General features: G+C 72.8%; 105 protein-coding genes, 2 pseudogenes and 1 riboswitch (2 of these 108 cut by a window edge). Of the genes and pseudogenes, 74 read left to right on the top strand and 33 right to left on the bottom strand.

What is annotated here, in order from left to right; genetic code table 11:
* The 3 genes from adhP to IPK37_19420 all read right to left on the bottom strand — a co-directional run.
* Positions 1-321: the 5' portion of an alcohol dehydrogenase AdhP gene (gene adhP, locus IPK37_19430; protein ID QQS00901.1), read on the bottom strand. The gene continues 699 nt to the left of window position 1, outside the view; 321 of the gene's 1,020 nt are visible here — the first part of the coding sequence; its start codon is at positions 319-321; the stop codon falls past the left edge of the window.
* Positions 322-379: 58 nt separating this feature from the next.
* Positions 380-1,903 carry an aldehyde dehydrogenase family protein gene (locus IPK37_19425; protein ID QQS00900.1) on the bottom strand — a complete coding sequence of 508 codons (1,524 nt, stop codon included), beginning with the start codon at positions 1,901-1,903 and terminating at the stop codon, positions 380-382.
* Positions 1,904-1,994: 91 nt separating this feature from the next.
* On the bottom strand, positions 1,995-3,293 hold the full coding sequence (locus IPK37_19420) for a transcriptional regulator (protein ID QQS00899.1): 1,299 nt from the start codon (positions 3,291-3,293) through the stop codon (positions 1,995-1,997).
* A 156-nt stretch (positions 3,294-3,449) separates the two neighbouring features.
* Here IPK37_19420 and pyrR point away from each other — a divergent pair, with 156 nt between their 5' ends.
* The 25 genes and pseudogenes from pyrR to IPK37_19295 all read left to right on the top strand — a co-directional run bounded on the left by pyrR (position 3,450) and on the right by IPK37_19295 (position 33,678).
* The gene (gene pyrR / locus IPK37_19415; protein QQS00898.1) at positions 3,450-4,118 is read left to right on the top strand and encodes a bifunctional pyr operon transcriptional regulator/uracil phosphoribosyltransferase PyrR; all 669 of its coding nucleotides are present in this window, start codon (positions 3,450-3,452) and stop codon (positions 4,116-4,118) included.
* 20 nt (positions 4,119-4,138) lie between these two features.
* Positions 4,139-5,053, top strand: a complete 915-nt coding sequence (locus IPK37_19410; GenBank protein ID QQS03029.1) for an aspartate carbamoyltransferase catalytic subunit — start codon at positions 4,139-4,141, stop codon at positions 5,051-5,053.
* 52 nt (positions 5,054-5,105) lie between these two features.
* Positions 5,106-6,395, top strand: a complete 1,290-nt coding sequence (locus IPK37_19405; protein ID QQS00897.1) for a dihydroorotase — start codon at positions 5,106-5,108, stop codon at positions 6,393-6,395.
* Positions 6,392-7,615: a glutamine-hydrolyzing carbamoyl-phosphate synthase small subunit gene (gene carA, locus IPK37_19400; GenBank protein QQS00896.1), complete on the top strand. Its 1,224-nt coding sequence runs from the start codon at positions 6,392-6,394 to the stop codon at positions 7,613-7,615. Before IPK37_19405 ends, carA begins: the two co-directional genes overlap by 4 nt.
* Positions 7,615-10,992, top strand: coding sequence for a carbamoyl-phosphate synthase large subunit (gene carB, locus IPK37_19395; protein ID QQS00895.1), 3,378 nt, complete (start codon positions 7,615-7,617; stop codon positions 10,990-10,992). The genes carA and carB overlap by 1 nt, the downstream gene beginning before the upstream one ends.
* 8 nt (positions 10,993-11,000) lie before the next feature.
* Entirely contained in the window at positions 11,001-11,900 is a 900-nt protein-coding gene (locus IPK37_19390) for a dihydroorotate dehydrogenase electron transfer subunit (protein QQS03028.1), read from the top strand.
* Between the two features lie 344 nt (positions 11,901-12,244).
* Positions 12,245-13,192 (top strand): dihydroorotate dehydrogenase, encoded by a 948-nt coding sequence (locus IPK37_19385; protein ID QQS03027.1) that lies wholly within the window; start codon positions 12,245-12,247, stop codon positions 13,190-13,192.
* Complete coding sequence (gene pyrF, locus IPK37_19380; protein QQS00894.1) at positions 13,116-14,117, top strand: orotidine-5'-phosphate decarboxylase; 1,002 nt, start codon at positions 13,116-13,118, stop codon at positions 14,115-14,117. The genes IPK37_19385 and pyrF overlap by 77 nt, the downstream gene beginning before the upstream one ends.
* Positions 14,118-14,134: 17 nt before the next feature.
* A complete protein-coding gene (locus tag IPK37_19375) occupies positions 14,135-14,470 on the top strand; it encodes a chorismate mutase (GenBank protein QQS03026.1) in 336 nt (111 codons plus the stop codon).
* Between the two features lie 219 nt (positions 14,471-14,689).
* Entirely contained in the window at positions 14,690-15,007 is a 318-nt protein-coding gene (locus IPK37_19370) for a 30S ribosomal protein S13 (GenBank protein ID QQS00893.1), read from the top strand.
* A 9-nt stretch (positions 15,008-15,016) separates the two neighbouring features.
* Positions 15,017-15,697 carry a guanylate kinase gene (gene gmk / locus IPK37_19365; GenBank protein QQS00892.1) on the top strand — a complete coding sequence of 227 codons (681 nt, stop codon included), beginning with the start codon at positions 15,017-15,019 and terminating at the stop codon, positions 15,695-15,697.
* A gap of 2 nt (positions 15,698-15,699) precedes the next feature.
* Positions 15,700-15,963 carry a DNA-directed RNA polymerase subunit omega gene (locus IPK37_19360; GenBank protein ID QQS00891.1) on the top strand — a complete coding sequence of 88 codons (264 nt, stop codon included), beginning with the start codon at positions 15,700-15,702 and terminating at the stop codon, positions 15,961-15,963.
* 3 nt (positions 15,964-15,966) lie between these two features.
* Positions 15,967-17,247 carry a bifunctional phosphopantothenoylcysteine decarboxylase/phosphopantothenate--cysteine ligase CoaBC gene (gene coaBC / locus IPK37_19355; GenBank protein QQS03025.1) on the top strand — a complete coding sequence of 427 codons (1,281 nt, stop codon included), beginning with the start codon at positions 15,967-15,969 and terminating at the stop codon, positions 17,245-17,247.
* 147 nt (positions 17,248-17,394) lie between these two features.
* Positions 17,395-18,609 carry a methionine adenosyltransferase gene (locus IPK37_19350; protein QQS00890.1) on the top strand — a complete coding sequence of 405 codons (1,215 nt, stop codon included), beginning with the start codon at positions 17,395-17,397 and terminating at the stop codon, positions 18,607-18,609.
* A 123-nt stretch (positions 18,610-18,732) separates the two neighbouring features.
* Positions 18,733-20,760 (top strand): primosome assembly protein PriA, encoded by a 2,028-nt coding sequence (locus IPK37_19345; protein QQS00889.1) that lies wholly within the window; start codon positions 18,733-18,735, stop codon positions 20,758-20,760.
* A 132-nt stretch (positions 20,761-20,892) separates the two neighbouring features.
* A pseudogene (locus IPK37_19340) lies at positions 20,893-22,107 on the top strand (MFS transporter).
* 358 nt (positions 22,108-22,465) lie between these two features.
* Positions 22,466-23,011 (top strand): peptide deformylase, encoded by a 546-nt coding sequence (def, locus tag IPK37_19335; GenBank protein QQS00888.1) that lies wholly within the window; start codon positions 22,466-22,468, stop codon positions 23,009-23,011.
* 3 nt (positions 23,012-23,014) lie between these two features.
* A complete protein-coding gene (locus IPK37_19330) occupies positions 23,015-24,046 on the top strand; it encodes a methionyl-tRNA formyltransferase (GenBank protein QQS00887.1) in 1,032 nt (343 codons plus the stop codon).
* Between the two features lie 49 nt (positions 24,047-24,095).
* Positions 24,096-25,568, top strand: a complete 1,473-nt coding sequence (locus tag IPK37_19325) for an rRNA small subunit methyltransferase B (GenBank protein QQS00886.1) — start codon at positions 24,096-24,098, stop codon at positions 25,566-25,568.
* 63 nt (positions 25,569-25,631) lie between these two features.
* Complete coding sequence (rpe, locus tag IPK37_19320) at positions 25,632-26,291, top strand: ribulose-phosphate 3-epimerase (GenBank protein QQS00885.1); 660 nt, start codon at positions 25,632-25,634, stop codon at positions 26,289-26,291.
* Between the two features lie 470 nt (positions 26,292-26,761).
* Positions 26,762-27,562 (top strand): nucleoside/nucleotide kinase family protein, encoded by an 801-nt coding sequence (locus IPK37_19315; protein QQS03024.1) that lies wholly within the window; start codon positions 26,762-26,764, stop codon positions 27,560-27,562.
* A gap of 44 nt (positions 27,563-27,606) precedes the next feature.
* Complete coding sequence (locus IPK37_19310; protein ID QQS00884.1) at positions 27,607-28,497, top strand: carbohydrate kinase; 891 nt, start codon at positions 27,607-27,609, stop codon at positions 28,495-28,497.
* A gap of 422 nt (positions 28,498-28,919) precedes the next feature.
* Entirely contained in the window at positions 28,920-31,208 is a 2,289-nt protein-coding gene (locus tag IPK37_19305) for a glycosyltransferase (protein QQS00883.1), read from the top strand.
* Entirely contained in the window at positions 31,205-32,704 is a 1,500-nt protein-coding gene (locus IPK37_19300; protein QQS00882.1) for an acyltransferase family protein, read from the top strand. The genes IPK37_19305 and IPK37_19300 overlap by 4 nt, the downstream gene beginning before the upstream one ends.
* 168 nt (positions 32,705-32,872) lie before the next feature.
* Positions 32,873-33,678 (top strand): annotated as a pseudogene (locus IPK37_19295) (chitosanase).
* 57 nt (positions 33,679-33,735) lie between these two features.
* Here IPK37_19295 and IPK37_19290 read toward each other — a convergent pair.
* On the bottom strand, positions 33,736-34,839 hold the full coding sequence (locus IPK37_19290) for a chitosanase (protein QQS00881.1): 1,104 nt from the start codon (positions 34,837-34,839) through the stop codon (positions 33,736-33,738).
* A 242-nt stretch (positions 34,840-35,081) separates the two neighbouring features.
* Positions 35,082-35,218: riboswitch (FMN riboswitch) on the top strand.
* Between the two features lie 269 nt (positions 35,219-35,487).
* Here IPK37_19290 and ribD point away from each other — a divergent pair.
* The 7 genes from ribD to IPK37_19255 all read left to right on the top strand — a co-directional run bounded on the left by ribD (position 35,488) and on the right by IPK37_19255 (position 42,658).
* Positions 35,488-36,624, top strand: a complete 1,137-nt coding sequence (gene ribD, locus IPK37_19285) for a bifunctional diaminohydroxyphosphoribosylaminopyrimidine deaminase/5-amino-6-(5-phosphoribosylamino)uracil reductase RibD (GenBank protein QQS00880.1) — start codon at positions 35,488-35,490, stop codon at positions 36,622-36,624.
* Positions 36,625-37,236 carry a riboflavin synthase gene (locus tag IPK37_19280; GenBank protein QQS00879.1) on the top strand — a complete coding sequence of 204 codons (612 nt, stop codon included), beginning with the start codon at positions 36,625-36,627 and terminating at the stop codon, positions 37,234-37,236.
* The gene (ribB, locus tag IPK37_19275; protein ID QQS00878.1) at positions 37,233-38,630 is read left to right on the top strand and encodes a 3,4-dihydroxy-2-butanone-4-phosphate synthase; all 1,398 of its coding nucleotides are present in this window, start codon (positions 37,233-37,235) and stop codon (positions 38,628-38,630) included. The genes IPK37_19280 and ribB overlap by 4 nt, the downstream gene beginning before the upstream one ends.
* A 2-nt stretch (positions 38,631-38,632) precedes the next feature.
* A complete protein-coding gene (locus IPK37_19270; GenBank protein QQS00877.1) occupies positions 38,633-39,142 on the top strand; it encodes a 6,7-dimethyl-8-ribityllumazine synthase in 510 nt (169 codons plus the stop codon).
* Positions 39,142-39,861, top strand: coding sequence for a nicotinamide mononucleotide transporter (locus IPK37_19265; protein QQS03023.1), 720 nt, complete (start codon positions 39,142-39,144; stop codon positions 39,859-39,861). The genes IPK37_19270 and IPK37_19265 overlap by 1 nt, the downstream gene beginning before the upstream one ends.
* A gap of 123 nt (positions 39,862-39,984) precedes the next feature.
* Positions 39,985-40,476: a 6,7-dimethyl-8-ribityllumazine synthase gene (locus tag IPK37_19260; GenBank protein QQS00876.1), complete on the top strand. Its 492-nt coding sequence runs from the start codon at positions 39,985-39,987 to the stop codon at positions 40,474-40,476.
* Positions 40,477-40,720: 244 nt separating this feature from the next.
* Positions 40,721-42,658 carry a hypothetical protein gene (locus tag IPK37_19255; protein ID QQS00875.1) on the top strand — a complete coding sequence of 646 codons (1,938 nt, stop codon included), beginning with the start codon at positions 40,721-40,723 and terminating at the stop codon, positions 42,656-42,658.
* Between the two features lie 50 nt (positions 42,659-42,708).
* On the opposite strand, the gene IPK37_19250 is transcribed toward IPK37_19255, so the two are convergent.
* Complete coding sequence (locus IPK37_19250; protein ID QQS00874.1) at positions 42,709-43,830, bottom strand: threonine aldolase; 1,122 nt, start codon at positions 43,828-43,830, stop codon at positions 42,709-42,711.
* A gap of 923 nt (positions 43,831-44,753) precedes the next feature.
* Between IPK37_19250 and IPK37_19245 the strand changes: the two genes are divergently transcribed.
* From IPK37_19245 to IPK37_19220, 6 genes are all read left to right on the top strand, one after another.
* A complete protein-coding gene (locus IPK37_19245; GenBank protein ID QQS00873.1) occupies positions 44,754-45,320 on the top strand; it encodes a SigE family RNA polymerase sigma factor in 567 nt (188 codons plus the stop codon).
* On the top strand, positions 45,317-45,823 hold the full coding sequence (locus IPK37_19240; GenBank protein ID QQS00872.1) for a hypothetical protein: 507 nt from the start codon (positions 45,317-45,319) through the stop codon (positions 45,821-45,823). Before IPK37_19245 ends, IPK37_19240 begins: the two co-directional genes overlap by 4 nt.
* Positions 45,820-46,698, top strand: a complete 879-nt coding sequence (locus IPK37_19235; GenBank protein QQS00871.1) for a hypothetical protein — start codon at positions 45,820-45,822, stop codon at positions 46,696-46,698. The genes IPK37_19240 and IPK37_19235 overlap by 4 nt, the downstream gene beginning before the upstream one ends.
* A 261-nt stretch (positions 46,699-46,959) precedes the next feature.
* On the top strand, positions 46,960-47,223 hold the full coding sequence (locus IPK37_19230; protein ID QQS00870.1) for a phosphoribosyl-ATP diphosphatase: 264 nt from the start codon (positions 46,960-46,962) through the stop codon (positions 47,221-47,223).
* A 96-nt stretch (positions 47,224-47,319) separates the two neighbouring features.
* A complete protein-coding gene (locus IPK37_19225) occupies positions 47,320-48,165 on the top strand; it encodes an ATP phosphoribosyltransferase (protein ID QQS00869.1) in 846 nt (281 codons plus the stop codon).
* A 98-nt stretch (positions 48,166-48,263) separates the two neighbouring features.
* Entirely contained in the window at positions 48,264-48,713 is a 450-nt protein-coding gene (locus IPK37_19220) for a PH domain-containing protein (GenBank protein QQS03022.1), read from the top strand.
* Between the two features lie 8 nt (positions 48,714-48,721).
* Here IPK37_19220 and IPK37_19215 read toward each other — a convergent pair whose 3' ends face one another.
* From IPK37_19215 to trpS, 4 genes are all read right to left on the bottom strand, one after another.
* Positions 48,722-50,023: an FUSC family protein gene (locus tag IPK37_19215; GenBank protein QQS00868.1), complete on the bottom strand. Its 1,302-nt coding sequence runs from the start codon at positions 50,021-50,023 to the stop codon at positions 48,722-48,724.
* A complete protein-coding gene (locus IPK37_19210) occupies positions 50,007-50,360 on the bottom strand; it encodes a hypothetical protein (GenBank protein ID QQS00867.1) in 354 nt (117 codons plus the stop codon). Before IPK37_19210 ends, IPK37_19215 begins: the two co-directional genes overlap by 17 nt.
* Positions 50,361-50,431: 71 nt before the next feature.
* Complete coding sequence (locus IPK37_19205) at positions 50,432-51,052, bottom strand: hypothetical protein (protein ID QQS00866.1); 621 nt, start codon at positions 51,050-51,052, stop codon at positions 50,432-50,434.
* A complete protein-coding gene (gene trpS / locus IPK37_19200; GenBank protein QQS03021.1) occupies positions 51,049-52,194 on the bottom strand; it encodes a tryptophan--tRNA ligase in 1,146 nt (381 codons plus the stop codon). Before trpS ends, IPK37_19205 begins: the two co-directional genes overlap by 4 nt.
* Positions 52,195-52,601: 407 nt before the next feature.
* Between trpS and hisF the strand changes: the two genes are divergently transcribed.
* Both hisF and cbiE read left to right on the top strand, forming a co-directional pair.
* Positions 52,602-53,411, top strand: coding sequence for an imidazole glycerol phosphate synthase subunit HisF (gene hisF, locus IPK37_19195; GenBank protein QQS00865.1), 810 nt, complete (start codon positions 52,602-52,604; stop codon positions 53,409-53,411).
* Between the two features lie 161 nt (positions 53,412-53,572).
* Positions 53,573-55,069, top strand: a complete 1,497-nt coding sequence (gene cbiE, locus IPK37_19190; GenBank protein ID QQS00864.1) for a precorrin-6y C5,15-methyltransferase (decarboxylating) subunit CbiE — start codon at positions 53,573-53,575, stop codon at positions 55,067-55,069.
* Positions 55,070-55,103: 34 nt separating this feature from the next.
* On the opposite strand, the gene IPK37_19185 is transcribed toward cbiE, so the two are convergent.
* Together IPK37_19185 and IPK37_19180 are read right to left on the bottom strand one after the other, a co-directional pair.
* Entirely contained in the window at positions 55,104-56,054 is a 951-nt protein-coding gene (locus IPK37_19185; GenBank protein QQS00863.1) for a hypothetical protein, read from the bottom strand.
* Between the two features lie 62 nt (positions 56,055-56,116).
* Entirely contained in the window at positions 56,117-56,866 is a 750-nt protein-coding gene (locus IPK37_19180) for a PIG-L family deacetylase (GenBank protein ID QQS00862.1), read from the bottom strand.
* Between the two features lie 107 nt (positions 56,867-56,973).
* Here IPK37_19180 and IPK37_19175 point away from each other — a divergent pair, with 107 nt between their 5' ends.
* The gene (locus tag IPK37_19175; GenBank protein ID QQS00861.1) at positions 56,974-58,227 is read left to right on the top strand and encodes a YihY/virulence factor BrkB family protein; all 1,254 of its coding nucleotides are present in this window, start codon (positions 56,974-56,976) and stop codon (positions 58,225-58,227) included.
* Between the two features lie 9 nt (positions 58,228-58,236).
* Positions 58,237-58,446 carry a hypothetical protein gene (locus IPK37_19170; GenBank protein ID QQS00860.1) on the top strand — a complete coding sequence of 70 codons (210 nt, stop codon included), beginning with the start codon at positions 58,237-58,239 and terminating at the stop codon, positions 58,444-58,446.
* Between the two features lie 115 nt (positions 58,447-58,561).
* Here the strand turns inward: IPK37_19170 and IPK37_19165 are convergent, their stop codons facing one another.
* Positions 58,562-59,158, bottom strand: a complete 597-nt coding sequence (locus tag IPK37_19165; GenBank protein ID QQS00859.1) for a DUF3043 domain-containing protein — start codon at positions 59,156-59,158, stop codon at positions 58,562-58,564.
* A gap of 90 nt (positions 59,159-59,248) precedes the next feature.
* Here IPK37_19165 and IPK37_19160 point away from each other — a divergent pair, with 90 nt between their 5' ends.
* The 3 genes from IPK37_19160 to IPK37_19150 all read left to right on the top strand — a co-directional run bounded on the left by IPK37_19160 (position 59,249) and on the right by IPK37_19150 (position 62,487).
* Entirely contained in the window at positions 59,249-60,643 is a 1,395-nt protein-coding gene (locus IPK37_19160) for a dipeptidase (GenBank protein ID QQS00858.1), read from the top strand.
* Between the two features lie 88 nt (positions 60,644-60,731).
* Positions 60,732-61,904 carry a glycerate kinase gene (locus tag IPK37_19155; protein QQS00857.1) on the top strand — a complete coding sequence of 391 codons (1,173 nt, stop codon included), beginning with the start codon at positions 60,732-60,734 and terminating at the stop codon, positions 61,902-61,904.
* A gap of 232 nt (positions 61,905-62,136) precedes the next feature.
* A complete protein-coding gene (locus IPK37_19150) occupies positions 62,137-62,487 on the top strand; it encodes an iron-sulfur cluster assembly accessory protein (GenBank protein ID QQS00856.1) in 351 nt (116 codons plus the stop codon).
* A gap of 72 nt (positions 62,488-62,559) precedes the next feature.
* Here the strand turns inward: IPK37_19150 and IPK37_19145 are convergent, their stop codons facing one another.
* Positions 62,560-63,087: a hypothetical protein gene (locus IPK37_19145; protein QQS00855.1), complete on the bottom strand. Its 528-nt coding sequence runs from the start codon at positions 63,085-63,087 to the stop codon at positions 62,560-62,562.
* Between the two features lies 1 nt (position 63,088).
* The gene (locus IPK37_19140) at positions 63,089-63,439 is read right to left on the bottom strand and encodes a helix-turn-helix transcriptional regulator (GenBank protein ID QQS00854.1); all 351 of its coding nucleotides are present in this window, start codon (positions 63,437-63,439) and stop codon (positions 63,089-63,091) included.
* A 273-nt stretch (positions 63,440-63,712) separates the two neighbouring features.
* On the opposite strand from IPK37_19140, the gene IPK37_19135 reads away from it, so the two are divergent.
* The 5 genes from IPK37_19135 to IPK37_19115 all read left to right on the top strand — a co-directional run bounded on the left by IPK37_19135 (position 63,713) and on the right by IPK37_19115 (position 69,060).
* On the top strand, positions 63,713-64,426 hold the full coding sequence (locus IPK37_19135) for a leucyl/phenylalanyl-tRNA--protein transferase (GenBank protein QQS00853.1): 714 nt from the start codon (positions 63,713-63,715) through the stop codon (positions 64,424-64,426).
* Between the two features lie 196 nt (positions 64,427-64,622).
* Entirely contained in the window at positions 64,623-65,516 is an 894-nt protein-coding gene (coxB, locus tag IPK37_19130) for a cytochrome c oxidase subunit II (protein ID QQS00852.1), read from the top strand.
* Complete coding sequence (ctaD, locus tag IPK37_19125) at positions 65,516-67,240, top strand: cytochrome c oxidase subunit I (protein QQS00851.1); 1,725 nt, start codon at positions 65,516-65,518, stop codon at positions 67,238-67,240. The genes coxB and ctaD overlap by 1 nt, the downstream gene beginning before the upstream one ends.
* Complete coding sequence (locus IPK37_19120; protein ID QQS00850.1) at positions 67,237-67,650, top strand: cytochrome c oxidase subunit 4; 414 nt, start codon at positions 67,237-67,239, stop codon at positions 67,648-67,650. Before ctaD ends, IPK37_19120 begins: the two co-directional genes overlap by 4 nt.
* Before the next feature lie 171 nt (positions 67,651-67,821).
* On the top strand, positions 67,822-69,060 hold the full coding sequence (locus IPK37_19115) for a L,D-transpeptidase family protein (protein ID QQS00849.1): 1,239 nt from the start codon (positions 67,822-67,824) through the stop codon (positions 69,058-69,060).
* Positions 69,061-69,091: 31 nt separating this feature from the next.
* On the opposite strand, the gene IPK37_19110 is transcribed toward IPK37_19115, so the two are convergent.
* Positions 69,092-69,742: a GNAT family N-acetyltransferase gene (locus tag IPK37_19110; GenBank protein ID QQS00848.1), complete on the bottom strand. Its 651-nt coding sequence runs from the start codon at positions 69,740-69,742 to the stop codon at positions 69,092-69,094.
* Positions 69,733-70,092, bottom strand: a complete 360-nt coding sequence (locus IPK37_19105; protein QQS00847.1) for a metallopeptidase family protein — start codon at positions 70,090-70,092, stop codon at positions 69,733-69,735. Before IPK37_19105 ends, IPK37_19110 begins: the two co-directional genes overlap by 10 nt.
* A 63-nt stretch (positions 70,093-70,155) precedes the next feature.
* Between IPK37_19105 and IPK37_19100 the strand changes: the two genes are divergently transcribed.
* Positions 70,156-70,434, top strand: coding sequence for a DUF167 domain-containing protein (locus IPK37_19100; GenBank protein QQS00846.1), 279 nt, complete (start codon positions 70,156-70,158; stop codon positions 70,432-70,434).
* Between the two features lie 98 nt (positions 70,435-70,532).
* Here IPK37_19100 and IPK37_19095 read toward each other — a convergent pair whose 3' ends face one another.
* The 4 genes from IPK37_19095 to IPK37_19080 form a co-directional block, all read right to left on the bottom strand.
* Positions 70,533-72,362, bottom strand: coding sequence for a cytochrome bc complex cytochrome b subunit (locus tag IPK37_19095; GenBank protein ID QQS00845.1), 1,830 nt, complete (start codon positions 72,360-72,362; stop codon positions 70,533-70,535).
* The gene (locus tag IPK37_19090; protein QQS00844.1) at positions 72,359-73,507 is read right to left on the bottom strand and encodes a Rieske (2Fe-2S) protein; all 1,149 of its coding nucleotides are present in this window, start codon (positions 73,505-73,507) and stop codon (positions 72,359-72,361) included. Before IPK37_19090 ends, IPK37_19095 begins: the two co-directional genes overlap by 4 nt.
* Positions 73,508-73,568: 61 nt before the next feature.
* On the bottom strand, positions 73,569-74,363 hold the full coding sequence (locus IPK37_19085) for a c-type cytochrome (protein QQS00843.1): 795 nt from the start codon (positions 74,361-74,363) through the stop codon (positions 73,569-73,571).
* A 51-nt stretch (positions 74,364-74,414) separates the two neighbouring features.
* Positions 74,415-75,089, bottom strand: coding sequence for a heme-copper oxidase subunit III (locus IPK37_19080; GenBank protein QQS00842.1), 675 nt, complete (start codon positions 75,087-75,089; stop codon positions 74,415-74,417).
* A gap of 272 nt (positions 75,090-75,361) precedes the next feature.
* On the opposite strand from IPK37_19080, the gene IPK37_19075 reads away from it, so the two are divergent.
* Entirely contained in the window at positions 75,362-75,814 is a 453-nt protein-coding gene (locus tag IPK37_19075) for a response regulator transcription factor (protein ID QQS00841.1), read from the top strand.
* Positions 75,814-76,881, top strand: coding sequence for an anthranilate phosphoribosyltransferase (trpD, locus tag IPK37_19070; GenBank protein QQS00840.1), 1,068 nt, complete (start codon positions 75,814-75,816; stop codon positions 76,879-76,881). Before IPK37_19075 ends, trpD begins: the two co-directional genes overlap by 1 nt.
* Positions 76,882-76,923: 42 nt before the next feature.
* On the opposite strand, the gene IPK37_19065 is transcribed toward trpD, so the two are convergent.
* Both IPK37_19065 and IPK37_19060 read right to left on the bottom strand, forming a co-directional pair.
* A complete protein-coding gene (locus IPK37_19065) occupies positions 76,924-77,202 on the bottom strand; it encodes an Lrp/AsnC ligand binding domain-containing protein (GenBank protein ID QQS00839.1) in 279 nt (92 codons plus the stop codon).
* A complete protein-coding gene (locus IPK37_19060) occupies positions 77,199-79,070 on the bottom strand; it encodes a DEDD exonuclease domain-containing protein (protein QQS00838.1) in 1,872 nt (623 codons plus the stop codon). Before IPK37_19060 ends, IPK37_19065 begins: the two co-directional genes overlap by 4 nt.
* 167 nt (positions 79,071-79,237) lie before the next feature.
* On the opposite strand from IPK37_19060, the gene IPK37_19055 reads away from it, so the two are divergent.
* Positions 79,238-79,456, top strand: a complete 219-nt coding sequence (locus tag IPK37_19055) for a hypothetical protein (protein ID QQS03020.1) — start codon at positions 79,238-79,240, stop codon at positions 79,454-79,456.
* 28 nt (positions 79,457-79,484) lie between these two features.
* Positions 79,485-80,885, top strand: a complete 1,401-nt coding sequence (locus IPK37_19050; protein QQS00837.1) for a hypothetical protein — start codon at positions 79,485-79,487, stop codon at positions 80,883-80,885.
* Here IPK37_19050 and IPK37_19045 read toward each other — a convergent pair.
* The gene (locus IPK37_19045; GenBank protein ID QQS00836.1) at positions 80,868-82,697 is read right to left on the bottom strand and encodes a long-chain fatty acid--CoA ligase; all 1,830 of its coding nucleotides are present in this window, start codon (positions 82,695-82,697) and stop codon (positions 80,868-80,870) included. The two genes, IPK37_19050 and IPK37_19045, sit on opposite strands and share 18 nt — an antisense overlap.
* Positions 82,698-82,837: 140 nt before the next feature.
* Here IPK37_19045 and IPK37_19040 point away from each other — a divergent pair, with 140 nt between their 5' ends.
* The 5 genes from IPK37_19040 to IPK37_19020 are packed head-to-tail and all read left to right on the top strand — an operon-like array spanning position 82,838 to position 86,489.
* Positions 82,838-83,251: a polyketide cyclase / dehydrase and lipid transport gene (locus tag IPK37_19040; GenBank protein ID QQS00835.1), complete on the top strand. Its 414-nt coding sequence runs from the start codon at positions 82,838-82,840 to the stop codon at positions 83,249-83,251.
* Positions 83,252-83,299: 48 nt separating this feature from the next.
* The gene (locus IPK37_19035) at positions 83,300-83,743 is read left to right on the top strand and encodes an SRPBCC family protein (GenBank protein ID QQS00834.1); all 444 of its coding nucleotides are present in this window, start codon (positions 83,300-83,302) and stop codon (positions 83,741-83,743) included.
* A gap of 7 nt (positions 83,744-83,750) precedes the next feature.
* Positions 83,751-84,812 carry a hypothetical protein gene (locus IPK37_19030; protein QQS00833.1) on the top strand — a complete coding sequence of 354 codons (1,062 nt, stop codon included), beginning with the start codon at positions 83,751-83,753 and terminating at the stop codon, positions 84,810-84,812.
* 13 nt (positions 84,813-84,825) lie between these two features.
* The gene (locus IPK37_19025; protein QQS00832.1) at positions 84,826-85,449 is read left to right on the top strand and encodes a hypothetical protein; all 624 of its coding nucleotides are present in this window, start codon (positions 84,826-84,828) and stop codon (positions 85,447-85,449) included.
* Entirely contained in the window at positions 85,449-86,489 is a 1,041-nt protein-coding gene (locus IPK37_19020; protein ID QQS03019.1) for an ROK family glucokinase, read from the top strand. The genes IPK37_19025 and IPK37_19020 overlap by 1 nt, the downstream gene beginning before the upstream one ends.
* Before the next feature lie 66 nt (positions 86,490-86,555).
* Here the strand turns inward: IPK37_19020 and IPK37_19015 are convergent, their stop codons facing one another.
* Positions 86,556-87,209, bottom strand: a complete 654-nt coding sequence (locus IPK37_19015; protein ID QQS00831.1) for a TetR/AcrR family transcriptional regulator — start codon at positions 87,207-87,209, stop codon at positions 86,556-86,558.
* Between the two features lie 198 nt (positions 87,210-87,407).
* Here IPK37_19015 and IPK37_19010 point away from each other — a divergent pair, with 198 nt between their 5' ends.
* Complete coding sequence (locus tag IPK37_19010; protein QQS00830.1) at positions 87,408-87,707, top strand: hypothetical protein; 300 nt, start codon at positions 87,408-87,410, stop codon at positions 87,705-87,707.
* 137 nt (positions 87,708-87,844) lie between these two features.
* Here IPK37_19010 and IPK37_19005 read toward each other — a convergent pair whose 3' ends face one another.
* Positions 87,845-88,435, bottom strand: coding sequence for a hypothetical protein (locus IPK37_19005; protein ID QQS00829.1), 591 nt, complete (start codon positions 88,433-88,435; stop codon positions 87,845-87,847).
* 384 nt (positions 88,436-88,819) lie between these two features.
* Between IPK37_19005 and IPK37_19000 the strand changes: the two genes are divergently transcribed.
* Genes IPK37_19000 through IPK37_18990 form a run of 3 tightly spaced genes read left to right on the top strand, consistent with a single transcriptional unit; the run spans position 88,820 to position 91,953 of the window.
* The gene (locus IPK37_19000) at positions 88,820-90,001 is read left to right on the top strand and encodes a 1-acyl-sn-glycerol-3-phosphate acyltransferase (GenBank protein ID QQS03018.1); all 1,182 of its coding nucleotides are present in this window, start codon (positions 88,820-88,822) and stop codon (positions 89,999-90,001) included.
* A 10-nt stretch (positions 90,002-90,011) separates the two neighbouring features.
* Entirely contained in the window at positions 90,012-91,346 is a 1,335-nt protein-coding gene (locus IPK37_18995) for a 3-deoxy-7-phosphoheptulonate synthase class II (GenBank protein ID QQS00828.1), read from the top strand.
* Between the two features lie 13 nt (positions 91,347-91,359).
* The gene (locus IPK37_18990; protein ID QQS00827.1) at positions 91,360-91,953 is read left to right on the top strand and encodes a molybdopterin-dependent oxidoreductase; all 594 of its coding nucleotides are present in this window, start codon (positions 91,360-91,362) and stop codon (positions 91,951-91,953) included.
* 25 nt (positions 91,954-91,978) lie between these two features.
* Here IPK37_18990 and pknB read toward each other — a convergent pair whose 3' ends face one another.
* Together pknB and IPK37_18980 are read right to left on the bottom strand one after the other, a co-directional pair.
* Positions 91,979-94,012, bottom strand: a complete 2,034-nt coding sequence (gene pknB, locus IPK37_18985; GenBank protein QQS00826.1) for a Stk1 family PASTA domain-containing Ser/Thr kinase — start codon at positions 94,010-94,012, stop codon at positions 91,979-91,981.
* Positions 94,013-94,083: 71 nt separating this feature from the next.
* Positions 94,084-95,208: a LysM peptidoglycan-binding domain-containing protein gene (locus tag IPK37_18980; GenBank protein QQS00825.1), complete on the bottom strand. Its 1,125-nt coding sequence runs from the start codon at positions 95,206-95,208 to the stop codon at positions 94,084-94,086.
* Between the two features lie 325 nt (positions 95,209-95,533).
* Between IPK37_18980 and IPK37_18975 the strand changes: the two genes are divergently transcribed.
* On the top strand, positions 95,534-95,959 hold the full coding sequence (locus IPK37_18975) for a DNA-binding protein (protein QQS00824.1): 426 nt from the start codon (positions 95,534-95,536) through the stop codon (positions 95,957-95,959).
* 90 nt (positions 95,960-96,049) lie between these two features.
* Here IPK37_18975 and IPK37_18970 read toward each other — a convergent pair whose 3' ends face one another.
* The gene (locus IPK37_18970) at positions 96,050-97,126 is read right to left on the bottom strand and encodes a polyprenyl synthetase family protein (protein ID QQS03017.1); all 1,077 of its coding nucleotides are present in this window, start codon (positions 97,124-97,126) and stop codon (positions 96,050-96,052) included.
* Positions 97,127-97,231: 105 nt separating this feature from the next.
* On the opposite strand from IPK37_18970, the gene metF reads away from it, so the two are divergent.
* Positions 97,232-98,599 carry a methylenetetrahydrofolate reductase [NAD(P)H] gene (metF, locus tag IPK37_18965; GenBank protein ID QQS00823.1) on the top strand — a complete coding sequence of 456 codons (1,368 nt, stop codon included), beginning with the start codon at positions 97,232-97,234 and terminating at the stop codon, positions 98,597-98,599.
* A 59-nt stretch (positions 98,600-98,658) separates the two neighbouring features.
* On the opposite strand, the gene IPK37_18960 is transcribed toward metF, so the two are convergent.
* Entirely contained in the window at positions 98,659-99,273 is a 615-nt protein-coding gene (locus IPK37_18960; protein QQS00822.1) for a DUF4126 domain-containing protein, read from the bottom strand.
* 288 nt (positions 99,274-99,561) lie between these two features.
* Here IPK37_18960 and IPK37_18955 point away from each other — a divergent pair, with 288 nt between their 5' ends.
* From IPK37_18955 to IPK37_18930, 6 genes are all read left to right on the top strand, one after another.
* Positions 99,562-99,837 (top strand): hypothetical protein, encoded by a 276-nt coding sequence (locus IPK37_18955; GenBank protein ID QQS00821.1) that lies wholly within the window; start codon positions 99,562-99,564, stop codon positions 99,835-99,837.
* Between the two features lie 112 nt (positions 99,838-99,949).
* Positions 99,950-100,459 carry a hypothetical protein gene (locus tag IPK37_18950; GenBank protein QQS03016.1) on the top strand — a complete coding sequence of 170 codons (510 nt, stop codon included), beginning with the start codon at positions 99,950-99,952 and terminating at the stop codon, positions 100,457-100,459.
* 111 nt (positions 100,460-100,570) lie between these two features.
* Positions 100,571-104,851, top strand: coding sequence for a DNA polymerase III subunit alpha (locus IPK37_18945; protein ID QQS00820.1), 4,281 nt, complete (start codon positions 100,571-100,573; stop codon positions 104,849-104,851).
* Between the two features lie 39 nt (positions 104,852-104,890).
* Entirely contained in the window at positions 104,891-105,673 is a 783-nt protein-coding gene (locus IPK37_18940) for a methyltransferase domain-containing protein (GenBank protein ID QQS00819.1), read from the top strand.
* 186 nt (positions 105,674-105,859) lie between these two features.
* Positions 105,860-107,149 carry a DNA polymerase IV gene (locus IPK37_18935; GenBank protein ID QQS00818.1) on the top strand — a complete coding sequence of 430 codons (1,290 nt, stop codon included), beginning with the start codon at positions 105,860-105,862 and terminating at the stop codon, positions 107,147-107,149.
* 246 nt (positions 107,150-107,395) lie between these two features.
* Positions 107,396-107,806: a DUF3040 domain-containing protein gene (locus IPK37_18930; GenBank protein QQS00817.1), complete on the top strand. Its 411-nt coding sequence runs from the start codon at positions 107,396-107,398 to the stop codon at positions 107,804-107,806.
* 104 nt (positions 107,807-107,910) lie between these two features.
* On the opposite strand, the gene IPK37_18925 is transcribed toward IPK37_18930, so the two are convergent.
* Together IPK37_18925 and IPK37_18920 are read right to left on the bottom strand one after the other, a co-directional pair.
* On the bottom strand, positions 107,911-108,402 hold the full coding sequence (locus tag IPK37_18925; protein QQS00816.1) for a DUF456 domain-containing protein: 492 nt from the start codon (positions 108,400-108,402) through the stop codon (positions 107,911-107,913).
* Positions 108,403-108,406: 4 nt separating this feature from the next.
* On the bottom strand, positions 108,407-108,616 hold the full coding sequence (locus tag IPK37_18920; GenBank protein ID QQS00815.1) for a hypothetical protein: 210 nt from the start codon (positions 108,614-108,616) through the stop codon (positions 108,407-108,409).
* 312 nt (positions 108,617-108,928) lie between these two features.
* On the opposite strand from IPK37_18920, the gene IPK37_18915 reads away from it, so the two are divergent.
* Complete coding sequence (locus IPK37_18915; protein ID QQS00814.1) at positions 108,929-111,043, top strand: type IIA DNA topoisomerase subunit B; 2,115 nt, start codon at positions 108,929-108,931, stop codon at positions 111,041-111,043.
* Positions 111,044-111,080: 37 nt separating this feature from the next.
* Here IPK37_18915 and IPK37_18910 read toward each other — a convergent pair whose 3' ends face one another.
* Positions 111,081-112,103, bottom strand: coding sequence for a sucrase ferredoxin (locus IPK37_18910; GenBank protein QQS00813.1), 1,023 nt, complete (start codon positions 112,101-112,103; stop codon positions 111,081-111,083).
* 97 nt (positions 112,104-112,200) lie between these two features.
* The gene (locus IPK37_18905) at positions 112,201-113,175 is read right to left on the bottom strand and encodes a MarR family transcriptional regulator (protein QQS00812.1); all 975 of its coding nucleotides are present in this window, start codon (positions 113,173-113,175) and stop codon (positions 112,201-112,203) included.
* A 155-nt stretch (positions 113,176-113,330) separates the two neighbouring features.
* Here IPK37_18905 and IPK37_18900 point away from each other — a divergent pair, with 155 nt between their 5' ends.
* Positions 113,331-113,946: the 5' end (the start) of a glycerol-3-phosphate dehydrogenase/oxidase gene (locus IPK37_18900; GenBank protein QQS00811.1), read on the top strand. It continues 1,148 nt past the right edge of the window; the window shows 616 of its 1,764 coding nt (coding positions 1-616); its start codon is at positions 113,331-113,333; the stop codon falls past the right edge of the window.

Genomic DNA, 113,946 nt, shown 5'->3' with positions numbered 1-113,946 from the left:
GGTCTCCCACCCGCTGCGGCAGTATTCGCAGTGGCCGCACGCCGTCCACAGCCAGGCGTTCCCGACCAGGTCGCCGACCTTGAGGTCGTCGACACCGTCCCCGACGGCCTCGACGCGGCCGACCCCCTCGTGGCCGGGGATGAACGGAGGCTTCGGCTTGATCGGCCAGTCGCCCTCGGCGGCGTGCAGGTCCGTGTGGCACACGCCGGTGGCGATGTTCTTGACGAGAACCTGCCCGAAGGCCGGCTCAGGCCGGGGATGGTCCTTGACCTCCAGCGGGGAACCCAGCCCGGTCACCACGGCAGCTCGCATGGTCGTCATCGCGCAGTCCTTTCACGTCGTTTCGGTGGGAAGGGTGAAGCGGTGAATCAGTGGCCGATCAGAAGAAGCCGAGTTTGTCGGGGGAGTAGCTGACCAGCAGGTTCTTGGTCTGCTGGTAATGCTCCAGCATCATCTTGTGGTTCTCGCGGCCGATGCCGGACTGCTTGTAGCCACCGAAGGCGGCGTGCGCGGGGTAGTGGTGGTAGCAGTTCGTCCAGACGCGGCCGGCCTTGATGGCGCGGCCCATGCTGTAGGCGCGGTGGACGTGTCGGGACCAGACGCCGGCGCCGAGCCCGTAGAGGGTGTCGTTGGCGACCTTGAGGGCGTCGTCGAAGTCGGCGAACTTCGTCACCGCGACGACCGGCCCGAAGATCTCCTCTTGGAAGATCCGCATCGTGTTGGTGCCCTCGAAGACGGTGGGCAGCACGTAGTACCCGCCGGACAGGTCGCCGCCGAGGTCGATCTTCTCGCCGCCGACCAGGACCTTGGCGCCCTCCTGTTTGCCGATGTCGATGTAGGACAGGATCTTCTCGTACTGGTCGTTGCTGGCCTGGGCGCCCATCATCGTCGCGTCGTCGAGGGGGTCGCCCTGCTTGACGGCCTTGACCCGTTCGACGCCGTCGGCGAGGAACTGGTCGTAGATCGAGGCCTGGATCAGCGCGCGGGAGGGGCAGGTGCAGACCTCGCCGGAGTTCAGCGCGAAGAACGCGAACCCCTCCAGGGCCTTGTCGTAGAAGGAGTCCTGCTTCTCGGCGACGTCCTCGAAGAAGATGTTCGGGCTCTTGCCGCCCAGTTCGAGGGTGACGGGGATGATGTTCTGGCTGGCGTACTGCATGATCAAACGCCCGGTGGTGGTCTCGCCGGTGAAGGCGATCTTGGCGATCCGCGGCGAGCTGGCTAGCGGTTTGCCGGCCTCGACGCCGAAGCCGTTGACGACGTTGACCACGCCCGGCGGGATCAGGTCGCCGACGATCTCCATCACCTTCAGGATCGACCAGGGGGTCTGCTCGGCCGGTTTGAGGACCACGCAGTTGCCCGCGGCCAGCGCCGGTGCGAGCTTCCACACGGCCATGAGGATGGGGAAGTTCCACGGGATGATCTGGCCGACGACGCCCAACGGCTCGTGGAAGTGGTAGGCCACGGTGGTCTCGTCGAGCTGGGAGAGGCGGCCCTCCTGCACCCGGATGCACCCGGCGAAGTAGCGGAAGTGGTCGATCGCCAGCGGGATGTCCGCGTTGAGGGTCTCCCGCACCGCCTTGCCGTTGTCCCAGGTCTCCGCGACGGCGATGTCGGTCAGGTTCGCCTCGATGCGGTCGGCGATCTTGAGCAGCAGGTCGGCTCGCTCCGCCGCCGGCGTCTTGCCCCAGGCCTCCGCCGCCCGGTGCGCCGCGTCCAGCGCCGCCTCGATGTCCTCGGCCGTGCCGCGCGCCACCCGCGTGAAGACCTGACCGGTCACGGGGGTGATGTTGTCGAAGTACTCGCCCTTGACCGGCGGCACCCATTCGCCGCCGATGTAGTGCTCGTAGCGGTCCTTGACCTCGATGCCGCTGTCCGCGGTGCCGGGCCGGGCATAGATCGTCATGACGGGTCTCCTCGCGTCAACGGATGGGCACCAGATCGCATCTGGCGATGCCCGCCGACAGTACCACGTTGCACGGCGATCTGCGTGACGCTCAGCCGCCGTACTCCTGCTCCAGCCACTCGAGGTGCCTGACGATGCGGGCGCGCTTGGGGGACCGCGCCGGGAGCCTGCGCAACGCCGCCAGCCAGGCGTCGGCGTCGCTGCCCGCGTCGGCGAGCTCCAGGAACTGAAGGAGCGCATCGACCGACCCGCTCTCCAGGATCGTGTCCCGGATCGTCCCGGACACCCGGGCGCGTAGTCGCTCCACGCCGGGGGCCCTGGAGGTGGGAAGCAGCGGACCGGCGTACGCGCTCAGGGCGGCCCGGTGGCGGCCGCGTTCGACCTGCTCCATGACCAGGTCGGCATCGGTGGCCAACGCCGTCGGCAGTCGATAAGGGCGGGAGCGGGGCACGTAGCGGGGGGCGCAGGCCTCCAGCATCCGGCGCAACCGCGCCATCTCGGCCCGCAGTGTCACCACACTGGCGTCCGGATTCACCAGATCCAGCAACTCCTCCAATCGCAGGCCTGCGGGGTGCCGGGCGAGCATCAACAGAATCTCCGTGTGCCGCAGCGAGAGCGTGGTCTCGACGCCGGACTGGACCAGAATCCCCGTGTCGCGGCCCAGCACGCGCAACTCGGCCCCGGCGCCGCGGGCCGCGATGCTGGAGCCACCTGCCCCTCGGGGTGCGGGCAGCACAGCGCTCGTACCGGAGCCCACCGGGGCCTGGGCGGTCAGGCCGCGCAGACGTTGGACGGTGAGTTCGGCCTCCGCGGCGGCCACCGCCGCCCGGACCAGGGGGAGCGCGTGCGGCGCCACGGCTTGGGGGCCGCCGGTGAGATCAACGACCCCGATCGTGTCGCCGGTCGCCGGATCGTGGATGGGCACGGCGGTGCACGACCATCGGCGCACCTCGGGGGAGAAGTGCTCCTGACCCATGACTTGTACGCCGCGGCCCAGGAACAGCGCGGTCCCCGGGGCCGCCGTCCCGACCGCGCTCTCGGACCAGTCGGCGCCGGCCTGGAATCCGATGCGTTCGGCGCGCCGACGCACCTCCGGTGCGCCCTCGACCCACAGCAGGAGGGCCTCGGCGTCTCCGACCGCGACGATGATGTCGGAGTTCGCGCTTGCGTCGACGAGGAGCCGGCGCAACACCGGCATCACCGCGGACAGGGGGTGGGACTCGCGGTAATCGCGTAGACCCGATCCGGCCAGGACGACATTGGTGGTGGCCTTGGCGGGCTCCGGGAACCAGGCTAGGCAGCGGCGCCAGGATGCGCGGACCTCGCGGCTGAGGTTTCCGAGGCGGGGAGCAGGCAACCCGAGCGGGGGGTCGTCGCGGGCTTTGTCCATGGGCAGCCTCCACGCGGACAGGTGCGTGGGACCTTACTCTCGCGGCCCCCGCGCCGGAAGGACTGGCGGGGGCATGCTCGCCGCCGGGGTAGGGTGGAGGCCGTTCAGACGTCCTTTAATGACCGTCCTGTGAGGCGGGGAAGGAGGTCCGGCGCCATGGGGCGACGTGACTCGGCCAGTTCGGAAGCCACCGGAAAGCACAAGGCGGCCCCGGCCGCCGACGATTCACCACCCGAGAACCTCCCGCCGGACCCCTCATCCAGCGTTGACCTCCCCGCCGACGAGGACGGCCGCGTCGTCCTCGGCCAGGACGACATGACCCGGGCGCTGCGGCGGATGGCCCACGAGATCGTCGAGCGCAACAAGGGCGCCGAGGACCTGGTGGTCCTGGGGATCCCCAGCCGAGGGGCGCCGCTAGCACGGCGGCTCGCCGCTCAGCTCGCGAAGGTCGAGGGCCACGACGTGCCCGTCGGCACGCTGGACGTCACGCTCTACCGCGATGACCTGCGCCGCAAGCCCACCCGGAAGATGGAGCGCACCCAGATCCCCGAGGGGGGCATCGACGACAAGGTCGTCGTCCTCGTGGACGACGTCCTCTATTCCGGACGGACCATCCGCGCCGCGCTCGACGCCCTGGGCGACGAGGGCCGGCCGCGCGCCGTACGCCTCGCGGTCCTGGTGGATCGGGGCCACCGCGACCTGCCCATCCGCGCCGACCACGTGGGCAAGAACCTGCCCACGTCGAGCTCTGAGCGCGTCCATGTCCTCCTCGCCGAGTCCGACGGCGTTGACGAAGTCCGCATCACCGGAGGCGACCGCTCGTGAAGCTGCCCCACTTCCTGTCCATGGACGGCCTGTCCCGCGATCAGATCACCCAGCTCCTCGACACCGCGGAGGAGATGGAGAAGGTCCGCCAGCGCGAGGTCAAGAAGATCCCCGCGCTGCGCGGCGTGACCATCGTCAACGCCTTCTTCGAGGACTCGACGCGCACGAAGAACTCCTTCGACCTGGCGGCGAAGTCGCTGTCCGCCGACACCATGGGCTTCGCCGGCAAGGGCTCCTCCACCTCGAAGGGGGAGTCGCTGCGGGACACGGTGCTGACCATCGCCGCGATGGGCGTCGACGGCTTCGTCATCCGGCACGGCGCCTCGGGCGCACCGAAGCTCGCGATGGAGTGGACCGGGCTGCCGGTGGTCAACGCCGGCGACGGCACGCACGAGCACCCCACCCAGGCCCTGCTGGACGCCTACGCGATGCGCAAGCGCCTCGGCGATCTCGCCGGCAAGCACGTCGCGATCTGCGGCGACCTGCTGCACAGCCGGGTGGTGCGCTCCAACATCTTCTGCCTGCGCACCCTCGGGGCCGAGGTCACCCTGGTGGCGCCGCCCACGCTGATGCCGCCGGGGATCGAGGAGCGGGCCGCGAAGGAGGGCTTCGCCACGACGTACGATCTCGATTCGGTCGTCGCCGACGTGGACGCGCTGATGATGCTGCGCGTCCAGCGGGAGCGGATGAGCGGTGGCTTCTTCCCGACCGAGAACGAGTACACGACGCTGTACGGGCTGACCCGCGAGCGCCTCGCGAAGATGGGCAAGCACGCCGTGGTGTGCCACCCGGGCCCGATGAACCGCGGCCTGGAGATCGCGCCCGAGGCCGCCGACGCGGCCAGTTCGCTGATCCTGGACCAGGTCACGGCGGGGGTCTACACCCGGATGGCGGTCCTGTTCCATGTCTTCTCCGGCGAAGGGAGCGCGGCGTGAGCGCGCAGATCACGGTGGGCTCGGGCCGGGCCGGGCAGAGCGGAGTGCGGGCATGAGTCTGCTGGTCAAGGGCGCCGACCTGATGGGTCAGGGGCGCACCGACATCCTGGTGCGCGACGGCAAGGTGATCGAGGTCGGCACCGGGCTCGACGTACCGAAGGGCACCGAGACCGTCGACGCGGACGGCCTCATCGCGCTGCCCGGCCTCGTCGACGTCCACACCCACCTGCGCGAGCCCGGCCGCGAGGACGCCGAGACGATCGAGTCGGGCTCGCAGGCGGCGGCCGCCGGCGGCTACGTCGCCGTCATGGCCATGGCCAACACCGAGCCGGTCACCGATACGGCGATCCTCGCCGAGTGGGTCTGGGAGCAGGGCCGGCGATGCGCCTACGCGGACGTGTTCCCGATCGGTGCCGTCACCAAGGGGCTCGCGGGGGAGCAGCTCGCCGAGCTCGGGCTGATGAACCGCAGCCGGGCCCAGGTGCGGATGTTCTCCGACGACGGGCGTTGCGTGCACGACCCGCAGGTGATGCGGCGGGCGCTGGAATACGTCAAGACGTTCGGCGGCGTCGTCGCGCAACACGCGCAGGACCCGCGGCTCGCGCCGCACACCTCCTGCTGCCATGAGGGCGAGATCTCGGGTCGGCTGGGCCTGCCCGGCTGGCCGGCGGTCGCGGAGGAGACGATCATCGCCCGCGACGTCATGCTGGCCCGCCAGACCGGCAGCCGGCTGCATGTCTGCCACCTCTCCACGGCCGGGTCGGTGGAGATCGTCCGCTGGGCCAAGAGCCAGGGGATCGCGGTCACCGCGGAGGCGACGCCGCATCACCTGCTCCTCACGACCGACCTGCTGGCCAGCTACGACCCGGTCTACAAGGTCAACCCGCCGCTGCGCCCCGCCGAGGACGTCGAGGCGGTCCGAGCCGGCCTGGCGGACGGCACGATCGACGTGGTCGCCACCGACCACGCCCCGCACGCGCTCAACGACAAGCAGCACGACTTCCAGGTGGCGGCGTTCGGGATCCTCGGCCTGGAGACCGCGCTCGCGGTCATCACCGAGGTGATGGTGCGCCCGGGCCTGATGAGCTGGGCGGACGTGGCGCAGGCGATGTCCGTGCGGCCCGCGCGGATCGCGCGGCTGGACGGGCACGGGCGGCCCGTGGCGGCCGGCGAGCCGGCCAACCTCACGCTCGTCGACCCGTCGGCGACGGTGACCGTGGACCGGGACGCCAGCCTGAGCAAGTCGCGGAACAACCCGTATCACGGGCGCGAACTGCACGGCCGGGTCGTCACGACGTTGCTGCGCGGCGTCCCGACCCTGCTGGACGGGCGTCTCCAGTGAGCTCGACGGCACCACAGCGAGGCCGGGCCGTCCTCGTCCTCGAGGACGGCCGGGTCTTTCGGGGTCGTGCTTTCGGCGCCGAGGGCACGACGACGGGCGAGATCGTCTTCTCCACCGGCATGACCGGCTACCAGGAGACGCTGACCGACCCCAGCTATCACCGGCAGATCGTGGTCATGACCGCGCCGCACGTCGGCAACACCGGGATGAACGACGAGGACCCGGAGAGCCGCCGGATCTGGGTCGCCGGCTATGTCGTGCGCGATCCCGCGCTGCGGCCCAGCAACTGGCGGTCGCGGCGCAGCCTGGAGGACGAGCTGCGCGGCGCCGGCGTGGTCGGGCTGTGCGACGTCGACACGCGGGCGATCACGCGGCACATCCGGGAGGCGGGGGCGATGCGCGCTGGGATCTTCTCCGGCGCGGCCGCGCAGGCGCCCGATCGGGAGCTGCTGGCCGCCGTGCTGGCGGCGCCGCTGATGTCGGGGGCGCGGCTCGCCGAGGAGGTCAGCACCGACGAGACGTACGTCGTGGCCGCGCACGGCGAGCGCCGCGCGGTGGTCGCGGCCCTCGACCTCGGCATCAAGTCGATGACCCCGCACCGGATGGCGGAGCGGGGGATCGAGGTCCACGTGCTGCCGGCCGGCACGACGTACGAGCAGGTCCGCGCGATCCACGGCGTCACCCCTGGCGCTCTGGCGCGCGGCGGCGGCCCGGACGGCGTGTTCTGCTCCAACGGGCCCGGCGACCCGGCGACCGCGGATGAGCAGGTCGGGCTGCTGCGCCGGATCCTCGCGGACCGGACCCCCTACTTCGGCATCTGCTTCGGCAACCAGCTCTTCGGTCGGGCGCTCGGGTTCGGGACGTACAAGCTCGCGTTCGGGCACCGCGGGATCAACCAGCCGGTGCTGGACCGGGCGACGGGACGCGTCGAGATCACCGCGCAGAACCACGGGTTCGCGGTGGACGCCCCCCTGGACGGGCCGGTGCCGGCGCCGAGCGACGCCGCGGACGGTACGGCGTACGGTCGCGTGGAGGTCTCCCACGTCTGCCTTAACGACCAGGTCGTCGAGGGCCTGCGGTGCCTGGACATCCCGGCCTTCTCGGTGCAGTACCACCCCGAGGCCGCGGCCGGCCCGCACGACTCGGCGTACCTGTTCGACCGCTTCCTCGACCTCATGCTGGACCCGACCGACGCGACCCACCGGGAGGGTGCGGCCTGATGCCGAAGCGCGACGACATTCACAGCGTGCTCGTGATCGGGTCGGGGCCGATCGTCATCGGCCAGGCGGCGGAGTTCGACTACTCGGGCACGCAGGCCTGCCGCGTGCTGCGCGCCGAGGGGCTGCGGGTCATCCTCGTCAACTCCAACCCGGCGACGATCATGACGGACCCGGAGGTGGCCGACGCGACGTACGTCGAGCCGATCACCCCGGCGATCCTCGAGACGATCATCGCCAAGGAGCGCCCCGACGCCGTGCTCGCGACCCTGGGCGGGCAGACCGCGCTCAATGCCGCGATGGCGCTGCACGAGAACGGCGTGCTGGAGCGCTACGGCTGCCCGCTGATCGGCGCCAACGTCGAGGCGATCCGGCTGGGCGAGGACCGCGAGGCGTTCAAGGGCGTGGTGGAGCGGTGCGGGGCGGAGTCCTGTCGCAGCCACATCTGCCACTCGATGGAGGAGGTGTGGGCGGCGGCGGAGGACCTGGGCTATCCGCTGGTGGTCCGGCCCAGCTTCACGATGGGCGGGCTCGGCTCCGGCTTCGCGCATACCCCCGAGGACCTGGCCCGGATCGCCGGGGCCGGGTTGCACGACTCCCCGGTGACCGAGGTGCTCCTGGAGGAGTCGATCCTCGGCTGGAAGGAGTACGAGCTGGAGGTCATGCGCGACCACGCCGACAACGTCGTGGTCGTCTGCTCGATCGAGAACCTCGACCCGTGCGGCGTGCACACCGGCGACTCGATCACGGTGGCGCCGGCGCTGACCCTGACCGACCGCGAATACCAGAAGCTGCGCGACATCGGCATCGCCGTGATCCGCGAGGTGGGCGTCGACACCGGCGGCTGCAACATCCAGTTCGCGGTGGACCCGGCGACCGGCCGGATCATCGTCATCGAGATGAACCCGCGGGTGTCCCGCTCCTCGGCGCTGGCGTCCAAGGCCACCGGCTTCCCGATCGCGAAGATCGCGGCGCGGATGGCCATCGGCTACACCCTCGACGAGGTCCCCAACGACATCACCGAGAAGACCCCGGCGAGCTTCGAGCCCACGCTCGACTACGTCGTGGTCAAGGTGCCGCGGTTCGCGTTCGAGAAGTTCCCCGCCGCGGACCCCACGCTGACCACCACGATGAAGTCGGTCGGCGAGGCGATGGCCATCGGGCGCAACTTCACCGAGGCGCTGCAGAAGGCGCTGCGGTCCTCCGAGCGCAAGGGCGCCGGCTTCCACTGGCGCGGCCCGCGGCCCACCGCGCAGGAGGCGGCCGCGCTGCTTGCCGCCGCAAGCACCCCCACGGACGGGCGGATCGTGCAGGTGCAGCAGGCGCTGCGCGGCGGGTGCACCGTGGCGGAGGTCTTCGAGGCCACCGGCATCGACCCGTGGTTCCTCGACCAGATCGCCCTGCTCAACGACATCGCCGACCAGGTCCGCGGCTCCGGTCGCACCCTGACCCACCTGGAGCCCGAGACACTGCGGCTGGCGAAGCGGCACGGGTTCTCCGACGCCCAGATCGGCGAGCTGGTGGGTCTCGGCGAGGCGGTGGTGCGCGGGGTGCGTCAGGCCCTCGACATCCGGCCCGTGTTCAAGACCGTGGACACCTGCGCGGCCGAGTTCGCGGCCCGCACGCCGTACCACTACTCCACCTACGACGAGGAGACCGAGGTCGCCCCGCGGGAGCGGCCGGCGGTGCTCATCCTGGGTTCCGGCCCGAACCGCATCGGGCAGGGCATCGAGTTCGACTACAGCTGCGTGCACGCCAGCTTCGCGCTGCGGGCGGCCGGCTACGACACGGTGATGGTCAACTGCAACCCCGAGACCGTCTCCACGGACTACGACACGTCGAGCCGGCTCTACTTCGAGCCGCTCACCCTCGAGGACGTGTTGGAGGTCTACGAGGCCGAGAAGGCGGCCGGCCCCATCGCGGGCGTCATCGTCCAGCTCGGCGGGCAGACGCCGTTGGGGCTGGCCAAGGCGCTCAAGGACGAGGGGCTGCCGATCGTCGGCACGTCGCCGGAGGCCATCGACTGGGCCGAGGACCGCGGCCAGTTCGGTCGGATCCTCGACGAGTGCGGGCTGCCGGCGCCGCGGCACGGCACGGCGTACAGCCACGGCGAGGCCGCCGAGGTCGCCCGCGACATCGGCTATCCGGTGCTCGTGCGCCCGAGCTACGTGCTCGGCGGGCGGGGCATGCAGATCGTGTACGACGAGGCGACGCTGCGCGAGTACGTCGAGCGGGCCACCGACGCGAGCCCCGAGCACCCGGTGCTCATCGACCGGTTCCTCGACGACGCCGTCGAGATCGACGTGGACGTGCTCTACGACGGCACCGAGATGTTCGTCGGCGGGATCATGGAGCACATCGAGGAGGCGGGGATCCACTCTGGCGACTCGGCGTGCGTGCTCCCGCCCGTGACGCTCGGGCCCCGCGAGCTGCGCCGGGTGCGCGAGTCCAGCCACGCCCTGGCCCGCGCGCTCGCCGTGCGGGGCCTGATGAACGTCCAGTTCGCCCTGGCCCAAGACGTGCTCTACGTGCTGGAGGCCAACCCCCGGGCCAGCCGGACGGTGCCGTTCGTGGCGAAGGCCACCGGCGTGCCTCTGGCCAAGGCCGCGGCCCGCGTCATGCTCGGCGCGACGATCGCGGAGCTGCGCGCCGAGGGCCTGCTGCCGGCGGTCGGCGACGGCGGCACGATGCCGGTCGACGCGCCGGTCTCCGTCAAGGAGGCGATCCTGCCGTTCAAGCGGTTCCGCACGCACGAGGGTCGCGCCGTCGACTCCGTGCTGGGCCCGGAGATGCGCTCCACCGGCGAGGTCATGGGCATCGACGCCAGCTTCGGGGCGGCGTTCGCGAAGACCCAGATGGGCGCGCTGTGGGGGTTGCCGACCCAGGGCCGGATCTTCGTGTCCATCGCCAACCGGGACAAGCGCGCCATGATCTTCCCGCTGATGCGGCTGGCCGACCTCGGCTTCGAGCTGCTGTCGACGCACGGCACGGCCGACGTGCTGCGCCGCAACGGGGTGTCCGCCACGGTGGTGCGCAAGCACAGCGAGGGACCGGGCGAGCACGGTGAGCCCACGATCGTGCAGATGATCGAGGCGGGGGAGATCGACATGATCGTCAACACGCCCGAGGGCGGCGACGCCCGCCGGGACGGGTACGCGATCCGGACCGCGGCCACGAGCATGGACCGCCCGATCATCACCACGATCCAGCAGCTGGGCGCGGCCGTGCACGGCATCGAGTCGATCCGCACCGCGCCGGCGCGGGTCGCGTCGCTGCAGGAGCACGCGGCGGGCCTCGACCTGGCCGCCGGCGCGGAGCAGGCCCTGCCGGAGCGGCCGGAGCAGATGACCTCGATGACAAGGAGCGCTGCGAGCGGATGAGCGAGGAGATGAGCCCCATCGAGCGAGCCCGGCGGGCGGGGGTGTTCACCCAGCAGGCCAGGGTGGCCGAGAACGTGCGGGAGGGGGCGTACCACCGGATCGTCCTGGAGGTCCCCGAGATCGCCGAGGTCGCGCGGCCCGGGCAGTTCGTCGCGCTCGCGGTCGGCGGCGCCGTCAGCGGGGCGCTGCTGCGTCGAGCGTTCTCGATCAGCTCGGCCACCAAGCCCATCGGCCCCGGACCGGGACGGATCGAGCTCGTGGTGGCCCCGCACGGACCGGGGTCCACCTGGATCACCGAGCAGACCGTGGGCGCCACGCTGGACGTGGTCGGCCCGCTCGGGCGGCCGTTCCCGCTGCCGACGACCGGCGTGCCCTGCGTGCTCGTCGGCGGCGGCTACGGCAGCGCGCCGCTGTTCTGGCTCGGCGACGCGCTGCGGGAACGCGGCTGCCGCAGCTCGATCGTGTTGGGCGCGGCGACGCGTGATCGCCTGTACGGCGTGCGGCGTGCGCAGCAGCTCGGCGGCCAGGTGGTGCTCACCACCGATGACGGCTCGCTCGGCGTCAAGGGGTGGGTGTCCGACGTCCTCGGCGACGTGATCGCCAAGTCGGGGGCGGCGGTGGTCTACGCCTGCGGGCCGATGGGGATGCTCCGCTCGGTGAGCGAGATCGCCGGCGAGAACGGGGCCGTGGCGCAGGTCGCGGTGGAGGAGTCGATGGCCTGCGGCGTCGGGGTCTGCATGACCTGCGTGATGCCGGTGACCGGCAAGGACGGCACGACCCGCATGGTGCGCTCCTGCGTCGAGGGACCGATTTTCCGGGGCGACCGGCTGCGCTGGGAGGCGTTCGAGGACGGCTGGTGTCGGGTGCCCGAGGATGCGCTCGGCGCGCCGAGCACGGGAGGGCACTGATGAACGACCCACGCGAGCCCCGCGACACGCCCGCGGAGCAGGCCCGGGCGGCGCGCCACGACGACGTGTATGACCTGGAGGCGGAGGACCGCCGCGCGCACGCCGAAGCATCGGCGCGCAGCGCCGCGGCCGGCGCGGCGGACGCGGGTCCGGCCGACCCCGACGACCACCGCGCCGAGGGGGAGCCGACCGCGCACGACGCCAGCGGCGTCGACGGACCGGCGGGCGAGGCGCCGCGGGCGGACGCACGCACCGATGCGCGGGTCGAACTGATCTCGGAGGGGGCGACGCCGGCCCCGGCGCCGGTGCGCCCGCCGGTGCGGCACATCCTGCGCGGCATCGACATGGCGGTCGACCTGGGCGTGGACGTGACCATCCCCAATCCGGTGCTCACCGCGTCGGGGTGCGCGGCCAACGGCCGCGAGCTGCACCGCTTCTTCGACGTCGGCGATCTCGGGGCGGTGACGACCAAGACCGTCATGCGCGACCCGCGCTCGGGCCGGGGCACCCCGCGGATGGCCGAGACCCCCGCCGGGATGCTCAACTCGATCGGGCTGCAGGGGCCGGGGATCGCCGCATTCGTCGAGGAGGATCTGGCCTGGCTGAAGTCGGTCGGGGCGCGCGTGCTCGTCTCGATCGCGGGCAACGACGCGGCGGAGTTCGCCGACGTCACCCGGGTGCTGCGCAACAGTGCGGCCTTCGATGCGTGCGTCGGCGTCGAGGTCAACATCAGCTGTCCCAACGTGGCCAACCGGGGCCTCGTCTACGCCTGCGACCCTGCGTCGACGACCGAGGTCATGGAGCAGGTGCGCAGCGAGCTGCCGCCGGACATCCCCGCCTTCGCCAAGCTGAGCCCGGACGTCACGGACATCGTCGCGATCGCCCGCGCCGCGCTGGAGGCCGGGGCCACCGGCCTCACCATGATCAACACCCTGCTCGGCATGGACATCGACACCGACCGGCTGCGGCCGCGGCTGTTGGGGCTCACCGGGGGACTGTCGGGGCCGGCGATCCGGCCGGTGGCGGTGCGCGCGGTCTTCCAGGTCGCCGCCGCGATGCGCGCCGGGGCGCTGCCCACGGCGCCGATCATCGGGGTGGGCGGCATCGCCTCGGGTCTGGACGCGCTGCAGTTCCTGGCGGCCGGCGCCACCGCCGTCCAGGTGGGCACGGCGACCTTCCACGATCCGACGGCGCCGCGGAAGGTCCGCGACGAGCTTGCCGGCGAACTGGCGAGCCGCGGGTACGAGCGGGTCGCCGACGTCGTCGGGATCGCTCACGAACGGCTGCCCTGACCAGGACCACGCGCCCCCGAGCGCCGAAGGAGAACCGGTGACGACGTACGACCAGGCCGTTTCCACCCCGCCGTTCGGCGCCCGCCTGCAGGCGGCGATGCGGTCGCAGGGCCCCCTGTGTGCGGGGATCGACCCCCACCACGCGCTGTTGTCCGCCTGGGGGCTCGACCGCACGCTCGCCGGCGTGGAGCGGTTCGCGCTCACCTGCGTCGAGGCCTTCGCCGGACAGGTGGCCGCCGTCAAGCCGCAGTCGGCGTTCTTCGAGGTCTTCGGCGCGGGCGGGGTGGCGCTGCTGGAGCGGGTCATCGATGAGCTGCGGGCGGCCGGCACGGCGGTGATCCTCGACGTCAAGCGCGGCGACATCGGTTCGACGATGGAGGCGTACGCCGAGGCGTTCCTCGGGCCCGACGCCGTCGCGCCCCCCGACGCCATCACCGTGAGCCCCTATCTGGGCTACGGGTCGCTGCGGCCGGCGATCGACCTGGCGCTGCGGACCGGCCGCGGCGTGTTCGTGCTGGCGCTGACCTCCAACCCGGAAGGGGCCGCCGTTCAGCATGCGCGGGAGGAGGGCTCCGGGCGCAGCGTGGCGGGCCACGTCGTCGCGGGGGTGGCGGCCGACAACGCCGCGGCGGCCGCGCGCGGCGAACTCGGCAGCGTGGGCATGGTGGTCGGCGCCACCGTCGGCGACGCCGTCCGCCGCCTGGGGCTGGACCTGGCGGCCGCGAACGCGCCGCTGCTGGCGCCCGGGGTCGGCGCGCAGGGCGCCACGGCCGAGGACCTGCAGACGGTCTTCGGCGCGGCCCTGCCGACCGTGCTGGCCGCGAGCAGCCGCGAAATCCTTTCTGCGGGACCGGATGTCGCCGCGTTGCGGGCCAGGGCCCGCACGAGCGCGGAACAGCTGTTCGAACTGCTGGGGACGTCATGACCGACACCCCCGGCCAGATGCCTTCGCCGGCGTCCACTGCGGAACAGCCGGCCGAGCGCTCCGCCGTGCTCGCCGAGTTGGCTCAGATCCGCGGCAGCATCGACAACATCGACGCCGCCCTCGTGCATCTGCTGGCCGAGCGGTTCAAGTGCACCCAGCGGGTCGGGCGCCTCAAGGCCGATCACGGTCTGCCGCCGGCGGATCCGGGCCGCGAGGCGCATCAGATCGCGCGGCTGCGGGCGCTCGCGGAACAGGCGCATCTGGACCCGGCCTTCGCGGAGAAATTCCTCACCTTCATCATCGATGAAGTCATTCATCACCATCAGCAGATCGCCTCGGAACGCGAGCGCTAACGATTGGCGCGCCGCGGCGCCGCGCAGTCGGCCCGCCGACAGGAATCAGTCGAACGTACGACACGCCAGGTCAATGGCGGTCCAACCGTTGCACGTGACCGGCGCTTTCGCTAGGTTCAACCCTGGACGACGCGAGAAAGTCCCGGTTAACGGCCTGACACGGCGATGCCGGGCCGGTGAAACCCGACCGACACTGGCAGCTTTTGCGAGGAGATACCCGTGGCCCTACCCCAGCTGACCCCCGAGCAGCGCGCGGAAGCACTTGAGAAGGCCGCGGCTGCGCGCCGCGAGCGGGCTGCCGTGAAGAACCGCCTGAAGAACTCTCAGGGTTCGCTCGCCGACGTGGTCAAGGAGGGCAAGACCAACGACGTGATCGGCAAGATGAAGGTCTCCTCCCTGCTGGAGTCGATGCCGGGTGTCGGGCGCGTGCGGGCCCGCCAGATCATGGAGGAGATCGGGATCTCCGAAACGCGTCGCGTCCGTGGGCTGGGCGCCAACCAGATCGCGGCGCTCCTCGAGCGCTTCAAGCAGGGCTGACCCCTGAGCGTGGAGCCGAGCCGAACCGCCTCGGCGGTTCGGCCCGGCTCGCCGCGCCTCGCGGTCCTGGCCGGGCCGACGGCCGTAGGCAAGGGCACCGTCGCCGCCTGGGTGCGCGAACACCACCCGGAGATCTGGATGTCGGTCTCTGCCACGACGCGCGCCCCGCGCCCCGGTGAGCAGGACGGCCGCCATTACTACTTCGTCACGGACGAACGCTTCGACGAGATGGTGGCCGGCGGCGAGCTGCTGGAGTGGGCGACCGTGCACAACCTCGCGCGCTACGGCACGCCGCGAGGCCCAGTCGAGCAGGCCCTGGCCGACGGGCGCTCGGTGCTCCTGGAGATCGACCTGCAGGGGGCCCGCCAGGTGCGCGCCTCGATGCCGGAGGCGCTCTTCGTGTTCCTCGCGCCGCCGAGCTGGGACGTCCTCGTCCAGCGGCTGCTGGGTCGGGGCACCGAGACCGCTGCGGAGCGGCGCGCGCGCCTGGCCACCGCCTTGGTGGAGATGAAGGCGGCCAAGGAGTTCGACGTCGTCATCGTCAACGACGAGGTTCGGCGGGCCGCGGAAGAGCTCGTACACTTGATGGCGGCGGGAACCCATCCTGCGCCGGGCGGCGCGCGTCCCACGACGTACGAGCCGCCGCCGCAACCCGCCCTGCGCACCACCGCCCCCGAACGAAACGAGTGAGAGTGTCCGGCACCGTCGCGAACCCGATCGGCATCACCAACCCGCCTATCGACGACCTCCTCGAGGCCGCCGAGAGCAAGTACGCCCTGGTGATCTACTCGGCCAAGCGCGCCCGCCAGATCAACGCCTACTACAGCCAGCTGTCCGAGGGACTGCTGGAGTACGTCGGGCCGTTGGTGGAGACCCAGGTCCACGAGAAGCCGCTCTCGGTCGCGCTGCGCGAGATCAACGGCCAGCTCCTGACCTCCACGCCCATCGAGGGCTGAACCCTGCGCGTCGTCCTCGGTGTCGGTGGTGGCATCGCGGCCTACAAGGCGTGCCTGCTGTCCCGACTGTTCAGTGAGGCGGGCGACGATGTCACGGTCGTCCCCACCGAGGCGGCGCTGCACTTCGTCGGCGCCGCCACCTGGGAGGCCCTGTCGGGCCACCCGGTGAGCACCTCGGTGTGGGACGGGGTCGACGAGGTGCGCCACGTCCGGATCGGGCAGCACGCCGACCTGGTCGTCGTCGCGCCCGCCACAGCCGACCTGCTCGCCCGTGCCGCGCACGGCCTGGCGAATGACCTGCTGACGAACGTGCTGCTCACGGCGCGCTGTCCGGTCGTGATGGCGCCCGCCATGCACACCGAGATGTGGCTGCATGCCGCGACCCAGGCCAATGTCGCGCTGCTGCGCGCCCGCGGGGTGCACGTCATCGACCCGGCCGTCGGCCGGCTGACTGGCGCGGACAGCGGCCCGGGCCGGCTTCCCGAGCCTGAGCACATCCACGCCCAGGCCTTGGCCGTGCTCGGCGGCGGCGCCGCGACGGCGCGCCTGCAGCCACCGGCCCTGGCCCGCGATCTCGCCGACCGGCGCATCGTGATCACCGCCGGCGGCACCCGCGAGGCCCTGGATCCGGTCCGCTATCTCGGCAACCGCAGCTCCGGCAAGCAGGGCTACGCCCTGGCCGCGGCGGCGGCCGCCCGTGGCGCCATCGTGGAGCTGATCAGCGCCAACGTGGGTCTGCCGGACACCATGTCCGGGCCCGATCGGTTCGACCACGGGGCGGTCACCGTGCACCGGGTGGAGTCCGCCCGCGAGCTGGAGGAGGCCGTCGCGGCGGCGTACCCGCACGCGGACGCGATCATCATGGCCGCCGCCGTCGCCGACTTCCGGCCGAAGACCTACGCCGCGCACAAGATCAAGAAGACCCACGGCGCCGGGCACGACGAGGACGCGCCGGTCATCGAACTGGTCCGCAATCCGGACATCCTCGCCGGGCTGGTGCGCCGCCGCGGGGACGCGGCGGCGCAGTACCCGGTCATCGTGGGGTTCGCGGCCGAGACCGGCGACGAGACCGGCTCCGTGCTGGACCTGGCCCGGGCCAAGCTCGCCCGCAAGGGCTGCGATCTCCTGGTCGCCAACGAGGTCGGGCGCGACGCGGTGTTCGGCAAGGACGTCACGACCGTGGCGATCCTGGCCGCCGGCCGCCACGACCCGGTCGCCGAGGTGACTGGCTCGAAGGAGGAGGCCGCGCAGGCCGTCCTCGACGCCCTCCGGCCACTGCTGTAGCGCCCCCGTGGGCGCAGCTCGCCCCGTATCGCCGCGGCGTCCGGGACCGCCGTGCCGGCCCGGATAAGATTGCCTGGTGGGCCGATTCCGGCCCAGACCGCAGCATCGTCAGCATCGCTTTCGCGTCGCCAGCCCGAGGAGTCATCCGTGGCCCGTCTGTTCACCTCCGAGTCCGTCACCGAGGGACACCCCGACAAGATCTGCGACCAGATCTCCGACTCGATCCTCGACGCGATGCTGCAGCAGGACCCGCACGCGCGGGTCGCCGTCGAGACGATGGTGACCACCGGGCTGGTGCACGTGGCCGGCGAGGTGGCCACGATCGGCTACGTCGACATTCCCCGCCTGGTCCGGGAGACGATCGTCGGGATCGGCTACGACAGCTCGGTCAAGGGCTTCGACGGTCGCACCTGCGGCGTCGAGATCTCGATCGGCGAGCAGAGCTCGGACATCGCGCAGGGCGTCGACACGGCGTACGAGTCCCGCACCGGCGGCACCGACGCCAAGGACAAGCAGGGCGCGGGCGACCAGGGCTTGATGTTCGGCTACGCCTGCCAGGACACCCCCGAGCTGATGCCGCTGCCGATCTTCCTCGCGCACCGCCTCGCCGAGCGCCTCACGGCCGTCCGCAAGTCCGGCCAGATGGCCTACCTGCGGCCGGACGGCAAGACGCAGGTGACCATCGCGTACGACGGCGACAAGGCGGTCCGGCTGGACACGGTCGTCGTGAGCACCCAGCACGCCGCGGACGTGAGCCTGGAGGCGCTCCTCGCCCCCGACGTGGAGAAGTGGGTCATCAAGCCGGTGCTGGAGGACCTCGCCGACTCCGGGGTGGCGCTGTCCCACGAGGGCCTGCGCACGCTCATCAACCCGACCGGGCGGTTCGAGATCGGCGGCCCGATGGGCGACGCCGGGCTGACGGGTCGCAAGATCATCGTCGACACCTACGGCGGCATGGCCCGCCACGGCGGCGGCGCCTTCTCCGGCAAGGACCCGAGCAAGGTGGACCGGTCGGCGGCGTACGCCACCCGGTGGGTCGCCAAGAACGTCGTCGCCGCCGGGCTGGCCGGTCGGTGCGAGGTGCAGGTCGCCTACGCGATCGGCAAGGCGCAGCCGGTGGGACTGTACGTCGAGACGTTCGGCACCGAGACCGTCCCGGTGGACACGCTGGAGAAGGCCATCACCGAGGTGTTCGACCTCCGGCCCGCCGCGATCATCGAGGAACTCGACCTGCTGCGGCCGATCTACCAGGTGACCGCCGCCTACGGGCACTTCGGACGCACTTCGCACGCCGGCGTGACCAACCCCTTCACGTGGGAGCGCACCAACCGGGTCGAGGAACTGCAGCGCGCGGCGGGCTGAGGCTCGATCTGGCTCGGCGGCCGGCCGCAGGGCGGCGAGGCCGCGGGCGGTGTCGGCGAGGCCGGCGGCCGGTGTCGGCGAGGCCGGCGGCCGGTGTCGGTGACCTGAGGTAGAACTGCCTGCATGGAAGGCGACGGGGTGGGCGGCGTGCCCCTGCCCGTCGCGCTCGTCGCGGTGGACACCTCGCTGCCGCACCTGGATCGCGGGTTCGAATACGTCGTGCCCGCGGAGCTGGCGGAGGCGGCCAAGCCGGGGGTCCGGGTCAAGGTGCGCTTCTCGGGCCGCGACGTGGACGGGTTCGTGCTGGAGCGCCGCGCCGCGGCCCAGCACCCCGGCCGGCTCGCGCCGCTCCGGCGGGTCGTGAGCCCCGAGCCGGTGCTCACCGACCGGATCGCCGCCGTGGCCCGGCGGATCGCCGACACGCATGTCGGCACGCTGTCCGACGTGCTGCGCCTCGCCATCCCGCCGCGGCACGCGCGGGCGGAGAAGGCGCTGGATGCCCGGGGCGCGAGCGCCGGCGACGAGAGCCCGGACCCGCTCCCGCCGGCCACGACACCGCTCGGGATGCCGGAGGGGGCGCCTGGACTGCCGGAGGCGGTGGCCTGGGCCGCGTACCCGGCGGGCGCCACCTTCCTGCGCCGCCTCGCCGAGGGCCACGACGCGTCCGCGGCCTGGTCGGCCCTGCCGGGCCAGCGCGCCGACCGCGACTGGCCGGCCGCCTTCGCCGAGGCCGCCGAGGCCTGCCTCGCCGGCGGGCGCGGGGCGCTGCTGGTCGTCCCGGACAGCCGGGACCTGGACCGGCTCGACGCGGCGATCACGGCCCGGTTGGGCGCAGGCCGCCACGTCACGCTGACGGCGGCGCAGGGTCCGCAGGCCCGCTACACGGCCTGGCTCAAGGTGCTGCGGGGGCAGGTGCGCTGCGTCGTCGGGACCCGGGCGGCCGCCTTCGCCCCGGTGGCGCACCTGGGTCTGGTGGCCTGGTGGGACGACGGCGACGACAGCCATGCCGAGCCCCGCGCGCCGTACCCGCACGTCCGGGACGTCCTGCTCGCGCAGGCCGACCTCGCCGGTGCCGCCGCCCTGGCGGGCGGCTTCGCGCGCAGCGTCGCCGTGCAGCAGTTGGTCACATCGGGCCGGCTCAAGGAGGTCGGCGCGGAGGCGACCGTACGTCGTACGGCGGCCCCACGCGTGCACATCGCGGGGGAGGGGCTCGACGAGGAACGCGACGGGCCGGCGGCCCGGGCGCACCTGCCGTCCGCGGCGTGGCGCGCGGCCCGGACGGCCCTGGCGGAGGGTCCGGTGCTGGTCCAGGTGCCGCGTCGCGGCTACCTGCCGGCGCTGTCCTGTGCGACCTGCCGAACCCCGGCGCGCTGTGCGGTGTGCGCGGGGCCGTTGGCGGTGGCCGGGGAGCGGCAGGCCCCGGCCTGCCGGTGGTGCGGTGTGGTGGCCACTGGGCACACCTGCCCGACGTGCGGGGACCATCAGCTCCGCAGCGCCGTCATCGGAGCCGGGCGGACCGCCGAGGAACTCGGCCGGGCGTTCCCGGGCGCTGCCGTCGTGACCTCTCGCGCCGGGCACATGATCGACGCGGTGGGCGCCGAGCCGATGCTCGTGATCGCCACGCCGGGGGCGGAGCCGGTGGCGCCCGAGGGTTACGGCGCGGTGCTGCTGCTCGATGCGTGGGCCAGCCTGGACCGGCCGGTGCTCGCCGCGGCGGAGGAGGCGCTGCGCCGTTGGCTCGGGGCGGCCGCGCTGGCCAAGCCCGGGGCGGCGGTGGTGCTGGCGGGCGTGCCCGGGGCGGTTTCAGTCCCCGCCGTGGAGGCGTTGGTGCGCTGGGCCCCGGAGTGGTTCGCCGACCGCGAGCTGGCGGACCGCGCGGCCCTTCGCCTACCGCCCGCCGCATGGGCGGCCGCGCTGCGCGGAAAGCGCCGCGGTCTGCGGGAGCTGGTCGACGCGGCGGGCCTGCCCGATGCGGTCGACCGGTTAGGCCCGGTCTCGGGCCCGGGGGACGACCAGCTACACCTGCTGTTGCGCTGCTCGGCCGACGTCGGTGGGGCCGCGGCCGCCGCGCTGGCGGCGGGTCGCGCGGTCCGCAGCGCACGCAAGGATCCGGACAATGTCCTGGTCAAGATCGGTGTCGTTGATCCCTGAAAACGGTTAGGCCTGGTCAAGGTCGCGTCAAGTCCACGGTCGGCTGCTGGGCTGACCTGCGGATCCGACATAAGCTGGGCGCGCCAGCGGTGGGGGAGGTGGGCTGCACACCGTCGATTGGGGAGGGGCGTCATGGACCGAGCCGGCGCGCTCGAACCCTTGCGGGTGCCCAATTTCGCCTGGTTCTTCATGGGTCGCCTGATCTCGACCGCGGGCTCCGTGATGGCCCCGGTGGCCATCGTGTTCGCCGTTCTCGACATCACCGACTCGACGTTCGCCGTGGGCCAGGTGCTCGCCGCGCGCAGCATCCCGCTGGTGTTGTTCCTGCTCATCGGCGGCATGGTCGCGGACCGCCTGCCCCGCGCGAGGGTGCTCGTCGTCGCCCATCTGGCCTCGTTCGTGACGCAGGGTTTCGCGGCGTTCCTCGTCATCTCGGACCGGGCCGAACTCGCGCAGCTGGTCGTCCTGGAGGCCCTCAACGGCGTGACGACCGCCTTCACGATGCCGGCGATCCTCGGCCTGGTCCCGCAACTCGTCGACCGCCGCTACCTGCAGCAGGCCAACGCGCTCCTGGCGTTCAGCCGCAGCGGTCTGGCCGTCCTCGGTCCCGCGTTGGCCGGGACGCTCGTCATCACCGTCGGGCCTGGCTGGGCTTTGGCCTTCGACGCCCTCACCTGGGCCGTCGCGGGGATGTGCATGGTCTTCGTCAAGGTGCCGCACCGCACCGAGGCACCCGAGACGGGCTCCATGATCGCCTCGTTGCGCTCGGGGTGGACGGTGTTCCGGTCGCATACCTGGCTGTGGACCGTCGTCGTGACCTGCGGCGTCCTCAACGCCGTTCACGCCGGGGCATGGTCCACCCTGGGCCCGGTCGTGGCGAAGAACTCGCCGCACCTCGGTGAGCAGGCCTGGGGTTTCGCGGTCTCCGCCGAGGCGGTCGGCCTGCTCGTGTTCACCGTGGTCATGATGCGGGCGCAGGTGCGGCACCCGTTGCGGGTGGGCGTCGCCAGCATGCTCGCCTTGGCGTTGCCCCTGTTCGCCCTGGCGGCGCACGCGCCGCTCTGGGTGCTCCTCGCCGCCGGCTTCCTCGCCGGCTCCGGGGTGCAGGTGTTCATGATCTCCTGGCACACGACGATCCACGAGAACATCCCGGAGCGCTACCAGTCGCGCGTGGCGGCGTACGACGCCCTCGGGTCGTTCGTCGCCCTCCCCGTGGGGCAGCTGGCGATCGGGCCGATCGCCGCAGCGGCCGGCGAAAGCGCCACGCTGGCCTGGTCCGGGGTGCTCTACGTGGCCGTCGTCGCGGCCACCCTCGGCGTACCCGCGGTGTGGGCCCTGAGCCGGATGCACGGGGCACCCGCCGACCACGGGTGGGCCGGCGACGAGTCCGGCGACGAAGGGCCCGCCGACGACGAGATGCGGCCCGGGGGCGGGCGCACCCGGCGCGGATCCTCGGCCGCGGCAGGCCGGGCCGCGGGGCATGGCCGGCCCGCCCGGCAGCGCCGGCCCGCGGGGGACGGGGCCACCACCCTCGGGTCGTCCCGGACGGGCGAGGGCGGCGGCGCCTGAGGCCGGAGCCGCGCCCGCCCGCGGGGGCTCACCTGCATCGCGACACGTAGACTGAGGGTTCCGCCCGCCGCTGTGGGTCGCCCGCGCGCCCGGCGACGGGCCCGTCACGCAGCCCCGCCGTGAAAAGGATCCTCCTGTGGCCGTCAAGGACATTCGCCTGTTCGGTGACCCGGTCCTGCGCACCCCCGCCGACATCGTCGTGGACTTCGACAAGGAACTCGCCCGCCTCGTCGCGGACCTCACCGACACCATGCGGGAGGCTCCCGGCGCCGGCCTCGCCGCCCCCCAGATCGGGGTCGGGCTGCGGGTCTTCACGTGGTGGGTGGACGGCGAACTGGGCCACCTGTGCAACCCGGTCCTGGCCCTGTCCAAGGAGACCCAGGACGGTGAGGAGGGCTGCCTCTCGTTCCCCGGCATCTACGTCGACACGCCGCGGGCGCTCCGGGTGGTCGCCACCGGGCAGGACCTGCACGGCGAGCCCGTCACGATCGAGGGCAGCGAGCTGCTGGCCCGCTGCATCCAACACGAGACCGACCACCTCGACGGCATCCTCTTCATCGACCGCCTCGATCGCGAGGCGCGGCGGACGGCCATGAAGGCCATCCGCGAGGCGGAATGGGCCGGGGGGAAGGCCCCCGTCGTCAAGGTGAGCCCGCACTCGACCTTCGGCAAGGGGATGTAGCCGGTGCGGCTCGTCTTCGCCGGCACGCCCGAGGTCGCCGTACCGTCGCTGGACGCGCTGTTGGCCTCCTCCCACGAGGTGGTCGCGGTCGTGACCCGCCCGGACGCCCGCGCGGGACGGGGCCGGACGCTGCACCCGAGCCCGACCAAGGAGCGGGCGCTGTCGGCGGGGATCGAGGTGGTGACCCCGGCCTCCGCGCGGGACCCGGAGTTCCTCGCCCGGCTGCGCGACCTCGCTCCGGACGCCTGCCCCGTCGTCGCCTACGGCAACCTCCTGCCGCGGTCCGTGCTCGACGTCCCGCGGCTGGGCTGGGTCAACCTGCACTTCTCGCTCCTGCCGGCGTGGCGGGGGGCGGCGCCGGTGCAGCACGCGCTGATCGCCGGGGACGACGTGACGGGCGCGAGCACGTTCCTGGTGGAGGAGGCGATGGACAGCGGGCCGCTGCTCGGCACGATGACCGAGACCGTGCGGCCGACCGACACCGCCGGCGACGTCCTCGCCCGCCTCGCGGTGGCGGGCGCGGGGTTACTCGTGGCCAGCCTCGACGCGGTGGAGAGCGGGGCCGCGCAGCCGGTGCCGCAGGCCGCGGACGGGGTCTCGTACGCGCCCAAGGTCACCGTCGAGGATGCCCGGGTCCGCTGGGGCGACCCGGCGCTCGCGGTCGATCGGCGGATCCGGGGATGTACGCCGGCGCCCGGCGCCTGGACCCTCTTTCGGGGCGAGCGCCTCAAGGTGGGCCCTGTGGTACGCCTCGACTCAGCGGGCCTGGTGGGCCTGGTGGGCCTAGCGGACCTGGCGGGCTCGACTGGCGCGACGGGCCCGGCAGACCAGGCCAATCCCGGTGGACCCGAGGTGACCCTGGCGGCCGGGGAGCTCTTCGTCGACCGGCACGGGGTGCTCGTGGGGACCGGGACGACCGCCGTCCGGTTGGGCGAGGTGCAGCCGCCGGGCAAGCGGCCCATGCCGGCCGCGGACTGGGCCCGCGGCGCGCGGGCCCGCCCGGGCGAACGCCTCGGCGAGGTCGGCCGTGGCTGAGCGCAGCCAGGGGCAGCCACCGCGGCACCGCGGGCCGCGGCGCCGGTCGGTGACCACCCCAGCGGAGCGGCACCGGCGCGCGGATCCGGCGCGCACCGTCGCGTACGCCGTGATGCGCGCGGTCGACGCCGGGGCCTACACGAACCTGGAGCTGCCGAAGCAGCTGCGCGCCGCCGGACTGCGCGGCCGGGACGCGGCCTTCGCCACGGAACTCGTCTACGGCGCCACCCGCCTTCGCGGCCGATACGACCCGATCATCGCGCTGGCGGCCGGCCGCCCGCTGGACCGGCTCGACCCGGCGGTGCTCGACCTGCTCCGGCTCGGCACGCACCAGCTGCTGGGCATGCGTGTCCCCGTGCACGCCGCCTGCGACACCACGGTCGCGCTGGCCCGCGACAGCCACGGGCCGGGCGTCGGTGGCCTGGTCAACGCGGTGCTGCACCGGGTGAGCGAGCGGACCCGCGAGGACTGGCTGCGCGAGGTCGCGCCCGAGGGCGCCGAGCCCCTGGCCCGGCTGGCCGTGGCGACCTCGCATCCGGAGTGGATCGTGCGGGCGCTGCGCTCCGCGCTGCTGGGGCACGGTGCCGCCGGGCCGGACGATGTCGACAACGCCCTGGCCGAGCTGCTGGCCGCCGACAACGAGGCCCCGGTCGTGACGCTCGCCGCCCGGCCGGGCCTGGCAACGGTGACGGAGCTCACGGGGGCGGGGGCGGTCGCCGGGTCGTTGGTCCCGACCGCCGCGCGGCTGGTGACCGGCGGAGACCCCGGGGCGCTGGCCGCCGTGCGGGAGGGCCGGGCCGCCGTGCAGGACGAGGGCAGCCAGCTCATCGCGCTGGTGCTGGCCGCGGCGCCGGTGCTTCCACCGGCGCACGACGTACCGGAGGAGTCTGCGACCCCTGCGCCCGCGGAGAACTGGCTCGACCTGTGTGCCGGGCCCGGCGGCAAGGCGGGGCTGCTCGCCGCCATCGCGCGGGACCGCGGGGCGACCCTGTTCGCCAACGACAGCAGCGAACACCGCGCCCGACTGGTGCGCCAGACCGTCGCCGCGGCGGTCGCCGCGGGGGCGCAGGTGTTCGTCGGGACGGGGGACGGCCGCGAGATCGGGGCGGCCGAGCCGGGCGCCTACGACCGGGTGCTCGTCGACGCGCCGTGCAGCGGTCTCGGGGCGCTGCGTCGCAGGCCCGAGGCGCGCTGGCGCCGCAGCCCCGACGACGTCCCGACGCTGGTCGCGCTGCAGGGCGAGCTGCTGGACTCCGCGCTGCGCGCCGTCCGTCCGGGCGGGGTGGTCCTCTACGCGACGTGCAGCCCGCACCTGCCGGAAACGCGGTACGTCTTGGCCGATGCGCTGCGGCGCGCGGCTCGGGCGGGGCTGGCCGTCGAGGAACTGGACACCGCGGCCGTGGTCGACCAGGTGGCGCTTGCTTCGGTCACCGGCGTGGGGGCGCCGCCGTTCGTGCAGTTGTGGCCGCACCGGCACGGCACCGATGCGATGTTCGCCGCCCTGCTGCGCCGCACCAGCTGAGCCCCACGCACCGGGCCGCCCGCCGCGTCGGGGGTGCGGTGGAGTGGCGTCTACGCTGGCCGGGTGCAGATCTCGCCGAGCCTCCTGTCCGCCGATTTCGCCCGCCTGGCCGACGAGCTGCAGGCGGTGCGGAACGCCGACTGGGCCCACGTGGACGTCATGGACAACCACTTCGTGCCCAACCTCACGCTGGGCCTGCCGGTCGTCGAGGCCCTACTCGAAGTGAGCCCCATCCCCATCGACTGCCACCTCATGATCGAGGATCCCGACCGGTGGGCCCCGCCGTACGCCGAGGCCGGCGCCAAGAGCGTGACCTTTCACGTCGAGGCCGCCCGGGAGCATCGCCGGCTCGCCCGCGCGATCCGCGCGGCCGGCGCCCGGGCGAGCATGGCGCTCAAGCCGGGGACGCCCTGGGCGCCGTACGAGGAGCTGCTGCCCGAGGTGGACATGGTGCTGGTGATGACGGTGGAGCCGGGCTTCGGCGGGCAGAGCTTCCTCGCCGATCAGCTGCCCAAGGTCCGGGCGGTGCGCGAGGCGGTCCGGCGGCACGGCGGCGAGATCTGGGTGCAGGTCGACGGCGGGGTGTCCGCGGACACCATCGAACAGTGTGCGGAGGCGGGCGCCGACGTGTTCGTGGCCGGGTCCGCGGTCTACGGCGCCGCCGACGCCGCCGGCGCGGTGGAGCAGCTGCGCTCGTTGGCGCAGCGGCACCGCCATGCTTGAGGCGCTCGGCGTCCCTCGGCGGCGGCCGCAGTTAGCACGCTCGCCTCGCCGGTTTCCCCGGGGAAGACGGTGCGCTATTTCACATGCGCTACCAGGGGTTAGGCTGTCCGCGAACAGAATTCAGCGACAACGCCCAGCGCCGTCGCCGATCGTGACCGAACAAGAGGCCGGGCCCCGTGACCGCGTACAGGCTCCCCGTCGACTCCACCGCCGAGATGCACGAGGACTGTGCCTTCGAGCCCGCGGGGGAGCAGCCGGCGGAGGCGCCCGCGTTCGATGCGGCCGGCGTCGACGAGACGGCGCTGGACGCACCGGATTTCGACGAGACGGCGGTGGACGCGGCGGGTTTCGACGAGACGGCCTTCGACGCGGCGGGCTTCGCGGCGTCGCCGTTCGATGAGGACCTGCCGGACATCCCCGAGGTTCCGTTCTCGGTGCGGGTGGCCTCGATGTGGGGCACCATCCCCGCGATGCCCCCGGCCACGGCGCCCGCCACGGGAGACGACCGGCATGGGGACGACGGCGGCGCGGCGGGCGTCGACGATGCCGGCTTCCTCGTGGACCCCGGCGAGGCCAGGTCGGCCGGGGAGGGTGTTCGCGCGCCGTCCGTCGACAAGAGTGGCCCCGTGGTCCTCGACGAGGCCCAGGCCTGGCAGCGGCTGCTGCGGCTCCTGGAGCGGCACCCGGGCCGCCTGGTGCTCGGGATCAGCGGCGCGCCGGGGGCCGGAAAGACGTCGTACGCGGACTATCTCGCCGCGTGTTGCGTCGACGCGGCCGTCATCGGGGTCGACGGGTTCCAGCTGTCGTCGGCGGCGCTGACGCGGATGGGCCGGGGCGCGCGCCGCGGGGCACCGGACACGTTCGACCTCGACGGCTACCTCGCCCTGCTGCGCCGGCTGCGCCGCGACGACCAGCGGACCGTGTGGGCGCCCGAGTATTGGCGCGACCTTGAGGAACCGGTCGCCGGCGCGGTCGCCGTCCGGCCGTCCACCCGGGTCGTGATCACGGAGGGGAACTACCTCCTGCTTCCCCAGCGCCAGTGGCTCGAGGCGCGGGCGCTGTGCCACGAGGTCTGGTACGTCGAGGTTCCGGAGCGCGTCCGCGTCGAGCGGCTCGTGGGCCGGCACCGGCACTACGGCCGCAGCAAGGCCCAGGCTCGGGCGCGGGTCACGGTGGGGGTGGACGCCGAGAACGCGCACGTCGTCGCCGCCACGCGGGATCGCGCCGATGTCGTGGTCCAGCTCTCGCTCTCAGCCGGGGAGCACTACTGACCGGCGGCCCTCTGGCGTCGCTGCCCGCGCCGTCGCGAGGCGGCGTGGTCTGCGTCGGCCTGACCGTCCTCGACGTGGTTCAACGCGTCGCGGAGCCCGTGGCGTGGGGCCGCAAACACGTGAGCATCGCCGCGGAGGTGGCGGCCGGCGGGCCGGCGGCCAACGCCGCCGTGTGCGCCGCGCGACTGCTGGGCTCGGCGGTCCTCGTCACCGGCCTGGGGGACTCGCGGGCGGCAGCCGTCGTGCGGGCGGAGCTGGAGTCGTACGCCGTGCGGGTCGTCGATCTCGCGCCGCCAGGATGGTCCCTTCCCGTCGCGGCGTGCCTGGTCGACGCTGCTGGGGAGCGCACCGTGGTGTCGCCCGGTGCGCTGACCACGAGCTGGAGGCTGCCTGCCGAGGCCGTGGAGCTGGTGGCCCGAGCCGATGTCCTGCTCTTGGACGGCCACCATCCCGCGGCGGCCGGGGCGGCACTCGCCGCGCTTGCCGGAGCAAGCGCAGGTCCGCCCCGTCCCCTCTCGGTGCTTGACGCAGGGAGCGCCAAACCCCACGCGGAGGAGTGGCTGGGCCGGCTCGACGTCGTCGCGGGCTCGGCGGACTACGCGGCCGGGCTGGGGCTTGATGCGCAGGCGGCCGTCGCGCACATCCTCGCGGCCGGCGCCGGAGCCGCCGTCATGACCGACGGCGCCCGCGACATCCTCTGGGCGCAGCGGCGCGGGAGCGCCGGACGCGTCACCCCACCCACGGTCGCCGCCGTGGACACCTTGGGGGCGGGGGACGCCTTCCACGGCGGGCTGGCGGCCGCCCTCGCCGCGGGGTTGGCGCTGGCCCCCGCCGTGGGGTTCGCGGCTCAGGTGGGGGCCGCGCGCGTCGCCACGGCGGGCGCCCGGTCGTGGCTGGACGCGCTGCCGCCGCCCACCGGCCGGAGGTCGCACTAGCCCAGCCCGCGCGTGCGGGACCGCTTTTCCCCGCTCCCTATCCCGCGAATTCGCTTGTGGCATAACCGAGAATCGACAGCAATTGGACATGGGTCCAATTGCTTTGTATTCTCGAATGCGGGGAAACAGCTTGGGGGTTGGTTTGCCCGCGGTGTTGGGGTCGGCGGCAGTGCCGCCGGAAACAGCGCGGGCGCGACCGTGGTCATCGATGGGGATCGAATGCCACGCCGTGGAAAGCCTCGTCCCAAGCGTCACACTTGGGGGAGGGTTACGTGCGCTTGCGCCTGTCTGGACGCAAAGCCGGGGGAGCCGGGGACACCGCGACGGTAGCGGTGGTCAATCACGAGCATGGCTGGGGTCAGAGCGTTTTCGCCGACCCGTCGGGTCGGCGGTGGCGTCGCACGCGACGAGTTCTCGTCGCGGTGGCGCTGGCCGCGGTCGTCATCCTGGCGCTGGTCGGGCCGCAACTGTGGGCCAGCCCGCGCATGACGCCCGCCGCGGCCGACACGCCCGTCCTCGCGCGGGAAGACGTGGGGGACCACCCGCCGGTCTTCGGTCGAGGTCCGTTGGAGCGGGTCGTCCGCCTCACGACGGAGCAGGGGGTCACCACGAGCGTCGAGCCGTTCACCGGCGAGAAGCTCGGCAATCTGGATGCGGAGTCGGTTGCGAAGGTGGGTTCGGCGAAGTACGCGATTCAGCGGTATGGGTATTCGCAGACGGCCACCAAGACGATCTCGTTGACGTATGACGACGGGGTTGATCCGGTGGTGACGCCGGCGTTGTTGGATCTGCTGGGTAAGAACAAGGTGCCGGCGACGTTCTTCCTCATTGGCGATAAGGCCGCGCTCGCGCCGGACGTGGTTCGGCGGATGGCGAACGAGGGGCACGGGATCGGCCTGCACACGATGACGCATCCGCGGGTCGCGGAGGTGCCGGACTGGCGGCAGCAGCTGGAGGTGGTGCAGACCGAGCGGGTGCTGCGCTCGATCACGGGGCGTGAGGTCGGGATCTGGCGGGCGCCTTATACCGGTCCGGACGAGCACAGCTTGCAGGACACGGTCACGGGGTTGTTGCGGGCCCAGCGGTTGGGTTACGTGCATGCGGACTATGACTTCGACACCCTGGACTGGGAGCACGATGCGCGGCCGAATGAGACGGCTGCGGACATTCCGTTGCCCGACTTCAGCACGGGCGAGAACATCACGGTGTTGATGCACGACGGCGGCGGGCCGGATCGGATGCGGACCGTGCAATACACGGCGCGGCTGATCGATGCGGCGCGGGCGGCGGGTTATTCGTTCCACACCATGCCGCAGGTGAATCCCCTGATCGCGCAGGCGAATGCGCCGGTGTCGGCGTCCGCCCTGGATCGGATTTCCGAGACGATCGTGGTCGGCCTGTATGACTGGCCGCGGCTGCTGATGAAGGGCCTCTTCCTGATCGCGGTCGGGATGACGCTGGTCGTGGGGGTCGCCAATGTGCTGCTCGCGGCAGGGATGAAGTGGCGGCGCAGGCGGCGTTCGTGGCCGCACCCGGCCGAGATCGGGCTGTCCGTCTCGGTGGTGATCGCTGCGTACAACGAGGAGCCGGTCATTGCCCGGACCCTGCGGTCCATCCTGCTGTCGGACTACCCGCTGACCGAGGTGCTGGTCGTCGATGACGGTTCGTCGGACGGGACGATGGCGGAGGTGCTGTCGTTGGCGGCCGAGGACCCGCGGGTGCGGTTGTACACCCAGCCGAACGGGGGCAAGGCCACGGCGCTCAACAACGGCATCGGCGCGGCACAGGGCGAGATCATCGTCACGCTGGACGCGGACACGATCGTCATGACCGACACGATCAGCAACCTCGTTCGGCACTTCGCGGTCGGTAAGGACGTGCAGCGCCTCGGCGCGGTGGCCGGCGTCGTGCGGGTCGGCAACCGCAGCAAGAACCTGCTCACGCGCTGGCAGGCGCTGGAGTACCTGACGCAGATCGGCTTGGAGCGTTCGGCTCAGGACGCGCTGGGCGCGATCTCGATCATCCCGGGGGCCTGCGCGGCCTGGCGCAAGGAGGCGATCGTGGCCGCGGGTGGGTATTCCACGGCGACCTTGGCGGAGGACTGCGATCTGGCGCTGACCTTGCATGAGTTGGGTTGGCGGGTGACTCAGGACACCGATGCGGTGGCGCTCACGGAGGCCCCGGAGACGGTGGATGACCTGTTGAAGCAGCGCAGTCGGTGGACCTACGGGACCTTGCAGGCGATGTGGAAGCACCGCCGGATGATGCTGCGCCCCAAGTTCGGCATGTTGGGGATGTACGTGTTGCCCAGCTATGTGCTCTCGATCCTGGTGCCGCTGGTGTTCCTGCCGTTCGTGGTCGTCATGACCGTCAACACCCTGCAGACCGACGGGCCGGGGGTGCTGGCCGGGTATGCGCTGCTCTTCCTCGCGGTGCACGTGGTGTTGGCCGCGATCGCGGCGCGGTTGATGGAGGAGAGCTGGGGCCACGTGGCCATGGTGCCGATCTACCGCGTGGTGTACGAGCCGTTGCGGGCCTACCTGCTCTACACCTCGGTGGATCTGGCCTGGAAGGGCCGCAGCATGGGCTGGAACAAACTCGTGCGGACCGGATCGATGGATCTGGACACCGTGGTCGACGCCGGCGGGGCCCGCCCCGCGAGCCGGCTGCTGCCGCTGCGGGCCCGCGCCGCGAAGGGACTGTCCTCATGACCATCGACAAGCGTCACGACGTCGCCCCCCGCCAGCAGGGGCCGGGGCGGTTCCTGGGTCAGCGCCGGCTGCCTCGCTTTGCGCTGCGCTCCCCGGCCGCCGCCCCGAGCTCGCCGGCCGCGGCCCCCCGTACGCCGGTCGTCGCGCCGCCCGTCGAGGTGCCCGTGGTGCTCGACACCGCGCCGCCGGGGTTCCGTCAGGTCTTCCCGGAGTCGTGCGCGGCGGTCCTCGCCCCGACGACATCCAGCGTCGCCGAGGTGGTGGCCGAGGCTGAGCTCACCCAGAACCTCGAGTCCCCGGCGACCGAGCCGGTGCCGGCGGCGAGCCGCCCGGCCCCGCAACGGGACCGCTACATCGACGTGCTGCGGGTCCTTGCCTTGGGCCGGGTCGTGCTCTACCACCTGGTCGGCTGGGCCTGGCTGACCATCGCCTTCCCGTCGATGGGGATCATGTTCGCCCTCGCCGGCTCCCTGACCGCGGCCTCGCTCGATCGGCACCAAGGCCACTACGTCCGGGTGTTGCTGCGTCGGATGCGGCGCCTGCTCCCGCCGTACTGGGCCTTCGGTGCGGTCATGATCGCCGCGATGGCCGTCATCGGCTGGCGGGCGGACGCCGCCGGTCACGGCGGCCCCGACTGGGGCACGATGATCTACTGGGTGCTCCCGCTGGCCGAGCCGCCGAGCAGCGCCGCGGTCGCGTCCGCCACGGTCCCGCTGTGGTACATCAGCGCCTACCTGTGGCTGGTCCTGCTCTCGCCCGCGCTGCTGTGGACCTTCCGGCGCTGGCCGCTCAAGACCCTGGCCGCCGCGCCGATCGCCCTGCTCGCGGTCGCCGGCAGTGTCCTGGTGCTGTGGGGTCCCTTCGAGGCCACCACGCTCAACCTGCTCACGTACGCCGCGTGCTGGATGCTGGGCTTCGCCCACCATGACGGCCGGCTCCGCGCCGTGCCGCTGGGACGAATCCTGCTGATCGGCGCGGCGCTCGCCGGCGCGGGCCTGGCCTGGGCCATCGCGAACCCGGACCCCGAGACGGGGGTCAACGTCACGGACATCCCGGTCGCCGCGATGCTCTACAGCCTCGGGGTCGTGCTCATCCTGCTCCGGTGCTACGTCGACATGTCGTGGTTGACGAAGGTCCGTTGGTTGGATGCCCTGGTCGCCGCCGTCAACCGCCGGGCCCTGACGATCTACCTGTGGGGCAACGTGTGCATCGACGTCGCCCTGTGGGCGCTGGCTCGGTATGTCGACCCGACCCTGTTCGAGGGCAACCCGTATCAGGTGGCGATCCTGCTCGGGGCCGCGTGGGCGCTGATCTGGGTGGTCGTCCTCGCGCTCGGCTGGGTCGAGGACCTTGCCGCGGGCCGGCCGTTGCGCATCAGTCCGTTCCCGCGGCGCGCGCCCCGGCATGCCCGGGCCCCCCGTCGGGGTCGGGTGGGTCGTGGCGTGCCGCAGGTCCACCCGCGGGAGGCCGCCGTGGTCGGCGGGGCGGGGTCGTGAACGGCGCCGAACCGGCGAGCCGCGATCCACGCTTGGGGAGGCAACGCCTGGCCCTCATGGCCGGGGCGCTGGTGATGATCCTGGTGGCGTTCGGCGCCACCTGGCATCTCGGCCGCGTGCACGGCGCGCAGGTCGAGGAGCGCACCCGCGAGCCGGTCGCGAGCGGCAATGCTGCCCAGGGCGACCACGACCGGGTCCGCTGCTCCTCAGCGGCCAGCGCCGATCCGTCGTCGCCGGCCGGCGAGACGCTGGTCCTGTCGATGGTGGCCTCGGCCGAGAACTCGACCTTGCGCTGGGAGCAGCAGGTCGGCTACCTGGAGTACAACGTCGAGGGCAACGCGGCCGAGAACCGGGGCTACACCGGGGGAATCGTCGGCTTCACCAGCAAGACCCACGACATGCTGGAGCTGGTCCGGGCGTACGACGCCGCCGCTCCCGGCAACCCGCTGAGTCCCTACCTTCCGGCGCTGGCCGATGTCGACGGCAGCTCCCGCAGGACCGGCCTGGGGTCGGGCTTCGAACAGGCTTGGGCGAGCGCCGCGAAGGACGAGCGGTTTCTCCAGGCCCAGGTGGACCTGACCCGCAAGCTCTACCTGCAGCCGGCCGTCGCGCTGGCCAAGGCCGACAGGGTCGGGCCGCTCGGTCAGTTCGCCTATGTCGACGCCGCCGTGATGCACGGCCTCGACGACGCGAAGGGCCTGGGCCGCATCCGCCGGGACGCCACGGCCGCGGCCCGACCGCCGGCGCAGGGCGGCGACGAAAAGGCCTACCTCGACGCCTTCCTCGACGCCCGCGTCGCGACCATGAAGACGGAGAAGGGCCACAAGGACACCACTCGGGTCAACACCGCGCAGCGGGTGTTCCTCGACGCCGGGAACCTCGCCCTCGACCTGCCCCTGGAGTGGAAGACCTACGGGGACCGCTACACGATCCTGGCCACCGACGAGTGCGCCCGGCGGGGGATCAAGGAGTAGATCCCCCGCCGGGCGACGGTCGGGCATCCCCTCCACGGCGGGGTGCCGGGTGCCGGATCAAGCCTTCGGCAGCGTGATCTCGTTGACTGTGTACTTGTCGCCGTAGACCGACCAGGTCAGCGGCAGCGACAGGTTGAGGTTGCTGTTCTTGAGGAAGACGCGCTGCGCCGTCTCCACCCGAGAGACGTCGCTGTGGCCCTCCTCGGCCTTCATCGCCGCTACCCGCGCGTCGAGGAAGGCGTTGAGGTAGGTCTTCTCGTCGCCGCCCTGAGCGGGCGTCTTCGCCTTCTTCAGCGCCGCGGAGCGGATCCCACCGAAGCTCAGCGAGTCGGAGCCCGGACCGTGCATCACCATCGCGTCGAAGTAGGCGAACTGGCCGAGGGCGCCGAGCCCGTCCGACTTGGCCTGGTCGACGGCGGGGCGGAAGTACATCGAGTCGGCCAGGTCGACCTGGGCCTGCACGAAGCGCGGGTCGCTCGCGGCGCTGCGCCACGCGGCGACGTACGCCGAGCCGAGTCCGGCCGTGCTGGACGTGCCGTCCACGTTCTTCAACGCCGGGAGGAACTTGGCCAGCGGGTTGTTCGTCGGGGCGGCGGCGACGTACTGCTGGACGAGCAGCAGCATGTCGTGGGTCTTGCTGGTGAAGCCGACGATGCCGCCGGTGTAGCCGCGGTTCTCGGAAGAGTTGCCCTCGACGTTGTACTCGAGGTAGCCGACGTTGTCCCGCCAGGCGAGGTTCGAGTTCTCCGCCGAGGAGATCAGCATCCACGCGAGCTCGTGCAGCGTCGGGTCGGTGAGGCTCGGGCGGCGCGTGCCGGGGTTGGCCGTGGTCGACGGGGCGGTGGTGGGCGTCGCGGAGGGCGCCGAGGTCGGCACGGACGTCGGGTCGGTCGTCGGTGCCGAGGTCGGGGCCGAGGTGGGGGCAGTCGTGGGCGCCGTCGTCGGCGCGGAGGTGGGGGCCGACGTGGGGGCGGTGGTCGGCTTCGTCGGGGGCGTCGTCGGCTTCGGGGTCCAGTGGTGCCGGCCGATCGAGCGGCAGTGGTGGTGGCACTTGCGGCTCGAGGTCTGGAACGTCGGGTCCGCGGAGGCGAGCGGGACGGCGAGGGCGAAAGCGCCCGTCGAGGCGGCGATGAGCAGGGCAAAACGGCATGCGGAATTCATGGGTCTCCGTTTCGAGAGGCCGGCGTGGGGAGGGCAGCAGCCGAGGCGCCGTACGGCATCCCGTGGGGAGTGACGCCGAGTGGGGGAACGACGCGCGAGTAGTGCCGCTCTATTCGTCCGGATCACGCTCGACTGAAGCCGGGGCGGCCCGTGGAGTCAGGCGTCCGCCCTGGGCGCCGGGCTGCCCGGACGAAGAGCCGGCCCCGCCCGCCGCAGGTCGCGCCGCGGTGGCATACTGGCTTCAACGTGCTCCGGGGTCGGTGAAACTCCGAGCCGGCGGTGACAGTCCGCGACCCGTTCGTCTCGCTCGCGAGGCGGCGGTGGACCCGGTGGAACTCCGGGACCGACGGTGAAAGTCCGGATGGGAGGCAGCACGTGATCGCCCGCGAGGGTGATCCGTTGGCGACGCCGGGTGCGGTGTCGTCGGTCCGTCGCGAGCACGACCCTCCTTGGGTCGTGCTCGATGCGTGTCCGGGTCGCTCAGGCGAGCGGGCCGGGCGCGTGGCCGCGACGTGCCTCGGCACGCGGCGTCCGTACGGCGGGTCGACGCGCCCGACCCACGCGCGACCCGACCACCACCCCCGGAGCCCGCCGACCGGGTCGATCCCACGCCCGGTGCCGACAGCGTGGCGAGCGGAGGGTGGTCCGATGAGCACGGCCGGGCGGGGCTGGCGACGCGACGACGTACGAGCTATGCGCCTCGCGCTGAAGGCCGCCGCCCGCGGGCCCCTCGGCGATCCCAACCCGCGCGTCGGGGCCGTCATCACGGCCGTGGACGGCACCGTCGTCGGTGTCGGGCACCACCGTGGGGCGGGCACGCGGCACGCGGAGGTCGCCGCGCTCGACGAGGCGGGGGAGCGGGCGCGGGGCGGTACGGCGTACGTGACGCTCGAGCCCTGCGACCACGTCGGCCGCACCGGACCCTGCAGCAGGGCCCTGGTCGCCGCGGGCGTCGCCCGGGTGGTCTACGCCCAGCCCGACCCCAATCCGACGGCGGCCGGGGGCGCCCACACCCTGCGTGCCGCCGGGGTCGCGGTCGAGCAGGGCCTCTTCGAAGCCGACGCCCGGGCGCTGAACGCCGCCTGGAGCGCGGCGATGGAGCTCGGCCGACCCTTTGTGACCTGGAAGTTCGCGGCCAGCCTCGACGGCCGGTCGGCCGCCGCGGACGGCACGAGCCAGTGGATCACCGGTCCGGCGGCGCGCGCGGACGTGCACGCGCGGCGGGCGGAGTGCGGCGCCATCGTCGTCGGCACCGGGACGGCCCTGGCCGACGACCCGCGGCTCACGGTGCGCGACGCCGCGGGCCGCTTGGTCGGTCGGCAGCCGCTGCGCGTCGTGGTCGGCCGGCGTGACCTTCCGCCCACCGCGCGCGTGCTCGACGGCGACGCCCCCACGCTGCAGGTCCGCACCCACGACCCGGAGGCGGCGCTCGCCGCTCTGCATGAGCGCGGCATCCGGCACGTGTGGCTGGAGGGCGGACCGACCCTGGCCGCGGCCTTCCTGCGCGCCGACGCCGTCGACGAGGTCCTGGCCTATGTCGCGCCGGTCCTGCTGGGCGCGGGCCCGGCCGCGGTCGGCGACCTGGGGGTGGGCACCCTGGCCGCGGCGTACCGGCTTCGGCTGGCCCAGGCCGAGGCCGTCGGCGATGACGTACGACTCACCCTGCGACCCGCCCGGGCCGCAGCCGACCGCACCACCCACCCGGCGCAAACCGGGGCGACCGCCGCGCCGGCGGCGCCCTCCGCGAGCTTCGCGGCGGCCGGAGCAACACAGGAGGCGAGCTAGATGTTCACCGGAATCGTCGAGGAACTCGGACGGGTCGAGGCGATCGAGCGCGGGCCGGACTCGGTCGTGCTGCGGGTGCACGGGCCGACGGTCGTCACGGACGCCCGGCACGGCGCGTCCATCGCCGTCAACGGGGTGTGCCTCACGGTGACCGGCCACGACGAGGCCACCTTCACCGTGGACGTCATGCAGGAGAGCCTCGACCGCAGCAGCCTCGGGGCGCTGCAGCCGGGCAGCCCTGTCAATCTGGAGCGGGCGATGCGCGCGGATGGCCGGTTCGGCGGGCACGTCGTGCAGGGCCACGTCGACGCCACGGCGACCTGCCTGCGCCGTCAGCCGGGCGAGAACTGGGAGGTGGTGACGTTCGCGTTGCCGGCGGCGCTTGCGCCGTACGTCGTGCACAAGGGCTCCATCACCCTCGATGGGGTGTCGCTCACGGTGTCCCGCCTGGCCGACGACGAGTTCGACGTCAGCCTCATCCCGACGACGCTGGAGCTCACCACGCTCGGGGCGCTGCCGGTGGGGGGCACGGTGAACGTGGAGGTGGACGTGCTGGCGAAGTACGTCGAGCGGTTGCTGGCCACGCGTTACGCCGAGGTGGCGACCTCATGACCGCCGGGTTTTCGAGTGTCGAGGACGGCCTGGCCGCGCTGCGGGCGGGGCGCCCGGTGCTCGTGCTCGACGACGCGGATCGCGAGAACGAGGGCGACGTCATCCTGGCCGCCGAAACGCTGACGGCGCCGTGGCTGGCCTGGACGATCCGGCACAGCTCCGGCTACCTGTGCGCCCCGATGACCGACGCGCGCGCCGACGCCCTGGAGCTGCCGCCCATGGTCGCGGACAACCAGGACCCGCGGCGGACGGCGTACACGATCACCTGCGACGCCGCGGCCGGCATCAGCACCGGCATCAGCGCCGCCGACCGGACCCACACGATCCGGCTGCTCGCCGACCCGACCACCCGGGCGAGCGACCTCATCCGGCCCGGCCACGTGGTGCCGCTGCGGGCCCGTCCGGGCGGCGTCCTGGAGCGGGCCGGGCACACCGAGGCGGCGGTCGACCTGGCCCGCCTCGCGGGGCTGGCGCCGGTGGGGGCCATCGGGGAGCTGGTCAACGACGACGGCACGATGATGCGGACCCCGCAGGTCCTCGCCCTCGGCGCCGAGCACGCCCTGCCTGTGCTGACGATCGCGGACCTCATCGCCTGGCGGCGTAGCCATGACCCTCTCGGAGTCTGCGCGACCGACGCCGGCCCGGCCGAGGCGGGCGCGGCCGACGCCGGCACCCTCCACGCCGGCCCGGCGAGGGTGACCGCGTCTCGCCCGGTGCCCTCGCGGGTGGAGCGGGTGGAGCGGGTGGAGCGGGGCGAGGAGGCGGCGCTGCCCACGCCGTACGGCACCTTCCGCATCGTCGGCTACGCCGACCGCGACACCGGCGCCGAGCTCGTGGCCCTGATCAGCCCTCTGGGGGCGACCCCGGTCGGGCGGCCGCCCGTGGTGCGGGTGCACTCCGAGTGCCTCACCGGCGACTCGTTCGGCTCGCTGCGCTGCGACTGCGGCCCGCAGCTGCAGGCGGCGCTGGCGGCCGTGGCCGCGGAGGGCGGCGTCGTGGTCTACGTGCGCGGCCACGAGGGCCGCGGGGTCGGCCTTCTCGCCAAGCTCGCCGCGTATCACCTGCAGGACGGCGGCGCGGACACCGTCGATGCGCAGCTGCGGCTGGGGCTGCCGGTGGACGACCGGGAGTACGGCGGGGCCGCCGACGTCCTGGCCGACCTCGGGGTGCGCAGCCTGGTGCTGCTCACGAACAATCCCGACAAGGTCGCCGCGCTGCGCGCGGCAGGCCTGGACGTCGTCGACCGCCGCCCCCTGCACGTCAGCCCCAACCCCGCCAACGCGGCCTATCTCGCCACCAAGCGGGACCGGATGGGCCACCTGATCGCCGGCCCCGGGCGGGGCGCTCCGCTGGCCGCCTGCACCACCCGCTCTCCCCTCACGATGGAAGGTTGATCATGGCCGGGCACGGTTCCCCCCAGCTCGCGGCGGACGGGAGCGGGCTGCGCGTCGCGCTCGTCGCGTCCACGTGGCACGAGGAGGTGATGGGCGGCCTCATCGACGGCGCTACCCGGGCCCTCACCGAGGCGCGTTGCGACGACATCACGCTGGTCCGCGTCCCGGGCAGCTTCGAGCTGCCGGTCGCGTGCGCGCGCCTGGCAGCGACGTACGACGCGCTCGTCGCCCTGGGCGTGGTCATCCGCGGCGGGACGCCGCACTTCGAGTACGTCTGCTCCGGCGCCACCCTCGGCCTGACCCAGGTCGCGGTCAACACCGGGACGCCGATCGGCTTCGGGCTGCTGACCTGCGATGACGAGCAGCAGGCGCTCGACCGCGCCGGCCTTCCCGGCTCGCGGGAGGACAAGGGCTACGAGGCGGCCCAGGCCGCGGTCGTCATGGCCGCCACCCTGGCCCGCGCCCACCGCGCCAGCGCGGCCGACTTCGCCGACTTCGGGGACGGATCGTGATGGATCTCCTGCGGCAACTGTTCGAGGCCAAGATCTCCGTCGGCGGCTACCCGCTGTATTGGCGCGAGATCATCGGCAACCTCTTCGGATTCGCCTCCGCCATCGGCGGGCTGCGGCGCCGGGTGTGGGCCTGGCCGATCGGGATCGTCGGCAACGTCATCCTCTTCACGGTCTTCTTCGGCACGGCGCTGTCCGTCGACGACGGCCGGCACCCGCTGTTCGGCCAGTCCGCCCGCCAGGTGTTCTTCATCATCACCAGCGTCTACGGCTGGTGGCGGTGGAATCAGGCGCGTGCCGGCCGGGCCAAGGACGCGCCGGCGATCACGCCGCGCTGGGCCAGCGGGCGGGAGCGCGCCGGCTACCTGGCCGCGTGGCTGCTCGGGGTGCTGGTCGCGCAGGCCGTGTTCGCCAAGGTCGGGGCCGGGTGGCCGGCGCCGGACTGGTACTACTGGACCGACGCCTGGATCTTCATGGGCTCGATCGTGGCGACCTTCGCGATGGCCCGCGGCTGGAATGACTTCTGGCTGTGCTGGATTGGCGTGGACCTCATCGGGGTGCCGCTGCTGTGGCACTCGGCGTACTACCCCAGCGCCGTGCTCTACGCCGTCTACGGCGGCCTGGTGATCTACGGCTTCTTCGTGTGGCTGCGGGCGTCGCGGACCGAGCGCGCGGACGGCACGCCGATCGCCGACCCCGACGCCGCCCCCGTCAGCGGCTGAGGCCAACCCGCGCCCGGAATCCCGCTCAGGCTCAGGGGTACACCTGCCGATGGGGCCGTCGAGACGTGCGCCGACGTGGCGCGCCCAGGGTCGCCCACGGCGACCGCAGACGGGGAGGGCCCGATGGGGCAGGAGCGGGACCAGTACGCCGGATGGGTCGGCGACGCGAGTGGCCTGCGCGTCGCCATCGTGGCCGCGCGCTGGCACCCGACGTACATGGACGGCATGCTCGCCGGCGCCCAGCTCGCCCTGTCCGAGCACGGCGTCGCCGACCCCGAGATCATCCGCACGCCCGGGGCGTTCGAGCTGCCGGTTGTGTGCGCGCGGGTGGTTCGCAAGCCGTACGACGCGCTGGTCGCGCTCGGCATCATCCTCAAGGGCGGCACGCCGCACTTCGAGTACGTCGCGCAGTCCGTCACCCAGGGCCTGTCCCGGGTCTCGACGGCCTCGGGCATCCCGATCGGCTTCGGCGTACTGACCTGCGACAACGAGATGCAGGCCCGGGACCGGTGCGGCGTGCACGGCAGCCGGGAGTCCAAGGGCTACGAGGCCGGCATCACCGCGCTCGCGACGGCCACCGTGCTGCGCGAGTGGGACCTGCACCCGCGCGCCTAGCGACCGCAGGCCTTGGCGGGCTCATCGGGTCGACCCGCCAGTCAGTCCCGACGATCATCGATGTGCCGCACCGCAGAGATCGTCGGTGATCCTTCACCCAAGCGCAGGTCAGGCGATCGCGTCGGGCGGTCACGTCGGGTTGCCGACATCGATGATCGTCGGTGGGGACGGTGCGTCGGCTCCGTCGGCGGTCCGGACCTGCCGGGTCATGGTCTGGAGAGGGCCAGGTGTCCTACCGTGAGGCGTGGGCCTCACCGGGGCGGGGACGCGTGACGTGCCGTTCCGCGCGTACGTCGCGCGTTGCGGCGATCGGTTGTGGCGCCGGGCCTGGCTGCTAGCCGCGGGGGATCGAACCGCCGCGGAACGGCTCCTCGGCGTCGCGCTGGCCACGACGTGCGACGGGTGGGGTCCCGACTCCGATGACGCCGTCGAGACCCACCTCGCCCCGCGGCTGATGACCCGAGTCACGGCCGAGGCCAAGGCGACTCGCGACGGTGCCCCCGCGGCAACGTCAGGGCGTGCCGGACTGACCGACGAGGCCATCGCGGCGCTGCCCGCGGGTGCTGCGCCGCCTCACCGGCCTGCCGCGTCGGCGCCCGGGCCAGCAGCCGAGGACGAGAGCGCTGCTGTGCCGACGACCGACCCTGCGGCCGATGCGGCCCGGGCGCGTCGAACGCTGGCACGCCTGTCGGGGCTCGATCCCGCGGCCCGCGCGGCGCTGATCACGCATGTCCTTGACGACCTCGACGAGGCGGGGGTGGCGGCGGCGCTCGATCGCCGACCGCGCGAGGTGCGCGCCGACCTGGCCCGGGCGTCGGCGGCGTGGCCGCACGGACGTGGAGTCGCAGGGCTGGCAGGGGTCGCGGCGGCGCTGCGCGAGGCGGCCGAGGAGGTCGATCCGCCGAAGTCGGCCCTGATCGCGCGGGTGCTGCGGGGCGAGGTCGAGGATTCGCCAGCGGGAGGTCGGGCACCCGGGTCGGGCGGCACTCGCGACCGATGGACGCGGTGGCGGCGGCGTCGCCGCACGGTGTCGCGCTCGCCCGGCCATCCATCCCGCGCGGCGGTGGCCCTCGTCGGCGCGGTGGCGCTGGTCGGGGCCCTCGCGGGGGCGCGCCAGTTGGCGGCCTTCGCACCGGCCGCGGCTCCCGTCACCGACGTGACCAGTTCGCCGTCCAGCCCGGTGACACAGGCGGGGGGGAGGGTGCGGCCCAGCGTCAGCTACGAGGAACTGCCGCCCGGATCGCCGGCGAAGCTGCCGGCGTACGTGGCTGAGGACGCGGCAGGGGCGTTGACCTACGTCGATGGCGCCGTCCGCACCCCGTTGCCGGGCGTGACGGGCGTCGTCGTGTTGCCGCGGACGACGGGCCCGCCCCTCCTGCTCGCACGGCCGGGCAACCCCCAGGGCCCAGGGGACCCGGTGCGGCAGCGCCTCCTGCGTCTCGACCCCCGCGAGGGACCCCGCACCCTCGTCGAGGACACCATCGGCGCCGCCTGGCCGTCGTCCGACGCCCGGTACGTGGCCTTCCTACGCATCGACACAGCGGCGGCGGGCGGCATCGCCTCCCCGGGCGCGCTCACGCTGGTCGTCGTCCGGTCGATCGACGGGGTGGCGGTGGCGTCGCGCGCGACCCCGACGCTGCTCGGCTCGGGCTGGATCGGAGATCGGCTCGTCGTCGGGGACGGCAGCAAGCTCGTGACGTGGCGAGCCGAGGAGGGCTGGGCCGAGCATGCGTTGCCGGTGCGCTACGAGGGTCCTGTCGTGGCGCGCTCGGTGGCGCTGCTGTTCCGGGCGACCGGTCCGAACGACCCGACCTGTGTGCGGCGGTGGTCGCTGGCGACCGGGTTGGACGATCGCGTCCTGTGGTGCGACGACGGGCTCATGACGGCGAACTGGCCATCGCCGAGCGGCGGGATGGTGCTGACGGTGGTGCGGTACGCCGAGCCTGGGGGGAAACAGATCGCGTGGGGCAGCCTCGACGCCGTCGCCGGCGGCCACGTGGCGTTTGAGCTGCCCTCGAACGCCTACCCGCTGAGCTCACCCGTCAGCGAGACCTCGGCGTGGGAAGACGACACGCACGTCATCTTCAAGGTGGGCGGCTCGGGTGACTCCCGCGCGGGGATTCGGTGCGACGCCATGACGGGTGGTTGCGAGCGGGCGCTGCTCCCGGCGGATCTGGCCTGACCGGGGCCTATGGCGGCGGACCGATCGAGCGTGGCGTCGCGGAGCGCGGCTCAGGTCGCCGTGATCAGCCGGGCCAGGGCGTCCGCGGGGCCGTCGGGGCGGTCCGGCTCGCCCCAGGCGTCGATCATCGCCGGGGTAACCGTGACCTCGGAGAACGACCACCCGGGCAGGTCGCTGCGGCCCCACCGGCCGGGCAGCCAGAGGCTCTCGGTCTCTGCGATCTCCACGGCCCGGCGAAGCAGCTCATCGGGCTCGCGTTCGAGAAGCACCCGAAAGGCGGTGGTGTGCGGGCGGTCCGGGGCGGTGCGGATGCCCCGGGCCTGGAGGGCGGCGGCGTGCCGCACGGCGTACGCGTGGCACTCGCCCATCCGCGGAAGCTGCCGGTCGAGACCGCGCAGGGCGCCCAGCGCCAGCGGCGCGATCGAGAAGAGCGTGCCCCCGTGCCGACGCCGCCATAGCCGGGCCTCGGCGATCACGTCGGTCGGTCCGACCAGCGCCGCGCCGGCCAGGCCGCCGAGCCCCTTGTAGAAGCTCACGTAGGTCGTGTCGGCCAGCGACGTGATCTCGGCGAGCTCGCGGTCGTAGTGCGGGGCCGACTCCCACAGCCGCGCCCCGTCCAGGTGCAGGGCGATGCCGCGGGCACGGCAGGCGTCCGCGACGGCGACGAGGTCGTCCCAGCCCGGCAGCAGGTACCCGGCGTCCCGCAGGGGCAGCTCGAGGAGCACGGCCGCGAGCCGCCCCGGGAGCGCGTCGACGTGCGCGCGGGTCGGGGTCACGGCCCCGACCGTGAGGTGGTCGACCTCGAACCCGTGCAGCCGCCGTGGCTCGTCGTCCTCATGGACCAGCAGGCGGGACAGGTCGGGCAGCGCGATCCGGCGGGTTCCCGCACGGTCACACCGGACGCGTAGCGCGGCCGGCTGCGCCATGACGCCACTGGGGAAGAACGCCGCGGCCGGCGCCCCCAGCAGCTCCAGGAGTCGGCGCTCGAGCTCGGCGACGAGACCGCCCTCGCCGTACCGGTCCCAGCCGCCGGCTTCGCCCAGCGTGTCGGCGAGGTCGGCGAGGTCGCGCAGCTCTCGGGCGGGGCTCGGCCGAGGCGGCACCAGGGCGCGGTCGGCGGTCTCGTGCAGCGAGGTGAGACGCGCCAGGAGGGCCTCGTCGGGCGATGTCATGCCTGCCAGCGTGCCATCGCCGACTCGACGGCGGCGTTCGACAACCACTCCCGCGAGAGAGCTCTCGGGTGAGCACCGCGGTCAACGCTCCCGCGGGGACGGGACGGAGCGCTGGCGACCCCACCGGTGCTGATCGACCTGCCCTCCGGCCGGGGCCGGCCACCGCGGCTCGCGGTCCGCGGTGCTGCCGGCCTCCGAGAGCCCGGGTCGACTCCTGATCAGCATGGTCGTCGCCGACTCATCGCGACTGGTCGGGTGCGATGTCGTGACCGCGCGCTGCGAGCCGGCCCCGACCCGGCCGGCGGATACGCCTTGGGCTGGCGACCCCCGATGGCGCCCCGGCGGCGGTCTGGCGACGCGGCACGATCAATACCCCCGGATCCGGACCGCACCGGCCCGATCACCGGGGTATTGATCGTGCCGCGCAACGCCTGGGACCGCCCTCGGCTGTCCCCGGGCGTTGCCTGTCCCCGCCCCGGGGGGCCGCCAGGGGCCCTGTTGTCCGGCCTCGGCGCCCAGACCCTCGGCGGGCCAGGGCCTCGGCGGCCGGGTCCCCGGGGGAGTCGACTCCTGCCAGGGCGGGTGAGCACACCTACGCACGGGAGTTCACCCGCCCTCGGGTGAGTCGCCTCACTCGGGGCGTGGGGGTTCCACCCCCAAGGACGACCGGCTCCGGGAGGACTGGGGGACGACCGGCTCCGCGAGGACTGGGGGACGACCGGCTCCGCGAGGACTGGGGGACGACCGGCTCCGCCGACGGCTGCAGGGGTCGGACCGGATGACGGGCAGCGGCGTCGCCGGCCCGGTCGGGCTTTCGGGGCCGTGCCGTTGGCCTCGGATGCGTCCGGGCGGGGTGACACACGCGACACGCCGTACCTGCCGTTCGCAGTCAACCTTTCGCCCGCCGGCCGCGTCTGGGCAGCATGAGTAGCGTGGGCGAGCGCAGCGACCGAGACGAGGCGTTCACGGTGTTCGTGCGTCTGCACGGGCACGCGCTGCGCCGCTACGCCTACGTCCTGACCGGCGAGGCCTCGGCCGCGGACGATCTGCTGCAGGCGAGTCTGGGGAAGTTGTACCTGGCCTGGGACAAGGTCGCCGCGCCTGACGCCCGGCTCGCGTACGCCCGACGCACCATGGCGCGGACGCAGGCGTCGTGGTGGCGGCGGCCTGTACGCCGAGAGCGCCCGGCCGCCGACCCGCCCGAGCCGACCCGCCCCGGTCCGGACGGGGCCGCGGCGCTGCGCACCGTCGACGACCGTGACGAAGTGTGGCGGCTGCTCGCGACGCTGCCGCCTCGGACCCGGGCGGTGCTCGTGCTGCGGTATTACGAGGACCTGCCCGAGGCCGACATCGCCGCCGCGCTCGGCTGCTCGGTCGGGAGCGTCAAATCCCAGCTCTCCCGCGGCCTCGCCCGGCTGCGGCTGCAGCGTGCCACCGGCGCATCGAGTCAGCCATCGCACGACGCGTCGGCCCCGGAGGTGACCCGATGACACCCGCGACCCGCTCCGATCACACCCCGAACCCCGATGCGCTCAGCGTGACCATGCGCCGCCGAGCCGACCTCCTCGCGGCTCCCGACTCCGGGCTGGCCGATCGCGCCATCGCCGGGGGAGTGCGCCGGCGGCGCCGCGCCGTGGCCGCCTCTGCGGGCGGGGTCGCCGCGGCGCTGCTGCTCATCACGGGCGTGGCGCTCGGCACCCACCAGCTCGGCGCCTTCCCCAGCGATCAGGTCCCCGCAGCCACGGCGAGCCGCACCTCACCCAGCGAGGCCCCCCGGCCGGTCGGCACGCCGGGGCCGGACATCGTCGACGTCATGACCAGCACACCGGCGGGGGCAGCTGAGGGGATGGGTACCGGTCCGGCGGTGGCGGCTCTGCCCCATGTGGTCATCCGAGGCCAGCGGATCGCCGTAGTGAAGGGCGACTGGGAGCAGGCCCTCACCCCGACGCTCGTCCCCGGCCCGTCCGCGGGCCTGAGGGGAGCGCCCACGTGATCGCGGATACGCCGGACGGCGTCATCATCGTGAACCCGGGCGAGGATCCGCGTGCGGGGGTGATCGTGCGGGTCACGTCGTCGAGTCGGCAGATGTACGGCGATGACGGATCGGCCCGCGACGTGGCGGTGCGCCCCGACGGGTCCCAACTGATCTACCGACAGGACGTCGTCCAACCGGGCGGCGCCCGCTCGCAGGAGGTGGTGATCCAAGACCTGCCGTCCGGGCGCTTCGTGGCCAAGTTGGGGATCTCGGGGAGCGGGCCTATCACCTACGCGGCCGGCCGCTGGTGGATTCCGCAGCAGGCGGATGGCGCGACGGGTCCCCAGCGCTTCGTGGCCGTGGATACCCGCGACTTCTCGACCCGAGGGGTATCTGACCAGCTCACCGTGGGCGGCGACCGACTCATCCCGCGGTCGGTGTTCCCATCGGGATCCGAGCGAGTGATGGTGCTCGGGAGCACGGAGGCGGGCAGCTCGTCCTGCCTGTACGCCGTGATGCCGAACCAGCCCACGTCGGTCGAGCCGCTGGCGTGTGCGAGGGAGTTGGTCGCCGCGACGCCGGTCTCCCCGGACCAACGCCGCGTGATCGTCCGGTGGCAGTCGGATCGCGACGGGGGCTCCAGCGGCTACGCCGTGGTCGACCTCGAGCGGCTCACGATCGCGCGGTTCCGGGTGCCCCAAGGGGGCCAGCCGTTTATGCCGGCCTTCCAGCCCGTCTGGGAGGACGCGACCCATGTGCTGATGGCGCTAGCGCCCATGGTGGCCCCGCCGGTGTCCCGCTGCGACGTGACAACGACGACCTGCGAGCTCGCCCCGGAGCCTACGCACGTCATGCGCCTCCAGGACGGGCGGGACACCACCGGCCTCGGCTGACAGGGAGACACACTCCCCGGCGGCTCTGGGCACGGGGAAGCGGCACCGGAATGAGCCCGCAGGGCAAGGTCGGTGCCGCGGGACGATCAATACCCCCGGATCCAGGCCGTGCCGGCCCGATCACCGGGGTATTGATCGCGCCGCGAAACGCCCCGGGGCGGCCCGGCCGGCTGTGCCCCGCGCCCGGGTGTGGCGGCCCCGGCGGCCGGATGTCGGGCGGCGGCCTCGCGGGCCCGGTCGCGCCCGGTACCATCTGCGCACGTGAAGAGCTTCGAGGACCTGTACGCCGAGCTGGTCGAGAAGGCCCGGACCCGCCCAGCCGGTTCCGGCACGGTCGAGGAACTCGACCGGGGCGTCCATTTCATCGGCAAGAAGCTCGTCGAAGAAGCCGCCGAGGCGTGGATGGCCGCGGAGTTCCAGAGCACCGACGAGGCCGCCGCCGAGATCAGCCAGCTGCTTTACCACGCCCAGGTCATGATGATCGCCAAGGGGCTGACCCTGGAGGACGTCTACCGGCATCTGTGAGCGGCGGGCAAGCCGCCGCGCCGGTGAGCGGCGGGACAGCCGCCGCGCCGCACGCCGTACCCTCCCACTGCCACCCAGCACCCGAAAGACGAACTCATGCTGCGCATCGCCGTACCGAACAAGGGCAGCCTCTCCGAGGCCGCCGTCACCATGCTGCGCGAGTGCGGCTACCGCACCCGGCGCGACGCCAAGGAACTCGTCGTCGGCGACCCCGACAACGACGTCGAGTTCTTCTACCTGCGGCCGCGGGACATCGCCGTGTACGTCGGGTCCGGCACCCTCGACGGCGGCATCACCGGCCGGGACCTGCTGCTGGACTCGGGCAGCGGGGCCGTGGAGACCATGGCGCTGGGGTTCGCGGCGTCGACGTTCCGGTTCGCGGGGCGCCCCGGGGTGGCCAACGGCGTGGCGGAGCTGGCGGGCAAGCGGATCGCCACGAGCTACGACGGTCTCGTGGGCGCCCACCTGGCCGACCACGGCGTCGCGGCCACCGTGGTGCGGCTCGACGGGGCCGTCGAGACCTCGATCACGCTCGGCGTCGCCGACGTCATCGCGGACGTCGTCGAGACAGGTACGACGCTGCGCAACCAGGGCCTCGTCGTGTTCGGCGAGCCGATCCTGCGCAGCGAGGCCGTGCTCATCGCCCGCGAGGACACCGCCGACAGCCCCGGCCTGGCCGTCCTGCAGCGGCGGCTGCAGGGGGTCCTGACGGCCCGCACCTACGTCATGGTCGACTACGACGTCCGCGTCGAGCTCGTCGAGTCTGCCTGCGCGATCACGCCCGGGCTGGAGTCGCCGACGGTGAGCCCGCTGCACGATAAGGGGTACGTTGCCGTCCGCGCCATGGTGCCCCGCAAGGGCATGAACCGGGTCATGGACGCCCTCTACGCCCTCGGCGCCCGCGGCATCCTCATCACCGATATCGCCGCCTGCCGCCTGTGACGAGCGGCGCCGCCCCGTCGCCGCCACGGCGACCGCGGCGCACTAGCGTGGGTGGCGTGAGCGGGAGTGTGAAGAGCGAGGTCGACCCGTACGCCGTGATGCGCCCGAAGCGGGGGCGGGTCGTGGCGATCGTGCTGGCGGTGGTGGTGTTCCTGGCGTTCACGTACGCCGCCATCACCGTCCCCGGCCGCGACGGCCAGAAGGGCGACTGGGGCATCATGGACCGGTTGCTCATCTTCGCGATGGGCGCGGCGATCGCCTGGTTCATCTGGCGGTTCGCCACGATCCGGGCGGTGCCGTCGGAGCGCGGGATCGTCGTCCGCAACCTGCTGATCACGCGAAAGCTCACCTGGCCGGAGATCATCCGGATGCAGTTCGGCGGGGCGGCGCCGTGGGCGCACCTGGACCTGTGGGACGCCGACACGGTGGCGGTGATGGCGATTCAGAAGGCGGACGGCGCGTACGGGCGGGAGATGGCGGGCCGCCTCGCCGCCCTCGTCCACGTGCACTCCAGCGCGGCCGAGCCGGAGTCGGGTCAGCGCGGCTAGCACCAGGGTCAGCCCGCGGTGGCCGCCGGTTGGCTGCGCTCGCCGGGCCCGTCGGTGCGATCGTCGCGGGTGCGGTCGTCGCGGTCGCCCCTCTCGTCGCGGTCGTCTGGCTCGTCGCTGTCGCCCGGCAGCTCCGGCTCGTACTCCGTCCCGTCCACCAGCTCGAACGACTCGGGGATGCACTCCACCGACTCCTCGTACGTCATCCCCGTCACCATGAGCAGGTCCACCACCATCGACCGGATCTGGGCCCGGATCACCTCCGAGGAGAGGGAGGGGTGTTCGTCGACGTACGTCGTGCGCTCGGCCAATTCGACCAGCGCGCGCCGCGAGCTCTCCGGGAGTTCGCGCACGGCGAGCGTGCCGGCCATCTGGTCGGTGGCCTCGGCCAGCTCCTCGACCATGGCCGTGTAGGCGCCGGGCACCTGCTCCCCGGTGTGGACGGCGATGCTGGCCCGGCGGACGAGCACGCGCAGGTTGCGGATCGCCCGGTCCAACGGAACCAGGAGGTCCGCGATGACCTGCACGGCCGGCAGATCGCGGCGCCGGAACGGCGAGGTCCGCACCACCGCCAGCCCGTCGTCGGCAACGTCGCGCAGATCGTCCAGCATCCCTTCGGAGGCGCGGGCCCGTTCCATCGCCTCGTCGATGCCCTCGATGTCCCGGGCCCGCAGCGAGGCGGCGGTGTCCCGAAGGACGGCGGACATCTCGGCCACGGTCTCGGAGGCCTGCTGTCGCGGTCGCCGGACCGGGGATGCCGGGGTGATCGTGGCCGCTGCCAGCGCGACGAGGCCGCCGACGACCGCATCGATCCAGCGGGTGAAGGCCTGCCCAGGCGGCGGCACGAGGATCGCCACGACGGCGGACTGGGTGCCGGCCGTCGCCGTCATCCCCACGCTGGCGTCGAGGAGCGTCGCGGTCGACATGGCGAGGAAGACGACCACCGCCAGCTGCCAATAGCCGCTCCCTGCGTAGTGCACGAACATGTCCCCAACGAAGACGCCCACCGCGACGCCCGCGACGACCTCGGCCACCCGCTGTAGCCGCTGGCCGAAGGACTGGCCGAGCACGATCACGGCGGCGATGGCGGAGAAGAGCGGGATCTCGTGGCCCAGCAGGCCGCCGGCGACGAAATAGGCCGCCCCCGCGGTGAGCGCGCATTGCGCGATGAAGAACCCGCGCGACCGCCACCGCTTGAGGCGCGCCTCGGCCGAGTTGCGGGAGGCCTGCGTGGCGCGGCGGCGCCAGGCCCCGGTGCGCTCGAGCCAGGCGGCGTCGTACCAGCGGTCGGCGTCAGCCGTTCTGGGCATACGCCGTCTCGATCAGCGGCTCGAGGGCGAGCAGGTCCGCGTCGACATCGGTGGCGGCGACCCGGACGAGATGGCCGCCGTCGGCCGCCGCGGTCAGGCGGTCGTCGTCGGGCGCCCCCGCGGGGTAGCTCAGGACGAGGTCCAGTCCGCCGTCGTCGCGCGGCTCCACGCGCAGGAAGTCTGTACGCCGCCGCACGACGACGACCGTGCCCTCCAGCCTGGTGACGACGTCGTCGCCCTGGGCGTGGGTCATCTCCACGACCGCGTCCCGCAGCGCGGGGGCGGCACCGCCCACGGGATCGGCGGCGCTGCGCGGCATGCCCGGGTGGCCAGTCATGCGCACATTCTCCCCTGGATCGGGGGTGCGGCGGTCCCAGCCGTCGAGCCGTACGTCGGCGCGTCGCGCGGTCAGCTCCGCCGCGAAGTGCCGCTGCTCCTGGCGCGCCCAGCGCTCCCAGTGGGGACGGTAGGTTCGCCGTCACGGGCCAGGGCCCGGCGCAGGCGTACGTCGCGCGGGGCGTCGACCCAGGCCAGTGCGGAAAGGTACGGCGCCGCGGCGCGGGCACCGCTGCCGACCCCCTCGACGACGAGCCAGCCGCCGGGTGGGACCTCGTGCTCCTCGGCGTACCGGCCCGTGGGCCAGTCGTAGCGCCGGTAGGCGGACCGACGCCCCTGCGCCAGCGGGCGGAGCACGGACTCGACCAGGAGCGGCACCGCCGCGGCCAGGCCGTCCCAGCCGGGATAGAGGTCGTCGTCCATGGGCAGGACGGCGGGGCCGTCCTCGTCGCGCGCCAGGGCGACGTCCCGGATCGCCGCGCCCAAGCGCTCGGCCAGCGTGGTCTTGCCGGCGCCGCTCGGGCCGTCGATGGCCACCACGGTCGTACCGGCGAGCGGTCCGCGTCGCCGGGCCGCGGCCAGCAGCGCGACGACGGCGTCCGCGGGGTCCGCTGCCTGGTACGACCGTGGGCGGCGCGGCGCAGCGACCTTGCCCGGGTGGTCGGGGTTGCCTGGACCGGTGTCGGGGCTCACCCGTAGTTCATGGACATGGCCGCGCGAACCTCGTCGAGCGTGGCCGCCGCGACCTCGCGGGCGCGGGTGTTGCCGTCCGCGAGGACGTCGCGCAGGTGCCCCGGGTCGGCCACCAGCTCCGCCCGCCGCGCGCGGATCGGGGCCAGGTGCTCGTTGACCGCCTCGGTGACGACGGCCTTGAGCCGAGCGCCACCCCCGTCGCCGATCTCGTCGGCGAGCTGCGCCGGGTCGCGGTCGGCGAGCAGGCCGGCCATGAGCAGGAGGTTCGCGACCTCGGGGCGGTTCTCGGGGTCGTAGGTGATGTGCCGATCCGAGTCGGTGACGGCCCTCTTGAGCCGCTTGGCGGTCTCGTCGGCGGTCATGCCCAGCTCGATGGTGTTGCCGCGCGACTTCGACATCTTCGTCCCGTCGGTGCCGAGGATGTTGGCCCCGGACGACAGCAGCGCCTCCGGCGCCGGGAAGACGGGCCGGCGCTTGTCGGCGCGCCCGAACCGCTCGTCGAAGCGGCGGGCGACGACCCGGGCCTGCTCCAGGTGGGGGAGCTGGTCCTTGCCGACCGGGACGAGGTTGCCCTTGCAGAACAGGATGTCCGCGGCCTGGTGAACCGGGTAGGTGAGCAGCAGCCCGGACATGGCCCGGCCGCCAGTGGCCTCCAGCTCGGCCTTCACGGTGGGATTGCGGCGCAGCTCCGAGTCGGTGACCAGCGCGAGGAAGGGCAGCAGCAGCTGGTTGAGCTCCGGGATCGCGCTGTGCGCGAAGATCGTGGTCCGGGCGGGGTCCAGGCCGATGGCGAGGTAGTCGGTGAGCAGGGAATACACCCGGTCTCGCAGCTCGCCCACACTGTCGCGGTCGGTGATGACCTGGTAGTCGGCGATCACCACGAACGTGTCGAGTCCGAGATTCTGCAGCCGTACCCGGTTGGCCAGGGTGCCGATGTAGTGCCCCAGGTGCAGGTTGCCGGTGGGTCGGTCGCCGGTGAGCATCCGCAGCCCGCTGGGGTCCTTGGCGATCTGCTCCTCGATCTCCACGGAGCGGGCCTGGCTGCGGCGCAGGCTGGCGTCGCTGACGGAGTCGGCGAGGGCCCGGCCCTCGGCGGAGTCCTCGGCGCCGAGGCCGCCGGTGTCGCCGCCGGGCTGGCCCAGTTCGGCGGGCTCGACCGGCTTGGCGGTTTCGGCGGTGGGGTTCTCGGCGGACTGGGGGGGCCTGGTCACAATGCTCATCCTCGTTCGGTGCTCGGGGCCGTCCGCGCCCGACGTGCGTCCGCCGTCGCGCGGGCGACGGCGGGTGGGGAGCGTGCGTGTCGTCAGGGCCGTCGCGTCGACGGCCGCCAGGAGCGCACGGTGCTTCTCACGCGGCCATCGTACGCGTCCCGGCCCCTCGCCCTGGGGTGCCCGTCCCGCGCGACGTACAGTACGCGCCGATTCGTGGTGCGCACGTCGACGGCTCCGAGCATCGCTGCTGGTCAGAAGGATGACGGTCAGTTCTCCGGGGACCCTGCCGGGCGTACTGTACGTCCTGCGGGACACGGGGGTCGGGCTACGCTCGGCCTATGCCCGTCGCGACCCGAGTGATCCCCTGCCTGGACGTCGACGCCGGTCGGGTGGTCAAGGGCGTGAACTTCCAGAACCTGCGCGACGCGGGGGATCCGGTCGAGTTGGCGGCCGCGTACGACGCGCAGGGCGCCGACGAGCTGACCTTCCTCGACGTGACCGCGAGCAGCGGGGACCGCGAGACGACCTACGACATCGTCCGGCGCACCGCCGAGCAGGTCTTCATCCCGCTGACCGTGGGCGGGGGCGTCCGCACGGTGGACGACGTGGACCGGCTGCTGCGGGCGGGCGCCGACAAGGTGGGCGTGAACACCGCCGCGATCGCCCGGCCCCGCCTGGTCGCCGAGATCGCCGACCGCTTCGGCGCGCAGGTGCTCGTGCTGTCCGCCGACGTGCGGCGGTGGCGCGAGGACCCGGCGGCCGCCGGGGCGGGAAGGTCGGCGGACGGACACCCCCGGCCGGAGTCGGGATTCGAGGTCACCACCCACGGTGGGCGGCGCGGCACCGGCATCGACGCCCTGGCCTGGTGCGCGCAGGCGGCGCAGATCGGGGCGGGGGAGATCCTGCTGAACTCGATGGACGCCGACGGCACCAAGGCGGGCTTCGACCTGGAGCTGATCGCTGCGGTCCGGGCGCTGGTCGGCGTGCCAATCATCGCCAGCGGGGGCGCCGGCGCGGTCGAGCACTTCCCGCCCGCCGTCGCGGCCGGGGCGGACGCCGTGCTGGCCGCCAGCGTGTTCCACTTCGGCGACCTGACCATCGGTCAGGTCAAGGACGCGCTGCGCGCGGCGGGCCACGAGGTGCGCTGAGCCCAAGCGCTGTCCCGCGTCGGCGGGTGAGTTTGCCTGGCTGCGCGTCGGATTCGCGCGCGAGTCGGGGCAAGCCGTCGGTCCGGATCCCTCATCACGCCGGCGATCAAGCCGAATGATCTTGTCGTGGAGGGCTTTTCAGCGCGCCCGGGAAATCGCCCGTGACGCGGCGCATCGCCGAGACCTACGCCGCGGGCGGCGTGGTCGTCGTCGGCGTGGGCGCGGACGGCTGGGCCTCGCTCGGCGAGAACTCCCGGCACGCCCTGCGCCAGGCCCGCACGATCATCGGCAGCCCCCGGCAGCTCGAGCAGCTGCCCGTCTGGTTGGGGGCGCGGCGCGAGGAATGGCGCAGCCCCCGGCGCGACGACATCAGGGCCCTCGTCGAGGAGCACGTTGACGGCGGACTGGCCGTCCTCGCCTCCGGGGACCCGCTGCTCTACGGCATCGGCCGCACGCTGGTCGAGGAGCTCGGCATCGAGCGGCTGCTCTTCCTGCCCAACCTCTCCTCGGTCGCGCTGGCGTGTGCCCGGCTAGGCTGGCCGGTGGAGAGCGTGACGGTCATCAACGCGCCCGCCGGGGGGCTGGACACCCTCCCCGGTCACCTCGCGGAGGGGGCCCGGCTCATCGTGCTCTCCGCCGGGCGGGACACCCCGGCCACGGTCGCGACCCGGCTGGCCGACCAGGGGTGTGGCGACAGCGCCCTCGTCGTCCTGGGTGACCTCGGGACGGACCGTGAACAGCGGTGGGACGGTACGGCGTCGGGGTGGGACGTGGAGGTGACCTGCGGCCTCAACGTCGTGGCGGTGACCTGCCACAGCACGCCGGGCTTCGTCGCCCCAGCGGACAGCGCCGCCGGGCCACCCGCGGCCCTGTCGCCAGGGACCACGAGTGAATCTCTGCCTGACCTTGAGGCTGACGAGGCGCGGCACGTGGTCGACAGCGGTGCTGCGTTCCCCGCCGAGCCTGAGCCGCGCGTCGAGCCCCCGGAGCCCCCCGACCTCGGGCGGCCCGCGCCGGTGCCCGCCGCGGGGGCAGAGAACCGGGCGGGGCGCGTCTCCACGTACGGCGCCGCCCGGCTCGCCGAGCTGGGTCCGCTCCTCCCCGACGGATCGGGCCAGGAGCTCACCGGGTCCGCGGCCGCGCTGCTGTCGGCAGCCCTCCTCGCCGCGCTCGACCCGGCGCCCGGCGAGATGCTGTGGGAGATCGGCGGGACCGGCGCCGCGGCCCTCGCGTGGAGCATGGCCTCGCCCGGGGCGCGCGCGGCACTGATCACGCATCGCGGCGAGGTCGCCGACCGGCCGACCCCGTTCGGCGTCGCCCCGGTCCAGCGCGTCCACGGGGCGCTGCCCGCCGCCGCGGCTGGGCTCCCCACTCCGGACGCCGTACTGCTCGTGGATGCCAGCGCGGCGCCCGGCGTGATGGAGACGACCTGGCGCGCGCTGCGACTCGGGGGCCGCCTCGTCGGCGCGGCGACGACGCTGGACGAAGCGGCGCTGCTGGCGCGCTACCACCGCATCCTCGGCGGCGACCTCACCCGGCTGCAGTTGTCGGTGGGGATCAGCGAGGGGGAGGCCTCGCGGTACGGCGGCGCCACCGAACTCGTGCTCTGGGTGCGCCGCAAGGCGCCGGCGCGACGGCCGTCGCCGCGGCTGAGTTAGCCCCCCCGCCAAGGAGCCGCCACCGCCGGCGGACTCAGCGGCCCGTCAGCGCGGCCCGCACCGCCGCGGCGAACCGCTCCGGCGCGCCGGGCGCGTGCAGCCACAGGTTGGGCTCGATGAGTTCGACCTCGAGGACGACGGGTCGGGCGGACGAGGGCAGCAGGTCGATGCGCGCATAGACGGGCACCTCGTGCCGGTCCTCCAGGTGCGCCATCACCGCGTCGGCCACGCGGCGCTGGTCCGGGTCGGCCTCGATCACCTGCAGGCCGGGGTGCGGCTGGTCCTCGGTCAGCTCTCCCGCCTCGGGCTCGCGGAAGGGTGCCGCGCCCGGGGCGAGCAGCGCCGTCTTGCGGGCGGCGTGGGAGAAGCGGCCGCCGAAGTAGACCAACGACCCCTCACCCTCGACATCAACCTGAGACAGATACGGCTGGACCATGGCGACCCGGCCGCCGACATGGATCGCCGCGATCAGGTCGCCCGCCGCCGGGTCGCCGACCGGGAACCGGCCGGTGTCCCGCGCCGACGCGCTGACGGCCGGCTTGACGACGACCTCCGCGCAATCCTGCGGCCAGACCCCGACCTCTGACCGGTCCGGCGGCCAGACCCCGACCGCTGCCGCCCAGTCCGAGCCGGTGGCGGCATCCCGATCGCACCTCGGGGCGACGTACCGCGTCGGCACCACCGGCAGCCCGGCCTCCGCCAGTTCGGCCAGGTAGTGCTTGTCCGCATTCCAGGCGACGAGCTCCACCGAGTTGACGAGACGCGGCACCGCTCGGGTCCAGGCGAGGAAGTCCGCGAGCTTGTCCGGGTAGTCCCAGGTGCTCCGCAGGAGCACCGCGTCGAAGGCGGTCCAGTCGCGGGGTTCGTCCCAGACGACCCGGTGGGCGTCGATGCCCTCGGCGCGCAGGGCCGCCGGGAAGGCCGGCCCATCGGCATCCACCCCGAGGTAGTCCGCCCCCGTGGCCAGCGCCAGCCTGATGGTCATCCGCTGCTCCGTTCTACCGCCGCGCACCTGCCGTCATGCTCCTGCCGGCGCGCGTCCCCCGTTCAGAGGTCGAAGACCTCGAACGTCACGCCGTACCGGCATCCGGCCGCCGCACCCCCACCCGACAGGATCCCCTCGAGAAGGGCGCGCGGGGCGGGGTAGTCGGGGCCCAGCGCCTCAAGGTACCGGGCGTGTGCCTCCAGGCTCGCCACGGCGGCGTCCAGGTGCTCGCCCACGTCGAGGGCGTGCGTCGGCGTGGGGGAGGCGACGTAGGCGATGCGCCGCACGCCGCCCCACGGCTCCAGCTCCTCCTCGACCAGCTCGGGGAAGACCCACCGGTTGCCCGCGTCCCGGCAGGCGTCGAGCGCCGCCAGGCCGACCGCGCGGTGATCGGCCTGGTTGGTGCCCCCGCCGCCGAACCGCTCGCGGTGGGTCAGCGACACGACCAGGTCGGGACGCTCGGCGCGGATGACCCGAGCGATGTCGCGGCGCAGCGGCAGGCCGTATTCGACCACGCCGTCGCGGTGTGGGAGGAAGTGCACCCGGCTCACCCCGACCTCGGCGGCCCCGTCGCGCTCCTCCTGGGCCCGGACGGACGCCGTCTCGCTCGGGTCGATCGAGTCGATGCCCGCCTCGCCGTACGTCGCGAGCAGGTAGGCCACCTCGATCCCCGCCGCCCGCCACCGGGCGACGGCCGCCGCGGCGCCGTACTCGATATCGTCCGGGTGGGCGACGACGACGAGCACGCGGGCGAAGTCTTCGGAAAGCGGGGGGAGCGAGGGGAGCGGGGCGGGGGCGGTCGGCTGCGTCACGGCGAGGCTCCTGGAGTCGACGTCGAGGTGCGCGCACCGCCCGCGGACGGCGGTGGTCGCTGCGCGCCCAGCGTACGGCCGCCGCCGCGACCCGCGCTCGTGGCAGGATGCCGCGGGTGGAGGGCGGTGCGCACGACGGTGCGCGGGACGGTGCGCGCGGCGGCGTGATCGGGGCGATCGACGCGTTTCAGCGACGCCACGCCATCCTCGGGCTGCCCATCGGGCTGATCTACAAGTACTTCGATGACCAGGGCGCCTACCTCGCGGCCCTGATCACGTACTACGGGTTCGTGTCCCTGTTCCCCCTGCTCTTGCTGCTGTCCTCCGTGCTCGGGTTCGCGCTGGAGAACAACCCGGAGCTGCAGGCCCAGATCATGGAGTCGGCCTTTCGGCAGATCCCCGTCATCGGCGACCAGGTGCAGCGGGCCCAGCTGCGGGGGAACACGGCGGCGGTCGTCATCGGCTCGCTCGGCGCCCTCTACGGCGCCGTCGGCGTCGCGCAGGCCATGCAGAACGCGATGAACTCCGCCTGGTACGTCCCCCGCAACTCCCGACCGAACCCCGTCCTCGCGCGCGCCCGCAGCGTGGGGCTGTTGGTCCTCGTCGCGATCTTCTTGGTGGTCACGACCTTCCTGTCCCAGTGGGACGCCGCGCTGCGGGCGATCACCGGCAACGAGCAGGCGGTCGGCTACTGGACGACCTTCGCGTCGATGGGTGTCACCTGGGTGTTGTTCCAGGTGATCTCCCGGTTCGGCACGAGCTACCGGGTGACCGTGCGGCAGGCGCTGCCCGGCAGCGTCCTCGGGGTGCTGGCGTGGCAGGGGCTGCAGGGCGCGGGGACGGGGTTCGTGAGCCGGTACGTCGCCGGCGCCAGCGACACCAACGGCGTATTCGCGGTCGTCCTCGGTCTGCTGGCCTGGATCTATCTGGCCTCGGTGGCGTTCGTGCTGTGCACCGAGCTGAACGTCGTCCTGGCGCTGGGGCTCTACCCGCGGGCGCTGCTGACGCCCCTGACCGACGACGTGGACCTCACCGAGGGGGACCGGGCCGCCTACGCCGGGCTGGCGCGCGCCCAGCGGCTCAAGGGGTTCCAGACGGTGCAGGTGAGCTTCGAGTACGACGGCCAGTACCGCACCGGCCACGCCGCCCGCGAACAGGCCGAGCGGGAGGCCGAGGCGGCGCGGGCCGAGACCGAGCGCCGGGCGGAGGAGTCCCGGCTCGCCCGGGAGCGCCGGCGCGCGCTGGAACGGGCCGAGCGGCTGCGCCGGTCCGCGGCCGGCCGGGGCGGCCCCCTCGCCCGCGTGCGGGCCGGGGTGCGGCGCCGGTTCGCGCGAAAGGACGGTACGCCGGGAGCGGGCTAGGTTGGGGCCATGAGCGAGAGCTGGACGTGGACCTACCTGGACGCCGGGGGCGCCGAGGTGCCGGACGCCGGGACGACGGCGAGCTTTCCGAGCCAGGCGGAGGCCGAGGCCTACCTGGGGGAGTCGTGGCAGGACCTCGCGGAGGCCGGGGTCGGCGCCGTGACCCTGCGGCACGGCGGCGAGATCGTCTACGGGCCGATGTCCCTCGAGGGCGCCTGACGCCGCAGGCCGCGGGGCCATGCTCGACTGTGGCCCGGTGCGGTGACGCCGCCCGGTGCGGTGACGCCGCCCGGTGCGGTGACGCTCCCCGGTGCGGAGATCCCGCCCGGTGCGGTTACGCCTTGGGCTTGGTCCAGCGCTGCCCGCGCTGCACCCGCGGCAGCGGCATCCGGGTCCGCCGGAACGACATGGTCCGGCTCATCGCGTAGAAGAAGGTGCCGCCCGGGGGCTTGCCGCCGAACGTCTCGGCGTAGCGCCGCCGCAGCTGGAACCACATGACGAAGGTGTCGACGATGAACACGGCGAACGCGCCGTAGACGATCGAGACCCCGAACCTCGCCAGCGAGCTGGTGGGGTCGATGAACATGAACGGCAGCCCGATCAACATGACCGGCAGCAGGAACTCCCCGACGTTCCAGCGGGAGTCGACGAAGTCGCGCACCCACGCCCGCTCCGGGCCGCGGTCGCGTGGCAGCAGCGCCCATTCCTCCCCGCGCCGCATGGCCTCCTGCCGGCGCGCCCGATCGGCGCGCTGCGCGTCCTTGGCGTGCTGCGCCGCGGCCTTGCGGTCGAGCGGGACCAGCGGCTGCATCCGGGCGGCCTGCGCCTCGCGCCGCTTCGGGGTCGGGCGGTTCTTGGCCCCCGGCCGGCCCTCGCCGATCGCGTCCTGCTCCGGCACCGCAGCCGGCTCGTCCTTCTTGCGTCCAAACACGGACGCCACTCTAGGACACCCCCCTCCCGCGCTACGGCGCGTTGCCCCGATGCGCGGACAGCGCGCGGACGCCGGTCATAGGCTGGCCGGATGACCACCCCCGCCGCAGGAGCCGCCCGTACCTCGCCCGAATCCGGTTCGCGCCGCGACGAGCTGGCCGCCCGCGTGGCCGCCGCCATGCCCGGGGTCCGCAGCGATCTCGACGCGCTGGTGCGCATCCCGAGCGTCTCGCTGGGCAGCTTCGACGCCGCGCAGGTGCGCCGGAGCGCGGAACACGTGGCGCAGCTCCTGCGCGGCGAGGGTGTCGAGGCCGAGCTGGTGACGATCGGCGCCGGACATCCGGCGGTGCTGGGCCGACGGCCTGGCCCCGAGGGCGCCCCGCGGGTGCTGCTCTACGCCCACCACGACGTCCAGCCGCCCGGCGACCCGGCCGAGTGGGCCAGTGCGCCGTTCGAACCGACCGAGCGCGACGGGCGGCTCTTCGCTCGGGGCGCCGCCGACGACAAGGCGGGCATCATGGCCCACGTCGCCGCGCTGCGGGTATTGGGGTCGGAGCTGGGCGTCGACGTACGGTTCCTCATCGAGGGCGAGGAGGAGGTGGGCTCCGAGAGCCTGCCCGAGATCCTCGCCCAGCACGCGGAGGCCCTGGACTGCGACGCGATCGTGATCGCCGACAGCAGCAACTGGGCGGTCGGGACGCCGGCCCTGACCACCACGCTGCGGGGCAACGTCCGCGTGGTCGTGACCGTGACCGCGCTGCGCCACGGCGTCCACTCGGGGATGTTCGGGGGCGCGGCGCCGGATGCTCTCACCGCGATGTGCCGCCTACTGGCGACCCTGCACCACCCGGACGGGAGCGTGGCGGTCGAGGGCCTGATCAGCGACCCCGCGAGCGAGCTGGACTATCCCGAGGACACCTTCCGCGCCGACTCCGGGATGCCTGCCGGCGCCCCCCTCATCGGGTCGGGCAGCGTGGTCTCCCGGATCTGGTCCCAGCCCGCGATCACGGTCATCGGCGTGGACGCCCCGGCCGTGGATCAGGCCGCCAACCTGCTCCTGCCGCAGGCGCGCGCCAAGGTCTCCGCGCGGCTGGCGCCCTCCCAGGACTGGCCCGGCGCCTTCGAGGCCCTGCGGGACCACCTGCTCGCGAACGCCCCCTGGGGAACGACGGTGCAGGTCGAGCTCGAGGACCACGGCAACGGCTTCGTCGCCCCGACGCAGGGACCGTACGTCGAGGCGGCGCGCGACTCGTTCGCCGAGGCGTGGGGGACCGCCGCGGTCGACACCGGCATCGGCGGCTCGATCCCGTTCATCGCGGAGTTCGCGGAGCGCTTCCCCGCGGCGGCCATCCTCGTGACCGGCGTGGAGGACCCCGACACGCGGGCGCACGGCGCCAACGAGGGCCTGCACCTGGGCGAGTTCGAACGGGTCTGTCTCGCGGAGGCGTTGTTGCTCGACCGGATCGGCCGGCTGCCGCGCCCGTGAGGCCCGCGACGCGCGTGTCGTCCGTGCGGACGACGCCCGGGATTCGCGATGACTGCCTCTGCCGGCTCGACGATGGGAACATAACGGCATGCGAGTGCTGATCTGCCCGCAACGATTCGGCGGAACCTTGACGGCGGTGCAGGCCGCCGAGGCCATCGCCACTGGATGGCGTTCCCGGTCGCCGCACGACGACCTGGTGCTCGCCCCCATCAGCGGCGGCGGTGCGGGATTCCTCGACGTGCTGGCCAAGGCCGTGGACGGTGGCATCACCGTGGCCGCGACGGTCTCCGACCCGTTGGGCCGGGACGTGCCCGCGGCCGTCCTGCTCGTCGCCGAGGCGGGGGTGACGACGGCGTACATCGAGGCCGCCCAGGCGTGCGGGCTGCACCTCTTGGCGGGCCACGAGCGCAATCCCCTGGTAACCAGCAGTTATGGCGTGGGCCAGCTGATCCAGGTAGCCCGCGCGGAGGGCGCGACCCGCATCGTGGTCGCCGTCGGGGAGGCCGCGACCAACGACGGCGGCGCGGGCATGCTGGCGGCCCTCGGCGCCGGGCCGGATGCCGCACTGGCCCACGGCGGGGCCAAGCTGGCCGCCCTGGCCGAGGAGGATCTCGCCGACCTCGGCGCGGTCCGCGAGCGATTGGCCGGCATCGAGCTGGTCCTGGCCACCCAGGAGGAGCTGCCCCTGCTCGGGCTGCAGGGCACCTCGGCGGCGACCGCGGGGGTCCGGGGGGCGCGGGCCGAGGACGCCCAGCAGTTGGAGTTCGCGTTGGGGCGCTTCCGCGAGGTCGCGGACCGCTCCTGCCCGCCGGCCACCGACCTCATGACCGGCCTCGCCCGCCGGTTGGATCGGGAACCCGGCGCCGGAGCGGGGGGCGGCCTGGGGTACGGGCTGTTCCTCGTCGGCGCCCGCCGCCAGAGCGCCGCGGCCTGGTGCTTCGACGCCTGGGACATGCCCGCGCTGCTCTCTGCGACGGATCTGGTCGTCACCGGGGAGGGCAACCTGGACTACCGCACCCTGCGGGGCGGCGTCATCGGCGAGGTCGCCGCCCTCGCGGCCGCACGGGGCCTGCCGGTCGTCGCCCTGGCGGGCACCGTCGACGTGGGGCGCCGCGATTCGATGGCGCTGGGCCTGTCGGGGACGTACGCCGTGGCCGAGCATTCCGCCGGCGTCGTCGAGGCCATGGCCAACCCCGTGGGGACGCTCCAGTCCCGGGCGGCCCGCGTGGCGGCGACGTGGTCGCCACCGCGGCCCTGCTGACGCGGCCCTGGTGACCCTGCCCTATCGACGCAGCCCTGCGGCCGGGGCACGGGGCGGGCCTGCGTCACGAGCCTGCGGTGCGGCGCGGGCACGGGCATGGGGCCCCCGAGACGGGAGCGGTCGCGATCGCTTAGGCTGGCCTAAGCCCAGCGGGAATGGTCGCGGCCCGCGTCAGGTTGGCACCTGTGGACCTGGCGACCGCGCCACCGGACGACTGCGAAGGACGTAAGCGATGACCATTCAGAACGAGACCACCTCGCACGGTGTGCTGCTCACGGATGTGGCGGCGACCAAGGTCAAGAGCCTGCTGGAGCAGGAGGGCCGCGACGACCTGCGGCTGCGCATCGGCGTGCAGCCGGGCGGCTGCTCCGGCCTGATCTACCAGCTCTACTTCGACGAGCGCAGCCTCGACGGCGACCTCGTCCGCGACTTCGACGGTGTCGCGGTGGTTGTCGACCGGATGAGCGCCCCCTACCTCGACGGCGCCACCATCGACTTCGCCGACACGATCGAGAAGCAGGGCTTCACGATCGACAACCCCAACGCGCAGGGCTCCTGCGCCTGCGGCGACAGCTTCAGCTGAGCCGCGCCGCGCCGAAGGCCGCCGCATTCCCTGGACATCCCGGGTGCGGCGGCCTTCGCCGTCGTGGTCCGGTCAGGACGCCGTACGGCGCAGCGGCCGCCACACCCGCCCGGCCAGGGCGAGCACCACGAGGAAGACCACCAGGCTGGTCACCCAGAAGGGGCCCGTCATGGTCAGCCCGCCGCCGAATTCCCCGGCCCGCTCGTGGGCGTGTACCACGACGCCCGGCAGCAGCGTGACCGGCCCGGTGACCTCGTGCGGTACGTCGGCGGCGAAGACCCCGTCCATGAAGGCGAACGCGCTCCACAGCGCGAGCAGCCAGTAGAGCACCACCGCGACGAGCGCCCAGCTGAACCCTTGGCTCCAGGCGGGGCGGCGCGGATCGCGCACGGCGGCGGCCGATTCCCGCGCGAGTTGCTCCGGCGATCCGATAGCCGCCAGGGCCTTCGACGCGCCGCCGGCTTGGGCCGATTCGTGCAGGTTGCCGCGCAGTTCACGGCGCAACTCCCGGCGCCGCCGGCCGGCCACGCCGTACAGATCCAGCGCGAGGTCATAGCGCTGCACCGCGGACTCGATGCGCACGCTGTCGAGGACGGACATGTCAAGCCTCCTGAGGATCGGGGTGCCCCGGCTCGGGGTGGACGGCGGAAACCGCGGTGACGAACTGCGCCCAGGCGGCCTCGGAGCGCACGAGTTCGGCGTGGCCGGCGGCGGTGAGGCGGTAGTACTTGCGGGCCGGTCCGGAGTCGGAACGCCGCAGGTAGGACTCCAAATGGCCGGCGGTCTCCAGCCGGGTGAGGGCGGGGTAGACCGACCCCTCGACCAGGTCGGGGAAGCCGGCGGCGTTGAGCAGGGTGACGATCGAGTAGCCGTAGCCGTCGGCACCGGCGAGCACGCGCAACAACAACAACGACAGGACGCCCTTGAGCATCTGGGGATCGTGGCGTGCCATGTCCCGAGCGTGGCGTCGGTGCCTTGGTAAGTCAAGTACCTAGTTCGCGCCAGTACTGGATCATGTCGCCTCGCCCAGCCGCTCACGCCGTGGACTTCTACGGACCAGCCGAGCGTCGAACAGGTCGGGATCCACGTGGGGGTCCTGACGCTGAGGAACCGCACCGACGGGTTCGGCCTCCTACTCCGCCTAAGGAACCGCCCTGCACACCGGGAGGCCGTCCAGTGGGCCGCCGAGCGGTGGCCGCCCGATCAGCATCACTAGGCTGGGGCCGTGGAGCCCGTCGAGCCACCGCCGACCGTGTGGGATCTGGCGACGGTGCGGCCGACGCCGGGAGACGACCTCGTGGCGGTGGGTGCCGATCTGGAACCCGGCACGCTGCTCGCGGCGTACCGTTCCGGCCTGTTCCCGATGGGCCTCGGCGACGGCGGCGAGGGTCCGTTCGGCTGGTGGAGTCCCGACCCCCGCGGCGTCCTGGAGTTGGCGGACCTGCACGTGTCGCGGTCGCTGCGGCGGTCGTTGGCCTCGTTCGACCTGACCTGGGACACCGCCTTCGACCAGGTGGTCGCCGCGTGCGCGGACCCGCGTCGGCGCGGCCGGTGGATCACCCCCCAGATCCGCACGGCGTACCGCCTCCTCCACGACCTCGGGTGGGCGCATTCCGTCGAGGTGTGGCGGGAGGATCGGCTGGTCGGCGGGCTGTACGGCGTGGCCGTGGGCGGCCTGTTCGCGGGGGAGTCGATGTTTCACCACGCGACCGACGCCAGCAAGGCGGCCCTCGTCGGCCTGGTCGCGGTGCTCGCGGACGATGGCGACCCGCGCCGGCTGATCGACGTGCAGTGGCAGACCGACCACTTGGCGACGCTGGGCGTGAGCGAGCTGCCGCGAGCGGCCTACCTGGCCAGATTGACTGTGGCACTGGAGGTCCCACACTTACGCCGGGAGCCGGGCCCGCTGCCGCGGGGGCTGCTGGCACAGAGGCCCTGATCAGCCCCCAGCCGCTGGTCGTGTGAGAGCGCCGTCCACCGATTCTCTTGTGTCACCGCGCGGTACAGCCATCCCCGCACGAGCGGCCTAGCCTCCCCAGACCGGTAATGTTCACCTCACCAGCAACGCCGTGCCCCCAGGCGGAAGGCTCTAGGCCGCCCGGCGCGGCCCCTACCGATCTTGGGAAGGTGCACCATTGCGTCGGCAAGTTGACACCCATGGCCGCCGCGCGCGCCGGGCGGCGGGCCTCACCGCGACGTCTGTCCTCGCGTCCTTCGCGCTCGCCGGGTGCGGCAGCGAGGAGTTGTCGCGGGGCTTCCTCCCCAAGGGGGCATCGGAGGGCGCGCAGCGGGTCCAGGACCTCTGGGTCGGTGGCTGGATCGCGGCGCTGATCGTCGGCGTCCTGGTCTGGGGCCTGACGATCTGGTGCATGGTGGCCTACCGGCGCAAGAAGGACGACGTCGGGCTGCCTCCGCAGCTGCGCTACAACGTGCCCATCGAGCTGCTCTACACCGTGGTCCCCGTCATGATGATCGGGGTGCTCTTCTACTTCACCGCCCGCGACGAGGCGATCCTGCTCGACACCTCGACGAAGCCCGACTACCAGATCAACGTCGTCGGCAAGCAGTGGAGCTGGGACTTCAACTACGTCGACGCCGACGTCTACGACTCGGGCGTGCAGGGGCAGCTCACCGGCAAGGACGGTGTCGAGAAGACGCTGCCGACGCTTTACCTGGTCAAGGGCAAGCGGGTCGAGTTCGTGCTCACGGCGCGCGACGTCATCCACTCGTTCTGGATCCCCGCGTTCCAGCAGAAGCTCGACATGATCCCCGGCAAGGTCAACAAGCTCCAGATCGTGCCGACCGAGACGGGGACCTATCAGGGCAAGTGCGCCGAGCTCTGCGGGCAGTACCACGCGACGATGCTTTTCAACGTCAAGATCGTCGAGCAGAACGAATACGACCAGCACATGGCCGACCTCAAGGCCAAGGGGCAGACCGGCCAGCTGGACAACAGCCTGAGCCGTGCGAAGCTCGAGCCGGGCCAGGAGAACAAGCTGCAGTGGACGCCTGCTGAAGGGACCAAGTGATGTCGACCGTTCTCACGCCGGGGCATGTCGCCGGCACCAGAGCTGAAACGCGCCACTCCAGCAAGGGGCAGCGGTTCGTGTCGGTCATTACGACGACCGACCATAAGGTCATCGGCAACCTGTACTTCGTCACGTCGATGTTCTTCTTCCTCCTCGCCGGCATCATGGCGCTGGTCATCCGTGCGGAACTCTTCGAGCCCGGCCTGCAGGTCGTGCACAACCTCGAGCAGTTCAACCAGATGTTCACCATGCACGGCTCGATCATGCTGCTGCTCTTCGCGACGCCGCTGTTCGCGGGCTTCGCGAACGCCCTGCTGCCACTCCAGATCGGCGCCCCTGACGTCGCCTTCCCGCGGCTGAACATGCTGGCCTACTGGCTCTACCTTTTCGGTGGCCTCATGGCGACCGCGGGCTTCCTCGTGCCCGGCGGCGCGGCGTCGTTCGGTTGGTTCGCCTACGTGCCGCTGTCGACCGCGACGTTCAGCCCGAGCCTGGGTGGCGACCTGTGGATCCTCGGCTTCGGCATGACCGGCTTCGGCACGATCATGGGTGCGGTCAACTTCCTCACCACGATCGTGTGCATGCGGGCCCCGGGCATGACGATGTTCCGGCTGCCGATCTTCACCTGGACCGTGCTGGTCACCTCGATCCTCGTCCTGATGGTCTTCCCGGTCCTGACCGCGGCCTTCATGGGCCTCGCCGGCGACCGCCTCTTCGGGATGCACATCTACGACCCGCAGAACAACGGCCCGGTGCTCTATCAGCACTTGTTCTGGTTCTTCGGGCATCCAGAGGTCTACATCATCGCGTTGCCGTTCTTCGGCATCGTCAGCGAGATCTTCCCGGTCTTCTCCCGCAAGCCCGTGTTCGGTTACAAGGGCCTGATCTTCGCCACGATCGCCATCGGCGCCCTCTCGATGACCGTGTGGGCCCACCACATGTACGTCACCGGCCAGGTGCTGCTGCCCTTCTTCGGCATCATGACCATGCTCATCGCCGTGCCGACCGGCGTGAAGTTCTTCAACTGGATCGGCACGATGTGGGGCGGCTCGATCACCTTCGAGACCCCGATCGTCTGGGCCCTCGGCTTCCTCGTGACGTTCCTCTTCGGCGGCCTCACCGGCGTCGTGCTCGCGAGCCCCGCGCTCGACTTCCACCTCTCCGACAGCTACTTCGTGGTGGCGCACTTCCACTACACGGTGTTCGGCACGGTCGTCTTCGCCATGTTCGCCGGCTACTACTTCTGGTGGCCCAAGCTGACCGGCCGCATGCTCGACGAGCGGCTCGGCAAGATCCACTTCTGGATGCTGTTCCTCGGCTTCCACAGCACCTTCCTGATCCAGCACTGGCTCGGCGTGCAGGGCATGGCCCGGCGCTACGGCGACTACCTGGTCGAGGACGACTTCCTGTTGTTCAACCAGATCTCGACGTTCGGCTCGATCCTGCTGGGCCTGTCGTTCCTGCCGTTCTTCCTGAACGTCTGGAAGACCTGGAAGAAGGCGCCGATCGTGACCGTCGACGACCCGTGGGGCTACGGCGCGTCGCTGGAGTGGGCGACCTCGTGTCCTCCGCCGCGGCACAACTTCAACTCCATCCCGCGCATCCGCTCCGAGCGGCCCGCATTCGACCTGCACCACCCGGACGCGGAGGAGCTCGCGAGCCCCGCGCCCGACCAGCGGGTCGTCGACCAGCTCCAGCGTCGTGACGGAGGGAACGTGCGATGAAGGTCGAGTCCAAGCTCTTCCTGTACGGCGTGATCCCGTTCGCGCTCGTCGCCGCGGTGTACGCGTTCGCGACCAGCCGCTCCGAGCACGGCATCGAACCGGTCGGGGTCGTGTGCCTCGTCCTGCTGGCCATCATGGTCGGCATGGCGGGCTCGTACCTGGCCATCACCTCCCGCAAGCTCGACGCCCGCCCCGAGGACGACCTCGACGGCGAGATCTCCGACGCCGAGGGCGACTACGGCTTCTTCAGCCCGCACAGCTGGTGGCCGCTTCCGCTCGCGGGTGCCGCGCTGCTGGTCTTCCTCGGCCTCGCGGTCGGCTGGTGGGTCTTCCTCGTGGGCGTCGTCTTCGCGGTCATCGCCCTCCTCGGCTGGTGCTTCGAGTACTTCCGCGGGGACATCGGCATCTGAGTCTCGACGTACGAGCAGTCCTGGGGCGCCCGCCGCGACGGGCGCCTCAGGCGTTTCGCGGGGCGATGCCGCTCCGTGATGTCATCCTGAAGGCGATCGTGTGGCCATGGTGGGACGGGGGTTGAGGTGGGGGAGCGCCTGAGGCAGGCAGACGGCAGATCGGGTGTGCTCATGAGCACGCTGGTGCTCACCTTGGTCTTGTCCGCCTGTTCGGATGCGAACGGTACGCCGGGTGGTGCCGGCGGTTCGACGACGGCGACGGCCACCCCCGCTCGGATCGAGATCTCCATGCCGGACGGCTCGAAGGACGTCTCGCCGGCCAGCGTCGTCAGCGTGAAGGCGATCGACGGACAGCTTGGCGCGGTGACGATCACCAGCTCGGACGGCAAGCGAACCGTGGCGGGCAAGACCGGCGGCGACAACGTCTGGACCTCGACGGCGCGTCTCGTGCCGCGCACGACGTACAAGATCACGGCGGCCGCGACGAACGGGGCCGGCGCGACGACGGCCGCCAGCTCGACGTTCACGACGTTGACGCCGGCGACGACGGTCGACTACACCGTGACCCCCGACGGCTGGACCGTCGGCGCCGGAATGCCGATCCAGGTCAACTTCGACGAGCCGATCCCCAAGGAGTCGCGGCAGACCATCGAGTCGCAGCTGACCATCACCACCGTCCCCGCCCAGCCCGGGGGATGGGGGTGGACGAGCGACAAGACGCTGATGTATCGCCCGCAGAGCTACTGGGCCGCCGGCACCACGATCGACGTCAAGGCCCCACTCGCCGGGACGCAGGTCGGCCCCGGCGCCTACCTCATGGAGGACAACGGGGCGAAGCTGACCATCGGCACGCAGCGGATCCTGCGGGTGGACCTGGCCAAGCACACCATGACGAACACCGAGAACGGACAACTCGTCCGCACGTTCGTCATCAGCGGCGGCCGGCCCGGGGAGAGGTTCGAGACGCGGGGCGGCACCAAGGTCGTCATGGACAAGTTCGAGAAGATCATCATGGACTCCTCGACCTTCGGGATCGGCAAGATGGATCCGGAGTATTACCGCACGCCGGTCGACTACGCCATGCGAGTGACGGACAGCGGCGAGTTCCTGCATTCGGCACCCTGGTCGGTGGGCCAGCAGGGGTACGCCAACGTCTCCCATGGCTGCATCAACATGGCCCCCGGCGACGCCGTCTGGCTGTTCAACCGCATCCAGTTCGGGGACCCGGTCGAGAACACCGGCTCCAGCTTCCCCCTGCAGCCCGCCGAGGCCGGCATCCCCGTCTGGCTGTACACCTGGCCGCAATGGCAGGCGCTCTCCGCGTTGGCGGCCAAACCCACCGCGGGAGCGACCTCACCTGCGGCGACCGGCGCGCCGGCGTCGACTCCGGCGGCCGGTCAGCCCTCCTAGCAGGAGCGCCGCTCGCCGCGGACCGAGTGCGTCACGGCGTGCCGAGGTCGATCTCCACCTCGACGACGCCTCGCTCGACGCCGACGGCACGCAGCTTCCCGACCCGCCGCAGCATGGCCATCGACGCCGGGTTGTCCCGGGCCACCGACGTGCGTAGGTGCGTGACCCCGGCCGGGCGATCGGCCAGGAGCACCGGGAGGATCGCCGTGGCCAGGCCCCGTCCGTGCCAGGCGTCATCGATCGTGACGGCGATGTCGGCGGCGGTCGGGTCGGACTCAAGCCGCACCAGCCGGGCCACGCCCACGAGCCGAGTGCCGTCGTCGATCTCGCCGTCGGCGTCTCGTCCGGTGGCAGTCGCGGCGTCGGTGCGCGCGGGGGTAGCTGTCCGGGTTTCGGTGGGGCTGGCGTCGGTCGCCGGCCCGCTGAGGATGACCATCGCGACATGGTCCGCGCCATCCACGCCGTCGACCAGGTAGTCCAACATCCGGGGGGACAGGTGCTCCTCCTCGGCGAGGAAGCGGTGTCGCTTGGTGTCCGGCGACAGCGTGTCGTACCAGGTCGAGATCGGCTCTCGGTCCTGTCGTCGCAGGGGTCGCATCCACACCATGGAACCGTCCCGCAGGGACAACCGGCGCGGCTCCCCGGCCGCGGTCGACGCCTGATTCGTGTCGGTCAGTCCCACCCCAACTCCTCGAGCCGTTCGTCGTCGATGCCGAAGTGATGGGCGATCTCGTGGACGACGGTGATCGCCACCTCGTCCACCACCTCCTCCGCCGAGGCACACATCCGCAGTGTCGGGCCCCGGAAGATCGTGATGCGGTCGGGCAGCACCGGCGCCCCCACATCCCAACCGCGCTCGGTCTGGGGCACACCCTCGTACAGGCCGAGACAGTCGCCCTCCAGGTCGTCGTACGGCTCGTCCTCCACGAGGAACACGACGTTGTCCAAGAGGTCGAGGAACTCGGCCGGCACGGCGTCGAGGGCGTCGCCGACGGCCGCCTCGAACCGCTCTCGGCTCATGTCGACCGGCATGGACATAGTCTGGCGCACCGCGTGCGCGGGCGGCCACGTCGAGGCGGGCGGGAGAATGGACGGGTGCGAATCGCGGTGCGGGTGCGGCCAGGAGCGTCGAGGACGCGCGTCGGGGGATCGTACGGCGAGTCGTCCGCCCCGGCGCTCGTCGTCGCGGTGACGGCTCGGGCGGTGGGCGGAGCGGCCACCGAGGCGGTGCTGCGGGCGGTGGCCGAGGCGTTCGGGGTACGCCGCCACGACGTACGGCTCGTCAGCGGAGCCACGGCGCGCAGCAAGGTGTTGGAGATCGACGGCGACGACGCGATGCTTGCGGCAACTGCGTCGCGACTCCGGGAGCGCTGACGGGCGCTGGCCTCGTGGGGGGCCAGCAACGAGGCACAAAGCCCGAGGGCCGCACCCATGGGATGGGTGCGGCCCTCGGTGAGACCCCGTGCGGCGACTTAGCCGTTCTTGGGGTGCTTGCCGTGATGCTCCGGACCGTGCGGCTGGTGCTCGTGGCTGTAGGAACGGCCAGCGGGCAGCTCCTCGGCTCCGCCGTGCATGACGCCACCGAAGTCGGCCGGGTCGATGGCCAGCATCGACGTGTCGTCGTGGTGGTGCTGGTCGGCCAGGTCGGCCGGCGTGACGGGCTCGACCCGGTCGGAGAAGAAGAACTTCGACATGCGCAGCCGGTTCTTCGACACCGCCGCCTTGGGGTCGACGTTGCCCATGGCGTCGTTGCCGGCCGTCAGCTCCAGCGGACGCGGCGCCTCGTGCTGGACCAGGACCCATCGGTCGTAGTCCGACAACGGCTCGTGAGCCTCGAAGAAGCGACCCTCAGGGGTCCGGACGATCCGGCCGGTCTCCCGACCGTGCAGCGCCTTGTCGCGGTCGGCCCGCTGCAGAGACAGACACAGCCGCTTCGTGACGAAGAAGGCGATGACCGGTCCGACGAAGAAGAGGATCTGCAGCGCCCGGGTGATGTCGTTGATCGACAACCCCATCTTGATGGCCATGAGGTCGTTGCCGGCCGCGAGGAACATCACCAGATACATGGTCAGGGCGGCCATACCGATGGCGGTGCGGGTCGGGGCGTTGCGCGGGCGGTCGAGCAGGTGGTGCTCACGCTTGTCACCGGTGACCCAGGACTCGAAGAACGGGTACGCGCCCATCAGGGTGAAGACGACGGGAAGCAGGATGATCGAGCCGAGGGCCAGGTTCAGGCTCAGCGTCCAGCCGAAGAGCTCGACCTCCAGCCAGCCGGGCAGGAGCCGCAGCGCGCCGTCGGCGAAGCCCATGTACCAGTCCGGCTGGCTGTCCGCGGTGACGGGGGAGGGATCGTAGGGGCCGTACATCCACACCGGGTTGATGGCCACCAGCCCCGAGATCAGGGCGATGATGCCGAACACGATGAAGAAGAAACCACCGGCCTTGGCCGCGTAGACCGGCATGACCGGGAACCCGACCACGTTGTTGTTGGTCTTGCCGGGCCCAGGGAACTGGGTGTGCTTGTGCACGACCACCAGCAGCAGGTGAGCGGTGAACAGGCCGATGATGATCGCAGGCACGAGAAGGACGTGCGCGATGTAGAGCCGGGGGATGATCATCTCGCCGGGGAACGCACCGCCGAAGATCATGTAGGACAGCCAGGAGCCGATGATCGGGCTCGACTCGACGAAGCCCTCCATGACGCGGATGCCGGTGCCGGAGAGCAGGTCGTCGGGAAGGGAGTAACCGGCGAAGCCCTCGATGCAGGCCAGCAGCAGCAGCACCGTGCCGATGACCCAGTTGATCTCGCGGGGCTTGCGGAACGCACCGGTGAAGAACACCCGGCAGGCGTGCAGGCCGACGGCCGCCACGAAGAACAGCGCGGACCAGTGGTGCAGCTGGCGCAGCAGCAGGCCGCCGCGGACGTCGAAACTGATGTCCAGGGTCGAGGCGTAAGCCTCCGACATGCCGAGCCCACGAAGCGGGATGTAGCTGCCCTCGTAGGTGATATGGCCGGCGCTCGGCACGAACCAGAAGGTGAGGAAGACCCCGGTGAGGAGGGCGACCACCATCGAGTACATGGCGACTTCGCCGAGCATGAACGACCAGTGGTCCGGGAAGACCTTGTTCATGAAGTAGCGCATCGCCCCGGCGCCGCCGGTGCGCTCGTCCATCCAGTTGGCCAGACCGCCGATGCGGCCGCCGGTCTTGCCCGCGTCGCGGGCCGGGGGCCGGTCGTCGACGCGAAGGGAATCAGCCGCCGCCTGGGCGCGCTCGTTGCGGGAGGAGGATGTCGTGGTCATCGTTTACGCGTCCAGAAGCTCGGGCCGACGGGCTCGGCGAAACCGTCATCGGCGATCAGGTAGCCGTCCTTGTCCACGGTGATCTTCAGCTGCGGCAGCGCGCGACGGGCCGGGCCGAAGATGACCTCACAGTCGTTCGTGACGTCGAACGTGGACTGGTGGCACGGGCACAGCAGGTGGTGCGTCTGCTGCTCGTACAGACCGACCGGGCAGCCGGCGTGGGTGCAGATCTTGCTGTAGGCGACGATGCCGTGGTAGCCCCAGTCCCGGGCCTTGCTGTTCACGAACGACGCCGGGTCCAGGCGCATGAGCAGGACCGCCGCCTTGGCCTTGCGCTCCAGCACACCGAGTTGCTCGTCATGCTGGAAGGTCTGGCCCTCGTCCGGCTTCTGCTTGGGGTTGTCGTGAATCCCTTCGGGAAGCACGTGGTAGACCGACCCCATCGTGACGTCGGAAGCCTTGATCGGCCGGTTCTCGGGGTCGGTCATCAGGCGAAGGCCCTTGCGCCAGAACGTGTGGCGCAACTCTTCCTGCGCATCGCCCATCTTGCCGAGCCCACCGATCAGCTGGACGAGCATCGGCAGCGCGAAGATCCCGAGGGCCGTGCCCCCGGCGACCTTGATCAGGGGCCGACGGGCGATCTGGCTCTGCTCGGCACCGCGGCCGAGGGTGTCGATGACACCCTGACGGTTCTCCGCCGAAGAGACGATCGGGTGGCGCTCCTCGACCACCTCGGTGTCGGGCATCAGGGTCTTCGCCCAATGCACGGCTCCCAGGCCGATGCCCAGCAGCGACAGGCCGAGGAAGACGCCGAACAAGGTGTGCAGGAGGTCCAGGTTGCCGAACCACGGGATCCACACGTACTTGTGCATCGGAATGGCGAAGTACGCCACCAGGAAGCCCAGGGTGCCCAGGATCGACAACCCGAACATCGTCGCCACCTGACGTTCGGCACGCTTGGCGGCCTTGGGGTCGACGTCGGCGTGCCGGAGCTTGTGGGGCGGCAGGCCCGGGTTGTCGAACCGGTCGGCGGTGGCCACCCCGGCCACGTGGCCGTGTTCGAGGGAGACCTCTTGACCGGTCACGTGCGGGTTCTCCGGGCGGGCGTGCCCGTCTGGCCCTGGGTGGGAGCCGTTGGCGTTCATGCATCGTTCCTGTCGGTGCGGGCCTGCCGGGCGAGGCGCTCACCCGGATGAAAGGGGCGGATCAGGCGGCCTTGCGGCCCAGCCATACGGCGGCGCCGAGCATGATCGGCATCGCGATGAGCCAGAGGAAGTAACCGTCGGCGACCGGGCCGAACGAGCCCAGCGAGTGCCCGCCGGTGTTGTTGGCCTTGTCGATCTCGTGCATGTAGGCGATGACGTCGCGCTTGGCCTCCGGCGTCAGGTTGGCGTCGTTGAACACCGGCATGGACTGCGGGCCGGTCAGCATGGCCTCGTAGATGTGCTTGCCCTCGATGGAGCGCAGCGGCGGAGCGAACTTGCCGCGGGTCAACGCTCCGCCGGAGCCGGCGTAGTTGTGGCACATCGAGCAGTTGACGCGGAAGATGTCGCCACCGCGGGCGAGGTTGGCGCCCTCCATCTCCTCGGTGTACTTGGCGTCGGGGATGCCGGGGCCAGGGCCGAGGGAGGCGACGTAGGCCGCCATCTGCTTGATCTGCTCGTCGTCGAACTGCACCTTGTTGCGCTTGGCCTGAACGTTGGCCTGCGGAAGCGGCATGCGCCCTGTGCCGACCTGGAAGTCGACAGAGGCCGCGCCGACGCCGACCAGGCTCGGCCCGTCCTTGGTGCCGACGGCGCCGATGCCGTGACAGGTCGAGCAGTTGGCGAGGAAGAGCTTCTCCCCGGCCTTGGTCTCCTCCGCCGCGTTGGCGGTCGGGGCGCCGGCCTGGGCCGTCGTGGGGGCCAATGCGGCGTACGCGCCCCCGGTGATGAACAGGCCCAACAAGAGCAACAGAACGAACGCGGCCGGGTGGCGGCGGCGGGCTGCGACGGATTTCACGGCGGTGTTCCTTCGGGCGTGCGCTGGCGGGAGTAGGGGAGTAGGCGGGTGCTACTTCAGCACGTAGATCACGAAGAACAGGGCGATCCACACGACGTCGACGAAGTGCCAGTAGTACGACGTCACGATGGCGCCGGTGGCTTGCCGGTGGGTGTAGCGCCGGGCCGTGAAGCTGCGGCCGATGATGATGAGGAAGGCGATCAGGCCGCCGGTGACGTGGATGCCGTGGAAGCCGGTGGTGATGAAGAAGCACGACGTCCAGGCGTCGTGGCTCAGCGTCAGGCCCTCCGAGGTCAAGGTCGCGTATTCCCAGACCTGGCCGGCGACGAAGACGGCGCCGAACAGGTAGGTCAGCACGTACCACTCGCGCATGCCCCAGTTCTTGACGTCGAACAGCTTGCCGGTGCGCTTGCCCTTGCCGTGCTCGGCGGCGAACACCCCGAGCTGGCACCACACGGACGAGATCACGAGGATCAAGGTGTTGGTGAACGCGAACGGGAAGTTCAGCTGGGCGGTGTCATGCGCCCAGACCTCGGGTCGGACCGATCGGATCGTGAAGTAGATCGCGAAGAGTCCGGCGAAGAACATGAGTTCGCTCGACAGCCAGATCATCGTCCCGACCGACGCCATGTTGGGACGGGTCACCGGGCCGTGGCCGGGAATGACGCCGGGCCGGGAGCCGGGGCTGGAAGGGTGTACTGAGGTTGCGGTCGCCACGGGCGCCATTATTGCCGCATCGGAGAGGGCGATTCGCCCCCGCGGAAGGCTGGCCGATGCGCGGCGAACGGATCGTCGCTCAACGGTCGGTTGCTGAAGGTGAACGGCCGAAGACGTGCGCAGATCAGCGCCGTGCCGACCGCCGCCAAGCGCCGCTGCCAGCGGTGGAACCCGCTGCGACAGCGGCCAATGGCGCCCTCTCGGCGGCCGGCGCGGCCCCCAGCGTTCCGACGCCCGGCGCGACACTGGCGTTGGGCGGCCGCCTCGCTAGGATTCGCGGTATGAGCGCATCTCACGACACTCCCGGGGAGCTGACCCACGCCACGGAAGGTGCCACGCGCCGACTGCGGATTCTGCTCTACAGCGATGACCGATCCACCCGGGACGCCGTCCGGGTCGCCGTCGGTCGCCGCCCCGCGCGTGATGTCGAGGTCGAGTCCTGGCTCGAGTGCGCCACTCCCGCGGCCGCCGAGGAGGCCATGCGCACCAGTTCCTTCGACCTGCTGATCCTCGATGGCGAGTCGGCCCCGTACGGCGGGCTGGGCATGTGCCGGCAGTTCAAGCACGAGTTCTATGAGTGCCCACCGATCATCGTGCTCACCGGACGCCCGCAGGACGATTGGCTGGCGGCTTGGTCGTACGCCGACGGCGCGGTGCCGCATCCGCTGGACCCGGTCACCATGGCCCGGGCGGTGGCCGAGATCGCCGCGCGCGAAGCGGTCAAGCCCGCCTGATGGAGGTTTGCGAGCCGACCTGGCCGGATGTCCTGACGTCGCTGCTGGCCGGGACGGATCTCGACGCCCCGACCGCGTCGTGGGCGATGGGCCGCATCATGAGCGGTGACGCCGCCCCGACCCAGGTGGCCGCCTTCGTCGTGGCCCTGCGCGCCAAGGGCGAAACCGTCGGCGAGCTCACCGGCATCGCCGACGAGATGCTCGCGCATGCCCATCGCATCGAGGTGCCCGGGCCGAGTCTGGACATCGTCGGGACCGGCGGCGACCGGGCCCACACCGTCAACATCTCGACGATGGCGGCGCTCACCTGTGCCGCCGCGGGCGCGACCATCGTCAAGCACGGCAACCGGGCGGCATCGTCCAGTTCCGGGACCGCGGACGTGCTCGAGTCGCTCGGGGTCAACCTGAAGCTGACGCCCGCGCAGGTCGCCGAGGTGGCCGGCCGGGCCGGGATCACGTTCTGCTTCGCGCAGGTCTTCCACCCCTCGTTCCGGCACACCGCGGGGCCGCGCCGGGACCTCGGCATCCCGACCGTCTTCAACGTGCTGGGACCGCTGACCAATCCGGCGCAGCCGGAGTACGCCGCCGTGGGGGTCGCCGACCCCCGGTTGGCTCCGCTCGTCGCGGGGGTCTTCGCCGCCCGCGGTCGGGACACCGCCGTGTTCCGCGGCGACGACGGCCTCGACGAACTGACGATCTCGACGACGTCGCGGTGCTGGTGGGTTCGGGGCGGGCAGGTGCGCGAACGCACCGTGGACCCGGAGCGGGTGGGTCTTGCGCTCGCCCCGCTGGCGAGCCTGCGCGGGGGGAGCCCGGAGCACAACGCGCAGGTGGTGCGCGACGTCTTCGCGGGAGCGCGGGGCCCGATCCGGGACGCCGTCGTGCTCAACGCCGGCGTCGCGCTGGCCGTGATGGCGACCGACTCAGGCGACGATCAGGACGCCTTCGAGGCCGACCTGCGCGCCGGGATGGACCGCGCCGAGCAGGTCATCGACTCGGGGGCGGCCGCGGCCAAGTTGACCGAGTGGAGCCAGGTCACGACGTCCTATCCCGCCGCCGGGCACTGACGCCGGCTGGGGGCCGGGTCCGCGAGGGTTGGCCAGCCGCGCTCAGTCCAGTCCGATGCTGAAGGCCGCCTCGAGATCGCTCGCGCCGTACTGCCGGAAGGCGATGTGGGTCTGCGTCCCCTGCACCCCGGGGGTCTTGTTGAGGCGGTCGGCGATGACATCGGCGAAGTCGTCGTGGTGCTCGACCTGCACGAGGGCGATGAGGTCGCAGTCGCCGGTAACGGAGTAGACCTCCCGGACGCCGGGCTGCTCCGCGATCGCCTGGGCCACCTCGGGGATCTTGTCGACGTCTGCGTTGATGAGGACGATGGCGGTGATCACCTCGCCACTGTAGACCGGGGTTGGGACAGCTGAGCGTCCTGCGGCGCCCGGGCCGGATCGGGGGGCGTCGGCGCCGGACCCAGGGACGTCGGGCCAGCACGACCTTGCGACGGGGTGAGACGAGGTGGCGACGGGGCAGGGCTAGGGGGCGGCGGGGCCAGGCTCCGGGGCGACCGGGCGGCGACGGATCTTGCCTGCTGGCCGCTGCGGAGGCCCTCGCCGGCGGCGCCGTACGCGGGGCTTGACCAGGTGCCGTCCAGGTGGACCAGCCGGACGTCGTCGCGCTCCAACCACGCGAGGATGACCTCGGTCTCCTCGGACGTGGTCGCCGGGGCAGGCCCCACCCCGGGGGCGATCACCTCGGCGCTGGCGCGGAGGGCGTCGATGAAGGGCATCGGGTCGGCGCCGCGCGGGGTGACCGTCGTGCCGGCCAGCCGCCCGTACCGAATGGAGGCCACCTCCCAGCCGCCCGCCGGGGCGCGTCGCGCGGCCACGATCTCCGCGGCGGCGGCGAGGGGCGCCACCCGTTGGGCCCGCGCGGCGCCCCGGACCAGCGCCGACATCCGGTCGCGGGCGACGGCCGCGTCCTCGTACCGTTCATCCCGCGCCAGCGTCGCCATCCGATCCCGCAAGCTCGCGGTCAGGTGCCGGCAGTCGGCCGTCATGGCGGCGACCGCCGCGGCGGCCACCTCGGCGTACGCCGCCGCGCTCTGCCGATGCTCGCACGGTGCGCCGCAGCGACCCATCTCGAACAAGACGCAGGCTTGGCCGCGTGTGCGCGGCCCGATGTGGTCGCTGCAGCGCCGCAGCGGCAGGACGTCGTGGAGGGCGGCCACCGCCTCCTCCGCGGTGCGGCGCCCGGAGAACGGGCCGAGGTAGGTGGCTCCGTCCGCGCGCACGTGCGCCACGATGGACAGCCGCGGGTAGGTCTCGGCGGTGAGTTTGACCCAGGGGCGCCGTCGGGACCGGCGGGAGCGACGGTTGTAGCGAGGCTCATGCTCGGCGATGAGGCGCAGCTCGCGGACCTGGGCCTCCAGGGGCGTGGCGCACACCACGGCGGTGACGGACTCGGCCACCGAGACCATCTCGCCCATCCGGCTCCGATGCTCCGACGCCGTGAAGTAGGTCCGGACCCGGCGCCGGATGTCTTGCGAGGTCCCGACGTACAGCACCTGCCCGCGCGCGTCCTTGAACAGGTACACCCCGGGCGCCGACGGGAGGCGGTCGGCGAGATGACGCTTGCGGCGCTGGGAGGTCGAGACCCGCGAGCTGTACGTCGTGAGCTCCTCCAGCGTCGTGACCCCGAGGTTGCCGACCCGACCCATCAGGGCGTGCAGGACGTCGACCGTGGCCGAAGCGTCGTGCAGGGCCCGGTGGTCGGGGGTCTGCGCCGCGCCGAACAGCGCGGCCAGCGTGCCGAGCTTGCGGTTGGGCGCCTCGTCGCGCGGGACCAACTGACGGGCGAGGTGGGCCGTGTCCAGCACCGGGAAACCGGGCCATGGCATGCCCAGCTGGGCGGCCCCGGCCTTGAGGAAGGAGACGTCGAACGGGGCGTTGTGGGCGACCAGGACGCAGTCGCCGGCGAACTCGAAGAACGCCGGGAGGGCGGCGGAGAGCCGCGGCGCGGTCGTGACCATGGCAGGAGTGATGCCCGTGAGCACCTGGATGAACGCGGGGATCGGGCGGCCGGGGTTCACCAGCGTCTGGAACTGGCCGAGCCGCTCGCCGCCGCGCACCTTGACCGCACCGATCTCGGTGATGGCGCAGTCCGCCGCGCTGCCGCCGGTCGTCTCCAGATCGACGACGACGAAGGTGACCTCGTGCAGCGGCGTCCCCACGTCGTCGAGCGTGCCCTGGATCATCTGCATGGTCGGGACGGTAGGTCTCGCCACCGACAACCCATGGCAGCAGCGCGGATGCCTGGCCGCTTGCTCATGTTTGCGCAGCTCACAGCTCTGTCGGAGGGTCCGCATACGGTGACGGGCAAACGTCAGCCAACCCGCTGGTGAAGGCGGTCGGAGTGGAGGAGAGCGACATGCTGGTCGACTGCGAGGGCTGCCCCGTCCGGGGCCGGGCGTGCGCCAGTTGCGCCGTCGGCGTGCTCCTGACCATCGGACCGCCTAGACCCGGGGAGGTCTGCTTGGACGGCGCCGAGATGCAGGCCGTCGAGGCCTTCGTCCGAGCCGGGCTGGTGGACGCCGAGGTCGCCGAAGGCTTCGTCGCCATGCTCGACGAGGCGGCGATGGTCGGATGAGGACGCACCGGCGGCCTAGCATGACCGGATGGAGGAGGCGCGGCAGTCCTCGCCGCCGCCGTCCAGGCGCGAGGTGCTGCGGGGCGTCGCAGCGGTCGTGGGCGCCGTCGCCGCTGCTGCGGGTGCGTCCGGTTGCGGTGGGGGTTTGCTCGACGACCCGGGCGCCGAGGAGACGAGGGCGACTGGCCGGCCCGGCGGGGCCGACGCGGGGTCGGCAGATCGTGCGGTGGAAGCGGCGCTGCGGTCGCGCGCCGCCGCCTACGAGCGCGGTGATCGCGCGGACTGGGTCGGCACCTCGGCAGTGCCGGTGGCGACGGGTGCGGCCCGGGAGGACGAGGCCGCGTACGACGTGATGCGGGCGATGGGCATCCGCCGAGTGGAGTACGGCGGGGCGACCCTGGTCGACGGCGTGCTGGCCAGCGAACTGCGGTACGCCGTAGCCGGTTTCGACATCGCGCCGGCCTCGGCCGTCACCCACTGGGAACCGACGACTCTGCCGCCCCGGCGCCGGGATCCACCGGTGTTCCCGTGGGAGGAGCCCGGCGCGGTCGGTCGCCGCGGCGAGAAGGCGGTGGCGGTCGGCGTGGGTGCCGAGGCGACGTCCGACCTCTGGCTGCTCGCCGAGCGGGCCGTCGACCCGGTACGCCGGATCACGGGACGGCGCGGGCTGGGCGCGGTGGTGGTCATGCCCGCTGGAGCCGAGACCTTCGCCCGGTGGGCGGCGCTCACCGGACCCGTCACCGGCGTGCCCGCCGCCACGGTCGGGCCGATCGCGGACGGGCGCGCGATCGGATGCGACCGGATCGTCGTCAATCCGGCCCTGTGGTCGGACCTGAGCCCCGCCGGCCGGCGCGTGGTGCTGACCCACGAGGTGACCCACGTGTCGCTGCGCCGGGAGGGCGGCCCGGAGCGTCCGGCGTGGCTTGACGAGGGCTTTTGCGAGTACGTGGCGTACGCGGACGAGCCGCTCGCCGAGGCGGCGGTCGCGGCGCCCCTGATCCGGCAGGTCCGGCGCCGCGGCGTGGTACCCGGCGCGCTGCCCGATGTGCTCGCGGACGATGTGCTCCCGGAGGGCGCTGCACCGATCGGGCCGCAGGCAAGGGCCGGGGCAGGCGCAGGCGCAGGCGCAGGGACACCCTCACGGACACCGTCAGGGACGGGCGTCGAGGGGCGCCCGCCGACCGATGAGGCCATGGCGTACGACGACCGGGCCGCCGCCTACGCCGCGGGCCTGCTGGCCTGCCGGATCATTGCGGAACGGTCAGGCGAGGCCGCGCTGGTCCGGCTGGCCTTGACGGCGTCCGACGTACGGTCCAGCGCCGCAGGCCTGCTCGATCCCCTCCGGCAGCTGACCGGGTGGGACCTGAGCGACCTGCGGACCGCCTGGGCGACGCGGGTGCGCGCCCTGGCCTCAGGAACCGGACCGTGAGGGCGGCGACGCCGGCCCGCGTGACTCGGCGTACAGCTCGTGGATGGCCATCGCGTAGTCCTTCAGCACGAGGGCGCGCTTGACCTTGAGCGAGGGCGTGAGGTGCCCGGACTCCTCGGTGAAGTCGCCGTCCAGGATGGCGAACTTGCGGATGGCTTCGGCGCGGCTGACCCGCTCGTTGGCCCGGTCGACGGCCATCTGCAGGTGCTCCCGCACGGTCTCGTCGGTGCGGGCCGCCTCCAGGGTGAGCCCCTCGAGCCCGTGCGCCTTGCCCCACAGGGGGACCATCTCGGGGTCCAGCGTGATCAGCGCCGCGATGAAGGGCTTCTGGTCGCCGATCACCATGCACTGGGACACCAACGGGTGCGCCCGGATCATGTCCTCCAGGGGTGCCGGAGCCACGTTCTTGCCACCCGCGGTGACGAGGATCTCCTTCTTGCGCCCGGTGATGGTGAGCCGGCCGGCGTCGTCGATCGCGCCGAGGTCGCCGGTGTGGAACCACCCGTCGTCCGTGAACGCCGCGGCCGTCGCCTCGGGGTTGCCGAAGTAGCCCCGGAAGACCCCGATCCCCTTGACCAGCAGCTCGCCGTCGTCGGCGAGGCGCGTCGAGGTGCCGGGAAGGGGCTGACCCACGGTGCCGACCGTGTTGAAGCTGGGGGTGTTGACGTTGGTCGGCGCGGTGGTCTCCGTGAGCCCGTAGCCCTCCAGGATCGTCACGCCGGCGGCGCGGAAGAAGTGACCCAACCGCTCGCCGAGGGGCGCCCCGCCGGAGATGGCGTACTCGCAGGAGCCGCCCAGTGCGGCCCGCAGCTTGCCGTAGACGAGCAGGTCGAACAGCTTGTGCCGCGCCTTGAGCAGCGCCGACGGTGAGCCCTGATCCAGGGCCCGGCTGTAGGAGATCGCGGTGGCCGCGGCCATGCGGAAGATCCGTCCGCGACCCTCCAGGACCGCCTTCTGGTCGACGGAGTTGTAGATCTTCTCGAACACCCGCGGCACGGCGAGCAGCAGCGTCGGCTGGAAGGAGCTCACGTCCGGCAGCAGCGTCTTGATGTCCGGGGCGTGCCCGATCCGGAAGCGGGCGTCCACGGCCAGCACCTGGATGAACCGGGCGAGCACGTGCGCCAGCGGCAGGAACAGCAGCGTCGAGGCGTCGCTGCGGCGGGTGATCTCCGGCAGCGTCTCGATGGCGTTCGCCGACAGCTCCAGGAAGTTCGCGTGGGTGAGTTGGCACCCCTTGGGGCGGCCGGTGGTGCCGGAGGTGTAGATGATCGTGGCCAGGTCGGCCGAGGTGGTGCGGGCCGCGGCCTCCTCCAGCGGGCCGACGTCATGCGATTCGGCAGCCAGCCGGTCCAGGTCGCCGGCGTCGATCTGCCAGACGTGGGCCAGCTCCGGGCAGTCCGTGCGCACGGACTCGACGAGCTGCTGGTGCTCGGTCGTCTCGACGACCACCCCCCGGGCGCCGCTGTCCGCCAGGATCCAGCGCACCTGATCGGCCGAGGAGGTCTCGTAGATGGGGACCCCCACGAGGCCTGCGGTCCACAGCGCGAAATCGGTGAGGGTCCACTCGTAGCGCGTGCGGCTCATGATGCCGACCCGGTCGCCCCAGTGCAGCCCGGTCGCCCGGAACGCGGCGCCGAGCGCCCGCACCTGGTCGTTGAACTGCCGGGCGGTGACGTCCTCCCAGACGTCTGATCCCGGCGAGCGGCGGCTGAAGACGACCTTCTCCGGTTCGAGTCGGGCGTTTCTCGCCACGATCATGCCCAGGTGGGACTCAGTGGACTTCGTGACAACGGGGACGGACTTCTCGCGCATGAACCCTCCTGAGCGGCACCCTTGCCTGAGCCGCCTACGTTACTGACTAGTCACCATAGTCGCTGCCGGTTCGGGACGAGTCGCGCCGGGTGAGCGCCCCGATGCGCCCAAAGGCGCCGTCTTGGCGCATGCTGGAGGGCGTGCGCAGCGGTCCTGCCCAGCCCCGTCGGGTCGACATCGTCGACGAGACCTTCATCGACGCGGCGCCGAGCGTGTTGGCGCAGGTCTTCACCGATCCGCGCAATGTCGCCACCGTGTGGCCCCATGTCAACGCGCGGATCCTGGTGGACCGGGGGCCGCTCGGCGCCATCTGGGCCGTCGAGGGCGTCCTCGCCGGCGAGTTCGAGGTGTGGATCGAACCGTGGTGGGACGGCGCGATCGTGCATCACTACGTGCGGGCCAGTACGACGGAGCGCGCCCGGGCCGTGGAACTGGCCCACGTTCGGCGCTGGAAGCGGTTCGTCACCGCGGTGAAGGACGCGCTGGAGCCGCATCGGCGGACGTGGTCGTTCGAGGGCGGTCAGTCCGTCCGGGCCCTCGGCGACGACGGGTGATCCCGCGAGCGGATGTCTTGGCGGGGCTGGTTCGGTAGGTTTCGACGCATGGCCGACTTCACCGAATCCAGCATCCGCGTCGCCGCCGACCCGGGCACCGTCTCCGACGTGATCGCCGACGTGGAGGCCTACCCCGAGTGGACCCCGCAGATGCGCACGGTGACCGTCCTGTCGACCGACGAGGCGGACTACCCCGAGCAGGTGGAGTTCACGATCGACGCCGGGGTCTTCCAGGACACCTACGTGCTCGAGTACACCTGGGATCTGGCCGAGGACGGTCAGGGCGTCGTCTCGTGGACCCTGGTGCGCGGCGATGTGCTCAAGGACATGACCGGCTCGTACACGCTCGCCGCCGACGGCGACGGCACCTCGGTCGTGTACAAGCTGGGCGTCGATCTGAAGATCCCCATGCTCGGCATGATCAAGCGCAAGGCCGAGAAGTCGATCGTGTCCGGCGCGCTCGGCGGGCTCAAGAAGCGCTGCGAGGGCTGAGCCCACCGTGCGTACCCATCTGCTCACCGGGCCCGGCGGGTCCGGGGTGAGCAGCATGGCGGCCGCCCTGGCGGCGGGACTCGCTGGCAACCCCGCAACGGCGCCCCAGGAAGCCGGGCCCACGGTGACGCTGGCCTGCGTCGGCGACGACGGCTCGACGGCGCGGCTGGCGGGCACGGACCCCTCGTACGCCGTGGTCGACCTGGCCGAGCCGGCCCCCTGGGGCGACCTCGACGCGGTGCTGGCCTCGACGATCGAGCGCTTCGGCGGGGACGGTGACGTGGCCGAGGAGTGGCGGCGGTTGCCGGGTGCCGACGTCCTGACCGCGTTGGTCTCGCTCGGCGAGGCGGTGGCCGCCACGGACGTGCTGGTGGTGGACCTGGGGGACCTGCGACTCGCCGGGAAGTTCCTGGCCGCCGCGACACGGGTGCCGTTCGCGCTGCGGGGAATGCTGGGGCTGCAAGCCCTCGGGGCGCGGCTCATCGGGCCCACCGCGGCCCACGCCGTCCCGCGGTGGCTGGACGCCCTCGAAGCGGCGCTCGAGGTGCTGCGGGCGCCGGACACGTTGCTGCACGTCGTCGCGGGGGAGGGGCCGGTGGCCCCGGCCAAGGTCCGCCGGGCGGTGCCCCCTCTCCTGTTGTCCGGGGTGTCGCCGGGACTGATCATCGGGGGTGGCGCGCTGGCCCCGGCGTACGACTGGGCTCCCTTCACCCCCGCCGCCGCCACCTCCTGGCCCGTCGACGACCGGGGCAGACTCCTGCCGGACGCCGATCGCCTCATGGCGCGGATCGTCGCCACGCTCGACGAGGTGGGGCCCACGCCGTGCGTGCTGTCGCGGGCGGCCGACCACCTCACCTGGCGGGTGCCGCTGCCGTGGGTGGGAGCGTCCGACGTCCAGGTCGATCACCGCGGCGAGGACCTCGTGGTGACCGTCCACGGGGTCCCGCACCTGGTTCAGCCACCCGCGGTCGTCCGCCGGTGCATCCCGGTGCGGGCCAGCCTCGACGGGACCTACCTCGAGGTGGAATCCGTCCTGCGCGAGGGAGCGTGGCGTCGCCGTGAGAGATGACTTCGGAGGGGACATGGACGCCGAGCCGACCCCGTCCACCCGCGCCGCCGACGCGCTGGTCGACGACGACATGGCCGTCGACACCGACATCCAGAATGACGGCGACGCCGCGGCGCAACCGCGGGCTCAGGTGCGTCGGGAGGCCCGCTTGCTCGCGGCAGCGCTCCAGGACGTGCTGCGGCGGGTGGAGCCGGTGGACGGCGCGTCGGGGGAGTCGACGTCGTCGCGGCAGCCGTCGGGGCCAGGGGAACCGGGCGACCGCGGCGAGCCTGGGCCGCAGGAAACAGCCGACGGTACGGCGCGGGCCGGCGCTTCCTCGGGCCGGGGCCGCGCCGAGGCGTCCGAACCACCGCACCTGCACGCCGACGCGCCGCGGCCCGACCCGGCGGCGCTCTCGGAGATCCTCGCCGGTGCCGGGCTGGTCGCCCGCGGCGGCATGGACCTGGTGGGCGGACTGCTGTCGCGGCTGCTGGCGGCCGGCGGCAGCCCGCAGGATCCCCCGGCGACCGATGACCTCGACCCCGCGGCGGAGGGTGACCGATTGGCCGCGGGGCCGCCGCGGGTGGTGTCGTATCGTCGTTCGCCGGTCCGCCGGATTCCCGTCCACGACGCGTCGGAGCCCACCCAGCTGTCATGATGCGGATCCGGAGGAAGCTGCGACCGGGTGCAGACTCGGCGCAGAACCGGGGAGCGGAGGACTTCGTGGACGTCGCGCTGGGGATCGACATCGGTGGCACCAAGGTGTCCGGGGGGGTCGTCGACGCCTCCGGACGCATCCTGCGCCGCGCCCGGCGGGCGACGCCCGACCGCTCGACGAGCCCGCGGGTCGTCGAGGACACGATCGTGGCGGTGGTCCGGGAGCTGGAGGCGACCACCGAGGCCACGGAGCAGGTCCAGGCCGTCGGCGTGGGTGCCGCGGGATGGGTCTCCAGCGACCGAGCGACGGTGCTGTTCGCCCCGCACCTGTCCTGGCGGAACGAGTCGTTGCGGGACGCCCTGCGCGACCGGATCGGTGCCCCCTTGTTCGTCGACAACGACGCGAACGCGGCCGCGTGGGCGGAGTGGCGCTTCGGGGCCGCGCGGGGCCAGCAGGACATGGTGATGATCACGCTGGGCACCGGCATCGGCGGGGCGATTCTGCGGGACGGCCGGGTCGAACGCGGCCGGTGGGGGATCGCGGGGGAGTTCGGGCACATGCAGGTGGTGCCGGACGGGCAGCGCTGCGAATGCGGGAACCGGGGGTGTTGGGAGCAGTACGCCAGCGGCAACGCGCTGGTGCGCGAGGCCCGCTCGATGATCGACGCGGGCTCGCCGATGGCGACCGACCTGGCGGCCCGGCTGAGCGCGGACGAGGGACCCCTCAGCGGGCCGCTGGTCACCGCAGCCGCGCAAGAGGGCGACCCCACGGCGGTGGAGCTTCTCGCCGAGGTCGGTCATTGGCTAGGCGTCGGGTTGGCCAACCTGGCGGCCGCGCTCGACGTCGGGCTCTTCGTCATCGGCGGCGGCGTCAGCGCGGCCGGTGATCTGCTGATCGGGCCCGCCACGGAGACGTTCCGGCGGCGGCTGCCCGGACGCGGCTATCGTCCCGAGGCCAAGATCGTCGCCGCGCAGCTCGGGCCCGACGCGGGCCTGATCGGGGCCGCGGACCTGGCCTGGGCGGAGGTGCGGCGGCCCTGAGCCGCGGCGCCGCCTGACGTCCCCGCGGCGCTGCGCACGCAGGGGCGACGACGCGTCGGGCGTGGCTCAGCCCTGCGCGGGGAGGGGGAGCCCGCACAGCGCGTGCAGGGTCTGGTCGATCATCAGCGGCACCGGCGGCCAGGGGAATGCGGGCTTGCTGACGCGCAGGGTGACGATGCCGTGCAGCGCCGACCAGAGCAGGCACGCCGTCGCCGGGTCCGGGAGCGGGCCGCCGATGCCGACGTCCCGGCAGCGCGCGATCGACGCCTGCAGTTCCTGCACGATCTCGGCGCCGGGCAGCTCGGCCAGCTCCCGGGGTCCCACCGTGCTGGGCACCGCGGTGAACATCACCCGGTAGTTGCCGGGCTGCTCCTGGGCGAACTGCACGTAGGCGGTGCAGCGCGACCGCAATTCCCGGTCGGGGCTCCCGGCCTGCCGGCCGGCCTCATTGAGGACGTCCCGCAGCTCGGCGAAGCGCTCGGCGAGGACGGCCCGGACGAGCTCGTGCTTGTCCGGGAAGTGCGGGTAGATGCTCGGTGCCGCGACCCCGGCCGTCCGGGCGACCGCCCGCAGGGACAGCGCCTCCTCGCCCGGCACGGTCTCGAGCAACTGGCTGGCGCTCGCGATCAGGTCGGCCCGCAGCCGGTCGCCCTCCCCGCGGCGATTGCGTCTGCGGGGCGCTGCCGCGGACGTGGCGGACTCGAAAGCGGCTGGGGGCATATCGCTCCTTCCGGGGGTCGCAGGTGCGGGTTCGTGCCGTGAGGGGGCCTGGTGAAGAGTACCTTTCGCGTTCCCGGGGCCCCCTCGCGACCGCCCCCGGAACAGACTCGCGCGCGGCGGTCACGGGGGTGCGCTATCACCCAACATATGTTAGCTTACGCGTGTAAGATCATCAGCAGCCACAGCGAAAGTTCCGCCATGAACGGTCGCCAGCTCCGCACCGCCCTCCGAGGCGCGCACGTCGTCATCGGTCTGGTTGCGGCGTTCCTCATCTATGCACCCCTCGCCAGCGCCGAGACCGTCCGGACCTTCCTGGCCGTCGGCATCATCCCCGCCCTGGTGCTCACCGGCGTCGCCATGTGGCAGCAGGCGAAGCTGCGCAAGCTCTTCCAGCGATCGGGCGGTCGCGGCGCCGCGGGCCCTCGCACCCCCACGGTCAGCGCGGCGAAGGGTTCCGCGGGGCGCGCTCCCGACAACGCCCGAGCGACGCGGGGCTGAAGCCAGGATCGGGGTGGCGATTCAGCCCTTCGTGCGCGATGGTCGGCCGCGGCGAGGGCCTGCCGTCGCGACTGCCCGCCGCGGGACTCTCGGAAGGCTCGGAGCGGGCGACCGTACGGCGTACGGGCTGAGCCGTCCTACACGCGCGCCCCGTCGTCGTCCTCGTCATGGCGTTCCGGCAGCGCCGTGATGAGCGCGACGAAGCCGGCGAGCGTGGCGAGGCCGGCGAGCAGGTAGGGCAGCGACGTGCTGTGCGGGGCCGTCAGCGCCCAGACCACGAAGAGCACCGGGCCGAACAGCAGACCCGTCACGGCGGCCCAGAATCGCGCGCCCCGCGGCAGGGGCGGGTCGGGCTGCTCGAACGCCTCGTCGGGCAGGTCGTCGTCATCCGGGGGGACGTGCACCCGCCAGCCCGCGGGCGCCACGGCGAAGCTGGGCGCCGGGGGAGCCGGTGGCGCCGCCGACCGCGGTGTCGCCTCGGCGGCGGCCTCGCCGTCGGCCGCGCGCGGCTCGACCGGAGCATCCGAGCGGTCGGCCGGGGGAGCGCCGAGCACGTTCGGCTTGTTCGCGCTGCCGGGCGGCAGGTTGGGCGTCGGCCGCCGCGACGGATCAGCCTCGAGGTCCCAGCCGGCGATGATCGCGGCGAACGCGGCGTCGACGTCGGCGTCCCCGCCGGGACCCCGGTCCTGATCGTCCGGACCCCGGTCCGGCCACGGTGGGTTCGTCATGGGCGTCGACCGGGCCGGGCCGCGCGCTGGACCGGGTCGCCGGTCGGCCCCGCGGCAGTGGACATGGGCGCTCCCGGGTGGCGATGAGGCGGGCGTGAATACGGTGCTCCGGCACGGTCGGATCACCTGGAGGCAAGCTGGGAGAATTCTTCCACGTGCGCAACCTCCTGGCGACCGCCTCGCGGCATCTGGGCCCCTGGTCCCGGCCCAGCACCTGCCAGCACCTGCCAGCATCACCCGGTGGCGCCGACGGGCGGCAGCCGTCCGGAATCGTCAGCCCCGCGCTGGGGTCGCCGCGAGTTCATGTCAGAGGCGGCGCAACGCTCCCGCAGGCTCCCCTTGGGTGACGTACAGTCGTACGGCCGTCAAGAAGGGGTCGTCGCCATGGTCTACCGGGTCATCAAACTCATCCTCTATCCCATCCTCACGACGCTGTTCCGGCCCCGGGTGGAGGGCCTGCAGCACGTGCCGAGGAAGGGCGCCGCGATCCTGGCGAGCAACCATCTGTCCTTCTCGGACTCGATCTTCCTGCCCCTCATGCTGCCGCGGCGGCTGACGTTCCCCGCGAAGATGGAGTACTTCACGGGGACCGGCATCAAAGGTCGACTGACGGCGGCCTTCTTCCGCGGCGTCGGTCAGATCCCCATCGATCGCTCCGGCGGGAAGGCGAGCTGGGCGGCGATGGAGGCCGGCCTGTCGATCCTCCGGCAGGGCGAGCTGTTCGGGATCTACCCCGAGGGCACCCGCTCGCCCGACGGTCGGTTGCACCGCGGGAAGACCGGCATGGCGCGCCTCGCGCTCCTGGCCGGCGTGCCGATCATCCCGGTCGCCATGATCGACACGGACAAGGCGCAGCCGACGGGCCAGGTCATTCCCAACATCACCCAGATCGGCATCCGCATCGGCGCGCCGATGAACTACTCCCGCTTCGCCGGTCAAGAAGAGGACCACGAGGTCCTGCGGCACATCACCGACGAGGTGATGGCGGCGCTGCAGCAGCTCTCCGGTCAGGAGTACGTGGACGAGTACGCCGCCGATCGCAAGCAGGCGATCGCCGAGCGGGCCGAGCGCATGATGGCGGCGGCCCGCGCGCAGGCGGAGGCCACCGCGGCCCGGGCGCGGGCGGAGGCCGCCGCGGCGACGGCGCGCGCGCGCGAGGAGGCCCTCTCCGCGGCCGCCCGGGCGCGGGCGCAGGCGGACGAGTACGCCGAGCGGGCAAAGGCCGAGTACGCCGCAGCGGTGGAGCGCGCCAACGAGGCCACCGTCCGAGCCCGGGCCCAGGCCACCGAGGCCACCGCAAAGGCGTTCGCGTCCGCGGCCGAAGGGGCCGCCGCGGCCGAGGTGTGGCTCAAGCAGGTGCGTGACGACAACGTGGCGCGCGCCGAGGAACTCACCAACCGCGCCGACGCGATCACCGCACGAAGCACGCCCGAGGACGCCGCCGCGACCGACGAGAGCGGCGCGACGGCAGAGGACGGGGCGACCGACGACGTCGGAGAGGCGACGGAGCAGGCCCCCGGCTTCCGGCATCCGGACCCCGCGAGGGGCGATCAGGGCGCCGAGTAGCCTGGTGGACGTGACCGTCAAGCAGTCAACGTTGGACTGGCCGGTGCTCCCGGCGGCCCAGCAACCCCTCTGGCCCGACCCCGACGCCCTGGCCCAGGCGCGCGCCACACTCGCCTCGTGCCCGCCGCTGGTGTTTGCGGGCGAGTGCGACATCCTGCGCCAGCGCCTCGCGGAGGCCGCCAGCGGCGAGGCGTTCGTGCTCATGGGTGGGGACTGCGCGGAGACCTTCGCCGCGGCCACGGCGGACAACATCCGGGACCGGGTGAAGACGTTGCTCCAGATGGCGGCGGTGCTGACCTACGGCGCCAGCACGCCGGTGGTGAAGCTCGGCCGGCTCGCGGGGCAGTACGCCAAGCCCAGGAGCAAGGACACCGAGGTGCGCGGCGAGGTGGAGCTCCCGGCGTACCGCGGGGACATGGTCAACGACTACGCGTTCACGCCCGAGTCCCGGCGGCCCGATCCGGAGCGGATGGTGCGCGCCTATCACGCGAGTTCGGCCACCCTCAACCTCGTCCGGGCGTTCACGCAGGGCGGTTTCGCCGACCTGCGCCACGTCCACGACTGGAACCGGGGATTCGTCGCGACGGCGGCGAACCGCCGCTACGAGCGCATGGCCCACGACATCGACAAGGCCATGCGCTTCATGGCCGCTTGCGGCGCCGACTTCGAGGCGATGCGCCGCGTCGACGTGTGGGCGAGCCACGAGGCGCTCCTCGTGGACTACGAGCAGCCGCTGACGAGGATCGACAGCCGCACGGGCCTGCCCTACGCGACGTCCGGGCACTTCCTGTGGGTGGGCGAGCGGACCCGAGACCTGGGCGGCGCCCACGTCGACCTGGTCAGCCGGATCCGCAATCCGGTGGGGGTCAAGCTCGGCCCCACCGCCACGGTCGACGACCTGCTGGGCCTCGCCACCCGCATCGACCCTGACCGGGAGCCTGGCCGGCTCACGATCATCGTGCGGATGGGCGCCCGGAAGGTCCACGACGCCCTCCCGGGGCTCATCGAGGCGGCCCGCGCGGAGGGCCTGACGCCAACCTGGATCTGCGATCCGATGCACGGCAACACCTTCGAGACGGCCGGCGGCTACAAGACCCGCCGCTTCGACGACATCGTCGCCGAGGTCCGCGGGTTCTTCGACGTCCACCGCTCCCTGGGCACCTGGCCGGGCGGGCTGCACGTCGAGCTCACCGGCAACGATGTCACCGAGTGTCTCGGCGGATCCGTCAACCTGCACGACGAGGATCTTCAGCTGCGCTACGAAACGGCCTGCGACCCGCGCCTGAATCACCAGCAGAGCCTTGAGCTGGCCTTTGTCGTCGCGGAGATGCTGGCGTCGTCCTGAGGCGGCCTCGATCATGACCGCGCCCGACTTCGCCGACGACCGTCAGCTGCCGCCCGGGCAGCGTCGGTTGGAGACCCTCAAAGTCGTGCACTACGGCCGGGTGCCGAAGCTCGACCTCGACCGGTGGCGGTTGACCGTGTCGGGCGCGACGCGCGACGGTGCGGAGCACGCGTTGACCTGGGCCGAGATCGAGGCTCTCCCGCAGGTCGAGGTGACGGCCGACCACCACTGCGCGGCGCGGCACAGCGTCCTCGACGTCACCTGGGGCGGCGTACGCACCGCGGAGCTGTTACGACGGGTGCCGCCGGCCGACGACGCGCCGTACGCGTTGGTGTCCGCGGTCTACGGGTACAGCGCCAACGTGGCGGTCGCCGACCTGAGCGCGCCGCGCAGCCTGCTCGCGACGAGCCTCAACGGGGCGCCGCTGACCCCGGAGCACGGCTGGCCGTTGCGCCTCGTCATGCCCCACCTCTACGGGTGGAAGGGGCCGAAGTGGCTGCTGCAGATCGAGTACCACCGCACGCCGATCCGGGGGTTCTGGGAGCAGCGCGGCTATCACTTCACCGGTGACGTGTGGCGCGAGGAGCGCTACGCCCATCAGGAGTAGCGGCGCGGGAGTGGCGGCGTGGCGGTCAGACCACTCGCAGCGTCACGGTCGAGCCCCGCGGCGCCGACGTGCCCCCGGACGGGTCGGTGGCCCGGGCCGTGCCGAAGACGCCCCCGAGGATCCGGTCGATCTGGACCCTGAAGCCCGCCTTCTCCAGGGCGGCCCGCGCCTCGGCCTCGGGCTTGCCCTGAACCACCGGAACGGGGACGAGATCCGGACCCTTGCTCACGGTCAGGGCGAGCTGGTCGCCGCGGTAGAGCGTGCCCGAGGTGGGGCTCTGCTTGATGACGACGCCCTTGGGCACGTCGGTGCTGAACTCCTCCGTGACCTGGGCCCGGATCCCCGCGGCGTCGAGGCTCTTCTGCAGGTCGGCCAGCGGCTTGCCCGTCCAGTCCGCGACCTCGAACGGCTTGCGGCCCTTGCTCACGACGTACCCCACCGGCTTGCCCGCCCGCAGCGTCTCCCCGGCCTTCGGGGCCGTCCCGATCACCTGCCCCGCCGCGACCGTCTCGCTGAAGTCCTCCGAGCGCGAGCCCACGGTCAGCCGGGCGTCCTGCAGCGCCGCCCGAGTCGCCTCCTCGCTGCGGCCCGCCACGTCCGGGACCGTGACGACGTCCGGGCCCTTGCTGACGGCCAGCGCGACAGCGGTGGCCCGGCGAGCCTCGGCGCCTTCGCCGGGGTCCGCGGAGATGACGATCCCGGACTTCACGTCGTCGGAGAACGTCGGGCGCAGGTCGGCTCGCAGGTCCTGGGCGGCCAACGACGCGACGGCCTGGTCCTGGGTGAGCCCGGCGACCTTCGGCACGACCCGCGCCGAGCCGGGGCCGAGGAACTGGTACCAGCCGACCCCCCCGCCCACCAGCACCAGGGCCGCGAGCAGCGCGAGCAGGATCTTCCGGACCGGACCAGGGCGCCGGTCCGCCGCGTCGCGGTGGGCGCCGGTGGGGGGCGGCTCGTCGCCGCCGCCCGCGTCGCCCACGGCGACGGGGGCGACGCGAGCGCCGCTGCCCGTGGCGTCCTCGCCCGGTACGCCGGGCGCGGGCGAGACTTCGGACGCCGCACCCGCTCCCGCCCCACCCGCGGCGCTGAGACCTGCCGAGCCCACCGAGCCGGCGAGCATCGGCACCGGCTGGGTCGGCCGGACGAGCCGGTCGGTGAACTGGGGGCCGGCCGGGTTCATCCGGCCCGGTGCGGGCAGGTCCAGCTCGGCGGGCTCCAGGATTGCGGCGGCCCGATCCAGCTCGGCGAGGAAGGCGGCGGCGTCCTCGGGACGTTCCGAGGGGTCGCGGCGGGTCGCCGAGGCGACCAGGGCATCGAGCGGGTGGGCCAGCCCCGGCCGCGCGCTGCTGGGCGCCGGCACCGCGCCGTGCACGTGTCGGTAGGCCACCTGGATCGGCGTGTCCCCATCCACCGCCCGGCGCCCGGTGAGCAGCTCGAACAACACCAGGCCGGCCGCGTACACGTCGCTGCGGGCGTCGGCGCGACCCGACTCGACCTGCTCGGGCGCCAGGTAGCAGACCGTGCCGAAGGCCGCGGGGCCCAGCGTGCTCGTGGTGACCGTGGACACCGCCCGCGCGAGACCGAAGTCGGCCACCTTGACCTGCTCGGACTCGGTGAGCAGGACGTTCTCGGGCTTCACGTCGCGGTGCACGATGCCGGCGCGATGCGCCGACCCCAGCGCCTGGAGGATCTGACGCTGCAGCCGCAAGGCCTCCCGCGGAACGAGCGCTCCCTCGCTGTCGAGGCGGGCGCGCAAGGTGCGCCCCGGCACGTATTCCATCGCGAGGAACACGACGTCCTCGTCCTGACCCTGGTCGTAGACCGCGACCACGTGCGGATTCGTGAGTTGGGCCGCGGCGCGGGCCTCGCGGCGGAACCGCTCGACGAACCCCGCGTCGCGAGCCAGGTCCGGGCGCATGACCTTCAGGGCGACCTGGCGATCGAGACGCTCGTCGAGGGCGACGTACACGCTGCCCATCCCGCCGTCCGCGAGGTGGGCGCGCACGCGGTAGCGACCGTCGACCAGCCGGCCGACAAGCTCGTCGCGGGTCGCCGTCATAGCGGGAGTCTAAGTGGGTCCACTGACCGGTCTCGGCAAGCCCGCGCGGGTCGTTTGTGAGGCCCGCGCGGTCACATCTGTTGCTTGTACGCCTGCACCGAGGCGACGTAATCCCAGGTGTCCTGGTAGAGGCCCCGGTCGCGGATCGAGGTGAGGCCCTGGTAGTACGCCGCGAGGGCCTCCGACTCCGAGGAGGTGGATCGGGTCAGGCTGCGCAGGAGCACCACCCCGCAGGTGATGTTGTCCTGGGTGTTGAGCAGGTCGAGGCGCCGTCCGATCAGCTCGCTGACCCAGCGGCCCGTCGAGGGGAGGCACTGCATGACGCCGAGGGCATTCGCCTCGCTCACCGCGCGCTGCGACCAGCGGGACTCCTGCCAGGCGACCGCGAGGGCCAACCGCGGATCCAGCCCGTGCGCCTGCGCCGTCGACACGATCATCGAGCGGATCTGGGTGCGGTCCGGCACGGCGACGCTGTTGAGGTAGCTCAGGTTGGCGGAGGCCGACGACGCCAGGGCGCCCGTGGAGGTGGTGGAGGCGGCGCTGGAGGCGAGGCTGCCGGCAACGGTGAGGCGGTCACCGGGCTTGATCGGGTAGTCCAGGTCGATGCTGTTCGCCTTCGCCAGGCTGGTGACCGAGACGCCGTACCGGGTCGCGATGTCCCACAGCGTGTCGCCGGGCCGCACGGTGACGGCCGTCCCGCCGGTGTCGGCCGCCCCGGTCCGGGCGGCCTTCGTCGCCTGGCGGGAACCCCCGCCGGCCGTGGACCAGCCGCCGCTGGGCACGGTGAGCCGCTGCCCGGGCAGGATCGTCGAGGTGTTGCTCAGGCCGTTGGCGGCGAGGAGGGTGTCGATGTCGATGCCCGCGGCGCTGGCGATGTCCCAGGCGCTGTCGCCGGCGCGCACGACGTAATTGCCGACCCCGGTGCCGGTCGATCCCGTGGTGGCGGCGCCGCCCGTCGTGCCGTCGCGCGGCACCGAGATGCGGTCGCCGACGCGCAGCGTGACGCCGCCGGAGGAGAATCCGTTGCGGGCGACGAGGTCGGAGACCGTGGTGCCGAACCGCTCCGCCACGTCCCACAGGGTGTCGCCGGAGCGTACGACGTACGTCGTCCAGCCGGAGGCCTGAACGGTGACGCGGACCGCCGGGGAGGCGTAGTCCACGACGTGCGCGGGGGGCATGTCGGTGACGGGAGTCATCGGTGGTCGAGGTCCTTTCCGGCGTTCCGTCGACCGTGGCCGCGGGCGAGCCGCGGGCCCCGGCGGGCGGTGACGCATGTGACGAACGAGCCCGAGGTGACTGGGGTGTCCAGAGCGACCCATGGGATCCCTGTGCCGTCTGCGACCGTAGCGGAGGGCCCCGCCGGCGGCCGGGATCCCGCCCGCGACGCGCCGAAATTCTGTGTCGGACGGTCGTCCTCAACGTTTGGTGGCTCTGGCTGCACGGGCGGATGTGGGCGTCGGCGGATCGGGATGGCATGCTCCCGTTGTGCGCGCGAAGAGGTCCCGGAAGGGCGACGCAGGGATGGACGATCTGGGCGAGGCGGCGGTGACGACCCGCAGCCAGGAACGCGGCGCCGCGGACGCGGCGGCGGTGACGGCGCTGGAGGGGATGGTCGACGCCTGGTTGGCCGTTCCCGAAGCGGCCCAGCTGCAGGGCGTTCCGCTCGCGGTCGTGCGTCGGCAGCTGCAGGACCGGGAGCTGCTGGCCGTCCGCCGCGGCGAGAACAGGGCGCTCTACATCCCCGCCGCGTTCCTGACGGCCGACGGTCCCCGACCGGATATGAAGGGCACGTTCACCGTCCTCTCGGACGGGGGGATGTCCGATCCGGAGCTGCTGACCTGGCTGTTCACCCCGGACACCAGCTTCCTCGGCGGCAGCGCGATGGGATCGATCCTGGCGGGCCACAAGACGGAGGTACGGCGCCGCGCGATGGAGGAAGCCTTTTAGCGGCGGCAGCACCGGCGGCCGACGCGCCTGGAGCTCCCGAAGGATTCCGCGCCGCAAGGACGCCGCTCCGGGGACGCCGGGCCGTGAGTCCTAGCTCTCCCGCGCGGTCGTCAGGTCGATGAGGTCTGCCAGCGCGGCCCGGCCGGGCTCGGTCAGGCCCGTCGTCGCCGCGAGTTCGGCGCGGGCGGCGGCGACCTGCGCGGCAATGAGTTCCTCGTGTCGGTCGGGCGCCCCCGACCGACGGACCAGGTCGCGCAGCTCGGCGACGTCGTCCGCGGTCAGATCCGGCCGGCCCAGGCCGGCGAGCATCCGGGCGCGGCCGGCGTCGTCGAGCCCGTCGAGGGCGAGCGCCAGCAGCACGGTCCGCTTCCCCTCGCGCAGGTCGTCGCCCGCCGGCTTGCCCGTGGTCGCCGGGTCGCCGAACACGCCGAGGACGTCGTCGCGCAGCTGGAAGGCCTCGCCGAGCGCCAGGCCGTACGCCGAGAGGCGGGCCGCGTCAGCCTCGCCGACCCCGGCCGCCTGTGCGCCGATGAGCAAGGGGTGCTCGATGGTGTACTTGGCGCTCTTGTAGCGCACGACGTCCCGCGCCTGGGCGACGCGCGCGGTCGTGTCGAGCCCGTCCCAGCCCCGCGCCGACACCAGCACGTCGAGGAACTGGCCGCCCATCAGCTGGGTGCGCATCGTGTCGAACACGCGCCGGGCCCGGGCCAGCTCCGACGCCGGCAGCCCACTGGTGGCGACCATCTCGTCGGTCCACACCAGGCAGAGGTCGCCGGCGAGGATCGCCCCGCTGACGCCGAAGCGGTCGCCGTCCCCGGTCCAACCGTTCGTGCCGTGTTCCGCCGCGAGCGCGCGGTGCGCGGTCGCGTTGCCACGCCGGGTGGCGCTGTCGTCCATGACGTCGTCGTGCAGCAGCGCGGCCGCCTGGAACAGCTCCATGGCGGTGGCGACGGAGAGCATCGCCTCGTCGGCGGTCCCGCCGCAGGCGAGGTAGCCCACCTGAGCGAACGCCGCCCGGAACCGTTTTCCGCCGGCCAGCAGCGAGGCGATGGGGTCGACGAGGCGCGCCATGTCGTCGCCGAGCTCGGCGAGCACGCCGCGCTGGTGCGCCACCTCGGCGTCGATCCGCTGCTGGACGCGGCCGCGGAAGGCGCCCAGGTCCCACATGCTGCTCAACGTCGTCCTTTCGCCGGGTCCGGTCGGCCCGTCCGGTCAGCCTACCTACCCGGTCGGCGGGTCCGCCGGTCGCCAGGCGTCTCCTAGGCTGGAACCATGTCCCGCGCCGCGATTCCCGCCCTGCTCGCCGCGAAGGCGCCCGCCTTCAGCTTCGAGTTCTTCCCGCCGAAGGACGACGCGGCGGAGGCGGTGCTGTGGGACGCCGTACGCCGGTTGGAGCCGCTCGCGCCCGCGTTCGTGTCGGTGACGTACGGCGCGGGGGGATCCACCCGGGACCGCACCGTCCGCGTCACCGAGCGCATCGCGCACCAGACGACGCTGCGGCCGATGGCCCACCTGACGTGCGTCTCGTCCTCGGTGGACGAGCTGCGCGAGGTGATCGGGGCCTACGCCGCCGGCGGCGTGCGCGACATCCTCGCGCTGCGCGGGGATCCCCCCGGTGGCCCGGGCGCCCCGTGGACCGCGCACCCCGAGGGGCTCGACCACGCCGAGGACCTGGTGCGACTCGTGCGGAGCCTGGGGGACTTCACGGTGGGCGTCGCCGCCTTCCCGGACAAGCACCCCGAGGCGTCCTCGCTGGAGGTGGACGCCGACGTGCTGGTGCGCAAGTTCGCCGCGGGGGCGGAGTTCGCGGTCACGCAGTTCGTCTTCGATGCGACGGCGTACGCACGCCTGCGCGACCTCGTCGCCGCCCGGGGGCACAACGAGCCGATCGTGCCCGGGTTGATGCCGGTGACCTCGTTCAAGCAGGTGGCGCGGATGGCGGAGCTGTCGGGTACGCCGTTGCCGGCGGCCGTCGTGGACCGGCTGGCCCCGTTGGAGGGCGACCCGACCGCGCTGCGGGCCGAGGGGGTCGCCATCACGACGGAGCTGGCGCAGGCCCTGCTGGCCGAGGGCGCGCCGGGCCTGCACTTCTACACGATGAACCGCTCGACCGCGACGCTGCAGGTTCATCGCAATCTCGTCGGCCAGCTCCCCACGCCGGAGGCTGGGGTGCCGGCGTCGGCGCTGGCCGGTGACGCCTCCGCCGCGGGGCTGGGCGCTGCCCAGCCGGCGGTCCCTGGCCCCGGTGCTGGGAGCTTCGCCGGGGGCTCTACTCGGGGCTCGACTCAGGGCTCGACTCAGGGATCGGTCGGGGATGCGGTGGCGACGGTGCAGCGCTTCCTCGCCGCGGTGGACGCGGGGGATTGGGCGCAGGCGGCGGCAGCCCTGGGCCCCGACGTGGAGGTCCAGCTGCCGGTGTCGGGGACCCGGCTGGCGGGTCGCGAGGCGGCGGTGGCTCGGCTGGCGGAGCAGCGGGGGCGGCTGCGGGTGGAACGAATGGTCCACGACGGCGCCCGGCAGGTCGTGGTCTGGCTGACCACGCAGGACGAGACGGGGCCCGTGCACGACACGGCGTTCTTCACCCTCGACCCGGTGGGCCCGATCGAGTCCGTCGTGGTCCTGCGGGCCCGCGGGACCTGAACCCCGCGTTAAACCCCTCGGGGTCTCACCGGCGCTAGCCCCCGCAGGTCGGCTGCGGGTCAGTCGGCCGGGGCGATCGTGCTGCCGAACGTGCGCTCGCCCCACTCGTCGTACCGGCGCTTGAGCCGCCGCACCCGCCGGAACAGCCAGAACGCGAGGATGACGCCGACCACCAGGAGGACGGCGGCGATGCCCGCGGCGACGAACGGCTGCGCCGCCGCGAGCGAGATCACGCCGGTGACGGCCACGTCCTCGGCCGTGCTCACGACGACGTTGCTCACCGGTTCGGGGGAGGAGTTCACGCCGAGCCTGATGCCGGCCTTCGCGAAGTGGCTGATGAGGGCGGTGACGCCGCCGGTCGCGGCGAACACGGCCGCGTCGAGGCTGCTGTTCTGGTTGCCGATGAGGTAGCCGACCGTGGCGCCGACGACCGGGCGGATGGCCGTGTGCACGGTGTCCCAGGTGGAGTCGATGTAGGGGATCTTGTCCGCGAACATCTCCAACAGGAACAGGATCGCCGCCACGATCAGCACGTCCGTGCGCTGGAGCGCCCCGGGGATCGCCGAGACGTGGGCGAACCGGCCGAGTAGACCCATGACGACGACGACGGCGTAGGCGTTGATGCCGCTTGCCCACCCCGTGGTGAACGACCAGGCGACGAGCTCTGCGCCCATGGGGCCTCCTCCAGCGGCCAAGGCGCGGGCCGGGCGCGGGCGCCCCGACGGGCACCAGGGCGGCAACGACGCGTCCGCCTCCTCTATTCCGCCTGATGAGGGCGCGAACGGCAACCCGACGTGCCGTGTCGGGTCGCGGAAATCGGGGGCGCGACGTCGCTTGCGTCTCACTTGTCCGCGGGGGTGTTGAGCGTTGTCGGAGGGCTCCCGTAGCATTCCCTGCATCGAACACGGATACGAAACGCGTGTTCGACGGTGCGGTGCTGGTGAGGAGGGGTTGTGCGACGCATGGACGAACCGATCGCGGTGCTGCTCGACGAGACTGCCGCGGTTCCGGTCGCCTTCACCTGGCGCGGCAGATCGTACGTCGTGCGCGAGGTCCTCGATCACTGGCGCGAGCGACGGGCCTGGTGGCGCACGGCCCTGGAATCCGGCCACCTCGACGCCGAGGACCTCGAGGAAGGGGTGTGGCGGGTGGCCGCCAGCCCGGGGCGGGCCTTGCACACCGGCGTCTATGACCTCGGACGGTCCCATGCCTGGCGGCTCTTGCGGGTCGCCGATTGACCGGCGGGTGCCCCCCGGTCTCGACAGTTCTCTTCCCCCAACCGACAGCCTTGCCAACGAAGGAGTCGTGATGACCCTCTGCCCAACCATCCCGGACGTCGTCCCCCAGCCGATGTCCCGAGCGGTTCCGGCGACCGTCCCGGCCGCGTCGGCCGTCCCTGGGCGGCGGGCGGCCGGGCCTGAGAGGCGGGCGGCCGGGCCCCGGGGGGATGGCCTCGGGTCCGCGCTGGACCTGCTCGATCGGGCCCAGGCGACGTTGCTGGCGGCGTGTCGGGCCACCACCTCGGCCGACCGCTATGTCGCCGCCCACCTCGGCGCCCTGCGGTGCGCCGCGGCGTTGCTGGCGGCCCACCCGCAGGCGGGTCTGCGCGGCGGTCCGGTGCGCACGGTGTGGTCCCACCTCGGCCGCATCGCCCCCGAACTGGGCGAATGGGCCGACTATTTCGCGCTGATCGGTGCGCGTCGGGCGCAGGTGGAGGGCGGGGCGACACCCACCCGCCGGGAGGCCGACGACGTGCTGCGCTCGGCGGAGACCTTCGCCACCCTCGTCCGCGGGGCCCTCGGGCTTCCGACCGAGACCGGCGCCCCCGCCGGGCCGCTGGCGGCCGTCGGCTGGCCCTGAGCGGCTTCGTCGAAGGAGGGTCGGCGGCAGCCGCCGTCACCCAGGTGATCACCCGCGTCGAGGTTCATCGAGCGGGCCCCCGACAGATTCAGCGATCGTGAGGAGAGCCGGATGCGTGCGGAGTTCGTGCACCTGCACGTGGCGTCGTCGTACTCGATGCAATACGGCGCGTCGGCTCCCGCGCGCCTGGTGGAAGCCGCCGCCGCCGACGGGCAGCCAGCCCTGGCGCTGACGGACCGGGACGGGCTCTACGGCGCGATCCGGTTCGCTCGTGCCTGCACGGAGGCGGGCATCGCCCCGATCCTCGGGGTGGACCTGGCGGTGGCGCCCGCGTGGGGGGACGGCACGCCGGTGGCACCCGGCGGGGCGTCGTTGGTGGCACGGGGTTCGGGCGTGCGCCGGACCCCCGCCCGCGGGGGCATGCCCGTCGACGACCGGCTGCCCAGGGTGACCGTGCTGGCCCGGGGGGCGGCCTCCGGGATGGCGCCCGGGCAGGGGTGGGCGGCCCTGTGCCGCCTGGTCACGGCGACCCACCTGCGCGGGGAGCGCGGCCGGCCCGTCAGCACGGTGGAACTCATCGCCGAGCACACACACACCCGCCGCGCATCCGTCGGGAGCGGCGTGAGCGACGCGGCGGACGATCTCCGCGGTCCGCGTCCGGGGGCGGTCGCGCGTGGCAGCCAGGTGCGCCGCGGTCCCCGGCCGGGGACCGCCGGCAGTCGGCCCTCCTATCAGGAGGCGGCGCCGGGCAGCCTGGTGGTCCTGCTCGGCCCCGACTCCGATGTCGGCCGGGCCGTCCTCGCCCGGCGCTACGCGAGGGCGGAGGCGCTGCTGCGCCGCTGGGTGGACGCCTTGCCGGCCGGGTCCGTGACGATCGAGCTGACCTGTCACGACGGGCCGCCCGACAGTCCGGGCAGCGCCGCGCACTGCGGGGCGCTGGCCCGGCTGGGGATCCGCGCCGGGCTGCCGGTGGTGCTCACGGCGGCCGTCCGGCACGTGGAGCCGGGGCAGGCCGTGGTCGCCGATCTGCTCGACGCGGCCCGCCGGCTGGTCCCGCTGGCGGAGCGCCACCTGGACCGCACGACGACGGCGGGGCACCTCGCGGGGGCCAAGGCCATGTACGCCGTGGCTCGCCGCATCGCCGGCGGCGACGTGGCGGCCCGGGAGCTCCTGCGCGAGACCGTCGCCCTGGGCATCGCCTGCATCCAGCACCCCCGCGAGGACCTGAGCATCGGTGCCGTTCACCTGCCCGAGCCGACCGCCATCGGGCTACCCCCGGGCGTCGACCCCCAGCGGGTGCTCGCACAGCGGTGCCGGGCGGCAGTGGGGCAGCGCTATGCCGCGCGCTCCGGGGACGCCGCGTTCCTGGCCCGGGTCGCCGACCGGCTCGAGGACGAGCTGGCGGTCATCGCCACCCTGGGCTACCCCACCTACTTCCTCACGGTGGCCGCCGTTGTCGACCTGATCCGGGATCGCGGGGTCCGGGTGGCCGCGCGGGGTTCGGGGGCAGGGAGCATGATCAACTACCTGCTCGGCATCAGCGGGGTCGAGCCGCTCGCGCACGACCTGCTCATGGAGCGGTTCTGCACGCCGCTGCGGGCCCAGCTCCCGGACATCGACATCGACGTGGAGTCGGCGCGGCGCACCGAGATCTACGAGGCGATCCTGGCCCGCTTCGGCGGGGCGCGGGTGACCTGCGTGTCGATGATGGAGACCTACAAGGTGCGGCACGCCATCCGGGACGTCGGCGCCGCGCTAGGACTGCCGCCCCCCGAGATCGACCAGATGGCCAAGGCCTTTCCGCACATCCGCGCCCGCGACGCCCGGCACGCGATCGCGGAGCTGCCCGAGCTGGCGGCGAGCGGCTACGACAGCCCCCGGTTGGCGCGGCTCTTCGAGCTGGTCGAGGCCCTCGACGGGCTGCCGCGGCACATCGCGCTGCACCCCTGCGGGGTGATCCTCTCGGACGGCGGACTGCTCGACCGCACGCCGGTGGAGGCGAGCTGGCTGGGGTTCCCCATGAGCCAGTTCGACAAGGACGACGTCGAGGCGGTGGGGCTGCTCAAGCTCGACGTGCTGGGGATCCGGATGCAGTCGGCGATGGCCCACGCGATCACCGAGATCGCCCGCGTCGAGGGGGTGAGCGTCGACATCGACGACCGGGACCAGGTCCCGCTGGACGATCCGGTCACCTACGACCTCATCCGCTCCACCCGCACCCTGGGCTGCTTCCAGATCGAATCGCCCGGGCAGCGCGAGCTGATCGGCAAATTCGCGCCGGAGACCTTCGACGACCTGGTCATCGACATCTCTTTGTTCCGACCAGGTCCGGTGAAATCAGATATGGTCACCCCGTTCCTGCGCGCGCGGCAGGGCTGGGAGCCCCCCGACCTGCTGCATCCCACCCTGACCGAGGCCCTCGCGCCGACCTGCGGCGTGGTGGTCTTCCACGAGCAGGTGCTGCAGATCATCGCGGTGACCACCGGGATCTCGCTGGCGGAGGCCGACGAGGTGCGGCGCGCGTTGGGATCGCGCGACGGGCAGGACCGGGTCGAGACGTGGTGGAAACCGGCGGCGCGGGCCCGTGGCTACGCCGCCGCCAACATCGAGCGGATCTGGGGGGTTCTGGCCGCCTTCGCCTCGTTCGGGTTCTGCAAGGCGCACGCGGCGGCGTTCGCCCTGCCGACCTACCAGTCGGCCTGGCTCAAGGCGCACCACCCGGCGGCGTTTGTCGCGGGGGTCCTCACCCACGACCCGGGCATGTATCCCAAGCGGCTCATCCTCGACGACGCCCGCAACTTCGGGGTGGCCGTTCTGGGGTTGGACGTCAACGCCTCCGCGGAGGCCTACCGGGTGGAGCGCGACGAGTCAGGCCGCCTGGGGATCCGGATGGCCCTGACCGATGTGAAGGGCATCAGCGCCGAGGAGGTGGCGCGGATCGTGGCCGGCGCGCCGTTCGGCGACCTGGAGGACTTCTGGCGCCGCGCCAGGGTGAGCCTGCCGGTGCTGGAGCGGCTCGTGCTCGCCGGCGCCTTCGACGCCCTCTACGGGCTGGATCCGCGGCGCGAGCTGGGCCGGCACGGCCGGCTGACCCGGCGTGATCTCCTGCTCTACGTCGCCGAGCTGGATCGCTGGGGCCGCGCAGTCGACCGTGGCGCCGCCTCGGGCGCGGGTCGAGGGGTGGGCCGACGCGCCCGGGGAGTTCAAGTGAAGGCGCGCGTCTCAGCGCCACACCAGCCGCTCGGGCGGGAACCGGAGCGGCCGGGGCGGGAGCCGGATCGGCCGCAGGGGTGGGATGCTTCCGTGACCGTGGCGGACCGGCCACCGGAGGGGAACGTCGCCGCGGCGGATCGGCCGCAGGGGTGGGAGATCGCCGCGGCCGCCGCGGGCCAGTCGCAGGGGCCGGCCGTCGCCGTCCCCGCGGCCGAGCGCCCTCGCCAGCTCGTCCTCGACCTGGGTGACGCCCCGGTCCTCACCCCGGCCTCCGGGCTGCCGGAGCTGAGCGATGCCGAGCGGATCCGCGCCGAACTCGACATCCTCGGGATGGACGTGTCGGCACATGTGCTCACGCCGTACTGCGAGATGCTCGCCGACCTCGGCGCGGTGCGCTCCAGTGGGGTGCGCGACGTGCGCAGCCGCTCCGAGATCCTCGTCGCCGGGGTGAAGGTCGCCACGCAGACGCCGCCGATCCGGTCGGGGCGGCGCGTGGTCTTCCTGACGTTGGACGACGGCGCCGGACCGGTGGACGCGACGTTCTTCGAGGACGTGCAGGGGCCCTATGCGGCCACCGTCTTCCACTCCTGGCTCCTGGTGGTGCGCGGCATGGTCCGCCGGACCGGGCCGCGGGGGGTCTCCCTGCGTGCGACCGGAGCGTGGGAGCTGTCCGGGCTGCACGCCCTGTGGTGCACGGGCGGATCGCAGGCTGTCCTTGAGGTCCTCGATGCGGCCCCGAACCCGGCGTACGGCGAGGGCGCCCGCGCCGGTGCCGCCGAGTCCCGATCCACCCGACCCGTCATGGTGCCGGTGCCGGCCCATGCCGGGGCGGTGGCCGAATTCGGCGGTCGCGGGGCCCCGCTCGTCGAGGCGGGGGCAGTGGGAGGCCGGGACGGGGAGAGCGGCCCGCGCGCCGGTGGCATGGGTGGGGGTTCGGGTGTGGGGTTGGGCGCCCGGCGGGTGCTGGTGCACCCTTCGGGGTTCCGGCAGTCGCCGTACGCGGACGTCGCCCCGCCGGGGGCGCAGGTGCGTTCGGGGCGGGGCCTCGCGGCGGCGCCGGGGGTCGGCGGGGTGGGCCACTCCGGTCCCGTGGCCGACGCCGAGCAGGTCTCGGGGCGATCCCCGCGAACCGCGCCGCGCAAGTTGTGGCACTCCAGCCCCGGCAGCTCGGGGCATTAAGGTGAGGCACGAACGCCGCCCCACGAGGAGGACGCGCCCATGTCCGAGGATTCGCGCCGCCGCCGCGGGGCACTGGCCACCTCCCCACGCACCGCGATGTTGTGGGAACGCGTCACCGCCGCCGCCGCGCAGCGCTCGGAGCAGCTCGGCCGTCCGCTACGCGTGGTCGACCTCGGCGGCGGCACCGGCGGCATCGCCGTTCCCCTGGCCGCGCTCGGGCATCACGTCACCGTGGTCGATCCCAGCCCGGACGCCCTTGCCTCCCTGGAGCGCCGCGTCCGCGACGAGGGGATCACCGACGCCCCCCGCCATCTGGAGGCCGTCCAGGGGGACTCCTCGACCCTGGCGCGGCTCGACCTGGGGGAGGGAGTGGACCTGCTCACCTGCCACGGGGTCCTGGAACTCGCCGATGACCCGGCGGGCACCCTCGCCGACATCGCCCGCGCCCTGGCTCCCGCGGGGCTGCTCAGCCTCCTCGTCGCGCAGCGCCTCGCCGTCGTCCTGGCGCGCGCGCTCGCGGGCCGGTTCGCCCAGGCGCAGGCCGCCCTCAGCAGCGTCGATGGACGGTACGGCGAGACCGACCCGGTGCCGCGCCGATATACCCCGCAGGAAGTTTCCGATCTCGTCGGCGCCGCGGGGCTGGAGGTGGTGGACTCGCGCGGGCTGCGCGTCTTCACCGATCTGGTGCCCTCCTCGTTCGTCGACAGCGACGCCGACCGCAACGCCCTCCTGGAGCTGGAGCGCGCCGTGGCCGAGCACCCCGACGCCGACCTGCTGGGTCGGCTCGGCAGCGCCCTGCACCTGCTGGCCCGGCGCCCCTGAGCCCCTGTCCATATCCGCGACCGTGGCGCCCGCAACGGTGACCGGGACCAGGTCCGCGACCGTGACGACGTCGCACCGGAGCGCCGGCCCAGGGACGAGGTCGCCCCGGACGGCGGGCCCCGGCATCCGGCGACGGCGTACGCCCGGGCGGCCCCCTCGGGGGCCGCGTCGGCCGGGGGCCGGCCCGTGAGCCGCCGTCGCTACGCGCTGCCCGCCCGCGTCGGCGACGGACCCCCCGACGACACCGGCTGCACGATCCTGCACGTGGACATGGACGCCTTCTACGCCTCCGCGTCGTTGCTGTCCCGCCCGGAACTGCGCGGGCGGCCCGTGATCATCGGCGGGGGTCATCGCGGGGTGGTGCTCTCGGCGACGTACGAAGCTCGCACGTACGGCGTCGCCTCCGCGATGCCCATGGCGCGGGCCCGGCGCCTGTGCCCCCAGGCGGTCGTGATCTCGCCCGATCACCGGCTCTATGCGCGCATCTCCGACGCCGTGATGGCTGTCTTCCGCGACGTCACCCCGCTCGTCGAGCCACTGAGCCTGGACGAGGCCTTCCTCGATGTGGCCGGGGCCGTGCGCCGGCTCGGTTCACCCGCGATGATCGGCCAGCAGATCCGTGACACGATCGCCGACGAGCAGGGGATCACCTGCTCGGTGGGGGTGGCCGCGACCAAGTTCGTCGCCAAGCTGGCCTCGGGACTGGCCAAGCCGGACGGGCTCGTCGTCGTGCCGCAGGCGGAGGCCACCTCCTTCGTGCAGCAGCTGCCCGTGGGGGCGCTGTGGGGCGTGGGGGAGCGCACCGAGGAAGAACTGGTGCGGCTCGGCCTGCACACCGTGGCCGACATCGCGCACACCCCCGCCGAGACGCTCCGCCGCGCGCTGGGGGAGACCGGTGTCCACCTGCACGAGCTCTCCTGGGCACGGGATCCGCGCCGGGTGGCGCCGGCCCGCACCGAGAAGTCCGTCGGGTCGGACGAGACGTTCTCCTACGACATCGACGATCCGGAGGAGATCCGGCGTCGCCTGCTGCGCCTGTCGGACCGGACCGCAGCCCGGGCCCGCGCGCAGGGGATGATGGGTCGAACGGTGACGATCCGGGTCAGGTTCGCCGACTTCACGACGATCACCCGGTCGCGCACGCTGCGCGGCCCCACGGACGTCAGTCGGGACATCTACGCCACGGCCGTCTCGCTCTTCGACGGGCTCGGACTGCGCCGGGTCCGGATCCGGCTCGTGGGCGTCCGCCTCGAAGGTCTCCAGGAGGCCGCCACCGCCCCGGTGCAGGGGCTGCTGGACGAACCGGAACACGGGTGGCGCGACGCCGACCGCGCGGTCGACAGGGCCAGCGCACGGTTCGGGGCGGGGGCCGTCCAGCCGGCATCGCTGGTGGGTCGGCGGCCCCGCAAGGACACCGACACCGCTGCGCCACGGCGGCGCACGTCGCCCGGCGAGGGACCTGGTCAGGGCCCCTAGAGCCGGACTCCCCACGAGCGCCGAGCCATCCTGGCGGTCGACCGGGTCAGCCGTCCCGGGGGTCGTCGCCGAGTGGTTGGCCCCTGCGCTATCGAAACGGGAAAACGCCGCCTATCCTGGTGAGACCGACACCACGACGTGTCGGGGGGCGGGCGTCCTTGACGATGCTGAAGCGGTTACGGTATGACCACCCAACTGGTTCGGTGCGCGTCTCGCAAGGAGCGCCTCGGCGTAAGGAGGCAACGGATGCCATTGTCGGAACACGAGCAGAAGCTCCTGGACCAAATGGAACGTGCCCTCTATGCCGAGGACCCGTCGTTCGCCACGCAGATGAAGGGCCACGGTCGGCCCGGCGGCACCTCCCGGACGCACCTGGTGGGCGGCATCATCGTGGCGGTCCTCGGACTCGCGGTCGTCGTTCTCGGCGTCAACGCGGCCAGCATCCCGCTCGGCGTCGTGGGCTTCGTGATCATGGTCGCCGGCGTCGCCTGGGCGATGACCCCGCCGCGGGGCAGCCGCTCCGATGCCGCTCAGTCGGCGGCGCAGCGCCAGGGCCCAGCCCGGCCGGCCAAGGGGACGAAGAAGGCCCGCAACGGCGGTTCGTTCCTGCAGAAGATGGATGACCGCTGGGAGAAGCGTCGGCGCGAAGGCCTCTAAGCGAAGGCCCCCGAACGCCGTCCTCTCAACGAAGGCCGCTCACCCGAAGGCCGCGGTACCAACCGGCCTCCAGACCGCTGCTCCTCGTGGTCAGCCCGGCAAGGTCAGCCCAGAAGGCGCCAGGCCCCGACCGCCCATACGGTGGCGATCAGCGTCCCCGCGGACAGCTCGATGCCGAAGCTCGTGGCCGCCGCCACCAACGCCCGACGTACCGACGGCCAGGCCGCCGCGACCGTGCGCTGCCGCACCAGTTCAGCCAGGAAGACCCCGGAGACGAAACCCACGAGCAGGCCGACGCCCGGGATGAGGAACACACCCAGCACACCACCGACCGCGCCCGCCACGAGGGTGCGCTGAGGCACCCCCGCGTCGCGCAGCCGCCGGCCGGGGATCAGGTATTGCAGGGTCCACCCGAGCGCCGCGATCGCGGCAGCCGCGGCCAGCACGCCCCACCCCACCGGGTCGTGGGCCACCAGCGCCCACAACAGGACGGAGCCCAGGACAAGAATCAGTCCCGGCAAGACCGGGACGACGATGCCGGCGAGTCCGATCAGGATGCCGACGGCGGCCAGCGCGGTAACGACCGGGAGGTCCACGTCCTCAGCTCTCGAGCGTCATCTCCGCGGAGAGCCGGCCGGTCTCGTCACAGATCTCGGCAATGCCGCTGAGGGCCGGGACGTGCTGGCGGGCGTGGTGGCCGCAGAAGAGCAGCTCCCCCCCGGATGCCAGCCGCGCGCGCACATAAGCCTGTGCGCCGCACCGGTCGCAGCGGTCAGCGGCGGTCAGAGTGTTCGCCAGTGCAGTGCTCACGTCAACCTTCCCGCCATAGCCCCCGCTGAGCGACCCCGGGTGGGTCGGGCGCGGGCCATGAGCCTCGACTCGTCCAACAGTCAAGCATGCCCAGGTGTTCCCGCCGGACAGCACGCGCTGGTCGGCAGGTCGGGTTCTCGGACCGCTGATACCCCTCTCATCGACGGCTATGCCCCTGCGACAAGGGCAATCTCGGGCTTTCCCCGGTCAAGGATGGCCGCGGGGCGTGGCGCACGCGAGCTCTGTCAGTGCGCGGCGATACCCTGAACGGCGACCAACGACGCACTCTCACCTGCAGAAAGGACGGCATCTGTGGCCGTCTCGACGCCGGCCAACACGCCGGGTAGCTACAGCGCACGCCACCTCCAGGTGCTGGAGGGCCTCGAGGCGGTGCGCAAGCGACCGGGGATGTACATCGGGTCCACCGACGGCCGCGGCCTCATGCACTGCCTGTGGGAGATCATCGACAACGCCGTCGACGAGGCGCTGGGGGAGCACTGCGCCCACATCGATGTCGTGCTGCACGACGACGGCTCCGTCGAGGTGCGGGACGACGGCCGCGGCATCCCGGTCGACATCGAGCCCCGCACCGGCCTCTCCGGGGTCGAGGTGGTCTTCACCAAGCTCCACGCGGGCGGCAAGTTCGGCGGCGGCAGCTACGCGGCGTCCGGCGGTCTGCACGGGGTCGGCGCGTCCGTGGTCAACGCCCTGTCCGAGCGGTTGGACGTCGAGGTCGACCGGGGCGGCAAGACCTACGCGATGAGCTTCCACCGGGGCGAGCCCGGGGTCTTCGCCGACGGCCCCAAGGGGCCGCGCGTGGACGCGCCGTTCACGCCGTACGTCGAGGGCAGCGAGCTCCGGGTCGTCGGCAAGGCGCGGCGTGGCGTCACGGGCACCCGCATCCGCTACTGGGCCGACCGGCAGATCTTCCTGCCGGAGGCAGGCTTTGCCTACGACGAGCTCGTCGCCCGGGCCCGCCAGACGAGTTTCCTCGTGCCCGGACTCGAACTCGTGGTGCGCGACGAGCGCCGGCAGGACGGGGCCGACGGGGCTACCGAGGAGCGCTTCCTGCACTCCGGCGGAATCGGCGAGTTCTGCGAGTTCCTGGCGCCGGACGCGCCGGTCACCGACGTGTGGCGGCTGCAGGGCGTCGGGCACTTCCACGAGCGGGTGCCGGTGCTCGACGCGCAGGGCCACATGACGCCCACCGACGTGGAGCGGGAGTGCCACGTCGACGTCGCCGTACGGTGGGGGACCGGCTACGACACCCGCGCCGAGGCGTTCGTCAACATCATCCACACCCACAAGGGCGGCACCCACGTGGCCGGCTTCGAGCAGGCCCTGCTCAAGGTGTTCCGCCAGCAGCTGGAGGTCAACGCGCGGCGCCTCAAGGTCGGCGGGGACAAGGTCGAGAAGGACGACATCCTCGCGGGCCTGACTGCCGTCGTGACCGTTCGGCTGGCGGAGCCGCAGTTCGAGGGCCAGACCAAGGAGGTGCTCGGCACCAACGCCGTGCGGGGGATCGTCGCCCGGGTCGTCGAGAAGCAACTGACCGCCCGGCTGACCTCGACCAAGCGCGACGACAAGGCCCAGGGCGCCCAGCTGCTGGAGAAGGTCGTCGCCGAGATGAAGTCGCGGATCTCGGCGCGCACCCACAAGGAGAACCAGCGCCGCAAGAACGCCCTGGAGACCTCCACCCTGCCCAGCAAGCTGGCGGACTGCCGCAGCAGCGACGTGGACCGCACGGAGCTGTTCATCGTCGAGGGCGACAGCGCCCTCGGCACGGCCAAGCTGGCGCGGGACAGCGACTTCCAGGCGCTGCTGCCGATCCGCGGCAAGATCCTCAACGTCCAGAAGGCGTCCGTGGGGGACATGCTCAAGAACGCGGAGTGTGCCTCGATCATCCAGGTCATCGGCGCCGGCGTGGGTCGCAGCTTCGACCTGGAGCAGGTCCGCTACGGCAAGGTCATCATCATGACCGACGCCGACGTGGACGGCGCGCACATCCGCACGCTGCTCCTGACGCTGTTCTTCCGCTACATGCGCCCGCTGGTGGAGTCCGGTCGGGTCTACGCCGCGGTGCCGCCACTGCACCGCATCGAGGTCGTCAACCCGGGGGCGAAGAAGAACGAGCTGATCTACACGTACTCCGAGGCGCAGATGCGCGCCACCATGACCCGGCTGCGCAAGTCCGGCCGGTCGGTCAAGGAGCCGCAGCGCTACAAGGGGCTCGGAGAGATGGACGCCCACCAACTGGCCGATACGACGATGGACCGGGCTGCGCGCACGCTGCGGCGGGTGACACTCGCCGACGCCGAGGCCGCCGAGCGCGTCTTCGACCTGCTCATGGGCAGCGACGTCCCGCCGCGCAAGGACTTCATCGTGGACAGCGCGCACACCCTCGACCGGGAGCGCATCGACGCCTGAGCGGACGCGCTCGCCCGGCTCAGCGGGTCTGGCCGGGTCAGCTGGGCTCGCCGGTCACGACGTACGTCGTCTGGTCCTGCCCGGGCTTGCCGCAGGACGCGGGCGGGGCCGGGGCCGTCCGCGCCGTGACGACCACCGGCCAGGACCGGCCGTCGCGGTGCGCCACGACGTACCGGCTCGCCGCCCGCCGTCGGGCCGCGCCGATGAGCCGGCCCAGCACGCCGCCGCGTCCCGCGGAGCTGACGGACAACGCGTCGTACGACGTCTCGCCGGTCACCTCCCGCACGGAGGCGTCCGCCGCCTGCGCCGCCGGGTCCAGGTGGGCCAGGCCGCGCAGGTGTCGGTAACCTCCGCCCGCCGTGCCGACGACGGCCGGCAGGCATCCGACGGCGGCCGCGTCCAACGCCGCCACCGCGAGCGGGCCGTCGAGGCGGGCGAACATGGCCCCGTGGGGCAGGACGAGCCCGGTCGGCGCGTACCGGTGACCCCCCGTGTGCGTGCACTCCCACACCAACGGGCCGCGCTGGCCGGCCGCATAGCCCGCAACCGCCCGGCCGCGCGTGGCGCAGCACTGATCACGCTTGCCGTTGGTGCACACCAGCAGCAGCGGCGCGGGACACGGCGCGAGCTCCCGCAGGGCGGCGACCGCGGCCGCGGCGTCCCCGGCCGCGACGGCCGCCCACGGCAGCGACACCAGGACGGCGGGATCGTCGATGAGGCCCTGCAGGAGCCAGGGCTTCCCTGTCGCGGCTCCGCCGGCGAGGAAGATCCGTCGCGGGCCGACGGTGTCGCCCGGCCGCCGGTCGCCGACCGCGCGGATCAGCAGGGCGCGGCCGCCGGCGGCCCGGGTCGCTTCGTCCAGCGGGCCGCCGATCGCGGGGTCGAGGCGGGAGTCCACGAACGCGTGCACGCCCCAGGGGCCGGGCTGCTCGAGGCAGAGCCAGAACGCCGCCCGCGTCGCCGTACCCCACACGGGCGCGTCGACGTCGTCCCACATCCGCGAGCAGGCCTCCTCGGCGCGTCGGGATGGAGGGGCGGGGGTTACCGTCGCGTCGGGCACCGATCCACCGTACGGCGACCCGACCGCTCGCGTGGTCGAGAAGCGGAGGGGAGGTCAGGTAGACAGGTCGCTCGCTCGCCCGATCACCGTGGCTCGGTCACCTCCTGGGCCGCTCCGGACCCCCGCCGCTGATGGTGAGCACCGCGCGGGCCGTCGGTTCGTCGATGACGAGATCGGTCACCGCGCCCGAGCGCAGCGCGCCGACCGTGGCCGCGGCGCGGTGCCTGCCGGCGACGACGCACACCCGCCGGCGCACCCGGGCCAACACCGCGGGGCTGGGGCCCGAGGCCCGGGCGTTCAGCGGAATGTCGGCATAGGAGCCGTAGGCCCGCAGCGTGACCGTACAGATGTCACCGACGGCGCCGAGCCGTAGCAGCTCGGCCATCTCCTGGGAGGTGAGGTAGCCGCCGGCGTACACGTGCGACAGCTGCGGCCCCGAGAACGAACCGACGCCGAACAGCGCCAGATCGAGGTTCTCGTGGAGGTCGAGGACCCGTCGCACGGCACGCTCCCGCCAGAGGGCCTCCTTGGTCGTCACGTAGTCGAAGAAGGCCGGCACCGGGAAGTAGTGCACCTCGGCGTCGAACGCCGCGCCGAACCGCGCCAGGATCTCCCCGGCGTAGGCGATGCCGGAGCTGGAGGTGCTCGCCGCCCCATTGAGCTGCACGATCGCGCTGCCGTGGGTCGGCTGGGGGGTCAGGTGGGTGGCGACGGCGCTCACCGTCGTGCCCCAGGCCACGCCGAGGGCCGTGTCGTCGCCCATCAGCCCGTTGACGAGGCTCGCCGCCTGGCGGGCCACCGCTTCCAGGTGCGTCGCGGGCGGCGCGGACTCCCGAATGGGTACGACGTGAGCGGTCACCCCGAAGGCGTGCTGGAGCTGCTCGGCCAGTCGCGAGGGCACCCGGGTGCCGGGAGCCAGGGTGATGCGCACGAGCCCGCTCTCGCGCGCTTCGCGCAGCAGGCGCGAGACGGTCGAGCGGGACATGCCGAGCCGCGCGCCGATGGCCTCCATGGTCTGGTCCTGGAGGTAATACAGGCTGGCCGCCTCGTACATGGCGTCGCGTCCGTGCATGGGTTCAGCGTAGTTCTGCACGTTCGTGCACGCACCTTGCCCATTCGTTCAGCCGGGCGCATTGTGGTCATGACGACAGCGATCTTCCAGGTCCGATGCGGGCCGTGGGGACGATGATGGAGGGGCGCCCCGTGGGCGTTCGAGGAGGAGAGAACATGAGCACGGCGCTGACGATGCAGTCCCGCGACCGGGCACTCGCGGCCATGACCGATGCCGAGGGCGTGGACGTCCTCGTGGTGGGAGGCGGCGTCACCGGCGCCGGCATCGCCCTCGACGCGGCGACGCGCGGCCTGCGCACCGCGATCGTCGAGGCTCAGGACTGGGCCGGCGGGACCTCGCAGTGGTCCAGCAAGCTGGTGCACGGCGGCCTGCGCTATCTCTACAACCTCGACTTCGCCCTCGTCGCCGAGGCGCTCAAGGAGCGAGGGCTTCTCCTGGAGCGCACCGCGCCGCACCTGGTCAAGGCCCAGGCCTTCCTGTGGCCCCTGAAGATGCCGGTCATCGAGCGCAGCTACAGCGCGGTGGGCGTGGGCATGTACGACGTGTTGGCCCAGATCGGCGGCGGCGGACGCCGCGCCGTCCCGGCCCAGAAGCACTACAGCAAGAAGGGCGCCAAGAAGCTGTTCCCCGGCATCCGCGACGACGCCCTCATCGGTGCGATCCGGTTCTACGACGCGCGCGTGGACGACGCCCGCCTGGTCATCGACCTGGTGCGCACGGCCGCCGGATTCGGCGCCCTGGCCGCCAGCCGCACGCAGGTGGTGGGCTTCG

The sequence above is a fragment of the Austwickia sp. genome (assembly GCA_016699675.1).
Taxonomy (GTDB): domain Bacteria; phylum Actinomycetota; class Actinomycetes; order Actinomycetales; family Dermatophilaceae; genus Austwickia.
The sequence above is the reverse complement of the archived record's forward strand: the minus strand, read 5'-3'. Positions and strand labels throughout refer to the sequence as shown.

Excerpts from the sequence above, each read along its gene's own strand:
- IPK37_19425 (QQS00900.1), bottom strand. The coding sequence starts at position 1,903 with ATGACGATCTATGCCCGGCCCGGCACCGCGGACAGCGGCATCGAGGTC.
- IPK37_19420 (QQS00899.1), bottom strand. The coding sequence starts at position 3,293 with ATGGACAAAGCCCGCGACGACCCCCCGCTCGGGTTGCCTGCTCCCCGC.
- pyrR (QQS00898.1), top strand. The coding sequence starts at position 3,450 with ATGGGGCGACGTGACTCGGCCAGTTCGGAAGCCACCGGAAAGCACAAG.
- IPK37_19410 (QQS03029.1), top strand. The coding sequence starts at position 4,139 with ATGGACGGCCTGTCCCGCGATCAGATCACCCAGCTCCTCGACACCGCG.
- IPK37_19405 (QQS00897.1), top strand. The coding sequence starts at position 5,106 with ATGAGTCTGCTGGTCAAGGGCGCCGACCTGATGGGTCAGGGGCGCACC.
- carB (QQS00895.1), top strand. The coding sequence starts at position 7,615 with ATGCCGAAGCGCGACGACATTCACAGCGTGCTCGTGATCGGGTCGGGG.
- IPK37_19390 (QQS03028.1), top strand. The coding sequence starts at position 11,001 with ATGAGCCCCATCGAGCGAGCCCGGCGGGCGGGGGTGTTCACCCAGCAG.
- IPK37_19385 (QQS03027.1), top strand. The coding sequence starts at position 12,245 with ATGGCGGTCGACCTGGGCGTGGACGTGACCATCCCCAATCCGGTGCTC.
- IPK37_19375 (QQS03026.1), top strand. The coding sequence starts at position 14,135 with ATGCCTTCGCCGGCGTCCACTGCGGAACAGCCGGCCGAGCGCTCCGCC.
- IPK37_19345 (QQS00889.1), top strand. The coding sequence starts at position 18,733 with ATGGAAGGCGACGGGGTGGGCGGCGTGCCCCTGCCCGTCGCGCTCGTC.
- IPK37_19315 (QQS03024.1), top strand. The coding sequence starts at position 26,762 with ATGCCCCCGGCCACGGCGCCCGCCACGGGAGACGACCGGCATGGGGAC.
- IPK37_19300 (QQS00882.1), top strand. The coding sequence starts at position 31,205 with ATGACCATCGACAAGCGTCACGACGTCGCCCCCCGCCAGCAGGGGCCG.
- IPK37_19290 (QQS00881.1), bottom strand. The coding sequence starts at position 34,839 with ATGAATTCCGCATGCCGTTTTGCCCTGCTCATCGCCGCCTCGACGGGC.
- ribD (QQS00880.1), top strand. The coding sequence starts at position 35,488 with ATGAGCACGGCCGGGCGGGGCTGGCGACGCGACGACGTACGAGCTATG.
- IPK37_19280 (QQS00879.1), top strand. The coding sequence starts at position 36,625 with ATGTTCACCGGAATCGTCGAGGAACTCGGACGGGTCGAGGCGATCGAG.
- ribB (QQS00878.1), top strand. The coding sequence starts at position 37,233 with ATGACCGCCGGGTTTTCGAGTGTCGAGGACGGCCTGGCCGCGCTGCGG.
- IPK37_19270 (QQS00877.1), top strand. The coding sequence starts at position 38,633 with ATGGCCGGGCACGGTTCCCCCCAGCTCGCGGCGGACGGGAGCGGGCTG.
- IPK37_19265 (QQS03023.1), top strand. The coding sequence starts at position 39,142 with ATGGATCTCCTGCGGCAACTGTTCGAGGCCAAGATCTCCGTCGGCGGC.
- IPK37_19260 (QQS00876.1), top strand. The coding sequence starts at position 39,985 with ATGGGGCAGGAGCGGGACCAGTACGCCGGATGGGTCGGCGACGCGAGT.
- IPK37_19250 (QQS00874.1), bottom strand. The coding sequence starts at position 43,830 with ATGACATCGCCCGACGAGGCCCTCCTGGCGCGTCTCACCTCGCTGCAC.
- IPK37_19245 (QQS00873.1), top strand. The coding sequence starts at position 44,754 with ATGAGTAGCGTGGGCGAGCGCAGCGACCGAGACGAGGCGTTCACGGTG.
- IPK37_19240 (QQS00872.1), top strand. The coding sequence starts at position 45,317 with ATGACACCCGCGACCCGCTCCGATCACACCCCGAACCCCGATGCGCTC.
- IPK37_19225 (QQS00869.1), top strand. The coding sequence starts at position 47,320 with ATGCTGCGCATCGCCGTACCGAACAAGGGCAGCCTCTCCGAGGCCGCC.
- IPK37_19220 (QQS03022.1), top strand. The coding sequence starts at position 48,264 with ATGCGCCCGAAGCGGGGGCGGGTCGTGGCGATCGTGCTGGCGGTGGTG.
- IPK37_19215 (QQS00868.1), bottom strand. The coding sequence starts at position 50,023 with ATGCCCAGAACGGCTGACGCCGACCGCTGGTACGACGCCGCCTGGCTC.
- IPK37_19210 (QQS00867.1), bottom strand. The coding sequence starts at position 50,360 with ATGACTGGCCACCCGGGCATGCCGCGCAGCGCCGCCGATCCCGTGGGC.
- hisF (QQS00865.1), top strand. The coding sequence starts at position 52,602 with ATGCCCGTCGCGACCCGAGTGATCCCCTGCCTGGACGTCGACGCCGGT.
- IPK37_19185 (QQS00863.1), bottom strand. The coding sequence starts at position 56,054 with ATGACCATCAGGCTGGCGCTGGCCACGGGGGCGGACTACCTCGGGGTG.
- IPK37_19175 (QQS00861.1), top strand. The coding sequence starts at position 56,974 with ATGCCGCGGGTGGAGGGCGGTGCGCACGACGGTGCGCGGGACGGTGCG.
- IPK37_19170 (QQS00860.1), top strand. The coding sequence starts at position 58,237 with ATGAGCGAGAGCTGGACGTGGACCTACCTGGACGCCGGGGGCGCCGAG.
- IPK37_19160 (QQS00858.1), top strand. The coding sequence starts at position 59,249 with ATGACCACCCCCGCCGCAGGAGCCGCCCGTACCTCGCCCGAATCCGGT.
- IPK37_19155 (QQS00857.1), top strand. The coding sequence starts at position 60,732 with ATGCGAGTGCTGATCTGCCCGCAACGATTCGGCGGAACCTTGACGGCG.
- IPK37_19150 (QQS00856.1), top strand. The coding sequence starts at position 62,137 with ATGACCATTCAGAACGAGACCACCTCGCACGGTGTGCTGCTCACGGAT.
- IPK37_19145 (QQS00855.1), bottom strand. The coding sequence starts at position 63,087 with ATGTCCGTCCTCGACAGCGTGCGCATCGAGTCCGCGGTGCAGCGCTAT.
- IPK37_19140 (QQS00854.1), bottom strand. The coding sequence starts at position 63,439 with ATGGCACGCCACGATCCCCAGATGCTCAAGGGCGTCCTGTCGTTGTTG.
- ctaD (QQS00851.1), top strand. The coding sequence starts at position 65,516 with ATGTCGACCGTTCTCACGCCGGGGCATGTCGCCGGCACCAGAGCTGAA.
- IPK37_19120 (QQS00850.1), top strand. The coding sequence starts at position 67,237 with ATGAAGGTCGAGTCCAAGCTCTTCCTGTACGGCGTGATCCCGTTCGCG.
- IPK37_19115 (QQS00849.1), top strand. The coding sequence starts at position 67,822 with ATGAGCACGCTGGTGCTCACCTTGGTCTTGTCCGCCTGTTCGGATGCG.
- IPK37_19105 (QQS00847.1), bottom strand. The coding sequence starts at position 70,092 with ATGCCGGTCGACATGAGCCGAGAGCGGTTCGAGGCGGCCGTCGGCGAC.
- IPK37_19095 (QQS00845.1), bottom strand. The coding sequence starts at position 72,362 with ATGACCACGACATCCTCCTCCCGCAACGAGCGCGCCCAGGCGGCGGCT.
- IPK37_19090 (QQS00844.1), bottom strand. The coding sequence starts at position 73,507 with ATGAACGCCAACGGCTCCCACCCAGGGCCAGACGGGCACGCCCGCCCG.
- IPK37_19080 (QQS00842.1), bottom strand. The coding sequence starts at position 75,089 with ATGGCGCCCGTGGCGACCGCAACCTCAGTACACCCTTCCAGCCCCGGC.
- IPK37_19075 (QQS00841.1), top strand. The coding sequence starts at position 75,362 with ATGAGCGCATCTCACGACACTCCCGGGGAGCTGACCCACGCCACGGAA.
- trpD (QQS00840.1), top strand. The coding sequence starts at position 75,814 with ATGGAGGTTTGCGAGCCGACCTGGCCGGATGTCCTGACGTCGCTGCTG.
- IPK37_19060 (QQS00838.1), bottom strand. The coding sequence starts at position 79,070 with ATGCAGATGATCCAGGGCACGCTCGACGACGTGGGGACGCCGCTGCAC.
- IPK37_19055 (QQS03020.1), top strand. The coding sequence starts at position 79,238 with ATGCTGGTCGACTGCGAGGGCTGCCCCGTCCGGGGCCGGGCGTGCGCC.
- IPK37_19050 (QQS00837.1), top strand. The coding sequence starts at position 79,485 with ATGGAGGAGGCGCGGCAGTCCTCGCCGCCGCCGTCCAGGCGCGAGGTG.
- IPK37_19045 (QQS00836.1), bottom strand. The coding sequence starts at position 82,697 with ATGCGCGAGAAGTCCGTCCCCGTTGTCACGAAGTCCACTGAGTCCCAC.
- IPK37_19035 (QQS00834.1), top strand. The coding sequence starts at position 83,300 with ATGGCCGACTTCACCGAATCCAGCATCCGCGTCGCCGCCGACCCGGGC.
- IPK37_19025 (QQS00832.1), top strand. The coding sequence starts at position 84,826 with ATGGACGCCGAGCCGACCCCGTCCACCCGCGCCGCCGACGCGCTGGTC.
- IPK37_19020 (QQS03019.1), top strand. The coding sequence starts at position 85,449 with ATGCGGATCCGGAGGAAGCTGCGACCGGGTGCAGACTCGGCGCAGAAC.
- IPK37_19015 (QQS00831.1), bottom strand. The coding sequence starts at position 87,209 with ATGCCCCCAGCCGCTTTCGAGTCCGCCACGTCCGCGGCAGCGCCCCGC.
- IPK37_19010 (QQS00830.1), top strand. The coding sequence starts at position 87,408 with ATGAACGGTCGCCAGCTCCGCACCGCCCTCCGAGGCGCGCACGTCGTC.
- IPK37_19005 (QQS00829.1), bottom strand. The coding sequence starts at position 88,435 with ATGACGAACCCACCGTGGCCGGACCGGGGTCCGGACGATCAGGACCGG.
- IPK37_19000 (QQS03018.1), top strand. The coding sequence starts at position 88,820 with ATGGTCTACCGGGTCATCAAACTCATCCTCTATCCCATCCTCACGACG.
- IPK37_18990 (QQS00827.1), top strand. The coding sequence starts at position 91,360 with ATGACCGCGCCCGACTTCGCCGACGACCGTCAGCTGCCGCCCGGGCAG.
- pknB (QQS00826.1), bottom strand. The coding sequence starts at position 94,012 with ATGACGGCGACCCGCGACGAGCTTGTCGGCCGGCTGGTCGACGGTCGC.
- IPK37_18980 (QQS00825.1), bottom strand. The coding sequence starts at position 95,208 with ATGACTCCCGTCACCGACATGCCCCCCGCGCACGTCGTGGACTACGCC.
- IPK37_18975 (QQS00824.1), top strand. The coding sequence starts at position 95,534 with ATGGACGATCTGGGCGAGGCGGCGGTGACGACCCGCAGCCAGGAACGC.
- IPK37_18970 (QQS03017.1), bottom strand. The coding sequence starts at position 97,126 with ATGTGGGACCTGGGCGCCTTCCGCGGCCGCGTCCAGCAGCGGATCGAC.
- metF (QQS00823.1), top strand. The coding sequence starts at position 97,232 with ATGTCCCGCGCCGCGATTCCCGCCCTGCTCGCCGCGAAGGCGCCCGCC.
- IPK37_18960 (QQS00822.1), bottom strand. The coding sequence starts at position 99,273 with ATGGGCGCAGAGCTCGTCGCCTGGTCGTTCACCACGGGGTGGGCAAGC.
- IPK37_18955 (QQS00821.1), top strand. The coding sequence starts at position 99,562 with ATGGACGAACCGATCGCGGTGCTGCTCGACGAGACTGCCGCGGTTCCG.
- IPK37_18950 (QQS03016.1), top strand. The coding sequence starts at position 99,950 with ATGTCCCGAGCGGTTCCGGCGACCGTCCCGGCCGCGTCGGCCGTCCCT.
- IPK37_18945 (QQS00820.1), top strand. The coding sequence starts at position 100,571 with ATGCGTGCGGAGTTCGTGCACCTGCACGTGGCGTCGTCGTACTCGATG.
- IPK37_18940 (QQS00819.1), top strand. The coding sequence starts at position 104,891 with ATGTCCGAGGATTCGCGCCGCCGCCGCGGGGCACTGGCCACCTCCCCA.
- IPK37_18930 (QQS00817.1), top strand. The coding sequence starts at position 107,396 with ATGCCATTGTCGGAACACGAGCAGAAGCTCCTGGACCAAATGGAACGT.
- IPK37_18905 (QQS00812.1), bottom strand. The coding sequence starts at position 113,175 with ATGCACGGACGCGACGCCATGTACGAGGCGGCCAGCCTGTATTACCTC.